At 47.3% G+C, this 113,636-nt stretch carries 104 protein-coding genes, 1 tRNA gene and 3 pseudogenes (1 of these 108 only partly in view); 73 read left to right on the top strand and 35 right to left on the bottom strand.

Going from position 1 to position 113,636, the window contains the following annotated elements:
- The 4 genes from BLQ32_RS11035 to BLQ32_RS11050 all read left to right on the top strand — a co-directional run.
- Positions 1–123 carry the 3' end of an ATP-binding protein gene (locus BLQ32_RS11035; RefSeq protein WP_074510351.1) on the top strand. It extends 1,137 nt beyond the left edge of the window, so only the last 123 of its 1,260 coding nucleotides appear in the window; the start codon falls outside the window, past its left edge; it ends in the stop codon at positions 121–123.
- Between the two features lie 188 nt (positions 124–311).
- Positions 312–989: a response regulator transcription factor gene (locus BLQ32_RS11040; RefSeq protein ID WP_074510352.1), complete on the top strand. Its 678-nt coding sequence runs from the start codon at positions 312–314 to the stop codon at positions 987–989.
- On the top strand, positions 976–2,394 hold the full coding sequence (locus BLQ32_RS11045; RefSeq protein ID WP_051413702.1) for a sensor histidine kinase: 1,419 nt from the start codon (positions 976–978) through the stop codon (positions 2,392–2,394). Before BLQ32_RS11040 ends, BLQ32_RS11045 begins: the two co-directional genes overlap by 14 nt.
- 205 nt (positions 2,395–2,599) lie before the next feature.
- Positions 2,600–3,226: a flavodoxin family protein gene (locus tag BLQ32_RS11050; protein WP_036803543.1), complete on the top strand. Its 627-nt coding sequence runs from the start codon at positions 2,600–2,602 to the stop codon at positions 3,224–3,226.
- A 69-nt stretch (positions 3,227–3,295) separates the two neighbouring features.
- On the opposite strand, the gene BLQ32_RS11055 is transcribed toward BLQ32_RS11050, so the two are convergent.
- Complete coding sequence (locus BLQ32_RS11055) at positions 3,296–4,159, bottom strand: metallophosphoesterase family protein (RefSeq protein ID WP_051413703.1); 864 nt, start codon at positions 4,157–4,159, stop codon at positions 3,296–3,298.
- A gap of 252 nt (positions 4,160–4,411) precedes the next feature.
- Between BLQ32_RS11055 and BLQ32_RS11060 the strand changes: the two genes are divergently transcribed.
- From BLQ32_RS11060 to BLQ32_RS20210, 3 genes and pseudogenes are all read left to right on the top strand, one after another.
- On the top strand, positions 4,412–5,377 hold the full coding sequence (locus BLQ32_RS11060; RefSeq protein WP_074510354.1) for a cation diffusion facilitator family transporter: 966 nt from the start codon (positions 4,412–4,414) through the stop codon (positions 5,375–5,377).
- A gap of 267 nt (positions 5,378–5,644) precedes the next feature.
- Positions 5,645–6,359: pseudogene (locus BLQ32_RS20205) on the top strand (GAF domain-containing protein); the annotation flags it as partial.
- Between the two features lie 116 nt (positions 6,360–6,475).
- Positions 6,476–7,717: pseudogene (locus BLQ32_RS20210) on the top strand (ATP-binding protein); the annotation flags it as partial.
- A gap of 53 nt (positions 7,718–7,770) precedes the next feature.
- Here the strand turns inward: BLQ32_RS20210 and BLQ32_RS11070 are convergent.
- Positions 7,771–8,313, bottom strand: a complete 543-nt coding sequence (locus tag BLQ32_RS11070) for an ECF transporter S component (protein ID WP_036803550.1) — start codon at positions 8,311–8,313, stop codon at positions 7,771–7,773.
- Positions 8,314–8,609: 296 nt separating this feature from the next.
- Between BLQ32_RS11070 and BLQ32_RS11075 the strand changes: the two genes are divergently transcribed.
- Positions 8,610–9,881, top strand: a complete 1,272-nt coding sequence (locus BLQ32_RS11075; RefSeq protein ID WP_074510436.1) for a DUF2254 domain-containing protein — start codon at positions 8,610–8,612, stop codon at positions 9,879–9,881.
- A gap of 242 nt (positions 9,882–10,123) precedes the next feature.
- Here BLQ32_RS11075 and BLQ32_RS11080 read toward each other — a convergent pair whose 3' ends face one another.
- The gene (locus tag BLQ32_RS11080) at positions 10,124–10,558 is read right to left on the bottom strand and encodes a ribosomal maturation YjgA family protein (RefSeq protein ID WP_074510356.1); all 435 of its coding nucleotides are present in this window, start codon (positions 10,556–10,558) and stop codon (positions 10,124–10,126) included.
- Between the two features lie 305 nt (positions 10,559–10,863).
- On the opposite strand from BLQ32_RS11080, the gene BLQ32_RS11085 reads away from it, so the two are divergent.
- From BLQ32_RS11085 to BLQ32_RS11105, 5 genes are all read left to right on the top strand, one after another.
- On the top strand, positions 10,864–12,699 hold the full coding sequence (locus BLQ32_RS11085; protein ID WP_074510357.1) for a M6 family metalloprotease domain-containing protein: 1,836 nt from the start codon (positions 10,864–10,866) through the stop codon (positions 12,697–12,699).
- A 114-nt stretch (positions 12,700–12,813) separates the two neighbouring features.
- Positions 12,814–13,809: a macro domain-containing protein gene (locus BLQ32_RS11090; RefSeq protein WP_074510358.1), complete on the top strand. Its 996-nt coding sequence runs from the start codon at positions 12,814–12,816 to the stop codon at positions 13,807–13,809.
- 82 nt (positions 13,810–13,891) lie between these two features.
- Positions 13,892–14,539 (top strand): vWA domain-containing protein, encoded by a 648-nt coding sequence (locus tag BLQ32_RS11095; protein ID WP_074510359.1) that lies wholly within the window; start codon positions 13,892–13,894, stop codon positions 14,537–14,539.
- Between the two features lie 341 nt (positions 14,540–14,880).
- On the top strand, positions 14,881–15,441 hold the full coding sequence (locus BLQ32_RS11100) for an alpha/beta hydrolase (RefSeq protein WP_036803652.1): 561 nt from the start codon (positions 14,881–14,883) through the stop codon (positions 15,439–15,441).
- Positions 15,442–15,571: 130 nt separating this feature from the next.
- A complete protein-coding gene (locus BLQ32_RS11105) occupies positions 15,572–16,552 on the top strand; it encodes an aldo/keto reductase (protein ID WP_036803619.1) in 981 nt (326 codons plus the stop codon).
- A gap of 75 nt (positions 16,553–16,627) precedes the next feature.
- Here BLQ32_RS11105 and BLQ32_RS11110 read toward each other — a convergent pair whose 3' ends face one another.
- On the bottom strand, positions 16,628–17,656 hold the full coding sequence (locus BLQ32_RS11110; RefSeq protein WP_074510360.1) for an alpha/beta fold hydrolase: 1,029 nt from the start codon (positions 17,654–17,656) through the stop codon (positions 16,628–16,630).
- A 202-nt stretch (positions 17,657–17,858) separates the two neighbouring features.
- Between BLQ32_RS11110 and BLQ32_RS11115 the strand changes: the two genes are divergently transcribed.
- Together BLQ32_RS11115 and BLQ32_RS11120 are read left to right on the top strand one after the other, a co-directional pair.
- A complete protein-coding gene (locus tag BLQ32_RS11115) occupies positions 17,859–18,878 on the top strand; it encodes a zinc-binding alcohol dehydrogenase family protein (protein WP_074510437.1) in 1,020 nt (339 codons plus the stop codon).
- Between the two features lie 56 nt (positions 18,879–18,934).
- On the top strand, positions 18,935–20,533 hold the full coding sequence (locus BLQ32_RS11120) for a pyruvate oxidase (RefSeq protein ID WP_074510361.1): 1,599 nt from the start codon (positions 18,935–18,937) through the stop codon (positions 20,531–20,533).
- 31 nt (positions 20,534–20,564) lie between these two features.
- Here the strand turns inward: BLQ32_RS11120 and BLQ32_RS11125 are convergent, their stop codons facing one another.
- The gene (locus BLQ32_RS11125; protein ID WP_244890348.1) at positions 20,565–20,975 is read right to left on the bottom strand and encodes a DUF4275 family protein; all 411 of its coding nucleotides are present in this window, start codon (positions 20,973–20,975) and stop codon (positions 20,565–20,567) included.
- Positions 20,976–21,143: 168 nt separating this feature from the next.
- Between BLQ32_RS11125 and BLQ32_RS11130 the strand changes: the two genes are divergently transcribed.
- The 12 genes from BLQ32_RS11130 to BLQ32_RS11185 all read left to right on the top strand — a co-directional run bounded on the left by BLQ32_RS11130 (position 21,144) and on the right by BLQ32_RS11185 (position 33,327).
- Entirely contained in the window at positions 21,144–21,635 is a 492-nt protein-coding gene (locus BLQ32_RS11130; RefSeq protein WP_053167251.1) for a DUF1648 domain-containing protein, read from the top strand.
- Positions 21,636–22,055: 420 nt separating this feature from the next.
- Complete coding sequence (locus BLQ32_RS11135; protein WP_074510362.1) at positions 22,056–22,664, top strand: TetR/AcrR family transcriptional regulator; 609 nt, start codon at positions 22,056–22,058, stop codon at positions 22,662–22,664.
- A 340-nt stretch (positions 22,665–23,004) separates the two neighbouring features.
- Positions 23,005–23,865 carry a MurR/RpiR family transcriptional regulator gene (locus BLQ32_RS11140; protein WP_074510363.1) on the top strand — a complete coding sequence of 287 codons (861 nt, stop codon included), beginning with the start codon at positions 23,005–23,007 and terminating at the stop codon, positions 23,863–23,865.
- Entirely contained in the window at positions 23,862–24,998 is a 1,137-nt protein-coding gene (locus BLQ32_RS11145; protein ID WP_074510364.1) for a M20 peptidase aminoacylase family protein, read from the top strand. The genes BLQ32_RS11140 and BLQ32_RS11145 overlap by 4 nt, the downstream gene beginning before the upstream one ends.
- A gap of 5 nt (positions 24,999–25,003) precedes the next feature.
- Positions 25,004–25,846 (top strand): GNAT family N-acetyltransferase, encoded by an 843-nt coding sequence (locus BLQ32_RS11150; RefSeq protein WP_074510365.1) that lies wholly within the window; start codon positions 25,004–25,006, stop codon positions 25,844–25,846.
- On the top strand, positions 25,843–26,979 hold the full coding sequence (menC, locus tag BLQ32_RS11155; RefSeq protein WP_074510366.1) for an o-succinylbenzoate synthase: 1,137 nt from the start codon (positions 25,843–25,845) through the stop codon (positions 26,977–26,979). The genes BLQ32_RS11150 and menC overlap by 4 nt, the downstream gene beginning before the upstream one ends.
- A gap of 30 nt (positions 26,980–27,009) precedes the next feature.
- On the top strand, positions 27,010–28,092 hold the full coding sequence (locus BLQ32_RS11160; RefSeq protein WP_074510367.1) for a YkvI family membrane protein: 1,083 nt from the start codon (positions 27,010–27,012) through the stop codon (positions 28,090–28,092).
- A gap of 466 nt (positions 28,093–28,558) precedes the next feature.
- Positions 28,559–30,037 carry a PTS mannitol transporter subunit IIBC gene (locus BLQ32_RS11165; RefSeq protein ID WP_036803641.1) on the top strand — a complete coding sequence of 493 codons (1,479 nt, stop codon included), beginning with the start codon at positions 28,559–28,561 and terminating at the stop codon, positions 30,035–30,037.
- Positions 30,038–30,074: 37 nt separating this feature from the next.
- Positions 30,075–30,512: a PTS mannitol transporter subunit IIA gene (locus BLQ32_RS11170; protein ID WP_036803644.1), complete on the top strand. Its 438-nt coding sequence runs from the start codon at positions 30,075–30,077 to the stop codon at positions 30,510–30,512.
- Entirely contained in the window at positions 30,513–31,676 is a 1,164-nt protein-coding gene (locus BLQ32_RS11175) for a mannitol-1-phosphate 5-dehydrogenase (RefSeq protein WP_074510368.1), read from the top strand.
- A gap of 110 nt (positions 31,677–31,786) precedes the next feature.
- Positions 31,787–31,874: transfer RNA gene (locus tag BLQ32_RS11180), tRNA-Ser, on the top strand.
- 190 nt (positions 31,875–32,064) lie between these two features.
- Entirely contained in the window at positions 32,065–33,327 is a 1,263-nt protein-coding gene (locus BLQ32_RS11185; protein WP_074510369.1) for a mechanosensitive ion channel, read from the top strand.
- A gap of 183 nt (positions 33,328–33,510) precedes the next feature.
- Here the strand turns inward: BLQ32_RS11185 and BLQ32_RS11190 are convergent, their stop codons facing one another.
- Positions 33,511–33,924, bottom strand: a complete 414-nt coding sequence (locus BLQ32_RS11190; protein WP_083335311.1) for a YgaP-like transmembrane domain — start codon at positions 33,922–33,924, stop codon at positions 33,511–33,513.
- A gap of 171 nt (positions 33,925–34,095) precedes the next feature.
- Between BLQ32_RS11190 and BLQ32_RS11195 the strand changes: the two genes are divergently transcribed.
- The 8 genes from BLQ32_RS11195 (at position 34,096) to BLQ32_RS11230 (ending at position 44,400) form a co-directional block, all read left to right on the top strand.
- Complete coding sequence (locus BLQ32_RS11195; protein WP_074510370.1) at positions 34,096–34,920, top strand: hypothetical protein; 825 nt, start codon at positions 34,096–34,098, stop codon at positions 34,918–34,920.
- Positions 34,921–34,943: 23 nt separating this feature from the next.
- Positions 34,944–36,686, top strand: a complete 1,743-nt coding sequence (ade, locus tag BLQ32_RS11200; protein WP_074510371.1) for an adenine deaminase — start codon at positions 34,944–34,946, stop codon at positions 36,684–36,686.
- A gap of 322 nt (positions 36,687–37,008) precedes the next feature.
- Positions 37,009–38,274 (top strand): ABC transporter substrate-binding protein, encoded by a 1,266-nt coding sequence (locus tag BLQ32_RS11205; RefSeq protein ID WP_053166852.1) that lies wholly within the window; start codon positions 37,009–37,011, stop codon positions 38,272–38,274.
- Positions 38,275–38,366: 92 nt separating this feature from the next.
- Positions 38,367–39,245: a carbohydrate ABC transporter permease gene (locus BLQ32_RS11210; protein ID WP_074510372.1), complete on the top strand. Its 879-nt coding sequence runs from the start codon at positions 38,367–38,369 to the stop codon at positions 39,243–39,245.
- Between the two features lie 13 nt (positions 39,246–39,258).
- Entirely contained in the window at positions 39,259–40,089 is an 831-nt protein-coding gene (locus BLQ32_RS11215) for a carbohydrate ABC transporter permease (RefSeq protein WP_053166851.1), read from the top strand.
- Positions 40,090–40,245: 156 nt separating this feature from the next.
- On the top strand, positions 40,246–41,244 hold the full coding sequence (locus BLQ32_RS11220; RefSeq protein ID WP_074510373.1) for an HNH endonuclease: 999 nt from the start codon (positions 40,246–40,248) through the stop codon (positions 41,242–41,244).
- Positions 41,245–41,332: 88 nt separating this feature from the next.
- Positions 41,333–43,360 (top strand): Na+/H+ antiporter, encoded by a 2,028-nt coding sequence (locus BLQ32_RS11225; RefSeq protein WP_074510374.1) that lies wholly within the window; start codon positions 41,333–41,335, stop codon positions 43,358–43,360.
- A 143-nt stretch (positions 43,361–43,503) separates the two neighbouring features.
- Positions 43,504–44,400: a proline iminopeptidase-family hydrolase gene (locus BLQ32_RS11230; RefSeq protein ID WP_074510375.1), complete on the top strand. Its 897-nt coding sequence runs from the start codon at positions 43,504–43,506 to the stop codon at positions 44,398–44,400.
- Between the two features lie 70 nt (positions 44,401–44,470).
- Here BLQ32_RS11230 and BLQ32_RS11235 read toward each other — a convergent pair whose 3' ends face one another.
- Both BLQ32_RS11235 and BLQ32_RS11240 read right to left on the bottom strand, forming a co-directional pair.
- The gene (locus BLQ32_RS11235) at positions 44,471–45,214 is read right to left on the bottom strand and encodes an arylamine N-acetyltransferase family protein (RefSeq protein ID WP_074510376.1); all 744 of its coding nucleotides are present in this window, start codon (positions 45,212–45,214) and stop codon (positions 44,471–44,473) included.
- 172 nt (positions 45,215–45,386) lie between these two features.
- Entirely contained in the window at positions 45,387–47,054 is a 1,668-nt protein-coding gene (locus BLQ32_RS11240; protein WP_074510377.1) for a DUF2207 domain-containing protein, read from the bottom strand.
- A 388-nt stretch (positions 47,055–47,442) separates the two neighbouring features.
- On the opposite strand from BLQ32_RS11240, the gene BLQ32_RS11245 reads away from it, so the two are divergent.
- Together BLQ32_RS11245 and BLQ32_RS11250 are read left to right on the top strand one after the other, a co-directional pair.
- Complete coding sequence (locus tag BLQ32_RS11245) at positions 47,443–47,805, top strand: GNAT family N-acetyltransferase (protein ID WP_074510378.1); 363 nt, start codon at positions 47,443–47,445, stop codon at positions 47,803–47,805.
- 30 nt (positions 47,806–47,835) lie between these two features.
- On the top strand, positions 47,836–48,258 hold the full coding sequence (locus tag BLQ32_RS11250; RefSeq protein ID WP_074510379.1) for a DUF1259 domain-containing protein: 423 nt from the start codon (positions 47,836–47,838) through the stop codon (positions 48,256–48,258).
- Positions 48,259–48,327: 69 nt separating this feature from the next.
- On the opposite strand, the gene BLQ32_RS11255 is transcribed toward BLQ32_RS11250, so the two are convergent.
- On the bottom strand, positions 48,328–48,729 hold the full coding sequence (locus tag BLQ32_RS11255; protein WP_036804662.1) for a DUF2512 family protein: 402 nt from the start codon (positions 48,727–48,729) through the stop codon (positions 48,328–48,330).
- A 229-nt stretch (positions 48,730–48,958) separates the two neighbouring features.
- Here BLQ32_RS11255 and BLQ32_RS11260 point away from each other — a divergent pair, with 229 nt between their 5' ends.
- Positions 48,959–49,534, top strand: a complete 576-nt coding sequence (locus BLQ32_RS11260; RefSeq protein WP_074510440.1) for a divergent PAP2 family protein — start codon at positions 48,959–48,961, stop codon at positions 49,532–49,534.
- A 20-nt stretch (positions 49,535–49,554) separates the two neighbouring features.
- On the opposite strand, the gene BLQ32_RS11265 is transcribed toward BLQ32_RS11260, so the two are convergent.
- On the bottom strand, positions 49,555–50,130 hold the full coding sequence (locus tag BLQ32_RS11265) for a TVP38/TMEM64 family protein (RefSeq protein WP_053166846.1): 576 nt from the start codon (positions 50,128–50,130) through the stop codon (positions 49,555–49,557).
- A gap of 143 nt (positions 50,131–50,273) precedes the next feature.
- On the bottom strand, positions 50,274–50,789 hold the full coding sequence (locus BLQ32_RS11270; RefSeq protein WP_074510380.1) for a GNAT family N-acetyltransferase: 516 nt from the start codon (positions 50,787–50,789) through the stop codon (positions 50,274–50,276).
- Between the two features lie 185 nt (positions 50,790–50,974).
- On the opposite strand from BLQ32_RS11270, the gene BLQ32_RS11275 reads away from it, so the two are divergent.
- From BLQ32_RS11275 to BLQ32_RS11290, 4 genes are all read left to right on the top strand, one after another.
- Positions 50,975–51,676 (top strand): GDSL-type esterase/lipase family protein, encoded by a 702-nt coding sequence (locus BLQ32_RS11275; protein WP_074510381.1) that lies wholly within the window; start codon positions 50,975–50,977, stop codon positions 51,674–51,676.
- Positions 51,677–51,946: 270 nt separating this feature from the next.
- A complete protein-coding gene (locus tag BLQ32_RS11280) occupies positions 51,947–53,377 on the top strand; it encodes a carbon starvation CstA family protein (protein WP_074510382.1) in 1,431 nt (476 codons plus the stop codon).
- Positions 53,378–53,627: 250 nt separating this feature from the next.
- On the top strand, positions 53,628–55,031 hold the full coding sequence (locus tag BLQ32_RS11285; RefSeq protein WP_074510383.1) for an FAD-binding oxidoreductase: 1,404 nt from the start codon (positions 53,628–53,630) through the stop codon (positions 55,029–55,031).
- The gene (locus BLQ32_RS11290; protein ID WP_074510384.1) at positions 55,028–56,023 is read left to right on the top strand and encodes a bile acid:sodium symporter family protein; all 996 of its coding nucleotides are present in this window, start codon (positions 55,028–55,030) and stop codon (positions 56,021–56,023) included. The genes BLQ32_RS11285 and BLQ32_RS11290 overlap by 4 nt, the downstream gene beginning before the upstream one ends.
- Before the next feature lie 45 nt (positions 56,024–56,068).
- On the opposite strand, the gene BLQ32_RS11295 is transcribed toward BLQ32_RS11290, so the two are convergent.
- Both BLQ32_RS11295 and BLQ32_RS11300 read right to left on the bottom strand, forming a co-directional pair.
- Positions 56,069–56,404, bottom strand: a complete 336-nt coding sequence (locus tag BLQ32_RS11295; RefSeq protein ID WP_074510385.1) for a hypothetical protein — start codon at positions 56,402–56,404, stop codon at positions 56,069–56,071.
- A 63-nt stretch (positions 56,405–56,467) separates the two neighbouring features.
- Entirely contained in the window at positions 56,468–57,322 is an 855-nt protein-coding gene (locus tag BLQ32_RS11300; protein ID WP_074510386.1) for an NAD(P)H-hydrate dehydratase, read from the bottom strand.
- 174 nt (positions 57,323–57,496) lie between these two features.
- On the opposite strand from BLQ32_RS11300, the gene BLQ32_RS11305 reads away from it, so the two are divergent.
- The 8 genes from BLQ32_RS11305 (at position 57,497) to BLQ32_RS11340 (ending at position 63,987) form a co-directional block, all read left to right on the top strand.
- Positions 57,497–58,240, top strand: a complete 744-nt coding sequence (locus BLQ32_RS11305; protein WP_036804683.1) for a ZIP family metal transporter — start codon at positions 57,497–57,499, stop codon at positions 58,238–58,240.
- A gap of 133 nt (positions 58,241–58,373) precedes the next feature.
- The gene (locus BLQ32_RS11310; protein ID WP_074510387.1) at positions 58,374–59,333 is read left to right on the top strand and encodes an MBL fold metallo-hydrolase; all 960 of its coding nucleotides are present in this window, start codon (positions 58,374–58,376) and stop codon (positions 59,331–59,333) included.
- A gap of 72 nt (positions 59,334–59,405) precedes the next feature.
- Complete coding sequence (locus BLQ32_RS11315) at positions 59,406–59,771, top strand: nuclear transport factor 2 family protein (protein WP_053166838.1); 366 nt, start codon at positions 59,406–59,408, stop codon at positions 59,769–59,771.
- A gap of 169 nt (positions 59,772–59,940) precedes the next feature.
- Positions 59,941–60,924, top strand: a complete 984-nt coding sequence (locus tag BLQ32_RS11320) for a nucleoside hydrolase (protein ID WP_074510388.1) — start codon at positions 59,941–59,943, stop codon at positions 60,922–60,924.
- On the top strand, positions 60,921–61,523 hold the full coding sequence (locus BLQ32_RS11325; RefSeq protein WP_074510389.1) for an ECF transporter S component: 603 nt from the start codon (positions 60,921–60,923) through the stop codon (positions 61,521–61,523). The genes BLQ32_RS11320 and BLQ32_RS11325 overlap by 4 nt, the downstream gene beginning before the upstream one ends.
- Before the next feature lie 55 nt (positions 61,524–61,578).
- On the top strand, positions 61,579–62,334 hold the full coding sequence (locus tag BLQ32_RS11330; RefSeq protein ID WP_074510390.1) for an energy-coupling factor transporter transmembrane component T: 756 nt from the start codon (positions 61,579–61,581) through the stop codon (positions 62,332–62,334).
- Positions 62,319–63,182, top strand: a complete 864-nt coding sequence (locus tag BLQ32_RS11335) for an energy-coupling factor ABC transporter ATP-binding protein (RefSeq protein WP_074510391.1) — start codon at positions 62,319–62,321, stop codon at positions 63,180–63,182. The genes BLQ32_RS11330 and BLQ32_RS11335 overlap by 16 nt, the downstream gene beginning before the upstream one ends.
- Positions 63,175–63,987: an energy-coupling factor ABC transporter ATP-binding protein gene (locus tag BLQ32_RS11340; protein ID WP_074510392.1), complete on the top strand. Its 813-nt coding sequence runs from the start codon at positions 63,175–63,177 to the stop codon at positions 63,985–63,987. The genes BLQ32_RS11335 and BLQ32_RS11340 overlap by 8 nt, the downstream gene beginning before the upstream one ends.
- 308 nt (positions 63,988–64,295) lie before the next feature.
- On the opposite strand, the gene ptsP is transcribed toward BLQ32_RS11340, so the two are convergent.
- Both ptsP and BLQ32_RS11350 read right to left on the bottom strand, forming a co-directional pair.
- A complete protein-coding gene (gene ptsP, locus BLQ32_RS11345; RefSeq protein ID WP_074510393.1) occupies positions 64,296–66,008 on the bottom strand; it encodes a phosphoenolpyruvate--protein phosphotransferase in 1,713 nt (570 codons plus the stop codon).
- Complete coding sequence (locus BLQ32_RS11350; RefSeq protein WP_036804699.1) at positions 66,008–66,274, bottom strand: phosphocarrier protein HPr; 267 nt, start codon at positions 66,272–66,274, stop codon at positions 66,008–66,010. The genes ptsP and BLQ32_RS11350 overlap by 1 nt, the downstream gene beginning before the upstream one ends.
- Before the next feature lie 178 nt (positions 66,275–66,452).
- On the opposite strand from BLQ32_RS11350, the gene BLQ32_RS11355 reads away from it, so the two are divergent.
- The 5 genes and pseudogenes from BLQ32_RS11355 (at position 66,453) to BLQ32_RS11375 (ending at position 73,777) form a co-directional block, all read left to right on the top strand.
- Positions 66,453–67,205 (top strand): DeoR/GlpR family DNA-binding transcription regulator, encoded by a 753-nt coding sequence (locus BLQ32_RS11355; protein WP_074510394.1) that lies wholly within the window; start codon positions 66,453–66,455, stop codon positions 67,203–67,205.
- Positions 67,202–68,134 carry a 1-phosphofructokinase gene (gene pfkB, locus BLQ32_RS11360; protein WP_074510395.1) on the top strand — a complete coding sequence of 311 codons (933 nt, stop codon included), beginning with the start codon at positions 67,202–67,204 and terminating at the stop codon, positions 68,132–68,134. Before BLQ32_RS11355 ends, pfkB begins: the two co-directional genes overlap by 4 nt.
- Positions 68,131–70,047 (top strand): PTS fructose transporter subunit IIABC, encoded by a 1,917-nt coding sequence (locus BLQ32_RS11365; protein WP_074510396.1) that lies wholly within the window; start codon positions 68,131–68,133, stop codon positions 70,045–70,047. Before pfkB ends, BLQ32_RS11365 begins: the two co-directional genes overlap by 4 nt.
- Before the next feature lie 193 nt (positions 70,048–70,240).
- A pseudogene (locus BLQ32_RS11370) lies at positions 70,241–72,355 on the top strand (putative bifunctional diguanylate cyclase/phosphodiesterase).
- Between the two features lie 189 nt (positions 72,356–72,544).
- A complete protein-coding gene (locus tag BLQ32_RS11375) occupies positions 72,545–73,777 on the top strand; it encodes an AI-2E family transporter (RefSeq protein ID WP_074510397.1) in 1,233 nt (410 codons plus the stop codon).
- Positions 73,778–73,895: 118 nt separating this feature from the next.
- Here the strand turns inward: BLQ32_RS11375 and BLQ32_RS11380 are convergent, their stop codons facing one another.
- Entirely contained in the window at positions 73,896–74,090 is a 195-nt protein-coding gene (locus BLQ32_RS11380; protein WP_074510398.1) for a hypothetical protein, read from the bottom strand.
- A gap of 81 nt (positions 74,091–74,171) precedes the next feature.
- On the opposite strand from BLQ32_RS11380, the gene BLQ32_RS11385 reads away from it, so the two are divergent.
- The 6 genes from BLQ32_RS11385 (at position 74,172) to BLQ32_RS11410 (ending at position 78,588) form a co-directional block, all read left to right on the top strand.
- Positions 74,172–74,537, top strand: coding sequence for a nuclear transport factor 2 family protein (locus BLQ32_RS11385; protein WP_074510399.1), 366 nt, complete (start codon positions 74,172–74,174; stop codon positions 74,535–74,537).
- 326 nt (positions 74,538–74,863) lie between these two features.
- A complete protein-coding gene (locus BLQ32_RS11390; RefSeq protein ID WP_036808433.1) occupies positions 74,864–75,583 on the top strand; it encodes a 3-ketoacyl-ACP reductase in 720 nt (239 codons plus the stop codon).
- 106 nt (positions 75,584–75,689) lie between these two features.
- Positions 75,690–76,145, top strand: coding sequence for an SRPBCC family protein (locus BLQ32_RS11395; protein ID WP_074510400.1), 456 nt, complete (start codon positions 75,690–75,692; stop codon positions 76,143–76,145).
- A gap of 124 nt (positions 76,146–76,269) precedes the next feature.
- A complete protein-coding gene (locus tag BLQ32_RS11400) occupies positions 76,270–76,773 on the top strand; it encodes a P-loop NTPase family protein (protein WP_074510401.1) in 504 nt (167 codons plus the stop codon).
- A gap of 290 nt (positions 76,774–77,063) precedes the next feature.
- The gene (locus BLQ32_RS11405) at positions 77,064–77,876 is read left to right on the top strand and encodes an aminoglycoside phosphotransferase family protein (RefSeq protein ID WP_280513357.1); all 813 of its coding nucleotides are present in this window, start codon (positions 77,064–77,066) and stop codon (positions 77,874–77,876) included.
- 55 nt (positions 77,877–77,931) lie between these two features.
- Positions 77,932–78,588 carry a Yip1 family protein gene (locus BLQ32_RS11410; RefSeq protein ID WP_074510403.1) on the top strand — a complete coding sequence of 219 codons (657 nt, stop codon included), beginning with the start codon at positions 77,932–77,934 and terminating at the stop codon, positions 78,586–78,588.
- A gap of 249 nt (positions 78,589–78,837) precedes the next feature.
- On the opposite strand, the gene BLQ32_RS20215 is transcribed toward BLQ32_RS11410, so the two are convergent.
- Complete coding sequence (locus tag BLQ32_RS20215; RefSeq protein ID WP_412769626.1) at positions 78,838–78,939, bottom strand: putative holin-like toxin; 102 nt, start codon at positions 78,937–78,939, stop codon at positions 78,838–78,840.
- Between the two features lie 556 nt (positions 78,940–79,495).
- Here BLQ32_RS20215 and BLQ32_RS11415 point away from each other — a divergent pair.
- The 4 genes from BLQ32_RS11415 (at position 79,496) to BLQ32_RS11430 (ending at position 84,122) form a co-directional block, all read left to right on the top strand.
- Positions 79,496–80,293, top strand: coding sequence for an MBL fold metallo-hydrolase (locus tag BLQ32_RS11415; RefSeq protein WP_074510441.1), 798 nt, complete (start codon positions 79,496–79,498; stop codon positions 80,291–80,293).
- A 42-nt stretch (positions 80,294–80,335) separates the two neighbouring features.
- The gene (locus BLQ32_RS11420; protein ID WP_244890349.1) at positions 80,336–80,845 is read left to right on the top strand and encodes a GNAT family N-acetyltransferase; all 510 of its coding nucleotides are present in this window, start codon (positions 80,336–80,338) and stop codon (positions 80,843–80,845) included.
- Positions 80,846–81,063: 218 nt separating this feature from the next.
- A complete protein-coding gene (locus BLQ32_RS11425; RefSeq protein WP_036808450.1) occupies positions 81,064–83,070 on the top strand; it encodes an ABC1 kinase family protein in 2,007 nt (668 codons plus the stop codon).
- 125 nt (positions 83,071–83,195) lie between these two features.
- Entirely contained in the window at positions 83,196–84,122 is a 927-nt protein-coding gene (locus BLQ32_RS11430; RefSeq protein ID WP_074510404.1) for a bifunctional helix-turn-helix transcriptional regulator/GNAT family N-acetyltransferase, read from the top strand.
- 47 nt (positions 84,123–84,169) lie between these two features.
- Here BLQ32_RS11430 and BLQ32_RS11435 read toward each other — a convergent pair whose 3' ends face one another.
- The gene (locus BLQ32_RS11435) at positions 84,170–84,700 is read right to left on the bottom strand and encodes a cupin domain-containing protein (protein ID WP_074510405.1); all 531 of its coding nucleotides are present in this window, start codon (positions 84,698–84,700) and stop codon (positions 84,170–84,172) included.
- Positions 84,701–84,777: 77 nt separating this feature from the next.
- On the opposite strand from BLQ32_RS11435, the gene BLQ32_RS11440 reads away from it, so the two are divergent.
- Entirely contained in the window at positions 84,778–85,194 is a 417-nt protein-coding gene (locus tag BLQ32_RS11440) for a GNAT family N-acetyltransferase (protein WP_074510406.1), read from the top strand.
- Positions 85,195–86,337: 1,143 nt separating this feature from the next.
- Here the strand turns inward: BLQ32_RS11440 and BLQ32_RS11450 are convergent.
- The gene (locus BLQ32_RS11450) at positions 86,338–86,715 is read right to left on the bottom strand and encodes a VOC family protein (protein ID WP_074510443.1); all 378 of its coding nucleotides are present in this window, start codon (positions 86,713–86,715) and stop codon (positions 86,338–86,340) included.
- A gap of 283 nt (positions 86,716–86,998) precedes the next feature.
- Here BLQ32_RS11450 and BLQ32_RS11455 point away from each other — a divergent pair, with 283 nt between their 5' ends.
- Positions 86,999–87,826 (top strand): AraC family transcriptional regulator, encoded by an 828-nt coding sequence (locus BLQ32_RS11455; protein ID WP_074510407.1) that lies wholly within the window; start codon positions 86,999–87,001, stop codon positions 87,824–87,826.
- A 51-nt stretch (positions 87,827–87,877) separates the two neighbouring features.
- Here the strand turns inward: BLQ32_RS11455 and BLQ32_RS11460 are convergent, their stop codons facing one another.
- The 3 genes from BLQ32_RS11460 to BLQ32_RS11470 form a co-directional block, all read right to left on the bottom strand.
- Positions 87,878–88,591 carry a hypothetical protein gene (locus BLQ32_RS11460; protein WP_074510408.1) on the bottom strand — a complete coding sequence of 238 codons (714 nt, stop codon included), beginning with the start codon at positions 88,589–88,591 and terminating at the stop codon, positions 87,878–87,880.
- 580 nt (positions 88,592–89,171) lie between these two features.
- Positions 89,172–90,107 (bottom strand): NADP-dependent oxidoreductase, encoded by a 936-nt coding sequence (locus BLQ32_RS11465; RefSeq protein WP_074510409.1) that lies wholly within the window; start codon positions 90,105–90,107, stop codon positions 89,172–89,174.
- A gap of 144 nt (positions 90,108–90,251) precedes the next feature.
- Complete coding sequence (locus tag BLQ32_RS11470; protein WP_074510410.1) at positions 90,252–91,847, bottom strand: long-chain-fatty-acid--CoA ligase; 1,596 nt, start codon at positions 91,845–91,847, stop codon at positions 90,252–90,254.
- Positions 91,848–92,367: 520 nt separating this feature from the next.
- On the opposite strand from BLQ32_RS11470, the gene BLQ32_RS11475 reads away from it, so the two are divergent.
- Positions 92,368–93,138 (top strand): alpha/beta fold hydrolase, encoded by a 771-nt coding sequence (locus BLQ32_RS11475; RefSeq protein WP_074510411.1) that lies wholly within the window; start codon positions 92,368–92,370, stop codon positions 93,136–93,138.
- Between the two features lie 8 nt (positions 93,139–93,146).
- On the opposite strand, the gene BLQ32_RS11480 is transcribed toward BLQ32_RS11475, so the two are convergent.
- Positions 93,147–93,401: a hypothetical protein gene (locus BLQ32_RS11480; protein ID WP_074510412.1), complete on the bottom strand. Its 255-nt coding sequence runs from the start codon at positions 93,399–93,401 to the stop codon at positions 93,147–93,149.
- A gap of 305 nt (positions 93,402–93,706) precedes the next feature.
- On the opposite strand from BLQ32_RS11480, the gene BLQ32_RS19855 reads away from it, so the two are divergent.
- Entirely contained in the window at positions 93,707–93,853 is a 147-nt protein-coding gene (locus tag BLQ32_RS19855; protein WP_175557104.1) for a hypothetical protein, read from the top strand.
- A gap of 163 nt (positions 93,854–94,016) precedes the next feature.
- Here the strand turns inward: BLQ32_RS19855 and BLQ32_RS11485 are convergent, their stop codons facing one another.
- Both BLQ32_RS11485 and BLQ32_RS11490 read right to left on the bottom strand, forming a co-directional pair.
- On the bottom strand, positions 94,017–95,732 hold the full coding sequence (locus tag BLQ32_RS11485) for a sensor histidine kinase (protein WP_074510413.1): 1,716 nt from the start codon (positions 95,730–95,732) through the stop codon (positions 94,017–94,019).
- On the bottom strand, positions 95,729–96,436 hold the full coding sequence (locus tag BLQ32_RS11490) for a response regulator transcription factor (RefSeq protein WP_074510414.1): 708 nt from the start codon (positions 96,434–96,436) through the stop codon (positions 95,729–95,731). Before BLQ32_RS11490 ends, BLQ32_RS11485 begins: the two co-directional genes overlap by 4 nt.
- Positions 96,437–96,606: 170 nt before the next feature.
- Here BLQ32_RS11490 and BLQ32_RS11495 point away from each other — a divergent pair, with 170 nt between their 5' ends.
- Positions 96,607–97,296, top strand: coding sequence for an ABC transporter permease (locus BLQ32_RS11495; protein ID WP_074510415.1), 690 nt, complete (start codon positions 96,607–96,609; stop codon positions 97,294–97,296).
- Positions 97,296–98,201 carry an ABC transporter ATP-binding protein gene (locus BLQ32_RS11500; protein ID WP_074510416.1) on the top strand — a complete coding sequence of 302 codons (906 nt, stop codon included), beginning with the start codon at positions 97,296–97,298 and terminating at the stop codon, positions 98,199–98,201. Before BLQ32_RS11495 ends, BLQ32_RS11500 begins: the two co-directional genes overlap by 1 nt.
- A 131-nt stretch (positions 98,202–98,332) precedes the next feature.
- Here BLQ32_RS11500 and BLQ32_RS11505 read toward each other — a convergent pair whose 3' ends face one another.
- Positions 98,333–98,857 carry a GNAT family N-acetyltransferase gene (locus BLQ32_RS11505; RefSeq protein ID WP_175557109.1) on the bottom strand — a complete coding sequence of 175 codons (525 nt, stop codon included), beginning with the start codon at positions 98,855–98,857 and terminating at the stop codon, positions 98,333–98,335.
- A 21-nt stretch (positions 98,858–98,878) separates the two neighbouring features.
- A complete protein-coding gene (locus BLQ32_RS11510; RefSeq protein ID WP_074510417.1) occupies positions 98,879–99,934 on the bottom strand; it encodes a glycosyltransferase family 2 protein in 1,056 nt (351 codons plus the stop codon).
- Between the two features lie 217 nt (positions 99,935–100,151).
- On the opposite strand from BLQ32_RS11510, the gene BLQ32_RS11515 reads away from it, so the two are divergent.
- Positions 100,152–100,778: an HAD-IA family hydrolase gene (locus tag BLQ32_RS11515; protein WP_074510418.1), complete on the top strand. Its 627-nt coding sequence runs from the start codon at positions 100,152–100,154 to the stop codon at positions 100,776–100,778.
- A 58-nt stretch (positions 100,779–100,836) separates the two neighbouring features.
- Here BLQ32_RS11515 and BLQ32_RS11520 read toward each other — a convergent pair whose 3' ends face one another.
- The 7 genes from BLQ32_RS11520 to BLQ32_RS11555 form a co-directional block, all read right to left on the bottom strand.
- Positions 100,837–102,045 (bottom strand): Bcr/CflA family efflux MFS transporter, encoded by a 1,209-nt coding sequence (locus BLQ32_RS11520; protein ID WP_053166804.1) that lies wholly within the window; start codon positions 102,043–102,045, stop codon positions 100,837–100,839.
- A gap of 212 nt (positions 102,046–102,257) precedes the next feature.
- Positions 102,258–106,427, bottom strand: a complete 4,170-nt coding sequence (locus BLQ32_RS11525) for a tetratricopeptide repeat protein (protein ID WP_244890350.1) — start codon at positions 106,425–106,427, stop codon at positions 102,258–102,260.
- Positions 106,428–106,665: 238 nt separating this feature from the next.
- The gene (locus BLQ32_RS11530) at positions 106,666–106,959 is read right to left on the bottom strand and encodes a hypothetical protein (RefSeq protein ID WP_074510419.1); all 294 of its coding nucleotides are present in this window, start codon (positions 106,957–106,959) and stop codon (positions 106,666–106,668) included.
- 150 nt (positions 106,960–107,109) lie between these two features.
- A complete protein-coding gene (gene yiaA / locus BLQ32_RS11535; RefSeq protein ID WP_074510420.1) occupies positions 107,110–107,565 on the bottom strand; it encodes an inner membrane protein YiaA in 456 nt (151 codons plus the stop codon).
- A gap of 277 nt (positions 107,566–107,842) precedes the next feature.
- On the bottom strand, positions 107,843–108,481 hold the full coding sequence (locus BLQ32_RS11540) for a pyridoxamine 5'-phosphate oxidase family protein (RefSeq protein WP_074510421.1): 639 nt from the start codon (positions 108,479–108,481) through the stop codon (positions 107,843–107,845).
- 156 nt (positions 108,482–108,637) lie between these two features.
- Entirely contained in the window at positions 108,638–109,090 is a 453-nt protein-coding gene (locus BLQ32_RS11545; RefSeq protein WP_074510422.1) for a VOC family protein, read from the bottom strand.
- A gap of 1,181 nt (positions 109,091–110,271) precedes the next feature.
- The gene (locus tag BLQ32_RS11555; protein ID WP_074510424.1) at positions 110,272–110,862 is read right to left on the bottom strand and encodes a class I SAM-dependent methyltransferase; all 591 of its coding nucleotides are present in this window, start codon (positions 110,860–110,862) and stop codon (positions 110,272–110,274) included.
- Positions 110,863–111,590: 728 nt separating this feature from the next.
- On the opposite strand from BLQ32_RS11555, the gene BLQ32_RS11560 reads away from it, so the two are divergent.
- Positions 111,591–112,496 carry an SMI1/KNR4 family protein gene (locus BLQ32_RS11560; RefSeq protein ID WP_074510425.1) on the top strand — a complete coding sequence of 302 codons (906 nt, stop codon included), beginning with the start codon at positions 111,591–111,593 and terminating at the stop codon, positions 112,494–112,496.
- Positions 112,497–113,377: 881 nt separating this feature from the next.
- On the opposite strand, the gene BLQ32_RS19945 is transcribed toward BLQ32_RS11560, so the two are convergent.
- Positions 113,378–113,636, bottom strand: a 259-nt coding sequence (locus BLQ32_RS19945; protein ID WP_074510427.1) for a hypothetical protein, incomplete at its 5' end; no start/stop codon positions are given.

The following is a 113,636-nucleotide window of genomic DNA, read 5'->3' on the forward strand; positions in this document are numbered from 1 at the left end:
TCCAATCAGTTGGCTCTTACTATCCAAAAGATCAATCAGTTGCTTCGGGTCGTGTCGGTGGAAGGAAAAGATCTCATTGCTTCAATGCCCGGCAACCCCTGCACGCTCTCAGGAATAGAATAAGCCGAAAGGCATTAGGCTATTAAACCGCTAGCAAGGAGTCCCAAAAGCTGTACCGGAATTTATTCGGCTGCAGCTTCTTTTAAATTTCGTGAAAAAAGCAAATCAACTGATTATTTTTAATCTCTTCTTAACCTTTGTGTGGAATACTGGAATCAAAAGCGATGGGGTTGCCGGGGAGGGTGTTCACTGTGAAGATTTTATTGGCAGAAGATGATGAGATGCTGGGCGAATTGGTGGTGCATCTATTGAAGAAAAAAGGAGCGAAAACCGTCGATTGGGTGACCGAAGGGGAAGATGCTTACGACTATGCCGCCGCGTCGTTTTACGATGTCATCATTTTGGATTGGATGATGCCTGGCGGAGACGGCATCTACATCTGCAAAAAACTCAGGGAGAGCGGCTACGGCGGAGCGGTGTTGATGCTTACGGCGAAAGATGCACTGATGGACCGGGTGGAAGGGCTTGATGCGGGTGCGGATGATTATTTGGCAAAGCCGTTTGAAATCGAAGAATTATGGGCGCGCCTTCGGGCACTGGCGCGGCGCACGTATTCGCCGATTCAAGAAGAAGTCATGGAAGTCAATGGCTTGAATATAAACCGCACCGCCCATTCGGTAAGCCGCGGCGACCGGAAAATCAATTTGACGCCGCGCGAGTTTCAATTGTTGGACATGCTGATCCAAAACCGGGGAACCGTGCTGACCCGTGAGCTGATTTTTGACCGGATTTGGGGTTTTGATACGGATGTTTCGATGAAGACGATCGATGCGACGGTGAAGCTGCTGCGCAAGAAAATTGACCACGACGAAAGCAGCAGCGTGATCGAGACTGTCAGAGGAGTGGGGTATAAAGTTGAAAAGGGCTGACTTTTTCAGAAAAGATGAAAAAGATGTGTTTGCGCAAACCCGGAATCGCCTGACGCTTTTTTACAGCGCTATCCTGGCTTTATTCTTGTCCGTTTTTGTCGCTTTGGCGTTGTTCGTTTTTTATATTGTCGTCAGCAATGACCAGGAACAGACGCTTCGTTTGCTGTCCGACCGGGAAGTCGGCATGGCGGAACGTGCACTTGACGGCAGCGGCGGGGCATGGAGAGAACAGGAGCGCCGGGATTTATCCGGCAACCAGGTATTTTACTACGTAACCGGCAATGAGGACGAATTGATCATCAACAATGACAATTACGAAGAATTGCGGGAACTGTATATGGATGTGGTAGAAGGTTGGGAAACGGATGGAATTGAAGTCAAGAAAGTTGAAATCGACATACCGGAAAATGATCCACTGTTCGAAAGCTTCACCAAAAAAGAAGTGGATTTAATGGTGCTGGCTCGGCCCGTCATGCACGGCGGAGAACGGATTGCCATGCTGTACTTGGCTGTCGACAACACTTTTTACAGCAGTGTCATCAAATGGACCATTGCCATTTTTGCCGGAATGACCCTTTTGTTTTCGGCAATCGGGGTACTTGTAAGCCGTTGGATGTCGAAACGGGCGCTCCAGCCGGTTGAAATCGCTTATAACTTGCAGAAGGAATTTGTTTCCAATGCATCGCATGAGCTCCGGACGCCGCTCAGTGTCATTTTGTCGGCGACGGAAGCGCTTGGAATGGAAAGCGACAAATCCAACCCGTTCCGTGAAAAAATGCTCGGCACGCTCAAACACGAAGTGAAACGGATGTCCGGGCTGATTACGGAACTGCTGGCGCTCGCGAAATCCGATTCTGAACAAGCGGCTGTGAAGCTTCGCAAGGAGCAGTTTGACATCCGGCCGGCGGCTGAGCAGATGGTCGAATCCTTCACAAACGCCATTCGGGCAAAAGGGCTCAGCCTGAAACTCGATGCCCCTGTTCCAATTGAAGTGGTCGGCGACCGGGATAAGCTGATCCAGTTGATGTATATATTGACGGACAACGCCATCAAATATACGCCATCCGGCGGCCACGTGGAAATCAAGCTGAAAAAACAGAACCACAAGAAACACGATGATTTCCTTTTCTCTGTATCCGATACCGGCATCGGCATTTCGCCTGAAGACCAGAAAAAGATTTTCGAGCGTTTTTATCGCGCCGATAAAACCCGTTCCCGCAAAGAAGGCGGCTACGGCCTCGGTTTGTCGATTGCGCAATCGATTGCCGAAACGCACGGCGGAGCGATCAAAGTAGAAAGCACGCCTGACCGCGGCTCGGTGTTCAGCGTGGCGATTCCTTTTGAAGCGGAAACAGCGCAGCTGGGAAAGGCAGCGGAAGCTTCAGTGAAGCAGACGGTGATTTGAAAAATTTGAGAGTTAAATTGAAGAACGTATGCCGGCTTGCAGAAGCTGGCTTTTTTTGTGTGGATTCGGTTCAGAGGATGGGCATTTCGGCTGCAGAATCGTATTTATTCAACTGCTGGCCGTAATTGATTTCATAGTTTAGTAAAAAGCCTTTGGGGAACAACTATAACTGACGGATAAATAACTATAGAAAGGAAATGAGAATATGCAGGCATTGAAAGCAGTATTTCTAAATTGTTCGCTTAAAAGTTCTGATGAAGTTTCCAATACGGAAGGCATCATGAAAGACGTGCAGACCCACTACAATCAATTAGGCGTGGAATCAGAGATTATACGTTTGGCGGATTACCGCGTCGCTTTAGGCGTACAGGAAGATATGGGCGACGGGGACCAATGGCCGGAGATATTGGAAAAAGTGAAAGCGGCGGACATCCTGATTATTGGAACGCCGCTTTGGCTCGGGGAGAAAAGTTCACTGGCCACGCTCGCCATTGAACGGCTATATGGCAGCAGCAGTGTAACCAATGATAAAGGACAAGCTATTTTTTATAATAAAGTCGGAGGAGCGCTGGTGACCGGCAACGAAGATGGCGCCAAGCACGCATCGGCCTCCCTCCTTTACGGGCTGTCCCATATCGGTTTTTTGATTCCGCCGAATGTGGATGCGTATTGGGTAGGAGAAGCAGGGCCGGGGCCGTCTTACAACGAAGCGGGACGTGACAATGACTTTACCAAAACAGCGATTGAACGTTTGGCTTACAACACCTTTCATTTGGCAGGGCTTCTTAAAAACAACCCCATTCCCGCCGAAGGCAATACGCTCGATCAATAATTGCCGATTGATTAGACAGTCGAAAAAGAAGCCCTCTTCAATAAAGAGGGCTTCTTTTTAGATTAAAATTTACATTTTGATTTTCATTTGAGGAGGGACTTCGATCGGCACCGGCACAGGAATCATGTATTTAAAGTATGCCGCTTTTTGGACCGATTGCTGCTTCAACGTGAAATGCTTGATGGCATTCCCGATTTCCTGGGCGTGGCTGCGCATTTTGGCATCATCCACAGTGACAGAATCGATGGAGATGAACGCCTCCGTGACTTCAATGACACGAACCGCTTGTTCATCGAGCACGGCTGCAAGCTGCAGAAAGTTCCATTGGCCGCGGCCTGCCAGGGAGTTGGAATGGTTGTGGCCGTTGATGTACAGTCCGATGCCTTGCTTCTGTTTCAAGATGTTCCAGATCGGCACATCGGGATGGATGCAGCGCTTTTCCTTCTCGGAATCTTTTGTCGTTGAGAAAACCGGATGGTGGGCAAACAAAAGGAGTGGGCGATCTTCCGACTCTTCAATGACGGATTCCAGCCAGTACTGCTGGACCGCATCCATCGTTCCGCCCCAGTCTTCGTAGTTCTGCTCACGGGCTGTATCAAGGAATCCGAGAACGGCCTCATCCGTGGATACCATATGGAAACGTTCCTGGCCGGTCACCGTCAACACGGCTTCACGCGGCATGGCATACAGGTCGTGGTTTCCGAGTACGTGCTTGAATGGTTTATTGTGCTTGCGAATCAACGTATACACTTCTTCCAATTCATCCATTCGCCCGAAATTCGTCAAGTCACCTATGGAAACGTACAAATCAGCAGGGACTGCGAAAAACCGTTCCAGAAATGCCTCATAAAATGCCTGGCGGTCCTCTTCGATATACGCACAGCCATCTTTCAAGCTCGGGTAATGCAAATCACCGATTACTGCGATTTTCATCAACTGTCCAACTCCCCTCAGTTATCTGACAATTTCAGTATCCCACACGATTGTGTAGGCGGATTAAAGGAATTGTAAAACTATGTAAAGCTTTGAAGAAGAGTTGGCGCAAAGGACGCATTCCAAATCATTCACGTCCGGGAAGCTTAATACTTTTAAGTTTGCCTTGATAAAGCGGTATAATGATGGATATAGATAAGCGAAGGCGGCAGACGGATTGCCGAATTGCAGGGAATAAAGGAGGCGTTCTGCTTGGGACATGACCACGGACATTCCCATACGCATGGCGGGAATAAAAAAACACTATTCATAGCCTTTTTAATCACAACTTTTTATATGGTAGCAGAAGCGATCGGTGGATTTCTGACCAATAGTTTGGCGCTTATTGCAGACGCCGGGCATATGCTGAGCGATTCCATTTCTTTACTGGTGGGATTTCTGGCATTCACGGTGGGCGAAAAAGCGGCAAGCCATGCGAAGACATACGGCTACAAGCGTTTTGAAATACTGGCAGCTGTTTTTAATGGCGTCTCGTTAGTCGCCATTGCCGCTTATATTTTTTACGAAGCGTACCACCGTTTTGCTGATCCGCCAGAAGTCGCGTCCGGCGGCATGCTGGCAATTGCGGTTGTCGGCCTCTTAGTCAATGTGCTGGTCGCCTGGATTCTGATGCGGGGCGGAGACACAAAAGAAAACTTGAACTTGCGGGCGGCGTTCCTTCATGTACTGGGCGATTTGCTTGGTTCTGTCGGCGCCATTGCGGCAGCATTGCTGATCTTGTTTTTCGGCTGGGCATGGGCAGATCCGCTCGCAAGCGTCATCGTTGCGGTACTGGTCTTAATCAGCGGCTGGCGCGTAACGAAAGAAGGGATCCATGTTTTAATGGAAGGAACTCCGCGGAACGTGGATATCGATGAAGTCACCGCAGCGATAAACAATGTACCGGGAATCTGCAACATCCATGATTTGCATGTCTGGAGCATCACCAGCGGCCGAAACGCATTGTCCGGCCACGTTGTCGTAGAAGACAACGTTTCGTTTGAAGAAACGCAGACACTGCTGAGAAAAATTGAACATCTATTAAAGGATATGAAAATCGGCCACGTAACCATCCAAATTGAAAACAAAGAACATCCGCACGGCGAATCGGTCTTGTGCCAGGATGTTCAACATGAACATGAACACGAACACGAACACGAACATCATCATCAGCATTAGAAGGACATGCAAATCAAATCCTGACCAACCGCAAATCATCGGCTGGTCAGGATTTTTTAATTTAAACGTATTTTTGTCCTGTTTCAGGTGAAAAATCTATTTCCATTTCCGAATCATTGAAGAAATTAAGAGTTTTCCCTGTTCGTTTTTCTGAAAGAGATGTAAAATAATAGGTAAAAGCTTACAGGAATGAAAATAGTATGGAAACTACAAAAATTAACGGGAATGGAAATTGATGTTCCATGTCCTTGATTGGAGAACAACCGGATGTTGAAGGAACAGACTCGCTATTCCCGACTGGCCAATTTAACAAAAGTCATCAATACGAAGCTGGAGCTTAAAGAAGTGCTGGAGCATGTCACAACAGCGATTTCTGAAGAAATTGTCCAATGCAATTCCGTGGGGATCTTCTTGCCGCACGATGACGGCAGCTTCCGGGCATTCGCCGGAAAACCGGAATTTATTAACGGCAATGCATTTGAAACCCAGGTCCTTGATTTGGAAAGGGATTTGCTGGCACAGGAAGTAATTGATACAAGGAAGACCATTTACATCCCGGACACTTCCAAAGACCACCGGACAGATCCAAGATCGGTTGCCGCATTTGATATCAAATCACTGTTGGCTTTGCCAATTTCATACGAACAGGAATTGTTCGGCCTGGTGTTTTTGTTTGACTACGGCACGCCGATGAATTTGACGGAATCAGAAATCCAAAGTGTGGAGGCTTATGTGAACATGGCAGCTGTTGCGATTCAGAATGCAAAAAACTTAGCCCAAAAAGAAAACCTGATTTCTGAAAATCAATTGCTGCTCAATATCACACGCGAACTGTCGATGTGTTCGTCAATCCATGAAAGCATCGATAAATGCTTTTTTTACTTGGAAAAAGTTCTTGGCAGCAAAGTAATGGCTGCCCATTTATTGGATCCGACTGACAAAAAAACCGTTGCATTTACTAAATACAGCAAGGAGTACGATCCTGAAGAAGTTGGATGCAATGAAAACTTCCGCGAAGTGCAGACGAATTTAAACTACAGGCAAATCATCCGGCAGGTGATTGATGCCAAAACAGTCCGATCGGTATCGTTTCCGGCATCGCGGAATTTATTGATTATTCCGCTCGTCGCCATGAATGAAGTGCTTGGAGTCCTTGCCGTGTTGAAATGCGATAACGAAAACGTCCATTATGATGAGTCACAAATTCAACTGGCCCAATCGATCGTCGATACAACCGCGCCGACTTTTTCCCATTTGCTTTATATGGACCAGCTGGAGCACATGGTGGAAAAGCGCACAAGCGAGCTTGCGGCGGCGAATGAAAAAGTGACCAGCGTTATTGAAAGCATCACCGATGGGTTTTTCGCATTGAACAAAGAATGGGAATTCATCTATATCAACAAGCATCAGCAATTGCCGGAAAACAAAAAGGCGAAAGATGTGATGGGCAAGAATGTTTGGGACGTAATCCATCCGGATTCGGCGTCCGTCATGTACAAGGAACTCCACCGCGCTATGTTTGAACGCATCCCCGTGCAATTTGAAATGCCGTCGCTTACGGAAGAATCCTGGTACGAAGTGGTCGCATATCCATTTGATGAAGGCATTTGCTGCTTGTTTAAAGATGTGGCCGAGAAAAAGAAATACGAAAAAGAATTGAGAAGGCTGTCCAAATTGGATTTGATCGGCCAAATGGCGGCCGGAATCAGCCATGAAATCCGAAACCCGATGACGACAGTGCGGGGATTCCTGCAGTTGTTGAAACAGGAAGAAGAACTGAACCAGCATTTCGGCTATTTTGATTTGATGATTGAAGAACTCGACCGAGCCAACTCCATCATCACGGAATTTTTGTCCATGGGAAATACAAGGACTTCAGATTTGCAGATGATGGATTTGAATGCATTGATTTGCGAAATTGCGCCACTCATCAAAATCGATACGTTCAATCAAAACAAACTGATAGAGTTCGATACGCAGGAAATTCCGGAATTGCTGCTGAACCGCAATGAAATTCGGCAGCTGGTTATCAATTTATGCCGGAACGGCTTGGAAGCGATGAGTGAAGGGGAAGTGCTGACTATCAGCACTTATCAAAACCTGGACGGCTGTGTCGTTTTGGCGATTCAAGATGAAGGCGAAGGCATATTGCCGGAAGTGCTGGAGAAAGTAGGGACACCGTTCTATACCACCAAAGACAATGGAACGGGCCTTGGCCTTGGCATCAGCTATGCCATTGCAGCCCGGCACAACGCGACAATTGATATTGAAACGGGACCTGAAGGCACAACGTTCTTTACGACGTTCTGCTATAAAGACAAAGTAGATCATCATAAGTAAAAGCGAAAAAGGAGAAATTTTGGCAGCCCAAAATTTCTCCTTTTTCTATGGGTTTATTTGAAAAACGGAACTTTTTTAAGTGCAATCACTGCCGGAATCGCGACAAGCAAGCCAACAACGTTTTGCACAATATTGCCGGGAATCGAAGCGGCCGGCACGATGAAGCTATTGAAGATGATGGCTTCGCCGACGTAATAAATGGCAATCATGACCGGGATCGATACGATGGCTGCAAGGATATTGAAGGCTTTATTGTTTCCAGCCCGTCCTGCTGACCAGGCAATTCTTCCGACAAGGTAGCCCTGCAATCCACGGGCGATGATGGAAATGGGAGCCCAAAGAGTCCAGCCGGAAATCAAATCAAACAAACCCATTCCGACAGCACCGGCAATAGCGCCTTTTTTTGGTCCGAATAACATCGAAATGATAAAGAGCATCGCTGTGCCAAGATGCACCAATCCGCCATTGGCGGTAATCGGCAATTTGATATTGAGCAAAAGCGTCGCGACAAACACAAGGGCGATGGCCATCGCCGTCAGGATCAAATCAAACGTTTTGGCACGGGAGTATGATGGAGCAGCAGTTGTTTTTTGCATATTCGTAACCATCCTTATCGTCAGTATTTTTTGATAAGGTTAACATTAGCAAACCTGTGGCCTACTTAAAAGTATCAATATGCGAAAAAACTTAGGGGTCAGTTTCGTTGATGAAAGTTATACCGAAGGCAAATTTGTGTGGCAGTCATCATAAAGTTGGACAAAGAGCGATGGTGTGCAGGGCAATTAGCGAAAGCAATTTAGCCTCTAATGCTTTAAAGTGAAAGATAAGAAACAAATGGAAAGGAGTGGCCAATTTGTCTTTCCTGTCGTATTGGCGAAAAGAAAAGTTTTGGATGACACCAGCCATCTACAGCATTTTTGCAGTTTTGTTATCCATCGGCTTTTTCTATGTTGATTTATTGCTCGTAGAACGGTTTAGGGATTTTATCCCTTCCATCCTCCTTACAAAAGTGGACTTGGCAAAAACAATTATGGGAGCTTTATCTGGTGCTTTACTGACAATGAGCACATTTACGTTTTCAACTATTTTAGTGGTCTTAACCATGTATTCTTCTCAGTTCTCCCCGCGTGCATTAAAGAATTTTGTTCATGACCCGGTGACTTGGCGGGTGCTAGGTGTATTTTTAGGCGGATTTATTTACAATACTTTATCTTTATTGTTCATGCGGGAGCATCTGTATACTCATGATGTCATTTCTACGTTTGTCGGAATCGTCATCGCTTTTTCCTGTTTGGCGACGTTTGCCTATTTTATACATTATATTGCTACTACTGTACAAGTGGGGAAACTGGTGGACGAATTGATCCACGATACAGAAAAGGTGATCAGCCGCATCAGAAAATTAGAAGAGAAACAGTTGGAAACAGCAAATTCTGTAACTTGGATTCCGGTTGGTGTAAAACAGGAAATTAAAGCGGATAAGGATGGCTATCTGCAACTCATTGAATTAGAAAAAATAAGGAATTATGCAGAAGAACATGAGCTGCAAATTGATATAGAAGTGTCGGTTGGGGACTTTGTTTATGAAGGAATGCCGATCATGCAAGTATATGCCAGAAAAAATTTAGATTTCTCCTTAAAAAGCTTTTATGCAATCGGAAACGAGAGAATTTCAGAGCAAGACATGCCTTACGCTCTGCAAAAATTGGTAGAAATCGCACTTCGGGCAATTTCTCCTGGAATCAACGATCCGAATACAGCTAATGATATTTTGCTTCGAATTGGAAGCTTGCTTGGCAAAATCGGCACTGTTCAGACAGGGGTTTTCATTTTGGCTGACAAAGACGGGAACCCACAGATCAAATATAGCTTTCCATCTTATTATTCCATTTTGTATAATGTTTATTTCCAGTTATCCCATTATGGCAGAGAAGATATTTCCGTCCTTTATTCAATGACGGATTCGCTGAGGATTGCAGCAAATACTGCACCCGCATACCATCATGAAACCATCTGGAATATGCAGCTGTATGTCCTCGAAGTGCTGGAAGGTCAACGGTTGAAATCGTATGATCAACGTTCTCTTCAGGAAAAAATAGATTTTGTGGCAAAAGCGACCGGCCAGAAACCCATCAGATTAGAAAGTATAGAAAAGCAGCGGTGATTATTCCAGCCATGAAAGCTTGAATAAAATAAAAAAACCAACTCTCGGAAAATTCAGGGTTGGTTTTTTGCTGGATTCGTCAGCGTCTCATCTTATTCTTTGCTGCGGATGAGCAAATAGATAAAGATAGCGGTAAACTTTAACGCCGTGCTCCTTATAATTCTCCCCCAATAAAGCCATGCATAATGGCTTATTTAGAAAGAATGTATCGTAGTTGCTTAATTGAAAGTAAATGCAATCGATTATTGCATTAATTTAGGGAGAAAAATTTTCTCTAGCAGGACACCTGCGACAATGCCGGCTGCATAACGGAATAAATCAACTATTAAAAAACCGTGTCCCAATACCAAAGAGCCGGGCACTGTGCTGCGAAGTACGTTGATCCAATCCGCTTGATACAACTGGCTAAGTTCTATGCCAAAGCTGAAAAGAACAGCGCATCCAATAGCGGAATAGAGCGGCTTTTCAACGAGCAGAAAGCGGAAGCCGAAATAAACCATCATCGCCCATAAGGCATCCCCGGCATGCAGAGATACAAACGAAGGGAGAACTTCAGCAAAGCGCCTGGAAGCCAAACCGAGAGCGATGCACAGAATAAACGCAACAAAAAAAGATATTCGTAAATAAAAACCTTGTCGGCGCAAGGGATTTAAAAAGCGCCTGTTTTCTCTATTCATAGGCATTCTCCATTCTTCAATAAACTTAACGGCTTCAAATAAAGAAAGTTCTGCCTAGTATAAGAAAGGAATGAATTAAAATCCAAATGCAGTCTCAGGACATATAGCCTATTTTTTAAAAGAATAGGTGAATTTAAACCGGAAAAACTCTGAAAAATTCTAAAAAGCCGGACACCTAAATCTGAAATTCAAAATAAGTATTTCGATACACTAAACAAGTGAACAAACAAATAAATCGGCCTATTCCAAATAGACTGAATTATTAATACAATTTACCAGCACGCTATATTTTTAGGGGGGATTGTATGTTAAAAGTATTATCAACATCCGCTTTGGCTCTTGCGTTAGTCGGAAGTACGGTATTTGCAGGGGCTGGTGCCAATGACGCTTCAGCTGTACCAAGCAGCAAACACGAGTTGTCTTTGGCTGAACATGTCGGGGCTTCACCAGAGCTCACGGAAAAAGCCAAAAAACTGGGAATTGACATTTCCAAAAAAGACCCCGCCCAAAAAGCGGATCAAGCCGGAACAAAATTCCAAGCACCGGGCGACAATCATGTTGCCTATAATACGACCGAAGGGGATGTGCCGGTCCTTGTAGTGCTGGCGAAATACAAAGAAGGCGACGAGCCGGTCGGCGATATGCCCGGGCAAGTGCCCGCCCATTATTATGAAGATTTGATTTTTGGCAGTGAATACAATCCATACGAACTGCCGCAGTTTGCGAAGTATGCCGAGTACAACGGGATCAAAGCGCCAACTGACAGCACGATGCAAAATGTTTACAACGAATCATCGAACGGCAAAGTGAATTTGGTCCGGAAAGAAAACACGGACTTCCTGTGGGTGGAGCTGCCAAAAGGGGCTTCGTATTACCTGGACCAAAAAGGAACGTACGCTGAAGACGGCAAATACGTTCTCGGCAATGTCAACGGCGATGCGCATACGGGGGAATTTATCCGCGATTTACTGAAAGCGGCCGATGGGCAAGTCGATTTCTCCCAATATGCAGTAGACGGTGAAGTGCCGAATATTTTCGTGGTCCATGAAGGCACAGGAGCAGAATTCAGTTCGGACCCCGCACAATTCTGGTCCCATAAATGGAGTTTGCTGAGCGCGCTGTACTACGGGAAATATTATGAAACAGGCAAACCGGCAGATGTCTATGAAGGAAAAGACCAAGCCCAGTGGATCAACGAAACCGTCGCGGAAGACATGACATACGACGGCGTTGTTGTTGATAACTACAACATCCAGCCAGGCATCGGCGGCAATGTATCGGGCTATGACGCAGCAACCGGCACTTACTCGGATGCAGCAAAAACGGGTCCTTTCCCTGCGCAGCCAGGCGTTTACGCACATGAATTCGGACATGCACTCGGTTTGCCGGATTTCTACGACACAGTTTATTCGTCTGAAGGGGTAGGGAACTACTCAATGATGGCTGGCGGATCATGGATGCGCTACCCGGATAACGCAGCATATTCCGGAAACGCACCGACGCATTTCGATCCGTTCTCCAAAATCTTCTTGGGCTGGGCCGACCCGATCGAAGTGAAACCGGAAAGCGGCGTCCAGCAAATCACGTTGCCGGCGATCAACAAAGCGGCGGCTGGCAATGGCATCGTGAAAATGGAAGTGCCGGGATCAAATGGCACCGAGTATTTCTTGTTTGAAAACGTCCAGCAGGACGGGTTCAATAAAGGCTTAGGCCGCCAAGGGAAAGATGCTCACGGGCTGCTGGCCTGGCATGTCGATGAAAACATCATCAACTTGTACCAGACAGCCGGTTTCCGTCCAAATAATGTGGAGAACTGGATGAACAAACGCTATCAATACAACCAGTTCGAGATGGCGTCTGACGGCACAAAAGTGACGCATTACGGGCTTTCCGTGCTTCAGGCGGACGGCAAATACGAATTGGAGAAAAACGCGAACCGCGGAAATGCCGGCGACTTCTTTAAAACCGGCAGCAAAATTACACCTGTTACAAGCAATGTCCATAGCGGTTCTTATTATTTCTGGAAAGGCAATAGCGCAACACCAGCCGACTCTGGAATTCACGTGACCGACATTGCAGAAAACAAAGATGGTTCAATTTCAGCTAAGTTCTTCTACAACAGCGATTCAAGTAAAAAATAAAGTCAAAAGCAAACTGCCAGTCCCTAGGACCGGCAGTTTTTTCTTTGGCTTTTCTGCAAATACTGGCAATTCATTCGGGCTATTGGTAACTTGAAACTAAGGAGTGTGAAAAAGATGCCACTTGAAATTGTACGCAACGATATTACGAATATGCAGACGGATGCGATTGTCAATGCCGCGAATTCATCGCTTCAAATGGGCGGTGGGGTTTGCGGAGCGATTTTCCGCGCGGCGGGAGCCAAAGAATTGCAGACGGCCTGTGACCGAATTGGCCATTGCCCGACTGGAGGAGCCGTCGAGACGCCGGCTTTTCGTTTGCAGGCCGATTACATCATCCATGCGGTTGGTCCGATTTGGCGGGGCGGGAAAGAAAGGGAAGAAGAATTGCTGCGGTCCTGCTATCAAAAATCGCTGGAACTCGCGGCTTCGCTCGGATGCGAATCGATTGCGTTTCCGCTGATTTCTGCCGGCATTTACGGGTACCCGAAAGACCAGGCACTGCAGGCCGCCATTTCGGAAATCCATCATTTTTTGCTGGACCATGAAATGCTCGTGTATCTTGTGGTCTTTGACAAGCAATCGTTTGGCATCAGCGAAAAATTGTATCGATCCGTCAAGCAATTTGTCGATGAAAATTACATCGATGAACAGGAAATCCGCTATCCCCGGAACCGCAAAATGGTGGAGCAGGACATTATGGCCGATGCGGCGTTTGGACAATTAGAGCAGTCCATCTCACAGGGCGGGCTGGAAGAAGCGTTAAAGCGGATGAATGAACCGTTTTCTGTGCGTTTGCTGCGGTTTATCGACGAAAAAAACATGAGCGATGTGGACACATATAAAAAAGCGAATATCGACCGCAAACTGTTCTCGAAAATCCGCAATTCCAAGAATTATACGCCGATGAAAAAAACAGTCATCGCCTTTGCAATCGCCTTGCAGCTCGATTTGGATGAAACCGAAGAATTGTTGGATTCAGCAGGCTATACCCTGACCCGCAGCAATAAATTCGATGTTATCATCGAATATTTTATTGAACAGGAAAATTACCGCATCCATGAAATCAATGAAGCCTTGTTCGCTTTCGACCAGCCGCTCCTCGGTGCTTAAAGTGTCGCTTTTCAAGCGACCCTCCGGACAAGGAAAAAGCATATCCTTTAGTTGTAGCACAAAATTAAAGGAGGAGTTTTAAATGACGAAGAACGACAGTACAGAATTGGTATTTATTCTCGACAAGAGCGGATCAATGGGTGGATTGGAAAGCGACACGATCGGCGGATTCAACGCGTTGCTCAACAAACAGAGAAAAGAACCGGGCGAAGTGAAAGTCACCACGGTGCTGTTTAACCACAACTACGAACTTCTTCACGACCGGTTGCCGATCCATGGCATTTCGCCGTTGACGGAAAAGGACTATGAAGTCGGCGGCACCACGGCGCTGCTTGACGCCATTGGTTCAACGATCAACAAAATCGGCAATGTGCAAAAACGGACAAGCGAAGACCAGCGGGCGGGAAAAGTGCTTTTTGTCGTCACGACGGACGGTTTGGAAAATGCCAGCTGTGAATATACCCATAAAAAGATCCAGTCGATGATCAATATGCAAAAAGAAGCGTACGGCTGGGAATTCATTTTTATCGGGGCGAACATTGATGCAGTCAAAACTGCAAAAGAGTTCGGCATCGCGGAAGAATTTGCGGTCAATTACCATGCCGATGAAGAAGGGACAGAACTGAACTACCGAGTGATGAGCGAAACCATCAGTTCGTTTCGGCAAGGGAAGAAATTGGACCGTTCCTGGAAAAAAGACATTGAAGCAGATTTTAAATCCCGCAAATGAACGCGCCTGGGTTTAATGCATATGTATAATTTATAAGCGAGAAAGGAGTTGTCCCAAAAGTAATTTGCGACAACTCCTTTGCGACGAAGCTAGCGCAGCGATGAAGGAGCAATAGTACTCCCCAACGCTTTATTAGAAGCAGGGGGCTGTCCAATAAGTCTGTTATTCGACTTATTGGACAGCCCCTTTTTTCCGTAGTTGCATTCTTCCGCATAGCCTATTCAGAAGTTTCTCCGGCAAAATTTCAATTTGGGAAAGTGGATTCGTCATTCTTTTTTGCACATGTTCATCCAACACCGGGTATACCTTTATATAGAAGAAAAAGAAAAGAGGCGAGAAAAGTGAAAAAGCAAATCTTGTTTATTCACAGTGCCGGTCCGCAAGGCGAGACGCAGGGCAGCGGTAGGTTGATTCGTTATTTGGAGAAGGAGCTGGACGGAGATTTTGAATTGCGCCATCCGGCAATGCCTGCACCGGAACATCCTGTGTATGAAAACTGGAAACGGCAAATAAAAGAAGGCTTTACGGATTTTAGAGAGGACTCTATTTTAATCGGCCATTCATTGGGCGGATCGGCGCTGCTGAAACTTTTGTCGGAAGAAAAAATGGAGCCTCGCATTTCGGCACTCCTATTAATTGCTTCCCCGGTATGGGGGATGAACACCGATTGGGGCAAAGAAGATTTCCAATTGGCTTCCGGCTTTTCATCAAAGCTGCCGGAAAGCCTGGATATATCCCTTTTTTATAGTGCCCATGACGATGTGGTGCCATTTGAACATGGTGCCAAATATGCCGAACTGCTGCCGTCAGCGCGCCTCAGACAAATCCCCGGCAATAGCCATTTGTTTGAAAACGGCTTGCCGGAATTAGTGGAAGAAATCAAGCGCATTAAGCTGAAATGAAAGACAGATTTGCAAAAATGAAAAAAGGGTATAGGAGCGTATAAAATTTTCGGCTTTTGCCACGGACAGTTGAATGATTCAGCTTCAATTGAAGTTCACTACACTACCAAACAGAAAGAGTGGGATATGCATGGAAAAAAGAAAACTTGGCCAGCAAGGGCTGGAAGTTTCCGCAATCGGCTTAGGGTGCATGGGCATGTCGGAATTTTACAGCGGACGGGACGATCAGGAGTCTTTCAAAACCATCCATCATGCCATTGACCAAGGCATTACACTGTTGGATACGGCAGATATGTATGGTGTCGGGGCCAATGAGGAATTGGTGGGGCGCGCTATCAGAGGCAAGCGGGAGCAAGTGATTGTTGCGACCAAATTCGGCAATGTCCGAGGAGAAGACGGCTCTTTCCAAGGCATCAACGGGCATCCCGACTATGTGAAAAAAGCGTGTGATGCCAGCCTCATCCGCTTGGGCCTTGATACCATCGATTTGTATTACCAGCACCGGGTTGACCCGAACGTGCCGATTGAAGAGACCATCGGTGCGATGAGCGATTTGGTCCAACAGGGAAAAGTCCGGTATCTCGGCATGTCGGAAGCGGCTCCCGCAACGATCCGGAAAGCGGCCGCGGTGCATCCGATCAGTGCACTGCAAACCGAATACTCGCTGTGGAGCCGGGATGTGGAAGATGAAATTTTGCCGCTCTGCCGGGAACTCGGCATCGGCTTTGTGCCGTACAGCCCGCTTGGAAGAGGATTCTTAACGGGCCAGATCAAAACCTTCGAAGACTTGGCAGAAGACGATTACCGCCGATTTTCACCCCGTTTCCAAGGAGCGAACTTCCAAAAAAACTTGGATCTGGTCACGAAAATCGAAGAAATGGCAAGTGACAAAGGATGCCGGCCGGCTCAGCTCGCCCTTGCCTGGTTGCTCGCTCAAGGAGAAGATATCGTCCCGATTCCAGGGACCAAGCGCATCAAATACCTGGATGAAAACATCGGTGCGCTGAAAGTGGAATTAACAGAACAGGACTTGGCGCACATCAACCAATTGGCGCCTAAAGGTGCAGCAGCCGGCGACCGGTATCCCGATATGAGAAGCGTTAATTTATGATGGAAATTCTATAAAAACACTGAAAGCCTCTTTCCTGTTAGGGAAGAGGCTTTCGGTAACTAATCGGGGCAGCATTTATTTTCCGGGTTGCGGGAGCACGTCTATTTCTGCTGCAAATTCCATAATGGCATCGATATAGAGCTTGGGTTTAAAAGCATGAATCACGTGGTTGGCGTGGATTTTCCGGTATTTCATATCGGGCACCAACTCTTTTATCCGGCCGGCATCTCGGTCATCCATCGCGCCGATCAAGCCGTGTTCCGGATAGCGCTGCCAATCCGCATGGAGCACCAGAAGCGGGCATTGCACCCGTTTTAGCGCTTCGGCATGGTCGATGCCTTCGTAAAAACGCCCATCCACAAATGCCCGTGCAAAATCCGGATCGAACATCGACAGCGATTTCAACAAGAGGCGCAGGGTGGAAGGGAAACCCGTTTCAATGGGCTGGCCGGGATGTACTTTTTCAAACTTGCGGATTTTTTTGGACAAGTAGCGGACAACTTGCGGGGGCATCCGTTTTGTCCGTGTTTCCGACACCGGCATCTCCATGCCGTTAAAATAATTCGCCAAATCCCGGCTCGAAGGATTCCCAATATTTTCGACCAGTTTTGTTAAGCCGTTATAGACAAATCGGTCTTCTTCTTTAAAGCGGGGCATTTCAACAGAAAATACCGGTGTGTCTTCGAGTACGACGGCAGACACGAGATGAGGCAGATTGGCTGCGCACCATAAAGCGATAATGCCGCCGGAAGAATTGCCGGCAATCATTGCAGGCCGTTTGACAACCCCTGTCAAAAAAGCTTCCATGTCCTCTCCAATAATGCGCCAGGAATATCGCCCAGGCGTCCAACTGGATTTCCCATGCCCCCTGATGTCCAAGGCGAAAACTTGGAAATCGTTCGACAGCGGAACCAATACTTTCTGGTAGCTTTCCCACATGCCCATCTGTGCCGGAATCAGCACCAAAGGCGGCCCGTTGTCTGGTCCGACCACGTAATTGAACTTGATTTCCCCGGTGTCGAATTGGAATTCCTGAAATCCGGCTTTTTTCAATTTGGAAGATTTGATGGTCCCGGATAAGTGCTCATATGGATTGGAGTACATAAAGCCCCTTCTTTCTCGGTTTCAGTTGTAATCATTATACTCAATTGGCAGATAACTTAGGGCAGATTTTAAAAAAGTCCTTATGAAATGGGAAAACCCAAAATGGGAAGGCGTTTTCCAAGAACCTTTTGGGGTAAGCAGTAATTAGGGACAAAATTGGAAATGAAAAAGGAAAGAGGCGAAGCAAGTGGCTGAAGAACAAATGAAAGCATTCGGATTTTATAAAAAAGGAGATATAACGAAAGCACCTCTATTTGAAATGGTTCATCTGGACAGGCCTGTACCAAAAGGACGAAATTTGCTGGTCGAAGTGCGCGCCATTTCGGTCAACCCGACGGACCTGCGGACTCGCGACGCCAAAAAAGACGACGACAAATCGTTGACGATCGTCGGGCGGGACGTCGCGGGTGTGGTAGTAGAAACCGGAGATGAGTGTTCGTTGTTCAAAGCCGGCGATGAAGTGTTCTATGCTGGAACAAGTGCGGCGCCCGGCGGCCACAGTGAATTCCATTTGGTCGATGAACGCCTTGTCGGCAAAAAACCGAAAAGCGTAGATTTTTCCGAAGCGGCTGCCTTGCCGTTGACGAGTGTGACCGTGTTTGAAGCGCTATTTGACCGTTTGAACATTTCAAGAAACGCCGCAGACAATGCCGGGAAGTCGATTTTGATCATTGGCGCAGCAGGCGGCGTCGGTTCAGTCGCCACCCAAATCGCTAAATTAGTGGGGCTGACGGTCATCGGGACAGCATCACGGCCGGAAACCGTCGAATGGGCACAAGCCCATGGCGCTGATCATATAATTAACCACCGCGAATCGCTTCCGGACCAAGTAAAAGGGCTGGGTATGGAAGGAGTCCATTATATTTTCTGTCTGACCAATATCGATGACCACATGGAGGCAATGGGGGAAATCATTTTGCCGCAAGGAAAAATATGCTCAATTCTTCCCGCTCAAAAACCGATCAACATGGCCTTTTTCTCAAAAAGCGTCACGTTTGCCTATGAGCTGATGTACACCCGCTCCGTTTTCCAGACAGAAGATATGATTCAGCAGCACCATTACCTTAATGACTTGGCCGATTGGGTGGACGCGGGCAAGGTCCGATCCACGCTGAACGAACAGTATCAGCCCATCTCTATTGAAAATCTGAAGAAAGCGTATGAACAGTTATTGACAGGCCGGACCATCGGGAAAATTGTGCTGGAAGGGCCTTTTGAATAAGCGAATGAAGGTAGAAGAAATCCATCGTTAATTCATATGAGAAATGAGGGGAAGCAATGTTTGAAAACACGGCAGGAAGTTATGTAATCGAAGGATTGAAAGAATGGGGCGTAGGCCACATTTACGGGATGCCCGGAGATTCCATCAACGAATTTATGGAAGAATTGCGAAAAGAGGATGCCATTCGTTATATCCAAGTGCGGCATGAAGAAACCGGTGCGCTGGCAGCTGCCGCTTATTCGAAACTGACCGGCCAAATCGGCGTCTGCATGTCGATTGCCGGACCGGGTGCAGTCCACCTTCAAAATGGCTTATACGATGCCCAAAAAGACAAAACGCCGGTACTGGCGATTGTCGGACAAGTGAGCAGTTCCACGCTGGGCACAGATACGTTCCAGGAGCTGAAATTGGAATCGATGTTTGAAGATGTGGCGGTCTACAATCGGCAAGTGCATGCAGCGGAACAATTGCCGGATATGCTGAATCAGGCCATCCGCACTGCGTATGCCGAAAAAGGGCCGGCCGTGTTGATTGTCTCGGATGATTTATTTGCCGAGAAGATTAAACGTGACATGCCGTTTACTTCCAGCGCTTACTCGGTTCCGAAAATACGCGCAGCTGAAGAAGATCTTCAGTCAGCCTTGGAATTGATCCAGTCGGCGAAAAAACCGGTCATACTGGCCGGGAAAGGCGCTAGAGGGGCTGGCGCAGAACTCGCGGCATTTGCCGAGAAAATCAAAGCACCGATCATTCTGTCGCTTCCTGCCAAAGGCATTGTTCCGGACTCCCATCCTTATAACTTGGGCCAGCTTGGGCAACTCGGCACTAAGCCATCTGAAGATGCGATGAAAGAAACCGATCTTGTGATTCTTGCCGGGACGGCATTCCCGTACCGTTCGTATTTGCCGGACAAAGCGCCGGCCATTCAAATCGACATTGAACCGAAAGTGATCGGCAAATATTATCCCGCTACAGTGGGCATAGTGGGAGAGCTTGCTCCAACTTTATCCTGGTTCACCGAAAGAGCGAATGAAAAAGAAGAGGATTTCTTAACAAAGTATGCCCAAAAACGGGAAGCGTGGCATGCAGATCTGCAGAAAGACATGGACAAAGAAACGGATAAGCTGCAGCCGCAGCATGTGCTGGCCGAAGTGCAGCACATAATGGACGGAAATGCGGTTATTTCGCTTGATGTGGGAAGTGTGACCATCTGGACGGCCAAGTATTTGCAGCTTTCCGGCCAGTCGCTTGTCGTATCAGCTTGGCTTGCGACAATGGGCTGTGCACTGCCCGGTGCGATTGCGGCGAAATTGGCTTACCCCGGCCGCCAAGTGATTGGGCTGATCGGCGACGGCGGCTTCTCGATCGGCATGCAGGATTTTGTTACAGCCGTCAAATATAAGCTGCCGATGACGCTGGTCGTCTTCAATAACCAAAAAATCCAGCTCATTGAAGATGAACAGGAACAAAAAGGCAACCCAGCCGATAATGTAGAACTTGCCAACATCGATTTTGCCGCTTTTGCCAAAGCCTGCGGCGGAATCGGCTATACCGCAAGGAACCGCACAGAATTAAAGACGGCTCTGGCTAGTGCGAAAGCGAGCGGAAAGCCGGTCGTCATTGACGCTTATGTAGAAGACATCTCGGCGATATAAGAACCGTCGGAACTCCTGAGGCTGCCTCGCCTTAGGGGTTCTTTTTGCGTTCAATGAAGTAAGGTCCGAGTTCCTTTTCGTGGGTTTTCATAAACGTCCACTGGCCACTCCAATCCATGGCATATACATCTTCGCCTGAAGCCTGAAGCAAATCTGATGCACTCATGCTGGCAGCGTTTTCAATCAGATACGCATCATCGTGAAGTTCGAAAAAAACAGTGCATTTTCCTTTCGGCTGCTTTTGAAAAGCAGCCACTGCAGCTACACCGGAAAGAAATGCGGTTTCTTCATAGCTGCAAAGATGCCAAAGGTAGCTCTTCAGATAGATTTCTTTTTTCTTCTTGGGCGATAAATGGGATGCAAAATGCTCTTCCCATTGACCGCGTAAATACTTGCCCCATTTCGGGAGCTCTTTGTACTTCAGTTCCGATTGAAAGCACAAAATTTATCCCTCTTTTCGCCGTATAATGTTTCCTGCAACTTCTTTTATTATATAGCTTCCTTCGTAGAGAAGTCTTTAGCAATCGTTTTTGCTTCCTGATCCATCAGGCTGATTTTGAAACCAAAGCCGTTTTTTTTCGTAAAATAGGTGAAGAGGGGAGGGGACTTTATGGAAAAGCAACCAAAGCTTAATCTGCCGAAACCGCGGCTGGCCGTTTTTCTCGATGCCGTTGCGCTGCTGGTATTTGCCGCATTGCTTATGTACTTGTTTGGCCAGTTTGCTTCTTTGCCGGATAAAGTGCCCGGGCATTATAATGGCGCCGGAGAAGTGGACCGTTGGGGCAGCAAAATAGAGTTGTTCATCTTGCCAATCATCGGAGCGGCCATGTGGGTTTTTATGTCCATCACTGAAAAGTACCCGCATACATTCAATTACTTGAATTTTTCCAAGGAGAAAGCTGAAGCCCATTATGTAAACGGAGTATTGATGATGAATGTCCTGAAAAATGAAATCGTTTTGTTGTTCAGTTTTCTGACTTACCAGAACATCCAGGTAGCCATTGGAAAAGCAGAAGGGTTAGGAGCAGGATTCATGCCGATTTTTTTGGCAGTCATCTTTGGCACCGTACTATTATTTATGATCCGGATGGTCCGGATATAAAAGCCAGGGAAGGCTCCAAGCAAGTACGGAAACGTGCTTGCTTTTATTTTTTTTTTTTTGAAAAAATCCAGGAGTAGGGGAGGGGAGTCAGCAAGCATTATTTCGCTATTTTTTAAGTTGCCCAGATTTCAGCGGCGCTTCAAAGGCGAGCAGATCCTAATGCTGTAAAAGAGAAAAATATCACTGGATACACACAGCGGAACAGCAACATTCGGATAAGTGGCGTTAATAACACCGCTTATCCACTAAAAAACCGGGAAATGGTGAGTAATTCACAGCTAAATAGAGTTATCCCCAACACTAAAAAGTTATTAACTATTTGATGATGCAACTGTATTAAAAAGAATGTTGGAGGTAATTTTATTTAATACAACTGTATTATTTTATTGAATATTAATAGTATTCTGATAAAATAGAGGTATGCCAAAACTTACAAACCATGAAGAAGTTAAACAGTCGATCGCTGAAGCCGCCTGGAGAGTCATACTACAATATGGAATGGAAGGAGCGTCTGTACGGACAATTGCGAAAGAAGCGGACTTGTCGCTTGGTGCGCTTCGCTATTATTTTAAGACGCAGGATGAATTGGTGGCGTATTCGCGGGAGCTCGTGTACAAAAGAACGGCAGAAAGGATGGGAAGGGTATTTAAGCTGGACATGCCGCCGAAAGACAAAATTGTTCAAGTGCTGCTGAATTTATTGCCGTCTTCTGAAGAAAAAAGGCTGGAAGTGGAGGCTCGGCTGGTGTTTAAAGTGTATACACGCCACAAAGGGGAGAAATTTGATGCCCTGCAAGACAGTGTGTATCTAGCCATTAAAGAGGTTATGTCTTATCTTGTCATGCTGAATCTATTGAAGAAGGATGCTGATTTGCATTTGGAGACGGAGAGGCTGTACTGCTTAATGGATGGACTGGCGCTTGACGCCATGATCCGGCCGGAGCTTCTGGAAGCAAATCGGATGAAGAGAATCATCATCTATCATTTAAATTCAAGCTGCAGTGAAAAATTCGGGAACGTAGGGTGGTAAGGAGTTATAGTAGAAAAACCTATTTTGCATAAAGATGCAGTATCTTTAAAGTATTTATAATATTATTATGTAAACTTAAAGTTGTTGATTTCTTTAGTTTTACTCAATGTATAGGACTTTCTTTAACCAGCCATTTTATTAATGGCTGGTTTTTGTATGGCTTAAGTTAATCGGGGATCTGCATCAGTTTTCAATCTATGAAGTTTAAGTATTTCTAATCTTTTGTATACGATATATTGCATTTGAAAGAATTGTGTGATAAATTATTAAAAACTGATTATGAAGTACAAACTTCAAAAGTTATAAAAAAAGACGTCTTAACTTCAAATGAGGAAAAACTATGAACTTAATGGAATTGATCCGCGAACAATACAACGGTTTGTCCAAGAGCCAAAAGAAAGTAGCAGCTTACGTTTTGGACCACCCAAGAAAAATAGCTCTTGAAGCTGCACAGGATATCGGCGATTCCATCGGCGTCAGTGAGACGACGGTGATCCGGTTTTGCTACAGCCTCGATTTATCGGGCTATGCAGAACTGCAAAAAGCGATTCGCGAACAACTGCTTTCACGGGAAAGCAGTTTAAATGCCTATCAGCAATCCAAAATGGAACTCGAAGAGCAGCCGCATTTTTTGGAAGAAGTGATGGAGCACGACCGCAAGGCCATTGCAGAAACGATGGGACAGATTGACGAAAAGCAATACGAGGCGGCAGTACAAAAGCTCTCATCAGCAGACGCCGTTTACGTGTTAGGGCTCCGTTCTTCATTTGCTTCCGCAAATTGGCTGTCTTTCACGCTTAATCTCGTGCGCGGGAACGTGCACCAAATACGGCCGGAATCCCAGGACGTGCTGCAGACATTGAACGATATGGATACCAATTCCGTGTTGATCGTCGTATCGTTTCACCGGTATTTAAAAGAACCAATCCGGCTGGCGGAACTCGCGAAGCAGCAAGGGGCTTTTGTCATCGGAATTTCCGATGCCCCGCTCGCTCCGGTCCATGCGCACAGTGATGTGCTGTTTCCGATCTACTCGCCGAACAAATCGACGCTGGATGCGACGGCACCGCTATTCTCATTCTTGAACGCCCTCGTAGCCGGCGTAGTGGTAAGGAACAAAGAAAAGTTCCAAAAACGGCAGGAACGCTATCAAGCTTTGGACAGTGATTTCTTATTTATAGAAGGAGACGATTCCCATTGAAAACCATTTTGGATGAAATAAAACCGATAGCCGAAGAGGTGTTTCAGCATTTGCATACCCATCCTGAAATCAGCTGGCAGGAAGTGGAGACAACCCGCTATTTGAAAAACCTGCTGGTGGACGAAGGCTTCAGCGTTGAAACCTTTAATGATTCGACCGGACTCGTAGTAACGGTCGGAAGCGGAGAGCCGTGTGTCGGATTGCGTACAGACATCGATGCCTTGTGGCAGGAAGTGGACGGCACTTATCAGCCCAACCATTCCTGCGGGCATGATGCGCATATGACGCTTGCAGTCGGAACGCTTTTAACATTGAAAAAACTCGGCATACCGGAGAAGGGCCGCTTAAAAGTGATTTTTCAGCCGGCAGAAGAAAAAGGGACGGGTGCCTTGTCATTCGTTGAAAAAGGAATTGTCGACGACATCGATTTTCTGTATGGTGTCCATCTCCGCCCGGCTCAGGAAATTGGCCATGGCTATGCATCGGCAGCCATCATGCACGGCTCAGCAAAAATGCTGAAAGGGGCCATCCGCGGAACTGATGCCCACGGCGCACGGCCGCACGAAGGGCAAAATGCCATTGAAGTGATGGCGCTCCTGGTACAAGCCATCCGCTCGATTCATATCAACCCGATGGTGCCGCATTCAGCGAAAGTGACGATGTTCCAGGCAGGCGGGGAATCCGCAAACATCATTCCGGGAAATGCCGTATTCAGCATTGACATGCGCGCGCAGACGAATAGCGCCATGGAAGAACTGTACACGCAAGTCGATCGAGCAATCCGTTCTGTTGCAGAGCTGGCGGGCGTGGAAATTTCGTATAAGGCCATTGCAGAAATTGCTGCGGCAGAAGTGGACGATACAGCGGTCCGGTTAATGGGCGAAGCCATCACCGAAACGCTTGGCGAAGAATTCCTGGTGCCGCCCATTGTGACGCCGGGCGGCGAAGATTTTCACTTTTATACGTTAAAACGGCCATCCGTAAAAGCTTCCATGCTTGGGCTTGGCTGCGATTTATCTCCAGGGCTGCACCATCCGGCCATGACGTTCAATCAGGACAGTTTAATCGTCGGCATCGAAATTCTTGCCCGGACCGTCCGACAGACTTTTGAACATTTGGAACAAGGGAAGTGACGGGAATGGAAAAAGACATCACTCTCCGCAAACTGGAAAGCAATGCGGACATGCGCTTGATCCAGCAATTGGAACGGGAAGTATGGGACATGTCGCCGGTCCCGACACACCAGACGTTCACCGCTTCTAAAAACGGAGGGATCCTGGTCGGCGCGTTTGACGGCGAAAAACTGGTCGGTTATTGCTACGGCTTTGCCGGATTTCAAGACGGCAAGACGTATCTTTGCTCCCATATGATGGGCATTTTGCCCGCTTATCAATCGATGGGCATCGGCAAAAGGCTGAAACTGGAACAGCGCAGCATTGCCAAGCAAATGGGCTACGATTTGATTACGTGGACGTTCGATCCGCTGGAAAGCCGCAATGCGCATTTGAATACGAGCAAATTATTCGGCATCAGCAGGACGTATATCGAAGATTGCTACGGGGAAATGGACGACGGCTTGAACCGGGGATTGCCGACCGACCGCCTGCAAATTGAATGGTGGATCTCAAGCGGTCGGGTCGAACGCAGCTGGACACCGGACATCGCCAAATACGTGAACCCGTTTGCCATCAGCCGTTCCCCATCCGGCTTTCCGGTACTCCAGCTGCCGGAAAAAGACTTGCCGGAAGCTGCCGAAGGCATAGAAGTGCCGGTGCCGCAGGATTTTCAGGCCATCAAAAAACAGGATCCCGTATTGGCGCTTGATTGGCGCATGAAAATCCGTTCGGTGTTCCAATCGTTATTCGAAGCCGGGTTTGCGGTCATTGGTGTCCGAAAAGCCGAAGCAGGCGTGCATTATTATCAATTCGTTTCAATTGACACGATTCCGCTACAACCAATAGAAAGAGGCGATCAGCAGTGAAAATTACCGAAATCCGCATCCGCAAAATGAAAATGATGATGAAAAAACCGTTCACCACAAGTTTCGGCACGTTCCAGGAAAAAGATTTTCTTTTGCTGGAAGCGAAAGATGAACTCGGAAATTCGGGATGGGGGGAATCAGTAGCTTTCCATTCACCCTGGTACAGCGAAGAAACGCTCGAAACCAATTTGCACATCATCAAAGATTTCCTGGTGCCGATCGTCCTTGGAAATGAAATCAGCCACCCCGATCAAGTCAGCGAATTGTTCGGCCATCTCCGCAAGAACAACATGGCGAAGTCGACGGTTGAAGGCGCCATCTGGGACCTGTATGCAAAGCGGAACAAAATGACGCTTGCCGAAGCATTAGGCGGCACCCGCAAAAGGATCGAAGTCGGAATCAGCATCGGCATCCATGAGAATGCCGATGAACTGATCGAAACCGTTGCTGGATTTGTAGAAGAAGGCTATAAGCGCATCAAAGTGAAAATCAAACCCGGCTATGACGTAGAAGTCATGCGGAAATTGCGTGCGGCATTTCCTGACGTGCCGATGATGGCGGATGCGAATTCCGCTTATCGGCTAAAAGATACCGAGCTGCTGAAGCAGCTGGACGGCCTGAATTTAACGATGATCGAACAGCCGCTGGCATCGGATGATATCATTGACCATGCCACTTTGCAGGCGAATCTTCAGACGCCGATTTGCCTGGATGAAAGCATCCATTCACTTGAAGATACCCGGAAAGCGGTAGAGCTTGGCAGCACCAAAATCATCAACATCAAAATCGGGCGCGTCGGCGGTCTGACAGAAGCGAAAAAGATCCATGACTACTGCGCCGAAAAAGGCATTCCGGTCTGGTGCGGGGGAATGCTTGAATCCGGCATTGGACGCGCGCACAATATCGCGTTAACAACCTTGCCAAACTTCACGTTGCCGGGCGATACGGCCGGTTCGTCCCGATACTGGGAAGAAGACGTCATTTCGCCGGAAGTGGTCGTAGAAGATGGCTACATCACCGTTCCCGATGCCTACGGAATTGGCTATGCAATAAACAAACAAGCCATGGACCGCTTCACCGTCGAAGAACTGGTGTTTCAAGCACAACCATCAACAGCTGCCACTGGCCAATAAAAACTTAAAAAGCAACGGGGGGAAATGATTATGAGACAAAGCTTTCAAATTGGCGGGGCATTTATCGGCGTCATCGTGGGTGCGGGCTTCGCATCCGGTCAGGAAGTTCTGCAATTCTTTACGAGTTTCGGGATATACGGCATTATCGGTTCACTTCTGGCAATGGCGCTGTTCGCCTTTCTCGGCATGAACTTGACGCAGCTCGGCAGCCAGCTCCAGACCAAATCCCATCAACACGCCATCCGCCACATTTGCGGCAAGTATTTGGGGCCGGTCGTTGACGTGGCCATTACTTTTTTCTTGTTCGGCGTGACGGTTGTCATGTTTTCCGGTTCCGGTGCCATTTTTGAGCAGCAATTCGGAATTCCCGGATCGGTGGGGAATGTACTGATGGCTGTCTTGACGATTGCGACCGTCATGTTGAGTGTGAACAAAGTGATTTCGCTGATCAGTGCCTTTACACCGGTCCTGCTTTTGGTCGTCATCATTATCACAGTGTATTCATTGTTTAATTTTGATATGACTTCAGCAGAACTGGCTGCTGCCACCGCTTCTGCTGCAAGCAGCCAAGCAGCGCCTCACTGGCTATTGGGCGCGGCGCTTTATGTATCTTATAACCTGGCTGCAGGGGCGGCCATGATGACGGTGATGGGCGGCACGGTGAAAGATGCAAAAATCGCAGCCCGCGGCGGCATCATCGGCGGCGTCGGGCTTGGAATTTTGATCTTGCTAATCAATGTTTCCATGTTGACGCAACTAAAAGAAATTGCGGCTGTTCCAATGCCGATGCTGGTACTGGCGAATAACATGAGTCCGTTAATCGGCGGCTTAATGTCTATTATTCTCCTAGGTATGATTTACAATACCGCTGTCGGCATGCTATATGCGTTCACGGCACGTATTGTGAAGCCGGACAGCAAAAAATTCAAAGTATCGGTCGGAGCTTTCGGAGCCGTCGCATTTGCTTCCAGCTTTGTCGGTTTCGTCACGTTGGTCGGAACCGTGTATCCGGTGATGGGGTATTTAGGATTTACGCTGATTGCAGCGATTGTCATTGCGTGGGTGCGCAAAAGGAAAGTGCAGACCTCCCGAAATGCGATCACTACCCCATAAAAATAACTTGCACATATTAAGAACTTCCTGTTAATTTTTGCAGGAAGTTCTTTATTTTTCTTTAAAAGTGTTGGACGGCCATTCCAAAAGCCAGCCCATGCTGGATTAATAAGTATTTAAAGGATAAGGATGATAAGATTTGCGTGTCTTAAGGCCGATGCAATGTTCCCAAACAGAAGGTTTATGCATTTTAATTAGAAAATTCAGAAATAATATTTCCTGCTTTGGTAGGAATATGCTACCATTTAAATAAATGCTTGCTCATGAATGTTAAATTGACTTCTTTAAAGAAAGAAGGTGATGCACTTGCAGTCAGTTTCATCTTTTTTTCCCATGTCTTGCCTTTGTCCATAACTGTTTAAGTGCTGAAAACAAATGGAATGGTTTTTGACGGTTTAAGCTTTGCAATACCAGTTTGCTTTGGACTTATCATCGTTGCATTAACTTAAAGAAGAGAGGGATTAGGATGGCTGATGCAAGTGTCCGTGCGCGAATTCAGCGCTTCGGGAGTTATTTGAGCGGCATGATCATGCCGAACATCGGTGCTTTTATTGCCTGGGGTCTTATCACCGCTTTGTTCATACCCGATGGCTGGTTTCCGAACGAAACTTTAGGTTCGCTCGTCGGGCCGATGATTACGTATCTCTTGCCGCTCTTGATCGGCTTCACCGGCGGCCGGCTTGTCTATGATTTCCGGGGCGGTGTCCTCGGGGCAATCGCCACAATGGGGGTTATTGTCGGCGCTGAAATTCCGATGTTCCTCGGTGCCATGATCATGGGGCCGCTGGCCGGATTTGCCATGAAAGTGATCGACGGGTGGTTCCAGCACCGCATCCGCGTCGGTTTTGAAATGCTTTACAACAACTTTTCAGCCGGGATATTGGGTGCGTTCCTGGCTGGAATCGCTGTATTCTTCGTCGGACCGATTGTTAACGCTTTGACCAATACATTGGCCGACGGGGTGGAAGTGATCGTCAATTTGGGATTATTGCCGCTCGCAAGCATTCTCATTGAGCCGGCAAAAATCCTGTTTTTGAACAATGCCATCAACCACGGGATTTTAAGCCCGCTTGGAGTGGAGCAGGCGGCGGATGCCGGGAAATCGATCCTGTTCCTGCTTGAGACCAATCCGGGCCCAGGCCTTGGCGTACTGCTGGCGTTTTCGGTATTCGGCAAAGGCGTCTCCAAAGCGTCTGCACCGGGTGCGGCCATCATCCAGTTTCTCGGCGGGATCCACGAAATATATTTCCCGTATGTTTTGATGAAACCGATTCTGCTGTTGGCGGTAATCGCCGGCGGGATGAGCGGCGTCTTTACATTCACTGTCTTTAATGCAGGGCTTCCTGCCACTCCATCTCCCGGCAGTATTTTCGCCTTGCTCGCTTTAACGCCTCAAGGCAATTATCTTGGGGTTATTTCCGGCGTAGTGGTTGCGGCGCTTGTGTCGTTCCTGGTTGCTTCGGTCGTTTTGAAAACGAGCAAAGCGGAAGAAGAAGATTTGGCTGCCGCAGCCGGCAGAATGGAAGAAATGAAAGGGAAGAAAAGCGACGCTACAGGCTACTTGACTCCAAAACCGGCGAAAGAAGTGGTTGGAATGACTTCCGGTGACCGTGTGGAAGAGGACAATACGCAGCCGGTCAATGCCGCACCTGTTAAAAATGCCACAGACATCCATAAAGTGGTGTTCGCATGCGATGCCGGGATGGGATCGAGTGCAATGGGAGCCTCGCTGCTCCGCAACAAGTTCAAAAAGGAAAACATCGATATACCGGTTTCCAATACCGCAATCAACCAGCTGCCGGAAGACGCCGATATCGTAGTCACCCATAAAGATTTAACGGACCGGGCAAAGGCGAAATTGCCGAATGCCGAACATATTTCCGTTGAAAATTTCATGAACAGCCCGGAATACGACAAGCTGGCCAGAAGATTGAAAAACGAATGAGAATCAATTGAAAAATATTACAATGGGAGTGATACGGATGGCAAAGGACGTATTGAGCAAAGACAATATCAAGCTGAATGTACCGTTAACCGGAAAAGAAGAAGCAATACGCTTTACCGGTGAGATTTTGGTGAACGGCGGCTATGTGGACGCCGGGTACATCGATAAAATGTTCGAACGGGAAGAAATGGCCTCTACGTATATGGGGAATTTCCTGGCAATTCCGCACGGCACGGAAGATGCCAAGAAAAACGTCTTTGAAACCGGGATCTCGGTTGTGACAGTACCGGAAGGTATCGATTTTGGCGGCGGGAACCTGGCAAAGATCTTTATCGGCATTGCAGGCAAAGGAAATGAGCATTTGGAGATTTTGTCCAATATCGCCATCGTCTGCTCCGAAGAGGAAAACATCGAGAAAATCCTGAATGCCCGGTCAGAAGAAGAAATTTTGGACCTTTTTAGCGAGGTGGGGTAAATGCAGGCCGTCCATTTCGGGGCAGGCAATATCGGCCGTGGATTTATCGGCTTGCTGCTTAGCCAGTCCAGCTACCATACACTGTTTCTGGATGTCAATGAGTCGGTCATCAATGCCTTGAATGAACACAAAGAATACGAAGTGACCTTAACAGGTGAGAAGAAGGAAGTGCTGCGGGTCAGGGATGTCAGCGGCATCAACAGCCTGACAAATGCGGAAGAAGCAGCAGAATTCTTGAGCCGGGCCGATTTGGTTACGGCCGCTGTTGGACCGAAAGTGCTGCCAGCCATAGCGGGGCTGTTGGCCGAAGGGTTGAAAAGGCGGTTTCAAAACCGGCCAGAGCCGCTTAACGTCATTGCGTGCGAAAACATGATCGGCGGCAGCTCGATGTTGAAAGAACATGTCTATCAGCATTTATCAGCGGAAGAAAAACGGCTGGCTGACGAACTGATCGGCTTCCCGGATGCAGCAGTCGACCGCATCGTTCCGGATCAGCGCAGCGGCGACCTTTTAGGTGTCGCTGTCGAGCCTTATTTTGAGTGGGTGGTGGAGCGTCCGTCCATCAAAGGAGATCCTCCGCCGGTTAACGGCATTACGTATGTGGACGAGTTGGAGCCTTATATTGAACGGAAGCTATTTACAGTCAATACGGGACACGCGGTCCCTGCTTATTTAGGCCGGTATAAAGGGTATCAGACGATCAATGAAGCGATGGACGACGAAGAAATTGAAAGAGTTCTCCAAGGGGCGCTTGAAGAAACCGGCGAAGTCCTGGTGCAGATGCATAGATTCAATCCATCCCTGCATAAGGAATACACACAAAAAATCATTGAACGTTTTCGGAATCCCTACGTTTCCGATTTTGTAACCCGGGTAGGTAGAGGACCGATCCGTAAACTGGGAAGCAATGACCGTTTGGTCCGGCCAGCCAGCCTGTATATACAGATGACTGGGAAAGAACCGGTCAACTTAGCGACGGTCATCGCTGCGGTCTTGCTTTATGAAAACGATGAAGACGATGAAGCAAGGGAATTGCAAAAACAGATCAATGAGCAGGGATACGAAAGTGCCTTCCGCCATATTTCCGGTTTGCCGGAAAATGATCCGCTTGTTGGTGCGGTCATGAAGCAATTGGACGCAATGAAAAAACAAAGATTAAGTTAAGGGGCAGCTAAGGCTGCCTCTTTTTCCGCCTGGCATTTTTCGTCTTTGAAAATGCAGGAGTGAACGAATTGACAAGACCATGTGTGATGCTAAAATAAAAATATCAAACTGGAGATGTACCCAAGAGGCTGAAGGGGGCTGACTCGAAATCAGTTAGGGCGTGCAAGCGCCGCGGGGGTTCGAATCCTCTCATCTCCGTCCTCATATATGCAAAAAAAAGAACCGGCTGATACTTTTCAGCTGGTTCTTTTTTTACGGCTAAAGTACTGAGATAGAGGACATTGACGAATGAAAATTCATAAAATTTTGATGTTTTTGTTTAGGCGTATAGATAGAGGGAATAGGAAGGATGCAATTATAAATACCTAACCGAATGGAGGAGAAGTACATGAACCAATTTACCGGAGCATTCCGGGACATGGGTACGACGATCGTCAATTTTATTCCCAATGTCATCGGCGCAATTCTGTTGCTGCTTGTTGCCTGGCTGGTCGCAACCCTTGTCCGCGCCATCTTTACGAAAGGGCTGAAAAAAGCCGGGGCACCTAAAGCTATGGTCAAAGGGCATATGGCAAAAACCCAAGAAGATGCAGACAGCAAACTGGACTCAATCGGAAAAATTTTCTATTACCTTGTCTTTATCCTGTTTATTCCGAGTGTCTTTGACCAACTGAATATGCGAGCTGTAGCGGCTCCCATTTCAAACATGATGGATAAACTGCTGGCATTCCTGCCGAACTTATTAATGGCAGCCATTATCCTCATTCTTGGCTACTTTGTTGCCAAGTTCGTTAAGAATCTCGTCGCAACGATTTTAACAACGATCAACATCGACAAATGGTTCAATAAACTGACGAACAAAACCGGCACACCTGAAAAGATGTCGCCGAGCAACAAAAACACTTTGGCAAACGTTCTTGCTAATGTTGTATTCGTCCTTGTTTTGATTCCCATTGTCACCGTGGCACTGGAAACCTTGAACATCGATTCGATTTCACGGCCAATTACAGCAATGCTCAATCAAGTCCTGAATATGATTCCAAATATCTTTGTGGCAATCATTCTGATTTTAGTCGGTATTGCCATCGGGAAGTTTGTCGGTGATTTGCTGAGCAGCCTGCTGAAAGGCACGGGGCTTGATAATCTTTCTCGTTCGTTGAATTCCGGTTCACGGCCGAATATGCCGACATTTGATATCGCTGCCATCATCGGCAAAGTCGTACAAATCTTGATCATCGTGTTCTTTACAGTTGAAGCATTAAATGTTCTGCAATTGGATGTACTGAACAATATCGGTACTTCCATCATCAGCTACTTGCCAAACGTTTTAAGTGCCTTAATCATTCTAGGGCTCGGCATCGTCGGCGCCAACTTGCTTGGCAATTACGTCCAGCGCGCTTCTGGAAACCGTATGTATGGCGCGATTGTCAAATACGCCATCATCATCATGGCAATCTTCATGACGCTTGACCAATTGAACTTTGCTACCAACATCGTCAACTTGGCGTTCCTGTTCATCATTGCAGGCCTAGCCGTAGCCTTCGCCATCGCGTTTGGCATCGGCGGCCGCGACTTCGCGAAGCGCCAATTGGATAAGTTTGAAGCAAAAGCACAAGAGGAAGACAAAAAACCGACAGATGGAAATCTATAAGAACAGCAAAAAGGAGTTGTCCCAAAAGTAATTTGGGACAACTCCTTTGCAACGAAGCTAGCGCAGCGATGCAGAAACAGGAGCAATAGTACTCCCCAACGCTTTATTAGAAGCAGGGGGCTGTCCAATAAGTCTATTATTCGACTTATTGGACAGCCCCTTTTTTGATTTCATTCGCTCGCGTTACAATTCGTCATCCAGCAAATTTTGAAGTGCCTGCTTCTCCAGATTGATTTCATCGACTGTCCGAACCCCGAGCTTTCTAATCAACGGCAGCGGCGGACACCAGCCCTGTATGGCATGCTGAAGCATAAAAACGCTGACAGCTCCGCTCACATACATCCATTTTTTGTTTACAGCCAGACCAAGCAGTGAAGAGACCAAGGCGATTGAGGCCATATTTAACTCTAGCACCCGCTCTGTGTCCCATTCCTCTTCCAAATGTAAGATGCGCTTCTCTATCGTCTCTTTGTCCTGGCGCTTGAAGTAGTTGACGTTCGCTTCTATTTGCCGTTCAATTTCCCCGTTAATCGACTCCGGCGTGTTCATCGTAATTCTCGACTTTGTTGAAGGCAATTTTTCAATATCCATGGCCATCTAAATCCCTGCTTTCGTTTAGTTTCTTCTGTTGTAGTATTCCGCTAATCGGGAAGAATAAACATTTTTTGCACAAGCGGTTTCCATGTTGCGTATCTGTGTATAATTTGGCTGAATTTTGCATTATAATAAACACACATGAAATCCGATCCCAATGAAAGAGTGAGGCGAATGAAGAACTATATTTGTGAAACATGCGGCGTACAATACGAAAGTTCCAAAAGCCCGCCAAGTTTCTGTATGATTTGCAGTGAAGAACGGCAATACGTGAACCATAGCGGACAAAAATGGACGACGCTCGAACGCATGGTCCATACAGAGCCGTACAAAAATTTCTTCCATAAAGAAGAAGAAGGCTTATTCAGCGTCAAAACCAAACCTGAATTTGCGATTGGCCAGTCCGCTTATATTGTTCAGGAAAGCGGCTTTCATCTGTTGTGGGATTGCCTCACTTATTTCGATGCCAATTCTATAGAAGCCATTAAAAAAATGGGCGGGATTGATGCCATTGCGTTGTCCTATCCGCATTATTATGCCAGCCAAGTAGAATGGGCAGATGCGCTTGATGCCAAAATCTATATTCACGAAGACGACAGAAAGTGGGTCACGCGGCCAAGCGGAAGAATGGTTTTCTGGTCAGGGGAATCGCTTATGCTGCATGAAGGATTGGTTCTTCACCGGCTGGGTGGACATTTCAAAGGAGGGGCTGTCCTCGAATGGCAAAATGGCTTTGACCGAAAAGGGGTGCTGCTTCCAGGCGATATTGTCCGGGTGATGCCGGGAAGAGACTGGGCAAGTTTCATGTACAGCTACCCGAACTTCATTCCCTTGCCGCCGGACATTGTCGAAAGGATGGCAAAGAAGCTCAGCACCATCAAATTCAAACGGGTGTATGATGCATTTCAGCGCATCATTCCAGACCAAGCGGATGGACGGATCCAACAATCTGCCATGCGCTATATCGATGCAATCAACGGAAAATTATTTGAAACTTAAGCCCAAAGGAGCGAAACGCCGCCATGAACCGAGAACAGCTGAAAACACGGATTTTCACAGCCCATAAACAACAAGCGGCCGACCTGGTGATCCGAAATGCAAAAATCGTCAACGTCTTTACGAAAGAGCTGACAAAGGGGGACATCGCTATACAAGACGGTGTCATTGTCGGAATCGGCGACTACCGGGGCAACCGGGAAATTGATGCAGAAGGGCGCTATATCTGCCCAGGCCTGATAGACGCACATGTCCACATCGAATCATCCATGGTCACGCCGCATCAATTTTCGCAAGTGGTTTTGCCTCATGGCGTAACAACCGCCATCACTGATCCCCATGAAATCGCCAATGTCTGCGGTTCAGAAGGAATCGAATTTATGCTCAACGATTCGGAAGAAGCCCTGCTTGAAGTGCTGGTTATGCTGCCATCCTGTGTGCCGGCAACCGCTTTTGAAAATTCAGGTGCTTCGCTGAGTTCGGAAGACCTGCACCCATTTATAAGCCACAAGCGGGTCATGGGAATCGCGGAAGTGATGGATTTCCCTTCTGTTGCCCAAGGAGCGGACGGAATGATGGACAAGCTGCTGCTCAGCCGGCAAATCGATGGCCATGCTTCCGGCTTAGAAGAAAACGATATCAATGTCTATCTGGCTGCGGGCATTACGACAGACCATGAATGCGTTACTAAAGAAGAAGCGGTTATGCGGCTGGAGCGCGGCATGTACGTTATGCTGCGGGAAGGGTCAGTTGCCAAGAATTTAACCTCGCTGCTTGAAGCGGTCAACGAGAAAAATGCCCATCGCTGTTTGTTTTGTACAGATGACAAGCATCTGGATGATTTGATCGAAGAAGGAAGCATCGATTACAACGTCCGAACTGCCATTCGCTATGGGTTAGACCCGATTACAGCGATTTCAATGGCAAGTTTCAACGCAGCCCAGTGCTACGGCTTGCATAAAAAAGGCGCCATTGCCGCGGGTTATGACGCCGATTTTATCCTGTTGGACGATTTGGAAGAATTTGAGATCCACCAAGTATATAAAAAGGGGAAGCTCGCGGCGGAAAACGGGCGCTATGCCGGGCCGCAGGTTCAAGGAGCAGCAGCAAATCGCGTACGGAACACGGTGGATATCCTCGATTTTACTGAACAAGATTTACAAATTCCTTTGCCGGAACATGCAAAAGCGCATATTATCGGCATAAATCCGAACAGTTTGCTCACAGACCATTTGGTGGAAGAAGTCGATGCCGAAAGCGGCGGCTTTGTCCCAAACATCGAAAGAGATTTGCTGAAAATCGTTGTGGTAGAAAGGCATCAGGCGCTTGGGAACGTGGGAGTCGGCATCGTCAAAGGCCTCGGATTAAAAAGAGGGGCGATTGCCACCACCGTTGCGCACGATTCGCACAATATCATCGCAGCGGGCACCAATGATGCAGATATTGTTGCTGCAGTAGAAACCTTAAAACAAATGGAAGGCGGCTTGGTGGTTGTCAACGAGAGGGAAGTGTTGGCGGCTCTTGCCTTGCCGGCTGCCGGGCTGATGGCTGAAGCAGGCTTTGAAGAAGTTTACGATGAACTTAAAGGGATTGACGCGGGATTGGCGAAACTGGAGGCTCCGGAGAATTTTAATGCTTTTTTGACTTTGTCATTTTTATCACTTCCTGTTATTCCGCATTTGAAAATTACGGACTGCGGATTGTTCGACATGGATGAATTTCAACACATTTCTGTTTTGGTTGAAGAAAAAGAAAAAAGGTTTGAATGAAAATTAACCCGTGCCAATCGGCCGCCTCTGCTTATGGAGTCGGCTTTTTTGCATGCTTTGACAATTTTCAGCCGACTTTCGAAAGACGGCAGATCTCAAATCGAACAGTTTTCGGCGTTCCATTTATTTGAAATTGATGGACGAAAAAGGTTTACAAAATCTATGAATAAGGAATTAGTGCAGAAGACAGACGTTTAACTAAGTGGGTTAATATATACAAAAAACGGATAAAGTTATTAAAAAGGTCTCTTTTTACTGGAATCATAATGTTTTCGGTAAATTTTGATGTAAGCGCTATCAAATTTAAAAGGGGGTCAAGTCATTGAAAAAGCTGGCATTTTTTCTAGTAATTTTGGCTGTACTTTTTTTAACGGCGTGTGGCGGCGGATCAGGAAGCGGCGAAACAGCAGATGGGAAGATTGAGTTGACGTACATCAACGGCTTCACTGGAGGTGACGGTGATTTTATGAAAAAGATCACCAACGGATTTAACGAGTCGCAAGATAAGTACGTGATTAAAGAATCCCAGGAAAAAGACCATTACACCAAATTTAAAACAGGGAATTATGATTTAGTGATCATTCACACGGATTTGCTTGAGACCTATAAGCAGGATGGAATGATCCAGGACATCAGCAGCGTCATGGAAACTGCCGGCATCAGCCCGGATGATTTCCACGATAAAGCCAAAGAACAAGTGACTTTTGATGACGGCGTCTTTGCTGTGCCTCTTGATATCCATCCGATGACAATGTTCTATAACAAAAAGTTAGCGCCTGAAGCCCCTCAAAACTATGCGGATTTTGCCAGTTTGACGCAAACGCTCCAGCAGCAGGATCCGAACCTTTTTGCAACCGGAGTCCCGAGTGCCGGCCTTGGCGAATGGTTTATCATGACGGTCGCTGCCCAAAATGGCATCAATTTGGTTGAAGATAATTATATGAATTTTGCGCAGGAAGAATTAGCCGACGCTTTGATGATCTACAACGATATGATTTTCAAAGACAAGATTTCTCCTGAAGGCTTGGGGCTTGACGGTGAATTCCAGGCTTTCATGAAACAAGTCGATGAAGGCGGAAGCGCCGTGCAGACGGCAACCGCTTTAACCGGCCCTTGGTATTACCAGGCGGTCAAAGAAGCGTATGGCGATGATTTGGGAATCGCTTCTGTGCCGGTTATTGGAGAACAGCCGGGAGTTTATGGTGCCGGCCATACATTGGCTTTGCCTTCATCAGTCACTGACGAAGAGCGGATTGCCGGAATTGCCGAATTTCTGAAATATATGTATACGCCGGAAAACTTAATCAACTGGGCTGACAGCGGACAAGCGCCAACCCATATGCCGACGATGGAATTGGTGGAATCTGATGCGGCGAAATATCCGCTGTCAGCACAGAACATCAAACAGTTCGATTCGTTCGAGGGTGCACCGAAGTTGTATCAATACCGTGAACAAGTCCGCTATGTCGTAGAAAATGTCTACCCGAAAGTAGTTGGGGAAGCAAATATATCAAAAGAAACTTTGATGAGCGAATTGGAGAAGGCAACCGAACAGGCAAAACAAGTGGCAGAAACAGCGCCTCAATAAAGTAAACGTTAGTCAAAGATAGAGCAGAACGGCATTTCATCCTGGAAATCAGTGAAATGCCGTTCTATTTAAATCATGGAGGTGGCGCATGTATGCGGATATCAAAAACCTGGTCGTTTATCTTGTTTTTGCCGTTTCTGATTTGCTTTGTTTTGTTTTTGGTTGTTCCATTTGCGTACGGCCTGTACATCAGTTTTCATCAATGGTCTATTTTCGGCGGAAATGGAGGGTTTGTCGGCTTCGATAATTATGTTTCCATTTTGACGCCTGGAAATGTTTACAGCAATGCCTTTTATAACGGGCTAAAAAATACGCTGATTTTTGTGGCCATCAGTGTCATTCCACTGGTTGTCATCAGCCTGGCACTGGCTTTGGTGATCGACAGTATACCCGATAAGTTGAAAGTTTTTTACCGGACCATTTTCTTTATTTCCTATGCCGTGTCCGTGACCGCCGTCTCTGCTATTTTCAAATGGCTGTTTACCGGCAACGGCGGCTATGTAAACAATGTCATGAATACCTTCGGCCTCGGGGCATTAAACTGGCTGAACGACCAGCCGCTCGCCTGGATTGCTATCCTGATTGCGACTGTCTGGTGGACAATCGGCTTTAATATGATCCTGTTCATCAATGCATTGGACGAAGTGGACCGGAATTTATACGAAGCGGCCAGTCTAGACGGAGCCAATTGGTGGCAGCGTTTCAGCAATATCACATTTCCTTCCATTAAAGGGGTATTCGTTTTTTTAACCATCATTACCGTCATTGCTTCTTTCAATCTCTATGGCCAGACCTTGCTGATTACAGCAGGCGGCCCGTCGCAAAGCACGACTTCCTTGATTATGGTAATCCAGCAGATAGTGTTTAATCAGAACAACCTCGGGATGGCTTCGGCGATGTCCATGCTGATGGGGCTGGTGATGGTCTTGATTGTAGCCGCCCAGTATTTATACACATTGCGCAAAGATTAAGGAGGCAGGAATGATGAAAAAATCGATGAAAAAAAATGCATTCGTTCTAATCATCGCGACGTTGCTGGCCATCGTGTTTTTGCTGCCCTTGATATTCATGCTGTTTACATCGTTTAAGGCGTTAAGCGAAGCCATGTCCTCTTCTGCCTTATTGCCCAAAGAGTGGACACTGGAAAACTACGGCAGCATCTTCGGCATTGCAGCAGATGTGCCGGTCATCCGTTGGCTGCTGAATACCGGCATCGTGACGATTGCAGGTACTGTATTGGTCGTATTTGTCGATGTATTGGCCGCATATGCTTTGGCAAGATTGAATTTGCCCGGGAAAAAGTTTTTCTTCACCATGGTCGTAGCGGCATTAACGATTCCTGGCATCGTGACGCTGTTCCCGATGTTCTACATATTCCGGGAGTTAAATTTGATCAATACATTTGCGCCGCTCATTTTAATTTATTCCGCAAATACGATGGGCGTTTTTCTGGTTTACAGCTTCTTAAAAGGGTTCCCGAAAGACCTGGAGGAAGCGGCCGTCATTGACGGTGCTTCACTTTGGCAGATTCTTCGCTTTGTCATTTTCCCGGCCATCCGCCCAGTGGTGGCCACGCTTGCGGTTTTGACTTTCCTGACGATTTACAATGATTTTTTGTGGCCTTCTGTCGTGACAAGCGCCGACGAAATGAAAACCGTGACAGTGGGTGTTGCCAACCTGGTCCAAGGAGCCAACTTTGTTAACCCGGGACGCATGATGGCCGCAACTGTAGTGGCGACGTTGCCCGCATTGATTATTTTTGTAGCGGCCAACCGCTATTTTGTACGCAGTGTTATCAGTTCAGGAATTAAATAATGTTTTGGAATGCGGGCACCTGCCAATGGGTGCCCGCATTTTTGATGTGTCCGCAATCCAAAAGGCAAACTTCTAAACGCGGAGCCGGAAATTGGGTTATGATTAAGGCAAGGAACAATCAGGATAAAAGAAACAGCCGTTTAGGAGGAAATGCAGTTGAACAGTTTTATTGTCATGCAAGGAGAAACATATCAGGAAGAAAAAAGAATGGGGCTCTTATGGACGCCTCAGCACGATAAATCGGGAATGGTGCCGCATTCTTACCGGCGAATGGAAGAAATTAAAAAAGGGGACCGGATTTTCCATTATGTGAAGGGCTTTATCATCGCCATCAGTGTCGCAAAGGAAAATTGCCGGTCAGGCAGCAAGTCCAGATTGTTGAACACCTCGGCAGACGAAGACGAAAAAATCTTTGCTGTGTCTGCGGAATATCATGAGTTGGAGAATCCCTTGAACATGGGCACATACATAACCGAGCTGAACAGCATGCTGCCGGTAAAATATTCGGCGTTCCAGGAAGATGGGACCGGCAATCCGGGGTATCTGTATCCGTGCAACGAAGAGCTCGCGATTAAGTTGTTGGAAGGCATCAGCATGCTCAATGTCTATGCACCGGAAGAAGAGCAGCTGGAGCTTGTGATGGAAGTGGTCCGGACCACAGAGCACAACCCGCTCGTGTCGCTCATTGCCGAAACCATTTTGGAAGCGAAAACGAAAATGCAGCGCGGCGAACAGCAATTTGGGAAGCGTTTGTCCCGCCTTTGGAATAAATCATGTCCATTATGCGGAATGGATCTGGAGCCGGTTTTAAAAGCGACGTATGCCAAGCCATGGAAAGACAGTTCCGACCCGGAACGGCTGGACCCGTACAATGGAGTGCTCTTATGCAGCAACCACAACGCCATGTATTTGGCCGGCTTGATTTCGTTTAATGCCAATGGCAAATTGCAGATTGCGAAAAAAATCCCTGCAGAAAAATACGCCGATTACGGATTGAACGAAAAAGCGAAGATTCCGGTTTATCCGGAAAACGGCGTTTATTTTAAATGGCATAGAAAAAATCTGTTTGCCGATAAAAGAACCCGGTCCATCTCGTTGAAAAAAGAGCTGGTTTCTGCTGAAAACAAAACAAGTGAAAGAGAGCAGGGAGAATAATAATCAAAATTAATTGTCCATGCGGTGAAACCGGTATTTTTGGGGTATATAAGAATTACACAAAACCCTTAAAGAACGGAGAGCCTGCATGGACATTTTAATGACGATTTTGCTGCTGATTACGGCCTTGCTGATTTCAAATATTATTGGCCATTATACCCCCTTTATTCCCACAGCCTTAGTTCAAGTGGCGTTAGGTGTCCTCATCGTTTTCCTATTCGAAGACATTTCATTTGATATCGAAACCGAATGGTTTTTGCTTTTATTCATCGCACCTCTTTTATACAACGATGGCCGCCATTTTCCTAGGGAGGAATTATGGAGGATGAGAGGGCCAATTCTCGGCAATGCGGTACTGCTGGTGCTGATTACAACCGTTGCGGGCGGCTTTTTTATCCACTGGATGATCGATGAAATCCCCCTGGCTGCCGCATTCGCATTGGCAGCGATTTTGTCGCCGACGGACCCCGTAGCGGTCAACGGCATTGCCCAGCGCATCCACATACCCCAAAAAGTTTTAAATTTGGTGAGAGGAGAATCCCTGATAAATGACGCTTCGGGACTGGTAGCGTTTAACTATGCGGTTACAGCCGTGGTCACCGGCTATTTCTCTTTATCTGAAGCGGCGCTCGACTTTTCCTATAAATTTGCCGCGGGTGCAGTCCTGGGCCTGGTATTGGGATTCTTAGTCATCTGGATCCGCTACATCATCCGCCAGCAAGGCATTAACGATGTAACCTTTCTGTCGCTTCTTCACATCATGACACCTTTTCTGGTCTTTATCATCACCGAAGATTTGCTGCATGCGTCCGGCGTAATTGCGGTAGTTGTCGCGGGCATTGTCCATTCATTGGTGCGGGAACGGACAGAAACATTGGTGGCTGAAGAGCAGATGCTGGCTGAAAACATTTGGACCATCATTTTATTTGTATTGAATGGCATTGTCTTTCTTCTATTGGGGTTGAACATTCCTTCCTCCATGAGCGGGGTGCTGGAAAATCCCGCAATCAATATATGGGCATTAGTCGGCTACGTTTTTGCCATCGGTTTTGTCATTCTTGGCATCCGATTTATCTGGGGCTATTTGTTCTCGGTTTACGAATACCGTTTCGGCAAAATGGAAGACGCGGCCAAGCCGAGTTTAAAGACAACTTTATTTGTCAGCTTAACGGGCGTGCGGGGAACCGTTACAATGGTTGGGGTTTTGTCCATTCCGTTCTTGACGGAAAGCGGCGATGATTTTCCAAACCGGTCGCTCATTATTTTCTTGGCGGCGGGCACCATCTTGTTCACACTCATTGCAGCTACCATCCTGCTGCCAATGCTCAGCAGAGGCAAAATGGAAGAAGGCGAACAATCCGATTACCTCGAAACAGAAGAAGCAAGGCGCAGAATCTTGCTGGCTTCCATCAAGCAAATCAAATCAGAAATGACCGAAGAAAATGAAGTGGCCGCCTATGAATTGATGGATGAGTACAAGATTCGGCTGCAGCAGACGTTCAATGAAGATTCCATGATGGACAGTACGAAAAAATACCGGCGCAAACTGAAAGTACTGCGGCTCAAGGCGCTGGAAGAAGAAAGAAAATACATTGAAAACGTCCGGTCAAACGGCATGGATTCCGATGTGTACGAAGCCTTTCAAAAATCATTAAACCGGCGGGAAGAGGCCATCAAGCATAATCTTCGGTCGCTGAGCGTCCACCTTCGCGGAAAGTTGATCCGTGCCTGGCGGCGATTCAGGGGACAGTATTTAAAAGACGAAGAAACCCGTTTGGTCCAACTGCAAATCGGCAAAGAAATTCAGCTGGAAGCGCTGCTGGCTGCCCGTGATTTTTTAGAAGAAGTTGAAAAAACGCTTGACCACAAAGAACTTGCAGATGCAGTCATTTCTGATTACAACCAAATGATCAGCGGGCTGCAGCGGCCGGAATCCCAATTTAATGAACAATTCGAGCTTCAAAAAGAAGAATTGCGCATAATCGTCATGGATACAGGGCGAGCAGAAATTGCCCGCTTGTACACAGAAGGGGATATCACCCGTGAGCAGGCCCGGGAGCTCAGAAGATTTGTCAATTATATTGAAAGCATCACACTGATGGAGCGCGGGGATTAATATTCTAAATACCAAAAGGCTAAGCCAACTTCGTCAAGAAGCGGCTTAGCCTTTTTAAATAAAAATGACTTGTCTTTTATTCTGAATAATCAGATAATTATAACTGGAAATAAATACAGCTGCGGACGCTAGGAGGAGGAGTTATGGAAAAGCAAACCAACATCATCCGTTTAGCAAACGGCTATCATGTGTGGACCAGAAAAGTTGGAGAAAGTCCGATTAAAGTTCTTTTGCTTCACGGCGGGCCAGGATTGACGCATGAGTATTTGGAGAATTTTCAGGATTACCTGCTCCCGGAAGGAATCGAGCTTTATTTCTATGACCAGTTGGGTTCCTACTTTTCAGATCAGCCGGATGAACCCGAATTGTGGACAATTGAACGGTTTTGCGAGGAAGTGGAGGAAGTAAGAGTAGGGCTGGGTTTAGATGATTTTTACCTTTATGGCCATTCCTGGGGAGGCATGCTGGCGATTGATTATGCATTGAAATACGGAGAATATCTGAAAGGATTAATCATTTCTAGTACAACTGCAAGCATGGAGTCCTGGGACAAGCATTTGCTTGAACTCCGTAATTCGTTGCCTCCGGACGTAATAGAAAGAATGGATGTTTTAGAACAGCTTGAAAAAACGGATGCAAAGGAATACCTTGAGCTGTACTGGAATTACTTCGGGAAAAAATATATTTGCAGGACGGAAAGCATGCCGGAAGCAGTGGTGCGTTCGGAAGCGCGGATAAATGAACAAATCACGGAGCTCCTGCTGGGAACAGCCGCTTTTGAAGTCAACGGGCTATTGAGAGACTGGAACCGGTGGGATGTGCTTCGGAATATTGATATTCCTTCTTTAGTGATAACAGGAAGATTTGACACGATGAGGGCTACAGAGATAGAAGAAATGGCGAGGCTGCTTCCCATGTCCAGATCAGCAATTTGTGAAAACGGCAGCCATTTAACAATGTGGGATGAACCGGATATTTACTTCCGGCACCTTATCACTTTTTTAAAAGATGTAGAGGATGGGAGCTTCCTAACAGGATAATGTAGAAAGCCGGAATCAAAAGTGCTGTGAAGCGCAATTGATTCCGGCTTTAACTTTTTAAAAAATAAACCTATAACGCGATGCCAAATTCCTGTTCCAGCACTTTCTTTTTTTCTTCCGGCGACAAATCCGTCCGTTCTTTCTTGCCGTTTTGGGTCCGGGTCAGTTGATGATCGGATAAAGTGACGCGGCCCTCCGGTGTAGCTTTTGTAACCAGGTCGTCATGGGTAAAGGGTGAATCTTTGGAAACCTGATTGAAAACGCAGCCTTCGTGGAAATCAGCCAATTGCTTCTCTTCCAGGCTGAAACGGTAAAGCGTTCGTTCTTGGCCGCCATTTTCGCGTACCAAATCGTAAAATTCATCATCCACTTGATTGATGCTATATGTTCCGCTATGGTCAGTATGCCGTTCTCCGCCAAGCGGAATCGGACTGACTGTCGAATCGCCAAATCCGGCATCCACCAAGTAAGGCACATCAAGGTTGACCAAAATGGCGGCGTGCGTATCCGCCTTCGACCAAGTGCCGTCCGGTTTCTGGACAGTCGCAGAAATCATCTTGGCGTCAAATCCCAGCTCCTGGAGCAGCCAGTGAAACAGCCCGTTGATTTCATAGCAATAGCCGCCGCGTTTCTGGTTGACGATTTTCTCGTATATGTTTTCAAGGTTCAAATAGATGGGAACCTCGCGAATGACGTCCAAATTTTCAAAAGGTACATTTTGCATATGCAGCGACTGCAGACGCGCCAAATCCTGCAAATAGCATTCTTCGACCGGATAAGCGTTGAATCTTTTCAAATAAGCGATTGTATCCATACTCCATACCCATTCCTTTCTATCTTTGTCTGTCCTAATAGTAGCATGGCCAGAAACATTGAACACGGAATTTGAATTTGCCTGCTCCACAATATTTCACCTGCTTCTGGCCGATAAAAACCGCCCGCTTTTGTGAGGAGCGGGCGGTTTAAAGGAAATGAATAGAAGAAGACTAAAAAGCGCCGGATCCTCCGCCGGAATCGCCAACTCCACCATCAGCAAAAGTGGAGCCGCTTGCTTCTGCCATCGAATTGGAGCTGACTGCTATGAAAATACCTGTGAGAAGCAAGGTATTCAAGTAAAATCCGTCTTGATCCAGCTGATTTGCCCGGTTATCAGAAAGTGCCAGAACCGCAGAAGACTTGTTGATGGGAGTGGTTTCGCTTCCGAGTTTAAACGCGTAAACGCGCATCCACTCATCCTGCGATAACGGCTCCCAGTGTTCAGCCGGCATTTTTTTCAGGGTTTTGCCGAGGCGTTTCCATTGTGCTTTGATCCGTCGGCCTCGTGCTGTTAGCGGCATATAAAATACGGCAAAAAGGAGCGCAGCCATAGCGGCAAAACCAAAAAATGCCATCTCCATGTAGAGGGCAAAATTGCCGGTATAGAAAGCTAAAGCAGCGAATACGGTGCATAACCCGACAGAAAGCCAGCGAATTCCAGGTTGTTTTTCGTAAAGGTTTTTTTGCTTTATTTCTTGGGCAACTTGCTCATTCCAATCACCGAGGGAATCATGATAAGGGATATGGTTTGTTTTATTTTTTGTATAGCTTTCCACATCGCTTAATCGAAACTGTGTGCCATCACCGATCTGTTCGAACAGCAGTTTCATTAAAGTGGATTCGTGCTGCAGCTCGGTTTTTCGACTTACCAATTCGTACTGGTCTTCGCCTTGCTGCCGTACAAGCCCTTTGCGGACCAGTTCCACCAAGGCAGCGGCAAGTGCATTAGGGCCGAGGAACCGGGATTTTGTGAAATAGATAGCTGCCGGAATGCTCAGTTCGTCCGCGGGCACAAGCGCTTCAGTATCCCGGGCGTTGAAGTCTTGCATGCCGCGTCTTCTTTTCCAAAATGCTATGCCAAAAAGAGAAGCGAGAGTGAAAGCGACAACTGGAAGGGCTGTCGAACTGACGGTGTTTGCCGTCTGCTGATTTTTTTCGAATGCCGTTTGCTGGATAGCGAGGCGGCTCCGGTCGTTTATCAAATCGTTTTTTATTGTGCCTGGCATCAGAGCGGCGGCTGGGAAGAGCTCGGGAGCGTAGACCACCCGTATATCGCCGTTTGCGCCTGCCGGTACATCGCCAAGAGTGAAAGTTACACTGCCATCTTTAGCTAGTAAAGCCGTGCCATAAGCTTCCTTATAGCCAAGATACTCGACCTCTTGGGCAGCTGCGGGCGGGGAAACGGTGATGGACAGATCTTCGTAGGCTTTTGTGTTGCGGCCATCAAAAAACGGCCAGAAAAATTGTGCGCCGTCTTCATATTTTTCAACCGCATTCAATATGGTATACGATAGTTGGATGGTGATTTTCTCACTGCCGCCCGTTCGATGAATTTTATACAGGTCACGGTACTGTTCCACATTCAACTTTTTCGAGCCTTCGGAAGCGCTGAATCCGGTGATGGCGGTTCCGGCTTTCGGGTTGATTTGGCGGGTGATTCCGTTAAAATCGCCATCAAATTCATAGATGTAGCGTTCTGTAACGAAAGCATTGCCATCTCTGTCCAGCTTGGCTTGAATGGCTGCTTTGTTAATGTCAAAATCGACTGCAAAAACTTCGGCGGGCATCAGCAGCAGGAGCGTAAAGACTGAAAAAAATGCCAGCATTTTTCTTTCCATCTCAATCACCTCTTTGTCCGGGATGCGAAGCAAAAGAAAAAATATCAGCTATATGCCTTTCTTTAAAGCCGTATAAGAAAGATATTTTTGATAAATAACAAAATTTATTTTACAAAATTTAGAATTTTTCTTCCTTTGTATAATAATGTAGGTATTTCATCCCTTTAATATTGACAGAATTTTTAGTAATATAAAGGATATTAACTAAATTATAATCCTTTTAGGGCTTTTTTTGTTGTTTTAATTTACCCAAAATTTAATTTGTTCGATAAATTATCCTAATTGATCAACCGGCCGTGTATTGGTGATTTTCAATGGACAGCAATTGGGCACAGCAGCCAGGGGAAATACAAAACAAATCAACACTGTGGAAATGAGGGTTTCCGGCATGTTAATCCGATATAAAAAATCTTGTGAGAAAATAGCCATGGGTTTGCTTTCGTTTATGCCGTTGGAAAGGGATTTAAAGCAATTGAAACAGACCATGAAAGATTATGAAGAAAACCCGGCCTGCCAATTGTTCATGTGGAAAAAAGAGGACGCCTTTATTGGCTTGATCGGAATAGAACTGAACGGCACGGGCTATACCGTACGCCATATATCGGTTATGCCTTCTTATAGAGGAGAAGGGATTGGGCAAACCATGCTGGAAAAGATCCTAGAGCTGATGGAGCCTTTGGAAATGCATGCAACAGAAGAAACCCGCCCATTCATCGAAGTCTGCAAGGAAAAGAGCAAAAGCTTTCGATAGATGAAAGCTCTAAAGGAAGGGATGAACTAGATGCAGGTAGCTGAAACAGCAATGGAAAAGGTAAGCCTCCTATTGGATGCGGAAGTAGAAACGATTGATGGAAAACATACTGTAAAAAAGAGCCGCACGCTTTATATCTGCAATGAGAAACTTTGTTTTGCCTGTACATTGGAGTTGGATATTTCAATCAAACAATTGCGGCCAGACGGAAAGGCCGTCAATTTTGCAGAAATTCTCTTGCTCCCGGAAGAAGTTGAAGCGTTCACGTCGGCTTTAGTGGAAAATAACATTCCATTTCCGATTAAGTTTCGCCAATGGACAGTAGAAAATCCCCATATTGTTGCCGTAAATTTAGAAACGGTGGAACCCCCCGAACATTTTGCCGGCCGTTTGGCGGCGGCACTGCAGCTGGTGGAGCCAAAGGAAGAACTTTTGAATTTTAAAACTTCTTAATTCTTATACAAAAAGGCCGGAGTTTTCATCCGGCCTTTCTGCATGTTGTTTTTCGCAGCGCAAGCCGCTTCAAGCAGCAGTTGTCGTGCGGCTTTTTCGATTGCGGAATACCCGGCTATCCAAATATTGATGGAAAAACCATTCGCCGCCTCCGATAAACAATCCCGAAATAATCGCAGGTGTAATCACATCGGTGCCGCTGCCGACCAAGCCTTCGCCTATAAGCCAGATGACCAAGATGGCAACAGCCACATCGGCGATGGTGGCAATGGAGTTGCGGGTCGTCTGTTCCGAACGCTCCCCGCTTCTGCGGAAAATCAGCAAGTCACCCATCGCATAGGCGATTAGCGTCAGGGCCAAACTGATTAATAAGGTATCCGCGAATGAAACGTCGAAAAATCCGGTTAAAATGATTAACAATACAGCGGCGATCATGGCGAACTTAATGGCTAAGGCGATGAGATGCTTCATTTCAATCTCCTCCTTTTTTTATATTCACTCACCGTTTACCCACACGCGTGATAAATAAAGCCGCTTTTAATAAATTTTTTTGATATTTCTCGTTTAACAAAAAGGATAGGCCGTTTTTCATATTTTCGGCATAAATAAAGGAAAGTTAGGGTAATAAAAAGAAATAGAACGAGAAAATGAAAAGCAGGCTTATGATTGAGATGCAGAGTGGAGGACGATGGATATGGAAATCAAACAAATGAACAGAGGCATTGCAACCTCATTGTCGGCAATTGGAATAGCGCAGGCATTGAAAATATTTACCCACAAAAAAGTAACCGGGAAATGGGATTGGAAACAGGCGTTTACAACTGGCGGCATGCCGAGTTCCCACTCAGCCGGCGTATCCGCCCTTGCTTCGTATGTAGCAGCGAACAAAGGGACAGGCCATACCGAAACCGCGTTGGCCGTAGTGTTTGGAACGATCGTCATGTACGATGCTCAAGGAATCCGCCGCCACACCGGCGAAATCGCGCATCTTGTAAACGACTTGGAAGACAGTTTCGTTTCCTTGTCCGGCGATTTTCCAAGCCTTGAATTTGAAAAGCGGGAAAAAGAGCTGAAAGAAATTCTGGGCCATCAGCCGATTGAAGTACTCGGCGGTGCAGTTTTCGGCATCTTGTTCGGATTGATATCCGCACAGATTGAAAATGATGAGCGGCGCCGGAATCGGCGTGAAAACCGGAAAAATTCTTCTGAAGTTCAATTCAACTCGAACGAAGTATATATCCCAGCCAAAAGACGGGATATCAAAAATAGAAGATAAGCAAAAAGCGTGCCTGTCGCTCAGGCACGCTTTTTTATATTGCCGACAGCTGAAGCCAGCCGGACTTTATTCATCTTCCCAACGATCATATAAATCCCGAGCAGCATGATGAAAAAGAATACGGTCACATACCAGGGAAACTCGGTAATGGCTTCGCCGAATGCTGTATAAATGACAGCGGGCAAAATTAACCCCAGCATCGAGTAGTACATGTATTCTTTGCGGCTTTGGGTCATTTCCATCAAATACAACGATAGCAAATGGAAGTGCACAAAAGGCATGATGCGCAAAATCATCACTTGGCCGACGGAAATTTTCCGATTGGCAAACATTTTGTTTTTTAGTTCGGACATCTTCTCTTTGAACTTTGGGAACTTATTGACGAGAATATATGAAACCAGACTCATTAACGAAAGGCCAATAAAAGACAGGAGCGCCCCTTCAAAAAATCCGAAAAGTACGCCGCCAATGACACAAACCAAGACGACCGGCAAAAAAAGAAGCGGCCGCAATAAATGCAAAAGCACAAAAAGAAGAGGGGCAAACCATCCAAAGCCGGCAATGAAATTCTCCAATGTGTATTCGAATTGTTCCATTTTCTCTCTCCGCTCTTTAACTCTTCTTAATTCTGAAGAATAAGCCAGTAGCCCGGAAAAAGCAAGAAAAGGGCTTGCTTGCGTAGCGGTTTAGCAAAACCAAGGAAATATAGCGAGCAGCTGTAATTAGCCCCGACTGCCGTTTAGTCGACTTTTTTTATCCAGACCATATGCGGGTTCCCCTGTCCCCAGTAATCTTCCAAAAGCCGGTTCGGCTGGCCTAACTTTGCGAGCCAGTACTGCTGGGAACTCGTAAAGCCGGCATCCAAATAAAACTTCTGTTTCCCAATCGCTTTCAGTTCCCGACAGGCTTGTTGGAATAAAAAGCGGCCGATTCCGGACCGCTGATGCGCCGGATGCACATACACACAGGCAATCTCCATGGCTCCGGGCTCCACTTGGACCATCGTGTTCAACATATGGCCGGGCGTCTGCAGCGCAATGGTTCCCAGTAGTTCATTCTCTTTTTCGGCAACAAAGAACCGGTTTGCCTGGTCCGCTAAACTTTTTCGCGCGGTTTTATTCAGTCTGGCAACTTCTTCTGCCCATAAATCCCCATCGCCGTCAAATCCTTCGCGCTTCAGCAAATCCTTCAAGCACTCCTGAAACAGCGCATCCACTTTTTCCAAGTCACCATCCAAAATGGTTCTGAACTTCATAAAACCCCTCTTTTCTATTGGAATTGCCGAGCTGAATTTCAGCCGGTTTGGCAACATTTCGTTGCCTATGAAAGTCAGCCGAAAACGCCGTATTTGCCAAGCGCCAGCAAGCATGAAAATCGAATGAAAACCTATTTTATGGTAAAATTAAAGGGTAACTAAGCAAGAAAGGGACGTGTTGCCATTTGGAAAAAAGTGCACAAAAGGGCGCACCTCTAACAAAAGCGCCACTTGCAAATTCACAGCAACAGAAAAATTTATTCCACATTAATCATATTGTCATTTTAGGTGATTCGGTCGCTTATGGCTATGGCACGAAGGGCGGCATTTCCAAATATTTAAAAGAAAGCTTCCTGCACAGCAAAGTCACCAATCTCGGCATCAATGGTTTAACGAGCAATGGCATGGTTGAACGGCTGCGCTCCGGTGTATGGGACAAGGTGATTGCATCTGCCGATTTGGTGTTGATCAACATCGGGGGCAACGACTTGCTTCATGGATTCAGGGGACAGGGAGCAAAAGGCCTCGTCCGCCAGTTTTCAGTAATAAAGCGGACATTCCGCCAAAACTTGCTCGAAACATACCGCCATCTGCGTGAACTGAATGAAAACATGATTATTGTGCAGAACAATTTGTACAATTCCATGAAAAAGGAAGTTCAATATTTTGGATTTACGGACTTGCTTTTGCGATTGTGGAACTCGGCTATCGGAGAAAAAGGCGTTATCGTATCCAAAACAGATTTGATGGGCAAAAACCCCGAGATTTGGCTGGATTCCATTCATCCGAACGATGAAGGCTATAAATTGATGCACGAACTGTTGATGAAGACTTTATCGTCGACAGGGTTTGTATATCATCCAACTGAAAACAACCAGCATTCTTAAAGGCTCATCCGCTTGTTCATCCTGATGGAAACTACGCGTTTCATTCTTAATTATTATCATGGTTTGGACTACCCGGCTGCGAATAACGCAGCCGGGTTTTTCTTTTTTGGTAAATAGATGAAAGCCTTCAATAGATTGACTATTTAAAATCTTGCTTATACAATTAAAAAAGGCTTTTTTGGAATAAAGCTGAAAAAGTGAAAGGAGCCAGAAACTAACGGAAGTACAGGAGAGCAATTAAGAAATCTGGAAAAGGGGTGCGCATTCGCAATGATAACTTTTTTTGTTTCGATTATTTTATTGGTCATAGCTTATTTTACATACGGTAAATTCATTGAAAAGATGTTCGATCCGGCGGAAACAAGAAAAACACCGGCTTATGCCAACCACGACGGCGTCGATTTCGTCCCGATGAACAAGCACAAAAACGCATTGATCCAATTGTTGAATATTGCGGGAACCGGACCGATTTTCGGGCCGATCATGGGGGCTTTGTACGGTCCGGTCGCATTTTTATGGATCGTGATCGGCTCCATATTTGCTGGAGCGGTCCATGACTATTTGACGGGCATGATTTCCATCCGCAACAAAGGTGCCCATATTCCGGAACTTGCCGGCAAGTTTTTAGGAGCGGCGTCAAGGCATATTGTAAACGTATTTGCGTTGCTGCTTTTGCTGTTGGTGGGTACCGTATTTGTTACAACACCTGCTTCTTTATTAGCCATTTTGCTGGACGGCAAAGTGGCGTTGGGCATCATTATCGCGGTCATTTTTGTTTATTATTTCTTATCGACCATTTTGCCGATCGACAAAATCATTGGCAGAATGTATCCGTATTTCGGAGCGATTCTGCTGGTTGGGACTCTTGGAGTGGGGATTGCACTCGTATTCTCGGACTATACGATCCCAGAATTGAACTTGACGAATATGCACCCGGCTGATTTGCCGATCTTCCCGATGCTGTTCTTTACGATCACGTGCGGGGCTTTATCCGGGTTCCATGCGACCCAGTCGCCGATCATTTCCAGAACGGTGCAAAAAGAATCGCAGGGGCGTTATATCTTCTACGGCATGATGATTGCGGAAGCGATTATTGCGATGATCTGGGCTGCGGCTTCCATGAGTATCTTCGATGGCCAGACGCTGAGCGGCATCATCAATTCGGGTACACCGTCCGCAGTGGTCAACGAAGTGTCGATGACCTTATTGGGCGCAGTAGGCGGCACCATCGCCGTTCTTGGTGCCATCGTCTTGCCGATCACTTCAGGAGATACGGCATTCCGTGCAGCACGTTCAATTATTGCCGACTACATCAAGCTTGATCAGCAGAAAATCATGAAACGGTTGGTCATTGCGATTCCGCTGTTTGCCGTTTCGGTCCTCTTGACGCAAATTGATTTCAATTTGCTGTGGAGATATTTCTCGTGGGCAAACCAGGCAACTGCTGCCATCGCCTTATGGATCGGTACGATGTACTTGTACATCCAAGGCAAATATTATTTGGTTTCCATGGCGCCGGCGATCTTTATTACGTACATGGTGTTCGTCTACATTTTGAACCAGAAAATCGGGTTCAATCTTGACTTGAACATTTCATTCATCATCGGATTCGTTTTGACCATCATCATAGTTGCGATGTTCTATGCGAAAGCCAGAAAGAACCGGGAAGAAGACGTGGAGACTGCCGTAGCAGTCGATTAAAGAAACGGTTAATAGTTTACGTAGATGGAAGCGGGCTCTTTGAGTCCGCTTTTTCTATTGTCCAATTAGATTAAAACTAGCTCTGCGTCAAAGAGGAAAAGTGAAAAATATTATTTTAATATCAAATTCCATTGAACTATTCAGACAATTATGTATAATTAACTCTATTGGACGCAGTGAAAAGACGGATTATTTTAAATTTTAATTCTTTTGAGTGCTGCAAAACGTTATACATAAGGAGCGATTAATCATGACTGAACAGAACATCACCGTTGTCATCGAAGCTTTGAAAGCTGCGTTGACCGAAGAACAGGTTACGATCAATGAAACCGTGAGAGAACTGCATGGCAGAGACGAATCGTACCACGCCCTGCAATTGCCGGATATCGTTGTTTTTCCTGAAACAGCCGAACAAGTCAGCGCCATTATGAAAATCTCGAACCAATTTCACATTCCGGTGATACCATTTGGCCTTGGATCAAGTCTTGAAGGGCATGTCATCCCGACCGAAGGCGGAATCACCATCGATTTTTCCTTGATGAACAAAGTGCTCGAGATCATGGGAAATGATTTTCTGGTGAAAGTGCAGCCGGGAGTCACACGCCTGCAGCTAAACAAGGAATTGAAAAAATACGGGCTGTTCTTCAGTGTAGACCCGGGAGCGGATGCGACAATCGGCGGGATGGTCGCTACAAATGCGAGCGGCACAACATCTGTCAAATACGGCGTGATGCGCGACCAGATCCGTGACTTGGAAGTCGTGCTGGCAGACGGCATGGTGATCCATACCGGAAACTTGGCAGCTAAGTCGTCGTCCGGCCTTCATTTGAACGGCCTGTTTACCGGTTCCGAAGGGACTCTCGGCTGCTTTACCGAAATTACGCTGCGCGTCTACGGCATACCGGAGCACGTTTCCGCAGCACGGGCATGCTTTCCATCCGTCAATGATGCAGTGGAAGCGGTGGTGTCGATTTTACAGGCTGGCATACCGGTAGCGCGTGTCGAGCTTGTGGATGAACCGTCGATTCGCCAAGCGAACCTTTACAGTGAAACCGACTACCAAGAAAAACCGACGCTGTTTTTGGAATTCCACGGCAACGAAGCAGGACTGAAGCAAGACGTGGAGTTCATGAAAGACATTGTAGAAGGGCATGGCTGCTCGGAAATCCAGTTTGAGACCGATACCGCGAGCCGTAATAAACTGTGGGAAGCGCGCCATAATCTGGCATACGCATTCATTCATGGCTACCCCGGCAAGAAAATGATGGTAACGGATGTCTGCCTGCCGATTTCAGAACTGGCTGGGGCAGTGGCTCACGCACGTGAGCACTTGGAAAACTTAGGCCTGATTGGCGGAATTGTCGGCCATGTCGGCGACGGCAACTTCCATGTGCTGCTGATGATGGATTTGAATAATCCGGAAGAAACAGCCAAAGCGGCTGATTTCAACGAACGCATCGTATTGTATGCGCTCGAGCGCGGCGGCACTTGCACCGGTGAACACGGAGTGGGCATCGGCAAACAGAAATACCAGCGGCAGGAACACGGGGATGCGCTATTAGTAATGGAAAAAATCAAGCAGGCGCTGGATCCTCACAATCTCCTGAATCCAAATAAAAACGTCAAAGCAGCCGAGAAGGGAGTTCATCTATGAAGTTTCTTGAATCGTTAAGTACATTTGCCGGCAAATATTTTGCCGTTTGGGTCATTGCCATTGCGGTCATCGCCTTTTTGATTCCCGAACCGTTTCTCGGATTTGGCAGCTATATCACGATCTTACTGGGGATTGTCATGTTTGGCATGGGGCTGACCTTAAAGCCGGTCGATTTCAAAATCGTCCTGATGCGGCCAATGCCGGTCATCATCGGGGTGGCGGCCCAGTTTATCATCATGCCGCTGGTCGCTTTTGCGATTGCTTATCTCCTGAAACTGCCGCCTGAGCTGGCAGCCGGCCTGGTCCTGTTGGGCTGTGTTCCCGGGGGGACAGCTTCAAATGTAATGGTGTACTTGGCAAAAGGGAATTTGGCGCTGTCCGTTGCGATGACGTCGCTCTCGACTTTGCTGGCGCCTGTCATGACGCCGCTCCTTTTATTGCTTTTAGCCGGGCAATGGCTTCCGGTGGATCCGGTATCGATGTTCCTGTCGATTGTCCAAGTAATCATCATTCCGATCGCTTTGGGGCTGCTTGTCCAAAAAGTGCTGCCAAAAGTCGTCGAAAAAAGTGTCACCGTTGTCCCGTTGATTTCCGTACTGGCGATTTTGATCATCGTCTCGGCCGTTACGGCAGCCAATGCGGCCAATGTCGTCAGTGCCGGTTTTATCGTTTTCGTAGCCGTGTTCCTGCATAATGGTTTTGGTTTGTTGTTGGGTTATCTGACTGCCAAAGCGATGGGCTTGAATGAAAATGACAGAAGAGCGATATCAATCGAAGTCGGAATGCAGAATTCAGGCCTTGGCGTAGCGCTTGCCACTGCTCACTTCAGCCCGCTTGCGGCGCTGCCAAGTGTGTGGGGGGCGATTTGGCACAATATTTCCGGTCCGATTTTGGCCACCATTTGGTCGAAAAAACCGGCGGATTTAGAACAGACGGACGCTTTGCCCGCCGCAGAAAAAGTACCGGCGAGAGCGAAGCTTGAAAAATACTAATGGTTTTTAAAAGCCTGTCGGCCGAAAAACGGCCGACAGGCTTTTTTATTTTCTCATGATGGTTTCGATCCGTTCCTTGCCGCCTACTTTCTTTGTCGAAAATGAAATCCTATCTCCTTCCTGGAGCACGTTGAAATCTCCGGTAGCGTCTTCCGCTAATTCATAGCTTTTCTCTTTGCCGTCTATTTCAATTGTAAGAGCATCTTGTGAGCCGTTGGCGAACCCTTTAAAAATCCCCTCACTTTGAGTCGTCACGTCGATGCCGGAGGCAGGGTCAACGCGCTCGGTTTCCTGCACCATTTCATTTTCGGGGCGTTCGATGCAAGCAGCAAGGCCGAATACCAAGAAACATGCACTGCCCAACTTCAGCCATTTTTTCATCGCTTTACCGCCTCCTTAGTGGAATAGAAAAACAGTTAATTCTGCTTGTCTAATAGTTACGAATCATTCTCTTTCCACGCTTTTCCATACTTCCGGAAGAAGTCCGCTGATTTCATGGGCAAGCAGCGTATGGATTGAACGGGTTTCTGCCCATGTGTCGGCACAGGCACCATGCAAAAACACTGCATTCAAAACCGCATGCTTCCAATCCTCATGGCAGCAAAGCATGCCAAGCAGCATCCCGGTCAACGTATCGCCGGTTCCGCCTTTGGCAAGTGCGGCATTGCCGGTAGGATTGGTCCAAGTGTCTCCGTCTGGAAAAGCGATGACGGTGTTGTCTCCTTTTAAAACGATGGCAACCCCTAGCTTTTCTGCGAACTTCGCTGCGTAGAAGCTTCGTTTCGGCAGAAGCTCTTGCAGGTCCACTCCCGTTATCCGGCTGAATTCTCCGGGATGAGGAGTTAAAATGACGGGCGCAGGGCGCTCCGTGTAATTTCGCTGCGATAATGCACCGGCATCCAAAATTAAAGGGGAATGGCTATCAAGGATGTTTTCGATGGCTTGTTCTGTCAGCCGGTCAGGCAGGATGCCGGGGCCAATCGCAACAGCCCGGTAAGGAGATAAATCCACTAGGCCGTCTGCGATTTTCTGGAGCCCGCTGCGGACATAGGTCGCTTCCGGCAAGGAAGACACCATCAGCGAAATCACTTCCGGTTCGGTGGCGATTTCAAGCTTGCCGATGCCGGATCGCATCGCGCCGAGCCCGGATAAAATGGCCGCTCCAGGCATGTCGCGGCTGCCAGCCACCAGCAAGCCGGTCCCGAATGTGCCTTTATGGCTGGCTTGTTCTCTTTTGGGAAGGGTTTCTTTAACGTGCTTGATCGTCCACATGGATTCTGTTTGATGGGTATGCGCCATTCGAATCAACTCCAGCCAAAAATATTTTAAAGGAATGCAAAAATGCGTTTCGCTATTTGCATACCCGCTTCCTTCCAGAATCTAACGGTTTAGCTGATTCGTCTGCTTGCAGGATTAACTTCTCGGGCGACAGGGAATTATCTAAGCAATTGCTAAATAGAAAGGATGATGGAAATGGCACAAGCGCTGTTATGGGGGGCAGTGGCAGGAGGAGCGAATTTGCTCGGCGCATTGATCGTGATGGCGTTTAACTTGCCGCAAAAACTGATTGGCTACATTATGGCGCTTGGTACCGGAGCGTTGATCGGGGCGGTGGCTTTTGAGCTGCTCGATGAAGCGATGGAAATCAGCGGATTGACTCAGATCGCATTAGGCTTTCTCGGGGGAGCTCTTATTTTCACGATACTCGATATTCTCGTAACCCGTAAAGGCGGAATGCACCGGAAGCGGTCCGGCCACGGAAGTGATGCGCCGAGCAATTCAGAAGCAGGAGCCGGAATGGCAATTTTTATCGGAACCATCATGGATGCGATTCCAGAGACGGCGATGATCGGCCTTGGAATCGCACAAGGCGGGGGCGTCGGCTACGCGCTCGTCGCTGCCGTCTTCATCAGCAATCTGCCGGAAGGCATTTCCAGTACGACCGGTTTGCAAAAAGGCGGCTACCATAAAAAGAAAGTGCTGTGGATGTGGGTGTTTGTGCTGGTTGCTTCCGCGCTTAGTTCACTCGCCGGCTATACGTTCCTGGAGAACGCCACAGAAGATGTCCAGGCGATACTCAGTGCGTTTGCCGCAGGCGGCATCATCGCTATGGTGGCCTCGACCATGATGCCGGAAGCCCACGAAAAAGGCGGCCCGATCGCCGGTTTTATTACAGCGGCCGGCATCTTTATCACATTGCTGCTGCAGCAGATTTAAGGGAAAGCCTTTAAGAAGAGATTCTTGAAGGCTTTTTATCATTTTGCCCATTCTGGATTAGGTATCTAAATCCGGGATTAAATGTTAGAATATTCAATATTATGATGGTGGAAAAAATAAAGGGGGATGTTTCATGTACAAGCAGCTGAACGAACGGATTTTCATTATCGATGGAATGGATCTCGGGTTAGAGGAGCGCACCGGCACCTATGTGATCAGGGAAGAAGAATTGACGCTGATCGACACGAGCGCCAGCCCATCCGTGCCGTATATTAAGAAGGGGCTCGAAAAACTCGGATATCAACTCGACCAGGTCAAATACATAATTGTCACCCACATCCACCTGGACCATGCCGGAGGAGCCGGGCTTTTGCTAAAGGACTGCCCGAACGCCAAAATTGTGGTCCATCCGAAAGGGGCTCGCCATCTGGCAGAACCGGAGCGTTTGATTGCCGGAGCAAAGCAAGTGTACGGCGATAAATTCGATAAATTATTCGATCCGATCGTGCCGATTCCGAAAGAGCGGCTGCTCGTAATAGGCGAAGGCGCACAATTGAAAATCGGTCCGTCCTGTACGCTGGAATTTTGGGATACCCCGGGGCATGCCAACCATCATTTCGGAATAGTGGATACGAAAAGCAACGGCATTTTTGCAGGCGATACAGTCGGCATCCGGTACGAACAGCTGGCAAAAGAAGGAATCGATTTCTTTTTGCCGTCCACTTCACCCAACCAGTTTGACCCGGAAGCGATGAAACACGCCATCTCGCGGATGCAGTCCCAGCATTTCAGCGCCATTTACTACGGCCATTTCGGCATGACGGAAAAAACGGAAATGGCACTCCGCCAAGTATCGGAGTGGCTGGATATTTTCATGGCGGAAGCAGAAAAAACATTCGCAGAAGGTTTCGGGCCGGATGAACTTGCAGCGCGCTTGCAAAAGCGCATCCAGAAGCACCTCCAGGGCCTCGGCGTAGGGGAAGATCATGAAGTCTACCAAATCATTCAACTTGATTTGGAAGTCAGCGCCATGGGAATGGCGGACTATTTTTTAAAACGGCAAAAGGCGGCCGCGTCCAGTGAAATCCAGTGAATCTTCAGGGTTCAAGTTCTGGTTTTCGGGTATTGATATAGAAAATTGAATTTCCGGGGAGGAAAAATACAGATGGCCAATGTCAACAGCGAAAAGTTTTTCAAGGAAATGAACGTAGCGTTTGTAATCGGGGATTTGGATTTTATCGAAAAACATATCGCAGACGATGTGGTATGGAAAATGGAAGGCGAAGAAACGATCGAAGGGAAACAGCAGTTTCTTGACTATGTCGGCAGCATGGACAGCGACCATGATGTGAAAGTCACCATCGACCATGTCCGGTCAGACGGATTGCAGGCAACCGTTACCGGAAAAATGACCATTGATGACAAAAAAGGCTTAGTGAAATCTTACTCCTACCAAGACATTTACGAAATGGACCGGGAAGAAGCGGGTAAAATTGTCAGCTTGACTTCTACTACTCAGGAAGAAAGTTGAATCGGCAACAGAGAAGACTTCGGTCTTCTTTTTTTGTTTGGAGAAAAAACCAATAAATCGTCCGCTTATTGTGTTTGCTTGCAGGAATCCAAGTGAAAAGAATCGAAATACCTAAAGACCTTTGAAGCTGGGATTTCAAGGGCTACGCAGAGAGGAATGGGGGAATTTGATGGCGATACCAGTAATGATCGACTGCGATCCGGGAATTGATGACGTGATGGCGCTGACATTGGCTTTCGCGCGTCCCGAATTGGATGTCAAACTGATCACGACAGAGGCAGGGAATCAAACGCAAGCAAAAACGGTGGCCAATGCCTTGGCGTTTGCCAGCTATTTAGGCCAGGACGTGGAAATTGCTAAAGGCCTGGACCGGCCGATGTTCAAAGCGCTGGAAATTGCGGCAGAGGTTCATGGCAAGAGCGGTCTGGGAGATGTGGAATTTCCTGTCCCGATGCTCGAATTAAGCGCGCGGACAGCGGTCGAAGCAATGAAACAAGTATTGATGGACAGTCCGGAGCCGGTCGTTTTAATCGCTACGGGCCCGCTCACGAATATCGGGGCCTTGCTGTTCGCGCATCCGGAAGTGAAACCGAAGATAAAATTCATTTCGTATATGGGAGGCGCAGCAGTGGGCGGCAATATGACGCCGACGGCGGAATTCAATGTTTACGTGGATCCGCATGCTGCAGATCTGGTGTTCCGCTCCGGCGTCCCGATTGTAATGAGCGGACTGGATGTGACACACAAAGCATATGTGACCTTGGAAGAATTAGAAGAGTTGGAACGAATGGATACGGACTTTGCTTTGAAAGTGGCGGCAATGATGCGGTTTTATATAAAGCAGGCCAAACAGACCGCTTTCCATCCGGCGGATTTCGAAAAATGTATCCGCTTACATGATTTGTGCGCGGTTTCTTATGTTGTGACGCCGGAATTATTCGAAGGAGACGATTGCTGTGTTGAAATCGAGACGGAAGGGCGTTTGACTGCCGGGACGACGGTAGTCGATTATGCACAGCTATCCGGGAAAACAGCAAACGCGAAAGTTCTGCATACGGTTGACCGCGAAAAATTCGTTGCGCAGTTTTTTGATGCCGTAGAAAAGATGGGCATGATTGCAATGACTCATTCGGACAGGGGGAGAAAATCATGAAACGCAGTTTTAAGGACGACTTCAGTTTGATGGCAATGCTGTTGATTCCAATCGGGGTCGCCATCAATATTGTCGGTTTTCAATTGACGAATGTTTTGCGTCTGCCGATTTTTCTGGATACGATCGGCACGATTTTAGTAGGCGTTATTGCAGGGCCTTGGGTGGCATTATTAGCCGGACTTATCACCAATTTAATCAACGCCATTTTCAATCCGGTTTATTTGCCATATGCCTTAACTTCGATGGCGATTGGCGTCGGTGCTGGCCTTCTTTCCAAATTCGGATTTTTTAAAAATGTACCCAAAACCATCATTTCGGTCATCGTCATCACTTTGATAGCGGTCGTCGTTTCCGCACCGATTACTGTCCTGGTTTTTGGCGGCGCTACGGGGAATACCTCTTCGTTGATCACGGCTACTTTCCTGGCATCTGGCCAACAACTGTGGACGGCGGTATTTTCATCGAGCTTCATTGTTGAAATTGCCGATAAAGTGGTTTCAGTCCTGATCGTCTTCTTCATTGTCAAAGGCATGTCTGACCGCTATTTGTCAAAACTGAAATACGGCCATTTGTATATGAAACGCCGAAACCGCTCGTGATTCGATGCGTTCAACATCAGTCGATTTTTCCTGAAGAAAGGGAGGGGCAAGAGCCATGAAACCGAATGCATTGCTTCAGCTTCACCCCATGACCAAATTTTATTTTTCGCTGTTTATTTTGGCGGTTGTCCTGATTGTGCCCGGCTATTGGTTTGCTTTTTCCGTATTTCTGGGATTAGTGGCCATCTCGTTGTTGGCAGGTGTTTTCAAGGAATTCATCGGCATTGTTTTGAAAGCATTGGTCAGCGTTCTCGTGATTGTCTTCTTGATGCAGATCTTTTTCTTCCCGGGCGAGCAAGTGCTGTGGCGATGGTGGATTTTTGAAATCAAACAAGAAGGCGTTTATTACGGACTCATCTTGACTTCCCGCATCTTGGCGATTGGTTCTGCATTTGTGCTGTTTTTCCGGATGACGGAAGTGCGCGATTTCGTGAAGTCGCTCGAAGACAAAGGGATGCCGCCAATGGGGGCGTATGTCGTATTGTCGACCCTTCAAATCATTCCGGAAATGCGCAGGCAAGCCAATACCATCATGGAAGCACAGAAAACAAGAGGGGTTGAAACGGAAGGGTCGCTCTTTGTGCGGGCGAAAGCGTTTATCCCGACACTCACTCCGCTTATTTTGTCTTCCATTGCCGGAACGGAAGAACGCGCACTGACGCTCGAATCGCGCGCATTTTCAGCGCCAGTGAAGAAAACCAGTCTGCACAAATTGACTAAGAGCCGCGCCGACCGGATATTGCCGATTTTATTTGTTTTGATCATACTGGGCTTGCTTGTTTGGAGGGTTGTTTTATGGCAGACATCGTAATCGAGTTGCAAAATGTTTCGTACCGCTATCCGGTCAGCGATGATTATGTCCTGAAGGATGTTTCGTTCACCATTGAAAAAGGCAAATTCACCGCCATTATCGGCAACAACGCTTCCGGAAAAACAACGCTGTGCAATGCCATCCGCGGGTTTATTCCCCATTTCTACAAAGGAGACCTGGAAGGGATTGTACGGGTGGGCGGAAAAGACACGCAGGAAACGCAGCTTGGCCAAATGGCGGAGCAGGTTGGGTATGTGTTCCAAAATCCGTTTATCCAAGTGTCCGGCGTCAAAGACAATGTATTTGAAGAAGTGGCCTATGGCTTGGAGAATCTCGGCGTGCCGGTTGACGAAATCCGGCTGCGGGTAGAGGAAATCCTGAAACTCGTGAACATTGGCCACCTCCGTGATAAAAATCCGTTTGAATTGTCCGGCGGGCAACGGCAGCGAGTCGCGCTTGCTTCCATTATCGTCATGGACCCGGATATCCTGGTCATTGATGAGCCGACTTCGCAGCTGGACCCCGTCGGCACTGAGCAGATATTCGATATTATCCGCTTGATGAAAGAGCGCGGCAAGACGATTGTACTGGTCGAACACAAAATGGATTTGATCGCGGAGTATGCAGACAATCTGCTCGTTATGAGCGAAGGGAAACTCGTCATGCAAGGGCCGGTGAGGGAGGTATTTGGAAATCCGGAATACGAGCGCTATAACATTCAATATCCGCATGTGACTGAAGTGGCGCTGCAGCTGCAAAAATCCGGCATGCCGCTTGCGTTTCTGCCGGTAAAAGACAGTGAATTGGCCGAAGCGCTGAATTTGAAAGGAGTGGTTGCCTGTGACTGATCTGGTTTTGCAAAATGTCAGTTTTTCTTATCCGGACGGCACGAAGGCGCTCGAGGATTTTACACTGACGGTAAAGTCAGGCGAGCGGGTGGCCATCGTCGGGCAAAACGGCGCCGGCAAGACGACAGCCGTCAAATTGATGAATGGCCTGTTGAAACCGGCAAGTGGAACGGTGGAAGCCGGTGAATGGGATACCACGAAATATACAACTGCCCAGGTCTCGCGAAAAGTCGGCTACGTTTTCCAAAATCCGGACGACCAGATTTTTCATAACGACGTGGAATCGGAAGTCCGGTTCGGCCCGAAAAATATGAAATTTGATAGCGGACGGGTCGATGAATTGACCCAGTGGGCCATGGAACTATGCGGCATCAGCGGTTTTGCGGAAGAAAATCCCTACAACCTGCCTTACTCTGAACGCAAATTTGTCACGATTGCATCGGTGCTGGCCATGGACTCCGACATTGTCATTTTGGATGAGCCAACAGCCGGGCAGGACAAAATCGGTTTGCTGACCCTCGGCCGCCTCCTCGATGTATTGGAACAAAAGGGCAAGACGGTCATCACCATCACCCATGATATGGAATTTGTCACCGATTATTTCTCCCGGATTGTGGTGATGGCGAACCGCAAGTTGATTGCAGATGGTCAGGCAGAGGATATTTTTTATAATGAAGAAGTGCTAAAAGCCAGCATGCTGAAACCGCCGGCTGTTGCGCAAATGGCCGGCATGTTCCATTTTCCGCCCGGCATTCTTTCCAAACAGCAGCTGGTGGCTGCCATATTAAAACATAAAGCCACCTAACAAAAGCCAAAGGAGCAATTGAGCTCCTTTGGCTTTTTTGCAATAGGCAAAGTTGAAACTGAATGAATGAATATGAATAGCAGAAACCAACCCGTACAAACGGCAGGCTTCCAGAAATGCTTAAACATGAATATTCATCATCTTTACGATAAACATTCAGATGAGACAGAGACTCGAGGTATCCCGTCTATTTTTTATTCATAATATATTCATTCGCTATGCTCGATTTATTCATTCAATATTCATTCGGATTCATATGTAGCTAAACTTAAAGCCAAAGGAGCGATAGAGCTCCTTTGGCTTTTGTTTTACATATTCGCTTTTACATAGTCCGCCACTTCGGCTGAAGTATCCATCGCTAAAATGCGGTCGATATGTGTTGCCATCTCGGCTTTTGACAATTTGCCGATCTGTGAGCGGGCTTTCAGGATCGACGAAGCGCTCATTGAGAACTCATCAAGCCCTAGGCCAAGGAGAATCGGAATCGCAATTTCGTCTCCTGCCATTTCGCCGCACATGCCGGTCCATTTGCCTTCGCGGTGGGAGGCATCGATGACCATTTTCACCAGGCGCAAAATCGCCGGGTTGAACGGCTGGTACAAATACGATACGTTTTCGTTCATGCGGTCTGCAGCCATTGTGTACTGGATCAGATCATTCGTGCCGATTGAGAAAAAGTCCACTTCTTTGGCGAATGTATCGGCCATCACGGCCGTTGAAGGGATTTCCACCATGATGCCGATTTCAATCGAATCGCTGACGTCAATGCCTTCTGTTTGCAGCTTCGCTTTTTCGTCTTCGACCAGCGCTTTTGCCTGGCGGAATTCATCCAGCGTCGCAATCATCGGGAACATGATTTTCAAATTGCCGTGGACGCTGGCGCGAAGCAATGCACGCAGCTGCGTCCGGAACATATCCGGCATTTCCAGGCATAAACGGATGGCCCGCAAGCCCAAGAAGGGATTTAATTCTTTAGGCAATTGCAGGTAAGACAACTCTTTGTCGCCGCCAATGTCCAATGTGCGGACGACGGTCGGTTTGCCTTCCATTGCTTTTAGCACCGACGAGTACGCTTCGTACTGCTCGTCTTCGGTCGGGAACTGGTCGCGTCCCATGTAAAGGAACTCTGTCCGGTACAAGCCGATCGCTTCGCCGCCGTTTTCAAGAACACCAGCCGTGTCTTTCGGCGTTCCGATGTTGGCGCCAAGCTCTACAGCATGTCCGTCTGTTGTCACCGTTGGTTCATTTTTCAGTTTTGCCCATTCCGCTTTTTGGCGGTCATACTGAGCTTTTTTCTCTTCATATTCGGCAACCGTTTCGCTGTCCGGATCGAGGATGATGTGGCCATCCAAGCCGTCAACGATGACGAGCGTGCCGTTTTCAATTGAAGCCATCACTTCTTTAGCGCCGACGACCGCCGGGATTTCAAGCGTACGGGCTAGGATCGCCGAATGGGAAGTGCGTCCGCCGATATCGGTGATAAACGCTTTGACGAAAGACGGATCCAACTGGACCGTATCAGAAGGCGTCAAATCTTCCGCAATGATGATAACTTCTTCGGAAATCATGCTTGGGCTTTGGATGGTCACGCCCAATAGGTGGGACAAGACGCGTTTGGTGACATCGCGGATGTCCGCGGCGCGTTCTTTCATGTAATCATTGTCCATTGCTTCAAACATTTGAATAAACATATTTGCGGTTTCCTGCAATGCGTATTCGGCATTCGTTTGCTCTGTTTCAATTTTTTCTTTGATGGGCCCGACGAGTTCCGGGTCGCTTAACACGAGAAGGTGAGCGCCGAAAATCGCCGCTTCCTTATCGCTGATTTGCTTGGCTGTGCGTTCTTTGATGGCTTCAAGTTCAGATGTGGATTGGTTTAATGCGGCTTCAAAACGGGCCACTTCCTGCGCTGCATCCGTTACGGTTGATTTTTCAACATTCAGTTCCGGATTTTCAAGGCGAAACGCTTTTGCAATGGCGATTCCATTCGAAGCTGCAATTCCGGATAATGTTTTTTTCATTAGTTTGAAAGCCCTTCAGATGCCATTACTTGGCTGACTTGAGCCAATGCTTCTTCTTCGTCTTCGCCGTTTGCTGCCACCGTTACTGTTGATCCAGAAGCCACGCCAAGCGACATCACACCTAAAATCGATTTCAAGTTTACTTTTTTGCCTTTGTGTTCAAGCGTAATATCGGATTTGAATTTAGACAATGAACCTACCAATGCGGATGCTGGACGTGCGTGGATACCTGCTTCATCTGTGATTGTGAATTGTTTTTCTACCATGTAAAATTCCTCCTAATAAGAATGATTGTCTTTGATCGTTTTCAATCTCTATTATGAACGATTTTGATTGAAAATAAAATCAAATGACTGTTTTTGATTGCTTATGAATGATTATGATTGATTTTGGAAGCGATTTCAAGTATTATCTATTTAACCAACTAGCAAAGAAGGTGAATAGATGTTAACGAATGAACGCCATGACTTTATTTTAAAGCTGCTAGAAGAAAAACAGACGATCAAAATTCAGGACATCGTCGAATTGACGGCCGCTTCCGAGTCGACAATCCGGCGGGACTTGACGGAACTTGAAAACCGGCAAAAATTGGAGCGCGTTTTTGGCGGCGCTGTCCTGCCGGGCCGCAACTTGGCTGAACCGAGTGTCGCCGACAAATCGGCGCAGAACCTCCAGGAAAAAATCAATCTTGCCAAATTTGCATCCGGTTTTGTCCAGCATGGCGACAGTGTATTTTTAGATGCCGGCACAACGACTTTTCAAATGATTCCGTTTCTGACGGAAAAAGATTTGGTTGTCGTCACCAATGGGCTGACGCTTGTCGAAGCATTAAATGAACAAGGCATTACCACTTACTTGACCGGCGGGATGATCAAGCCGAGGACCGGTGCACTGGTCGGGGCTCAAACAATCCAATCCCTAAAAAATTACCGCTTTGACATCTGTTTCTTGGGCGTCAACGGGTTTCATCCTGATTATGGATACACAACGCCGGATCCGGAAGAAGCCGCCGTCAAAAAAATGGCCAGTTCCTTGGCCCGTAAAACTTATGTGCTGGCCGACCATTCAAAATCCAATAAAGTAAGCTTTGCGAAAATCATGGATTTGGAAGAGGCGACATTGGTCGTGGATGAATTGTCCGCTGATACATTCGAAGTACTTGAAAAAAAGACAACCGTAAAGGTGGGAAAAGCATGATCTACACCTGCACCATTACACCATCTATAGACTACACCACCTATTTACCCAATTTCAAGACGGGAAAACTGAACCGGACCGCTGAAGTGCATTATTATCCGGGCGGAAAAGGCATCAATGTTTCCCGCGTTTTGAACCGGTTGGGGACTGCAAGCAAAGCGCTGGGCTTTGCCGGCGGGTTTACAGGTAAATATATAGAAGAATTCCTCAACAATGAAGGCGTCTCGACAGATTTTATTGAAACTTCCGACATTACCCGCATCAACGTGAAAATCAAGTCCGAAGAAGAAACCGAATTGAACGGCCCGGGTCCGGTGCTGCAGGAAGCGCAATTGGACAAGCTGGCCCAAAAAGTGCAGTCGTTCGAAACAGGCGACTGGTTTGTGCTTGCCGGCAGCTTGCCGGCTTCCGTTCCGCAAGCTTATTTCCTGGAACTCGCCGCAATCTGCCAAAGCAAAGGTGTCCGTTTTGTCTTGGATACTTCAGGCCCTGCCTTAAAAGAATTGGTTGGAGCAAAGCCTTTCTTGATCAAGCCGAACGAGCATGAGCTGGGAGAATTGTTCGGTGTTGAAATCACCGGCAAGCAGCAGGCCATTTCTTACGCTTCCAAATTGGTCCGAAACGGCATTGAAAATGTCATCGTTTCCATGGGAGGTGAAGGGGCGTTATTGGTCACGGCAAACGAGACCGTTGCCGCAGAAGCACCGAAAGGCCAAGTCGTCAATACGGTGGGATCCGGCGATTCGCTCGTTTCCGGCTTTATCGCTTCCTACGCCGCACAGGCGGACGCCGTGAAAGCGTTCCAATACGGAGTGGCGTGCGGAAGCGCCACCGCGTTCCGCTCGGATTTATGCGAAAAACAAGATGCAGAAGCGCTGCTCAGCCAAGTTGTTTTACACCCCATTACTGAAGAGGATGTGACCACATGAAAATCACGCAATTATTGACTGAATCAACCATTATCCTGGATGTTGCGGCTTCTTCCAAACCCGAAGTCATCGCCGAACTGGTTGCGCAGCTGGACCGCGCCGGTAAACTGAACGATCCCGCCCAGTTTACAAAAGACATTTTAGCGCGCGAGGAACAAAGCACCACAGGCATCGGGGAAGGCATCGCCATTCCGCATGCCAAATCCCGCGCCGTCAAAGAACCGGCCATAGCCTTCGGGCGCTCAAACAGCGGCCTGGAATATGAATCGATGGACGGCCAGCCGGCCAACCTCTTCTTCATGATTGCCGCAACGGAAGGCGCAAATGACGCCCACCTTGAAGCCTTATCGCGTTTGGCGACGTTCCTGATGGACGGAAATTTCCGCTCGCGCATTCTGGCTGCGACTACGAAACAAGAGGTTCTGCAGGCTGTGACGGATAAAGAAACGGAAGAAGACGGACCGGTTGCACCGGAAGATGAGCACACGGCGCCGGCCGGTTCAGGCAAACGCATACTCGCTGTTACGGCTTGTCCGACGGGCATTGCCCATACGTATATGGCGGCTGAAAAGCTCAACGAACGGGCAAAAGAACGCGGCATTGACATCAAAGTGGAAACGAACGGCTCAAGCGGCGTGAAAAACCGGTTGACGGATGCCGATATCGCCGCAGCCGACGCCATCATTGTCGCCGCAGACACAAAAGTGGAAATGGCGCGGTTTGCCGGCAAGCCGGTCATCCAGACAAAAGTCGGCAAAGCCATTTACGAGACCGACAATTTATTGGACCGCGCGATGACAGGCGACGCGCCGGTTTACCAGCACGACAAATCGAAAGACGATGCAGCGGACACGGAATCCAAAGGGCTTTTCTACAAGCATTTGATGAACGGGGTTTCCAATATGCTGCCGTTTGTTGTCGGCGGCGGGATCTTGATCGCCATATCGTTTTTCTGGGGCATCAATGCTTCGAACCCGGACAGCCCCGAATACAATGAATTCGCAGCCATGCTCAACACCATTGGCGGCGGCAATGCGTTCTTCCTGATGGTTCCGGTACTTGCCGGCTTTATCGCGATGAGCATCGCGGAACGGCCCGGCTTTGCACCGGGGATGATTGGCGGATTGATTGCCATCACGGTAACGGGTGTTGAAGGGGCAAGCGGCGGTTCCGGATTCCTCGGCGGTTTAATCGCCGGATTCCTGGCAGGTTACGTCACGCTTCTGGTAAAACGCGTTTTCTCTGTGTTGCCGAATTCGCTTGAAGGTTTAAAGCCGGTGCTGTTCTTCCCGGTCTTCAGCATTGCCATCACCGGCATCATCATGATGCTTGTGAACCCGCAGCTTACAAAAGTCTACACCGCCATTTCAGCGTTTCTTGAAAGCCTTGGGGGCACGAACCTGGTGCTGGTCGGCTTGTTGCTCGGCGGCATGATGGCGATTGATATGGGGGGCCCGATCAACAAAGCGGCCTACACATTCGGCATTGCGATGCTCGATGCGCAGAACTTCAATTTCATGGCCACTGTGATGGCGGCCGGTATGGTCCCGCCGCTTGGCATGGCCATTGCGACAACCATGTTCAAAAACAAATTCACGAAACCGGAACGCGAAGCCGGCAAGACCGCTTACGTTCTCGGTGCCTGCTTTATCACGGAAGGCGTCATTCCGTTTGCCGCAGCCGATCCGGCGCGCGTCATTCCGGCCTCAGTTGCAGGTGCAGCCTTTACCGGCGCACTGGTCATGCTGTTTGACATCAGCCTTCGCGCTCCGCACGGCGGAGTGTTCGTCATGGGCTTGGTGGACGGCGGCGTTGTGAAGATCCTTCTCTACGCTGCAGCCATCATTGCCGGTGCAATTGTCACAGCCATTGTGGCAGGGCTTTTGAAAAAGAAAGTCGTTGCAGCTGCATAATTACCAAACCGTTCCCGGATTCCGGGAACGGTTTTTTTTGCGTCGAGAATCCGCATCAGCGGCATTGTAAAACAGTAAAAAAAATCCAAAAAATATTACAGATAAGGCTTAACTATCCCGTAAAAGTGGTAAAATATTAATTAATAGGCAAACTGGCAGCTGCCGGGCATTGTTGCACCAAGGAGGTCACCTAATGAAAAGAAACGGCAACGGATATTACAGCATAGCCACAGGCAATGTCCTGCCGTCAGAACCCGAAGAGGTCCGGCTGCTGGCTGAATTGTTCGGGAGCCTGGTCGAAGATGCGAGCGTCTGCATGTATATTTTAAACGGCGATGCCTTCACTTATTTCAATCAGGCATTCTGCATTTTTACCGGCTATTCAAAAGAGGAAATCATCGGACATGAAAAAGCACTGGAATTGATCATTCATCCGGAGGACTTGCAGGTCGTGAGACGGCATATCTATGAGCGCCTCCATCAGGGAGCTATGGAGTCCCGCTACCGCGTGCGGGTGATCCGAAAAGACGGTTCGTTTATCCACAGCGAAATCCATTCCAAGAAATCAATCATCAACGGCGAAATTGTGATGGCAGGGGCTGTGATTGATGTGAGCGAAGAAGTGGCCGCTGCCCTGCGGCTAAAGGAAAACAACGAACGTTTCCATTCGCTTTTTTACAGCAATCCGGATGCGATTTTTGCTTTTGATTCCACCGGTACATTCACCGACGCCAATCCGAGCTGTGAGGCATTGACCGGGTTTACGATTCCGGAACTGCTTCAAATGTCGTTTGCGCCGTTCGTCCTGCCCGACTATTTGCCAAAAACCCTCACTTGTTTTCAAGAAGCGCTTGAAGGCCGCACCAATCATTATGAAATCGTCATCTATCATAAAAACGGCGCCCACTTGAACTTGGAAATCACCAATTTTCCGAAAAAGCAGGACGGTGCGATTGTCGGAGCCTACGGCATAGCCAAAGACATTACCGATAAAGTGCGCTACAAGAAGCAAATGGAAAACCTGGCGTTTTACGATCCCTTGACCAATTTGCCCAATCGGCGTTTGTTCGAAGACCGTGTCCAGCAAGCGATTGAATTCTCGAAAATCAGCGAGGCCAAGCCGGCTGTGCTGTTTCTGGATTTGGACCGCTTCAAGTTCATCAACGATTCACTCGGGCATCATGTCGGCGATGAATTTTTGAAAACCGTCTCTCTGCGGCTGCAGGAAAATCTCCGGAAAGGCGATACCGTGGCGCGGATTGCGGGCGATGAATTTGCCGTCTTGCTGCCGACAGTGGGAAAGCGCGAAGCGGAGCGCATCGCTGCGCGGCTGGTGACCATTTTGCACGAACCATTCGAAGTAGACGGCCATTCGGTCACCATTTCGGCGAGCATCGGCATCGCGTTTGCCGGAAAGCCGGAAGAGCGGGCGGCCGGATTGATCCATAAAGCGGATACGGCGATGTATTTCACCAAAAAACACGGTTCCAATGATTATACGGTTTATTCCGAAGAACTCGATTTTAAAACCATCTACAAAGTAGCCATTGAAAAAGATTTGAAAAGCGCCATTGAGAAAAAGGAGCTTTGTCTCCACTACCAGCCGATCGTCAATTTGAAAACAGGCAAACTGGCTGCCATGGAAGCGTTGATCCGCTGGGACAATCCGACACTCGGCTTCGTGCCGCCGGATAATTTCATTCCGATTTCAGAAGAAAGCGGCGAAATCGTGCACATCGGCAAATGGGTGCTCGAAACCGCATGCCGGCAACTTAAAGACTGGCAGGATGCCGGGCACCCGCCGTTTAAAGTATGCGTCAACATCTCGACCATCCAGTTAAAACATCCCCATTTTGTGGCGACCGTGCAGCATATATTGAAGGCCACGGGGCTTGCTCCCAGGTGACTGGAACTGGAAGTCACCGAAAGCATCTTGATGGAAAACACAGAAGTCGTAAAAGAAAGCCTGCAGCGTTTGAAAGAGCTTGGCGTCTCCATGTCGATCGACGATTTTGGCACCGGCTATACATCGCTCAGCTACCTTCGCCAATTCGCTTTTGACCGGGTAAAAATCGACCGCAGTTTTATCGGGGACATCGAAGAAGATCTGAACGGCAAAGCCATCACGTCGTCCATCATTGCGCTTGCGCATAAGCTGAATATCGGCGTCATCGCAGAAGGCATTGAAAACCAGGACCAGCTTGGGTTTTTGGAAGAAGAGCTGTGCGATGAAGGCCAAGGCTATTATTTCAGCCCGCCAAAGCCGGCAGCCCAAATCGATTTCCAGACATGGCCAAAGATCAAATGATTTTCAAAATCAGGTGTAAAATTAATGAAAAGGGGAAATTTATAAGTACGATTGGATGGGTTTTCCAACCGATCTACCCGAACCGTTGCTCGAAGCAGCCTGTGCGCATTCTGAATAGATTGCTGTAGGGCTGCTTTTTTGCTGTTAGGTTTTCGTCTCTCTGCCGGTGAAGAAAGGAGGACGGCCGAAATGGAACCGGAAAAAGAGAAATTGAATTTGCGGGCGGTGGCGACCTGGTTCGGGAGATGGGTCCTGGACAACAAATTGGTGGCGGTGTTGATGATCAGCCTGCTTGTTTTGCTGAACTTCTACCTGCTGTCAAAAATCACGTTTATTTTTTGGCCCATCCAGGGATTTTTCAGTGTCATGGGGTTGCCGCTGATCATGTCCGCCATTTTGTATTATTTGCTTAACCCGCTGATCGATTGGATGGAGACGAAAAAGATTCCGCGCGTGAGCGGCATTATCCTGGTATTCGGCCTTCTTCTTGGACTCATCATTTGGGGGGTGGCGATCCTGATCCCGGTCTTGCGGGAACAAGCCGAAAGTTTGCTGAACAATTTTCCGGATTACATCGACCGGCTGGTCATCCGGATCGATTCGCTCCTGCAAAGCGACGTCTTCTCACAGCTGCAGCGCCGCTTGACCGGAGATACGGAAGGCATCACAACGTCGATCACCGACCAGACCGATGATGTCGTCGATACCACGGTAACGGGCATCGGCAGTGTCGTCGGCGTGGTGTCGAATGTGGTACTGGCTTTTATCACGACACCGATCATCCTTTTTTTCCTGCTGAAAGACGGCCATCATTTGCCGTATCACATCATGAATCTCGTGCCGTCCGCAATGCGCGAAAAAACTTACGTGCTGTTGAAAGAAATGAATAGCCAAATCAGCCAATACATCCGCGGGCAGCTGCTGGTGGCCTTTTTCGTCGGGCTTATGTTCTGGATCGGATTTTCGATTATCGGGCTAGAATACGGGCTAATCCTGGCGATCCTGGCCGGTGTTCTCAATTTAATTCCTTTTTTGGGCTCTTTTATCGCCTTTGTTCCGATTGTGATTGTGGCGATTGTCGCCCATCCGCCGCTGATGCTCGCAAAAGTGCTGGCCGTGTTTTTTGTCGAGCAGACACTGGAAGGCCGAATCATTCAGCCCCTGATCCTTGGAAACAACCTGAATATCCATCCCGTGACGATTATTGCGGTCCTGCTGACGGCGGGGCAATTATTCGGGCTTGCCGGTGTGGTTCTCGGAATTCCGGTCTATGCCGTCTGCAAAGTGATTTTTGTCCATGCATTCATTTGGTACCAAAGCTATACCGGTCTGTACGAAGATGCGTATAACCCGGCGCCGCAGCCGCTCGTTTCCGAGAAAAAGCGCAAGAAACAGCTTTCGCTGCGGAAAAAACGAAAGTAAGGCAGCCGTTGCCATCAGTGAATTGATCCTTTGATCAATTAGGGGAGGCGGCAGTCCGTTTTCACCGAAAAAAAGGCACGAAAAAAACGAAACCATCAAAATGATTTCGTTTCAATCGTCAGTCATTCAGTGAATCAGCTGATTTTTTGGCATTCCCTTGCCGCTTTGCATAGAAAGCAAAAGCAAAAAAGAAAATCGCTGTATTGAAGAAAAAGACGATATCGTCAAACATTCCTTCAAACAGCAAAATATTGATCAAGGTCAGGACATGCATAAAGCCGAGTATGATCAGTAATATGGTCGAAGTTTTCATGAAGCCATCCTCCATCTCTTGTTGTGGTTTAAGTGTACCGTAAATACGGCAAAAATCAAAAGAGCGAAAGGAGCAAACATCATGTCGGTTGTAACCAATCAGCAGTTTTTTACCAAAGTGAACCAGGCCTTTATCGACGGAGACATTGATTTTTTGGCAGACCATGTGGCGGATGATGTGGAGTGGTCGATGTTTGGCAACAAAATGATCGGCCGCGATGCTTTTATCGACTGCGTCAAAGAAATGGGCATGGGCAATGAAACCAATGTCGCCTTGACGATTGAAAATCTGATTGCGAGCGGAAACGAAGTGGCCCTAAAAGGAAAAATGCATGCGAATACAGAGGCAGGACAAGAAAAAGTGTATACCTACTGTGATATCTACGTCATGGACGGAGCCGGAAAAATTAAGGAACTGACGTCGTTTTATCTCGATATGAAAGAATGAATCGGCAGAAGGATTTTGCTCACTTAGCGGACGAAAAAAGTGGGATACTTAAAGTTTAGGGAGATTCCGATCGGATAGAGATGGATGGGAAGAAGGTTTGCAGTTTGTTGGCTTCAAACCCAAAAGAACCCTTGGCACGAGCCGGATACCCAATGGTCTGGCTCCTTTTTTATTTGCCGAACAGCAGGAACCCCTTAAGATTTGCAGCTAAACTTTACTTTTCTCCTATGCCTTTCTTTAATTCCTTTCCGTCTGAAGTGTAGAAGCACAGAAAAAGGGAATCAAGGGATTAGGCAGGATTTAGAAAACGAAAGGCGGAATGCATGATGGCGCAATCATTAAAAGGAAAAATCGCATTCATTACAGGAGCGGGCAAAGGCATTGGGCGTTCAACGGCTCTTGCTTTGGCGAATGAAGGCGTGCATGTCGGGCTAATCGCCCGCACGGAAAATGATTTGAAAGGAGTGGCGGAAGAAGCGGAGGCTTTGGGCGTAAAAACAGCTTACGCCACAGCGGATGTCTCCTCAATGGAACAAGTGGAACATGCCGTGACCCGGTTGACAGAGGCGCTCGGGAAGGCAGACATCCTTATCAACAATGCCGGAATGGGCAGTTTCGGGCCGTTTCTGGAAATCGATCCGGCCGACTGGAAAAAGACGCTTGATGTCAATTTGCTCGGCATGTATTACGTGACGCGTTCGGTGCTTCCGCAATTGATTGAGAAAAACGGCGGCGACGTCATCAACATCTCGTCGATGTCCGGGCTCAAAGGGACCGCCGGATCAAGTGCGTATAGCGCTTCGAAGTTCGGGGTGCTCGGCATGACAGAAGCGTTGTCGCAGGAAGTGCGCAAACACAATATCCGGGTGTTCGCGTTGACGCCAAGCCGGGTCATTACCGATTTCGGAGGCGGGGAAGCGCCGGAAAACAGCAAAGAGAAGTTCATGCAGCCGGAAGACATCGCGGAATACATTGTGGCGCAGCTGAAACTGCATCCGCGGATTTTCATCCCGACGTCCAGCCAGTGGGCGACCAATCCGTTTTAATGAAAACCGATCTCCGGCGGCTACCCCCGCTTCCGGAGATTTTTTTGCGCCGTTTATGATACGCTAGTGCTATGGAACGCATTAGCATCAGTGAGGAGAGAGCCGAATGGTTAAATGGAAAGAAGAGCGGGTGATTCCGGAAAACATCGAAACGGTGTGGCGTTTGTTCTCCGACAAAAACGTCAAACGGCTTCTGCCGAAAGTGGAAGAACACATTCTGCTGGAAAATAACGACGATGAAGCGGGAGCCAAACACGGCCAGAGCTATTACGAAGGCACGCAATTGCAATATTATGTTGTCGAGACCATGGCTTATGAAGATTTGCCTGAGCGGAAACACCGGCATATCCGCTTTGTCATGAGCCAATTGTTCCAAGTGGACTACCGCTATACGCTTCTGAAAATGTCGGAAACGGAAACCCGCTTTGTTTACGAGGGTTCCCAAAAAGGGCTGACGATGACTGCTAAAGCAATGCTGCTGTCCGGCAGCAAAACAAAACGCCAGGAAACGGTACGGGCGTTCATGGACCGTGTGGAGTCGGAAGCAGGCAAACTGGAATAAAGGAGCCGGCAACTGCGGAAAACACAGTTGCCGGCTTTTTTTAGGGCCAAAATGAAATGTAGCACCTATTAAAGAGAAGCGTTCGCTATAATTGAAAGAAAACAACAGAAGGCTGGAACAATACATGAGAATGTACATTATCGGTTCGGTGGGAAGCGGCAAGACGACGCTGGCCAAAAAAACAGCTTCGGCATACCGCATTCCCCGTTTTGAAACGGATAATTTTGTCTGGGAGCGGAAACCGGGCGGGGACGCGCGCAACAGCGAAGAAAAACGCAATAAGCTGTTCCAGGAAGCGGTGAAACTTGAGCAATGGGTGATTGAAGGGGTGCATATCGGCTGGACCGATGAGGGACTGGAAAAAGCGGACAGGATTGTTTTTCTGGATTTCCCTCCCAGAACGCGGACCTGGCGCATTATCAAACGCTATATAAAACAGACGCTAATGCTGGAAAAGGCGAATTACCGGCAGACGCTACGCATTTTTTGCAAGATGTTCGGCTGGAATCGTTATTTTGAGGAAACCATGAAGCCGGAATTCCTGGAAAAGTTGCAGCCTTATCAGGCTAAAACAACGATTGTCAAAACACAGGCAAATCTTCAAGCACTAAAGGGAGAAAACAAGTGAACGGCGGATGGACTTTGGGAATCAACAAAAGGAAGCGAAAGAAAAGTAAAATAAAGAGAATGGCAAACATGAAAAAGATTAATAGCAGAGAGCGGTCGGAAAACCATTCTTTAGAAGCGGTCTTGCAAGGGAATTTATCAATAAACTAGGTATTCGCTAATATATGTAGAAAACTACATAAGGCTAACATCAAAAAATCAAAACCGCAACAAGAAAGAAGAACGCAATGGAATTGAAAGAGATGCTGCAATTTATCCAAACCGCCATGCCGCACCTTACCATCCAGCAACTTGAAAAAAAGGCGAGGCTGGGAAAATGATATGGTTCTTATTAACAACCAGTTGGTATTCCGGTTTCCCAAAACGGAACAAGTAACTGAATGTGTAAAAATTGAAACGCGTTTGCTTCATGACTTGCAGAAACAAACATCCTTGAATCTTAAAGTGCCTCAACCCACACTTTTATATTGCAGCAAGCAGCAACTGGTGTGCAGTTGTTACGACTTGATTGAAGGAGATGCAGGGATTGATTCAAGGGAAGTCGCGTCGGAAGATAATGCACGGCGGCTTGGTGAGTTTTTAACGCAATTGCATGGCATGCCGGAGCCGGTTTATTTGCCAGTCCGGCATACCCGGCTGTTTTGGGAAAAATTTTACTGCGACATTAAACAGCTGATTTTCCCGCAGCTCTCTATCGAAGAACGTCTGGACATCCAAGACACATTTGACCATTTTTTTGCAATATCCAGCGAGACGACAACAAGAACGGTCATTCACGGCAATCTGACCGCTTCGAATTTGCTAGTTGATGTAAAAAACAAACAAATCAATGGCGTGATCGACTTTGCCGATGCCCAAATCGGTGATCCTGCTTTCGATTTTGCAGGAATCTACTGGAATTACGGGGCAACGTTCACCCGAATGGCACTTGACCATTGCAACGGTTCAGCGGATAGAAAAAGCCTCTGGCAGCGAGTAGAGAAATTTTACGGGCTGCAGCCGGTTTTCCGCGAACTGCTCCGTGCAGTGAAGGAGAATGAAACAGTTCAATGGGAGCATGCTTTGGAGCGTTTCAAGAAATTAAAATCTGTGAAATCAACATGATTTCGAAACTTTCTTGCTGGTGGCCCGTATTAGTAGAAAGAAAGAGGGGATTCAAATGGAGCAATTTAAAGAAAAAGAAAGTTATGGAGATGTGAATCCGTTTACAGGCATCTGGCTGAAAACGAGAGAAACGGTCCGCTATGTGATTGAAGAAAAATCGATGGGGTTTGTCATCCTCTTAATGATTTTATCCGGCATCAGCAGTGCCCTTGTCGGTGCTTTCGATTCGGAAATGAATCAAATGATGCCGGTATGGGGCATCCTTTTAGGCTCCATCATTGCCGGGCCGATTTTTATCCTGTTGATTTATGCGATTATGGCTGGCGTTTATTTCATAACCGGCAAGCTGTTTAAAGGGACCGGGACTTATACGGAACTTTTTAAAGCGACAGGCGCTGCGGCCATCCCGCAGATCTGGCTGCTTCCCGTGTATTTGATCTGGATATTGGCAGCCCCGGCAACCTATTTTGCAGAACCGCTAGGAACGTCAGGCGGCGGTGGTGAACTGGTCATCACCCTGGTCGGCTCCGTTCTGATAACCATTGTGACGATCTGGAGCATTTTCATCAACGCCAAAGCAATCGGGGAAGCGCACCGGATTTCCAGCTGGAAAGGCTTTTTCACCATCATGATTCCGTCGATCGTTATCGGAATTATCATCGTTGCGATTGTGGTGCTGATCGCTATTCTGTTTATCGGATTATCCGCTTAAAAAAGAAGACTTCGGTCTTCTTTTTTAATTTAGGGATAAACTGAAGCCTTTACCGAATCAGTCATCCCCAAAAATCATCGCATAATTGCAATCCTTTTTAGGAATGGTATAATGAATGGAGATCAGCACATAAAAAAGACCGCTGGGTGCTCGAACACCCAACGGCCAATAACAACGAGCATCGCTTCAAAGGCGATCGCATGTCAGTACCAAAGTAAACCGTACCTTATGCTGGGGAGCACAGGCGGTTTACTTTTTTTTCGAAAAAGTATATGACAACACTATGATTGAAACGATTAAGCCAGAAAAGCTAATCATCAATGTCAGTGCTTGAAAAACTGTCATTTGCATCACCTCCTTTCCCGTTCAGCAAAAACTGATTGGAAAGTGAGACATGCAACCGCCTATGAACATCCACTAATTGCTACCTCTCTAATTATACCATACACACGTTCCCGTATTGAGGGAATTCTAAAAACAATAGTCAATGATTTTGAAGATAAAAGCCGGCAAGATTGAGTGTAGATCTCAATCTTGCCAGCTTTTTTTGGGTTAACTGCGAAAGGAGAAGGAAGAAGAAAAACTAAAGACAAAATCAACGAAAAGATTAAGCGCAGAACGGGCATTTATTGCCATGGAATACCACAGCATCGTTTATTGCCAAATGGGAAGGCAGCAAAAGAACAAAAGAAAGGAGAAGATTTGCATAGAGTTGCTAAATGGTTCAAAAAAAGGTGAGAAAAGAGTAATAAATGTAGGTAGCTACATAAGGAATTATAAAACAAATTCAAACCCGCTTTTAAGAATGGAAAACCCAGCAAAAAATGAAGGACTACCCGTGCTATGAGAAGAATCTTTAAAAGAGGGACAGACATTCAAGCTTTTGAAAGAGAAAGAAGGGGAATTGATGATCGAAGTCTACCAAAAAGAAAACGTGGTTTGTGTGGAAGGTACGATTGAAAGTTTTGGCCGAAAAGTTTATGTCTATCTGGTTGATGGGATGCTGGTGGACACAGGACCGGAAAAGCTTCAAGATGAACTGATCCGCTTTTACAAAGAATATCCGGTGGAACTGGTGGCACTTACGCATAGCCACGAAGACCATACCGGAACAGCCGCTTGGATTCAGGAACATCTCAACATCCCCATTTATTTGCATCCACAAAGCATCCAGCTTTGCGAGCAGCCTGGAGTTTACCCGGAATACCGCCAGCAGACCTGGGGCAGCCGAAAAGCGTTCCAAGCCTTGCCGCTTCCGGAAACGATCCGTTCCCGCAGCCAGGAGTGGACTGTCATCTCGACGCCAGGGCATGCAGACGACCACGTCTCTTTTCTGAACGAAAAAATGGGGCAGCTGTTTTCCGGGGATTTGTTTGTTGCCCCTAAAACGAAAGTCATCATGGACAGCGAATCGATTCCGCTCATTATGGATTCCCTCCGCAAGCTGCTGCAGTATGATTTTGACTCATTATTTTGCAGCCATTCCGGCTATTTTGAAAACGGACGGGAGATGATTGAGAAAAAGCTGCACAATCTTGAAAACCTGACGTTGAAAGTCCGATCCTTAAGCGAAGACGGCTTGTCGGTCGACGAAATCAAGCAGAAGATTTTTCCACTTGATTACCCCATTATCGGCTTTTCAGAAAACCAGTGGGATTCCCGGCATATTGTCCGTTCCATTCTAGAAGGCCAACCATCCAACTAAATAGAAATCAGTTTTTGGAACTACCGATTGGAGAGGTTTTTTTTGATCACATTAATTGAAAGCGACCGTTTGCTGCTGCGGGTCTTTACTATTCAAGATGCAAACGCCGCAGAACGCTTCTGGGGCGATTCCGAAGTAATGGCCGATTCAGGCGGAGCCACGCCGTTAGAAGCACTTCCACGCGTTTTAGAGAGCTACCAGCGCTGCCATATGGAAAACGGGCTTTCCGTATACGGCGTCATCGAAAAGGCATCCGGAAAGCTGATCGGCGCAGCCGGCTTTAATGTCCAGGGTTCGCTGGAACAAGTGGAATTGCTGTATCATTTTGCAAAAAACAGCTGGGGGAAAGGCTATGCGACCGAAGCCGCTTTACTGTGTGTGCAATTGGCCAAAGCGCATCCCACTGTTCGAATGATTACAGCTTCTGCTGCACCGGCGCACGAAAGCTCCATTCATGTGCTCCGAAAAGCCGGCCTGCAGTTTGTCGAAACGCAGTGGTTTGATGACACCCAGCAAGAAGAACCGTATTTTGAACTGGCCGTGAATGATTGACCACCAAATCTGTCGCCCCGTTTAAAGTCATACAAGAGATATCGCATTGAAAATTAACTGGACCTTCCATAGGTCTTTTTTTATGGAAACCCGGAATTGTAAATTTTGCTGATTTCACTGGGCACAGCAAAACGAATCGGGCAATGTTTGCTATACTAGGTAAATGAACTTTTCTTATTTATTATTGCGACTATTTCCTTCCTGAAAGGAGACTGCGAATGGTTTATGCAATTCTGCTCTTAGAAGTGCTGCTCATCACCGTTTTCATTTATTTTGTCAGCGGGCGTTTGATGGGGGCACAAGTCAATTTCACGAAACGGGTGCTGTCGGTCGTGCTCGGTGTGTCGCTGACGACCTTTGTGTACTGGTACTCTTATTTGCGCTATACCGATTATTTATCCGAGAGTGTGCTGAATACCGCAACGGACGTCAGCACGATTGTTTGGGTCGGCAGCATCCTGTTGATCTCAATGCTCTTGTACTTGCTCTTTGAATTGTTCGATCCGATTGAACTGGGTGCTAAAGGAGAACGCATCACCGGCCGGAAGTTCATTTTTAAGCGCCTGCAGCACCAATGGCGCCGGCAAAAACGGCTGCGCGAAGTGGTGGAAATCGCCCTCCGCAACGGGATTTCGAGAGCGCTGAAATACGCCAGGCACCGGGAAAACGACCGGGAACTGGCAATCGCGTTCCGGGATACGCTGGAACAAAGCGGCGGGATCTTCATCAAGTTCGGCCAAGTGCTCTCCACGCGCACCGAGCTGTTTCCGCCCGCGTTTGTCGAAGAACTGGGCACGTTGCAGCAACGGGTAAGACCGCTGCCGAACAGCCAGGTCCAGGACATTTTGGAAGCCTCCCTCGGCGGACGCTTTGAAGAAGTGTTTTCTTCCTTTGACATGGAACCGCTCGCCGCTGCATCTATCGGGCAAGTGCATAAAGCCGTCTTGAAGAAAGACAACCGGCACGTCGTGGTGAAATTGCTGCGGCCGGAAATCAAACGCATCATGCGCGATGATCTGAACATTCTGGTGGAATTTGCAGAATGGGTGTCGAACCGCTCCGCGTGGGCTGAAAACCTCGGGTTCCGTGAACTGGCAATCGGTTTCGCGGCAGGCCTGCGGGAAGAAATCAATTTCAACATCGAAATTCGCAACACGATTCAAATTACGAATGCCATGAAGAACAGTCCATACCGAGTGCGCATTCCGCATGTCTATACCGAATACAGCAGCGACAAGCTGATTGTCATGGAATACGTGGAAGGCAAAAGCATCGCCCAAGGCAGCCGCGTCTTCCACCAGTTTGGCAGCAACGAAAAAGATTTCGCCCGCACCGTGTTGTTTTCGTTTTTCGAACAAATGCTGGATTCCGGCATTTTCCATGCGGATCCGCATCCGGGCAACATCTTTATCGATGAACAGGACGGCAAACCGATTCTGCTCGATTTCGGGGCAGTGGGCAGACTTGCTTCTCCGCAGCAGGAAGGGCTCAGTTTGTTCATCATCGGGGTGCAGCAAGGCGATGCAAGCGTCATTTACGACTCGATTATGCTGCTGGTGGAAGACAATCAGCAAATCGACCGCCACCGGTTTGAACAGGCGATCGGGCAGATTCTGTTGAAGATTTCCTACGTCCACCGGATTCCGACAACCGAACTGATCCACTCCTTGTTTGACCTGGTGCGCGATTTCGGGCTGTCGTTCTATCCGTCTGTCGGAACGGCGCTCCGTTCACTCATTACGCTCGACGGCACGCTGCATACCATCGATCCGACATTTGATATGTTCACAGAAGCCAAAACGTTTGCCCAGAAGTACAAATCGGATTTCCTGAAAAAGCCGTTCAAAGAACCGAAAGCCGTGAAAGACCGGCTGGAAAGCGAACTGGCTCTCGTAATCCCGGAACTGGTCCGGTTGCCCAAGCGATTGGACCGGCTGGTGGAACGGGTGGAGAGCGGCAAGATCATCCTGCATCACGACGTGTTCTCCGACCGGCACAACGCCAATTTCATCACACAGATGTTTTCGCGCCTGGTGCTGCTGCTGACGGGCATCACATTCGGCTTGATTTCATCCGCATTGCTGGCAATTGCCCAATTCATCAATACCGCCTATGCGGTGTACTTGAATACCGCAGCTTATACCGGATTGTTCCTGTGCGTCATTTTGCTTGTCCGGTTATCGGTGCAAGCGATACGCGATATGAAACGCAGCAACGACATCTGACACGAAAGCCATTCAGCCTTAAGGGCTGGATGGCTTTTATTCTGCTGAACAATAAGTTGACTTGGTCAACTACCCATACTACTCTTTAGATACATAAATCCTGTAGAAATAAAGGAGGGCTAAGGATGGCAGACCTGACAAAGATCGAAGAGATTCGCCGGTTCAACCGGCACTACGCCAATATTCTCGGGAAAGTGGACCAGAAAATCTACCATAAGCCGTATCCGTTAAGCGAAGCCCGCGTCCTTGCTGAGCTCTACGGAAAAACCGGCATCACCGCAACGGAAATCCGTGAGAAACTGGGGATTGACCGGGGCTATATGAGCCGAATCGTCCAGAAATTCGAAGACGACAAGCTCATTGCCAAAAAACAAGCGCCTTACGACAAACGGCAGCATTTGCTTCACTTGACCGGCTACGGAGAAAACGTTCATTTGGCCTTAGTGGGCGAAGCCAATAAAGAAGTTGCAAAGATGATTGCTTCGCTGACGCCGAAGCAACTGGAGCAATTGACAGGTGCCATGCATACGGTGGAGAAATTACTGAACCATGAAGCGCCGCAAGCGCCGCGCGTCCATATCCGGCCGTTTCAGCCCGGGGAACTGGGGTATGTTTCTTATCTGCACGGCCGTCTTTACAAAAAGACCTACGGCTTTAGTGAGCTCTTTGAATACTACGTTATGAAGGGCTTATCGGAATTTCTGGTGGACCGGCAAGGCGACGAATTGTGGATTGCGGAAGTGGACGGGGAAATCGCGGGTTCGATTGCCATTGCACGCGCAGAGGGCCATACCGCTCAATTGAGATGGTTTGTGATCGATGAACAGTTCCAGGGGCTCGGCATCGGCAAGAGCCTGATGGACACAGCGCTGGCGTTTTGCCAGACGCAGAACTACCGCCATGTTTTCTTATGGACTGTCAACATCCTTGAAGCCGCACGCCACCTGTATGGCAAATACGGGTTTGAACGGACCGCGCAAAAACCGAATGCCGAATGGACCGATCAAGAATTGATCGAAGAACGTTGGGATCTGGAGATGGATTCTCATTAAAGATGGCACCCGGTTATCAACCAAGTGCCGCAAAGGAATTTTTTCTCTTATCGTTTGGTATTTCGTAAAATTACTCTCACCGGAATCAGTATCGTATAAAGAATTTTTTGGACGATCCAAGGCGGCTTAGTCACTCGGATGTCATCTTGATGCTGGAGCCCGAGGTGTGATGTAATCAAAAGAGGCGGCATCCCGTTATTGTCCAGCTTTCCCGCATTGGCTAGAGCAAAATAAGATCTTAAGAACTGTTCGATTGTTAAAGCCGGCGTAAACCGTTGGATCGTATGAGCTTCCATTGGGCCTTCATTCCAAAAATAGTGGGGGACCCCTGGCGGAATGACGATTGTTTCTCCCGCTTTAACGATTTGGACACGGCCGTTGATTGAAAAGCGCACTTCGCCAGACAGCACTTCAGCCGAGCTTTCTTGTTTCGGATGAATATGCTCCGGTTCTTTTTCAGTTGACGGAGGATTAAACGTTTCAATTTCCAGTAACTGTCCGTTTGTATCTTTTGCCGTTTGACGGAAAATCATGCGTTGGCCTGAGCGCAGATTGGTAATGGTTTGTTGTGGCGCCATTTTTCTCACCTCCTTGATTTACTAATTTGGCTATATATAGATCAACTACAATAGAAAAAAACAGGAGAGTGAATTTTATGGAGTTCTCAATAGATGTTCGGATTACGATAGAACCGCCAGCGAAATTTGAAGAAGTTTACCAGCTGTACCGAGAGTTAGAGTGGGATTCGCTTGGCCTGACAGTTGTTGAGCTGCAGAAAATGTGCCAGCAAAGCTGGTACGTGCTGTATGCGTACCAAGGCAGTGAGTTGGTTGGAATGGGACGGATTATCTCAGATGGCGTAATTACCGGATTGATCTGCGGAGTCGGTGTTTTGCCAAGCTCTCAAGGTGTTGGCATCGGACGCATGCTGGTGAATGGCCTGATTGAGCAATGCGACCGGCACCGGATCATTCCGCAGTTGATGTGTCATGAGAACTTGGAGTCTTATTATGAGACTTCAGGATTTAAAAAATTTACGATCGGCATGACAAAAGCACGTAAAGAAGGGTAATAGTTCTTTTTACTTGTCCTTAAAAACAATGAAATTACATGGTAATTTTCTGTCATTTAAGATACAATAAGCTCATCAAACATTCCGATAAATGAGTTCAAGATGGATTGTAAACAAGAAGAAAGATGAATAAAATCCGATTAATGCGTGAAAGAACGCTAGCAAAATTCAAATGTACTAAAAGACAAGCATTTTTCCTGAAAATCCTTATGATATAAGCGTTCGAAGTAGAAATCGTGAAGCTAAAGCGGCAGAAACATCAGACAAGTACGGTTCATTCTAAAGACGAACATCAGTGTAAACTGGGACCCTATAAGCTTGCTGCGCTATATAGTGGGTCATTAAGAAATTGAAGAGGCTATCTGAACCTAGCAACTTTCCATATATCGCCGCGGCACCGAAAGTTCAATCGCGAAATGCTAGTCATTAACAGAAGGACATTAGGGAGGTTCTTTGTTATGAAGCTGAAAAGTCTATGGAAAATGTTTTCACCAATCATTGATATGGCACTGAGCATTGGCCTGGTCGGTTTTTCAATCTACGCGATTATTTACATGTACGTAATGGATGCTTATTCGTTCTGGTTAATGGTGACATTATGTTCCGCACTATACGGGAGCGTACGAGGGTTAGTAGGAAACCTATTTAAGCCCAACGAATAGAATGATACTCCTTAGCTGTTGAAAAAGCCGAAAGTAGTGATCTGCTTGTACGAATCGTTTTAAAGACTTCTCATAGACGCTACAAGAGGAGAGTGTAAGAAAACGACGGCCTTAATTTCTTAAAAAATAATTTAGTAGACATAATATAAATTATCGGAAGTAGTGTTTCATTTATTAAGTATACTTAAGACAGTGAGACGAAGCCGATTTTTCGGCTGTTTTTCGGCTAATTTGGCCATTTTCGGTTTTCTTCAGATTAACTGGGTTTTACTCGGATTTGTTGATTGTTTTTCATTTATCAGTTGTTCGTTACGAGTTGTTTCTAAAAAATTTAAATCGATTCCGTCTCAATGAATTTTATTTGGTTTTAACTGACTGTGTTTACCAGCAAACGCATTTCAGTTGTGTACATTGCAGCTTAAGTTTAATTCTGTCTCATAACAAGTTCTCATCAATTTATTCATTGCTGCTGGATCTGTCTTTACATCACCAGCAAATTCCACCGATGTCCATCCAGATCCGTAAATCCTGCACCGTACATGCCGTCAAATTCGCCTGGTTCACTGAACACTGTTCCGCCTGCTTGGACCACTTTTTGGCACATCTCATGGACTTCATCCCGCGTATCCGCAGAAATCGAGAGCAACACTTCTGTGCTTTGCGATGAATCTGCTAAGCCGTTTTCCGCAAACTGCTGAAAAGCCGCTTCCTGCACCAGGATAATCGGCGAATTTTGCTCGCCTATGGCCACACGCCCCATGTCATTCTGCTTGCTGACGGTGTATCCCAAAGTCCGGAAGAATTCCATCGACTTTTCCAACTCCTTTACCGGCAAATTCACCCAAAAATACGTTGCCATTTCACTCATCCTTTCTCCTATTATTATGTGGTATGTCCTTAAACAATCCTTTTCACCGTCATTATAGGGCTATTTTTCAAGTATTTCCATCGATTTAGTGAAATTTATTTTAATTTTCAGATTAATAAACCCGCCTTTTTTCCACTCCATATAAACTCACCGAAACCTATTAAATCTTGCTTCTTTAGATGCAGAAACTTCAATATTACCGGTAATTCACGCTATTTTATATTAATTCTTGCTATAATAGAGGTATAATCCTTTTTAGAAACGAGTGCCTGCCATGGACCCGAACCGCTTTCCTTTTATTTTTCATTCTGCCGACGTCATTCACTGCCCGAGCGATACACGGCACATCAAACCGCTCCACGTCCATCCGGAATCGTGCGAAATCATCCTTGTTTTGGAAGGCCAAAGCCGCTTTTCCATCAACCAGAAAACCTACACCGCCACTACGGGTTCACTGGTGCTTTGCAATGCCGGCGACTGGCACGCAGAAGCTTCTGTTAAAGGACAAGCATACAGCTGCCTGTCTCTCAGCTGCTCCGGCCGATTAATGGATGAGCTTGAACTTCACCAACTGCGGCCGCCTCAGCTACCACCTGTACATCAGCCGGCTGAGTTTGAACGCCTGAAGTCGATTGGCCTGCAACTAATGGCAGAAAACAGCAGTTCCTACGCCAATAAGCATGAAATCACAGGTCATTTATTCGGAGTTTTTCTCGGCATCTTGAAACGTTCTTTGGCTGAGCCGAACCGATTACCAGCGGATCACCAACAGCACATCCGCATGGCCAAACGCTTTATCGAAGAAAACGCGCACCGGACATTGACGCTCGAACTGCTCTCTACAGAAATCGGCTTGAGCAAATACTACCTTGCCCGGGTCTTTAAAGAACAGACCAACATGAGCCCAATCCAGTACGCCATTCACTGCCGCATTAGGTTGGCGCAGTATTTGCTGCAGCACACCGAAGCCTCCATCCAGCAAATCGCCCGACGCACCGGCTACAAAAGCGAAACGCATTTCCAGCAGGCGTTCAAAAAAGCCGCCGGACAGACGCCTGGCAAGTACCGTACCTGCATGAAAGAGCAGCAAAATCATACATAGCAATCATGAAAACAAGCAGCGTTCATTTGTATGAAGGCAGCTTGTTTTCATCTATTCTATTCGTTCATCGAAAAATTTGTAGAGTTCTTTTTCCTGATAGGTTTTAAAGATCAGCCCTTCTGTATCGAACACCAGAATGACAGGCAATTTTTCAATGCCCAGTTCTTTCTTGTAATCCACCACCCAGTTCTCGGTATACGGGAATTGGCCGGCATTCAATTCAACACCTTCGCTGAGCTTATCAAAAATCTTTTCCACATCCATACCGTGAAGATCTCCTTCTTCGTACAAGACGGTCACATTGTACGAGCCTTTTGAAGGCGCGAGGAACCGTTCGTACTTCTCTTTATAAGTCATTTCCAATAAGATAATTTGATCAATTTCAACCGGTGTAGTTTCTTCTGTGGGCGGCAACACCTTCACTTTTTGCCGCGGCTTGAAATCTTTTAAGTCTGCCGGGGCGCCGTTTTCAAATTTCATCAGGGTCTCGTCTGTGATGAGTGCCTGAAAGCCATAGCCAATATCCGGCACAGCTTGGTTTGAAGGTACATGCCGATTAATCCATTCGGTATGATCTACGTACAGGGAGTGTGCTAAAGGATTCGTTTCGCCAATTGTGCCGATCAATTCCTGGTCGTTAAATTGTCGGCTTTCTGACGTTCCCTTATCTTCCGCTTTTATTTTGTCTTCTTCTATTTGTCCGCATGCAGCAAGCAAGCTAATAAATAAACAACTAAGCATAAATGCCATTTTCCGCAATTCCACTATCATCCCTCCCTTTTGCACATCCGCCAGCCGTTTCTTTTGTCATTTTTAATAGCTCTGTTATAGACTAAGTCGTTTTTACATTGTTTAAAGTTTCATATTATCCAGGAGTTGTAACCATACAAACGTTTTTCTGTTTCGCTTAAAAGACCGAATGCCCTGTGAGACAGCATCCTTTTTATAGGTTCTGATAATTAACCCCAAAAAGAGGCAAAAGCTTTTTCGCTTTTGCCTCTTTTTGGGGTTAGTTGTTACTTGTCGCTGCGTTTGCTGAACTTGTAGACAACAAACACCATGATGAGCGGAACGCCGACCATTAAGGCGAAAATCGCAACAGCGGCGATCATTTGAAAACTGGATGTGTCGTTCACGAGTGCATTCTCCTTTATGTGTAGACGGCTTGTCTCTTTTCTTCGATTCTACACCATTTCCCTCCGCTGGCGGGGCATTTCCGCTACCTTTTACAAATTGCCAAAAGTTTATGGCTCCAGAAGACACATTTCCCTAAAGAAAAATAGAAAAACCAGAAGTTTTTAGGCTTCTGGTTTTTCTATCGGATCATCTTACAAGCCGTACCGGATCACTTCACCCGGATGATGATTTTGCCTTTGGCGTGGTGCGTCTCACTTAATGCATGGGCATCTTGAAGCCCTTGTTCGCTCAGGTCAAACACTTCGCCGATGATGGGTTTTAATTGGCCTTTTTCATAAAGAGAGGCCAGCTCTTGCAATTGGTCGCCTTGCGGTTCCAGCCAGTAGGAGCTCGCGTTTACACCGTATTTAGCGGCGTCATCTTCGGACGGCATCCCGGCGATGGATACCAAATATCCGCCTTTTTTCAAGGCCTGGTAGCTTTTCTCGAGCACCTCGCCGCCCAGTGCGTCCAGGACGATGTCATAATCACTTAAAACGTCTTCAAATTGTTCGGTTTTGTAGTCTATCACGAGATCTGCCCCAAGTGAGGAGACAAACTCTTCGTTTTCCTTGCTGGCCGTCGTGGCCACGTAGGCGCCGAAGCTTTTGGCAATCTGAATAGCGAAGTTTCCGACACCGCCGGCACCGGCATGAACAAGGACCTTGTCGCCTTCTTTGATTTTGGCCACATCGACTAAAGTCTGCCAGGCCGTCAACCCGGCAAGCGGAATCGCAGCCGCTTCTTCAAAGCTCATGTTTTCCGGTATGCGGGCCAGCAAATTCTCTTCCACTGGCACAAATTCAGCATAGGTGCCTTGGCGGGTCGTTGCAGGGCGTGCAAATACCCGGTCCCCGACCTTGAACTCGCGTACCGCTTCCCCAACTTCGGCAATAACGCCGGCTGCGTCCCAGCCAAGAATGATCGGGAACTCAAATGGCAGCCGTTCTTTCAAATAGCCTTCGCGCAGTTTCCAGTCGATCTGGTTGATCGACGTCGCATGGATTTCCAACAATACCTGATCTTTTGCAATCTGCGGACGCTCCAGCTCTTTTTCCTTTAATTGCTCTTTGCCGCCGTATTGCTCAATGACAATTGCTTTCATGAATAAAATGCCCCTTCCTTGAGTTCAGTTTTTCTGCATACATGTTCTTTGTTTCCCGTTCCTAGAGAATAATGAAACATTTCAGCTTCCTCCACAAAAAAACTCCCCAAACCCAGCATCGGGCTTGAAGAGTGTTGGCCGGTGTCAATTCACTTTTTTCGCACTGTTCCAGTACATTTCGCGCAAGCGGAACTTCTGCAGTTTGCCCGTCGCGGTTTTTGGCAGAGCTTCCACAAAATCAATCGATTTCGGTGCTTTGAAATGCGCCATCTTCTCGCGGGTGTACGCAATGATGTCCTGTTCCGTGACTTGTGCACCCGGTTGCAGGACGATGATCGCTTTTGGCACTTCGCCCCATTTCTCGTCCGGCACCGCAATGACGGCCACTTCCATGACGTCTGGATGCTTATAGAGCACGCCTTCGATTTCCGTTGAGGAAATGTTCTCACCGCCGGAAATGATCATGTCTTTGATGCGATCCTGGATTTCGATATAGCCGTCCGGATAAGTTACGGCAAGATCGCCCGTGTAGAACCAGCCGTCGCGGATCGCTTCCGCCGTTTTTTCCGGGTCTTTGTAATAGCCGCTCATGACGACGTTGCCGCGGGTAACGATTTCCCCGAGTTCTTTGCCGTCCCAGGCCACTTCACGCCCGTCTTCCTGGTTGACGACTTTTGTTTCGCCGTTAAAGGCGAGTTCGATGCCTTGGCGCGCTTTGATCGTCGCTTGCTCTTCCGGCGATTTTGCCTCGAATTCTTTTTTCCATTCGTTGTACAGGATAAACGGAGACGTTTCCGTCAGGCCGTACACGTGGATCATGTTGAGGCCAAGGATGGCCTGCGCTTTGCCGATGAGTGCCGCAGCAGGCGGTGCACCGGCTGTCGCCATGCGCGGATTGGTTGTAATCTTGATGTCTTTCGCTTTCGGTTCGTTGACGAGCATGTTGACGACCGTCGGCGCACCGCAAAGAATGGAAATCTTGTGCTGATCGAACAGCTCCAAAATGAGCGGCGGGTCGACTTTTCGCAGGCAGACGTGCGTCGCCCCCGCTGCCGTGATCGCCCAGATGCCGCCCCAGCCGTTCGCATGGAACATTGGCAAGGTGTGCAAGTAGACGTCGTCGTGCACGACATTCAAGTGATGCAGGAAGTTTGCGGCATTGAGGTAATTGCTGCGGTGCGACAGCATGACGCCTTTTGGATTGGACGTGGTACCGCTGGTGTAGTTCAAGGTCAGCATTTGGTTTTCATCGATGTCGATTTCCGGCAGCTGGACCTCTTCCGGCACTTCGCCGATAAAGTCTTCGTACGTCACACCGTTAATGGCCGACTCGCATCCCGCCACTTCAACGACAATGAACTTTTCAATCGGCAGCTGGTCCTGAATGCCTTCGATCAATTTTCCGAATTCCGCATCGACAATCAGCATTTTCGCATCGCTGTGGTTGATGATGTACTCCAGGTCTTTCGCCGTCAGGCGGTAGTTGAGCGGTACCATGACCGCACCGAGCTGACAGATGCCGTAAAAGCATTCCAGCATATAATGCGTATTCGGCAGCATGACTGCGACGTGGTCGCCGGGCTGAATCCCTGCGTTATGTAAAGCGGCGGACAATTGATCGGTGCGCTTGCCGAACTCTTTGTATGTAAAGCGTTTGTCTTCGTCGATCACGGCAATTTTCTCCGGGTAGTATTTGATGGCGCGGCGTTTCCAGTCAAGTGGCGTTAAAGCAGCAAACATGGCAATTCCCCTTCCGAATCTGTTTTTTTCTAACACGTGTTATAACACAGTATAAGTAGCGCAGGAATGGGTGTCAAATGAGTTTTTGGAATTGAGTGAATTATTCACACAAAAACAGCCAATGATTTTTCCGGGAAGTCACTTAGTTCCTGCAAGTCACTTAGTTCCTGCAACTCTATTATTTGCTGCTATGTGCGTTAACCGGATTCAAACTTCCTGTGGGCGCAATGTATATAAGCCGGACAAAAGCTTTTCTGCTTTTCTCCAATCAACTGTTCCCTGTTATGCCCATAAGATGAGGAGGCCATCTAGAACAAGGTATTACTTTCATTAACTCATTCTAAAAAAGCTCAGATTCAATCTTTAATGTGTCGGAAGTATGTATGTAAGTGCCGACGTGTAATAAATTCGGAATTAATCGCTTTTTCCTGAAACTTTTCTCCTGAAAAAAACGTATGTATAGAAGATGACAATAGACATAAATGTAAAATCATGTATTTTTTAAGAAAGGAGGAATAATATGAGCTTGCCCTATCAAGAATACGGAAATTTGCAGGCGCCTCTGGTGGTTTTTGTACACGGCGGCGGGGTTGGCGGTTGGATGTGGGACAGGCAAATCCGCCATTTCAGAAACTACCACGTCGTGGTGCCGGAACTGAACTGTGCGGAAAACGCCTCCGCTTTTTCCATTGCCGGAAGTGCCAAGCGGCTGATTGCCTTGATTGAAGAAAAGCGGCAGAACAAGCCGGTCATCGCCATCGGCTTTTCGCTTGGGGCGCAAGTGGTCGTGAGTGCAATTGGCCAGAAGCCGGATCTGGTGGATTACGCCATGCTGAACAGTGCCCTGGTTAAGCCGCTGCCGTTTAAAAACACCATTGCCAAATCGTCTGCCTTGTTCCAGCCTTTGGTTCAAAACAAAACGTTCTCAAAACTCCAGGCGAAATCGCTTTACATAGGAGACAGCTACTTTGAAGCTTACTACCGCGACAGTTGCCGCATGAAAAAGCGTGAACTGTTCCGTATGTTAAAAGAGAATATGTCGTTTGTCCTTCCGGAGAACTTCAAATACGCCCAGGCGGACATTCTGGTAACGGTCGGCGAAAAAGAACGCGGTGTCATGAAAGCGTCCATGACGGAAATTCTAAAAAGCAATCCGAATTGCCGGGGAATCGTCTTTCCGGATGTCGGCCACGGCATTTCACTTGCGAAGCCCGAACTGTTCAACCGCGTCATTGAACGGTGGCTCGCCGATCGCGTGTTCCCTGAACAAGTGATCGTCTTAAACGATTGAAGCAAACCTCAGGAGGGTTTATTCTCCTTATTCGCCCGTGCGGCGGATATCCACCGATACAGCAAGTCGGAACCGAATGCTGCCCCCATACCGGTCCAAAGAACGGCGGATTTTGAAACAAGTTCGCGTTCGTACAGGACACCATATGCCAAGTCTGCGCTTAACAACAGCACCATGGCATAGAATCCGGTAACGGCCGCTTTGGTCCAGCTTGCTATTTCTTTTTGGTTCATCTTCTTAAAAAAAGATCGACATGTGCTCATCCCTTCCCTCTTTTAGTACTCCATTTTTGTAGTTCTTCTTCAAATTTCTTAATTCATTTTCCATTTGTTGCTTGCTGTTTTTTTGATTTTAATAACACTTATGTAATGAAGTATTTGAGGAATAGAAAAACGCAAAAACTGCTCAAGAGCCGCCAACCATAAAGCCGCCTCCCCTTTCTTCTTAATCGTACTGTAAGCTCCACTTTATTAATAGCCAAATTTTCCATTTATTAGATTTTTAGTTAGTGTTAGGATGTAACCAGGGCAAGTGCTTAAATATATGTTTGACACTAGGAGGAATTCTTGTGATCCAATTCATGGATGTCGTCGTTGGTGCTATTATTGATAATATTAAATTAATCGGCTATTTCCTTGCCGGCGTTTTGGGCGTCAGTGCCGTTCTTTATGCATTTACCGGTGCACTGGATTTCTTTACAACGTTATTTTATTGAACCACGATTTTTTTAATTGGCTACCTTCGGATGACCCAATACCCGATTGCATCAAAAGCCGAACGTTCCCATTCCCTCTTTAATATTAAAGAAAATAAAAAATCCCGCTTCCTATGACGACTCCTAGGGCGGGATTTTTCCATTGCCTTACCATTCTTATAACTTATTGCATCGGCACCATGAGCCGGACGGTTGTACCACGGCCGACTTCGCTCGTTACTTTAATCGAACCGCCGTGCAGCCCAACCAATTGCTTCGTGATCGCCATGCCCAGGCCGGAACCGTTTCCGGATTCCACGGTGTTCGACCCGCGGTAATAGCGCTCGAACAGCTTGTTGAGCGTTTTTGCGTCCATGCCGGTTCCGTCGTCTTCAATCCGGACGATGAACAAGTGCTCCTCAATTGTTGACAAGGCTACGGTAATTGTCGTTCCCGCTGGATTGTACTTTACCGCATTGGCGATCAAGTTGTCGACGATGCGCTGGAACCATTTCGGGTCGATGTCAGCCATAACATCTTCTTCGGCCGGCTGAAAATCAAATTCAAAATTGGCGTTTGCCGGTTCATTGATGAATTGAATGATGGTGCGCCGCATGAATTCGTTCAGTTCCACCGGTTCTTTCGAAAGCGGCAAGGCATGGTTCTTCAAGCGGAACGTCAAGGTCAAATCTTCCAGCAATTCCATCATATAGCCCGATTTTTCATGGATGATGCCGGCAAACTCTTTTGCCTCGGTTTTGGACCATTGGTAATTTTCCGCTTCCAGCAATTGCGCATAGCCGGAAATGGAAGACAGCGGCGTCTTGAGGTCGTGCGACAATCCGCTGATCCAGTCTTCGCGCGTCTGGTTGAGTTCGCGGCGCTGCACTTTGTGCTGCTTTAAGGTATCGGTCAATTGCTCTAATGTCCCGATCAAATCCTTATATAGCCGGTATTTCCGCTTCATCTTGCCTTTTTTGGTGTAGAGGGCCGGTTGGCCGCTTGCATCCTGCGGCGCTTCGTATTGGCGGCTGCCAAGGTTTTGGATCCATTGCATCATGACCAAAAGCGGCATGCCGAACTTCCGGGCATACCAAAACGTGCCGATGACTAAAGGCAAAAGCAGCAGAAGAAAAACGTAAATCAGCTTGCGGTCGGCAAAACTGTCCTCCAAAAAAGAGGAGGGCGTTTCGGCAACTCCGACATAGAGTGCAGTCTGGGTGGCTTCGTCCACCGATACAGACAGCATCGGCCATTTCGCGGCGAGCCGGTCAATCCCGTCAATGGAAGCCGTAAACTTGGGCGCCTCTTCCCCGAAGCTGTCCACCACTACTCCGCCGACATCCACAAGCTGGACCCAGGCGTTTTCCGCCTGCAGCTTCTTTTCCATGTCCGCGGTCAACCCGAGTTGCTTTTGGCCCCAATCCACACCGGGTTCCAAAGCGGCCGTTAAGCCCGCGGCTTTGTTTTCTTTTTCGAACAATAAATACAGCGGATCCTCATCAAAGTATTCCAGTTTCCAATAAGCGCGTTCTTTGCCTGCCGAATCCGTCCCGAGCAGCCATGCCGCCAATTCGTTTGCCTTCATCCGGGAAGGCGTTTGTTCCGGCGCCTGGAAAGAATCAAGGACATTTCCTTCTGCATCCACCACGAGGAGCTGGCCATTTTGGCGCTCGGCCAGTTCTTTTAACTCCGGATCGATGGATACGTTTTTTCCGTCAACCGATATTTTGCCGGTAAAGTAGGAACTTTCGGCTTTGGCAAGATCTTGGCGGGCATCCTGTTCCGTCAGCGAAAATCCGATAATGGCCCAAATGGCCAGGATGGTCACCAAGAAAACCGCTGACAACAAAAGAAGCTGAGTGAAAAATTGCAGCAAAAAGCGCTTGTGCAGATTCATAGGCCACCTGCCGGCACAAATTTGTAACCCAGCCCCCGCACCGTCACAATCAGTTTCGGGCTGCTGGGGTCCTGTTCAATTTTTTCGCGCAGCTTTCGGATATGGACCATCACCGTATTGTCCTCGCCCAGGAATTCTTCACCCCAGACGTTTTCGTACAATTGGCTTTTGCTGAACAGCTGATTGGGGTGGCGGCAGAAAAACAGCAACAATTGGTACACTTGCGCCGGCAGATCCACCGGCTTGCCGTCAATCTTCACTTCCGCAGACAGCGTGTTGATGTACACCGGGCCGGCGCTGTACATCGTCTGTTGGGCCTGGACCGGATTTTTGCCGCTTCGGCGCCGCAGATGGGCTTTCACGCGCGCCGCCACTTCCAATGGATTGAACGGTTTGGTAATGTAATCGTCCGCTCCGACCGCAAAACCGGACAGTTTGTCCAAATCCGACGACCGGGCAGTCAAGAAAAAGATGGAAGCATCCGTTGTTTCCCGGATCAACGGGCAGATGTCAAAACCGCTGCGCTCCGGCAGCATGACATCGAGCAGGATCAAATCGTATGCCGTTTGCTTGGAGAGCGCCAGCGCTTCTTCGGCAGATCCCGCCGTATCAATTGAACGAAAGCCTTCTTTTGTTAAAATCGTTGTCAGCATATGTAAAATAGCGGGTTCATCATCTACAATTAATAAGTGCGGTTCCTGCATCGTAAAAATCCTTTCTTTACCGTTTTCCTGTAAATAATCATATCATTCCAAAAAGGGAAAAAGCGGAATTAAGGAAAAATTAAGGAACAGGTTTCCTTCACTTAAGTTAAGGCATTTATACTGAAGACAGCTTCAGAAATACATGCACGTTATGAAACGGAGGAAAGTCGATGTTCGCCATTGGCAAAAAAGAGTTTTCAAGTTTGTTCCAAAGCATCATGTCACTGCTCATGATCGCCCTGTTACTCGTTACATCTTATTATTCCGCAAAGTTTTCCGATTTGTTGACCGTAGGTGCCGGGCTGTCGGCAAGTGAAGCGGAAGATGTCCATACCGCGGGCCTGCTCTTTTTATTGGTAGGCTTCGGCCAATTGTTCGTGATGGGCCTGTCGCACGACACCATTAACCGGGAGCTCCACGAACGCACGATGCGGTTTTTGGTCACCCGGACTTCGAGAATTTCGATTGTGCTGGGCAAGTATTTAGGCATCTGGTTGTTTTGGTTCGTGTGCATTTTGATTTCATTTCTCATCATCAGTTTGTTTTCTTTGAAAATCGATCTGTTCATCTTTTCGCAAACCATCGCGCTCGTGACGTTCCAAATTGCTTTGGCCGTCCTCTTGTCGGTCCTGATTCCAAAGCCGTCTTATACGATGTTTCTCGGTGTCTTACTCGGAATCGCCTTGCCGATTCTTGGCGTATGGGTCGCCTTCACCAATAACTTATGGGTTTCCTGGTTAAAGTTTGTCAGCCCTTATTATTATTTGATCAACGATGATTATTCATTTTTAGTCATTTTCGGGTTGGCGGGACTGGTACTTGCGGCCGCACTCGCATTGTTCAATAGGAGGGAATGTTAATGAACGTCATTGAAACGAAAAACCTGAAAAAATCATACGGGGCGACACCGGTTATCCATGGCATCGATCTAACGGTCGAACGAGGAGAAATCTTCGGATTCCTTGGCCGCAACGGCGCGGGGAAATCGACGTTCATCAATATGCTGACGGGCATCATCCGTCCGACAAGCGGCAGCTTTTCCTTGCTTGGTGTGGAAGGGCCGAATCAGCGCCTGAAGAAACACATCGGTGTCATGCCGGATTACTCAAGCTTTTACAATTCGATGAACGCCATCAAGCATTTGAAATTCCTGTCCGCACTTTCCGGCATGCCGGTTTCCACTTCCCAGTGCAAAGCGGTGCTGAAAATGGTCGGCCTGGAGCAGGACCTATCCAAAAAAGTCGGCAAATTCTCGTTTGGCATGAAGAAAAAGCTGGGGATTGCACAAGCCATCATCCATGAGCCGGAACTCATCTTTCTGGACGAGCCGACTTCCGGCATGGATGCAGAATCCGCGTTGCAAATCCATCAGCTTATCCGGGATTTGCAGGCAAGCGGCAAAACCGTTTTCATGACTTCGCATAATTTATTTGAAGTCGAAAAGCTTTGTTCGACCATCGCCATCATGAAAGAAGGCGCCATCGTCAAAAAAGGCAGCATGGAAGAACTGCGCTCGTATTACCGCTCCACCCTGGAAGTGAAATTCAAGCATTCGGCGATTCCGGAAAGCGAAGCCGAAAACCTGTATGACTGGCTCGAAACAGCAGGCAGCGATTTGAAAACGACGGCGTCCTCCAGCAGTTTGACCGTCGGCAGTGAACGAAAGATCGCTGAAATCATCCGGGCGTTTACCAAATGCCAAGTGGATGTCTTCCGCGTCGAAGTCAACGAACCGTCGCTCGAAGAAATGTTCCTCGAAGAATAATGAATAACCCCTGAAACGCATGTCGGTTGTGCGTTTCAGGGGTTATTCATCAATATTCAATAAATCCGTTTTGCGAATAATCGTTATTCAACTCTCCGTAACAACTAGTCGTTAATCCGGCAGCATATTCATTAAATGATTAGAACCATTTTCTTTGTCTGTAACGTATGTCCGAATAAGTCATCTTCGTATTCATCGACCACGGAAAAGCCTTTTGCCGCGTAAAACGTTTCTCCGCTGGTATTTCCTTTTTCCACTTCTACGTATAGTTCCTTCACACCGTCCAACGCTTCGAGCACACCTTCCAGCAGCTGTGTCCCAATTCCATTGCTTTTGGCTTCCGGCAGTAAATAGATGGCACTAAGATCTGCTTGGCCGTCTTTTTGAAAAGCGGCGGCGTAGCCGATGACGTCCGAATCGCTTTCAGCAACGAGAAAAAGGCTGTGGTCGATTCGTTTCGCCATCATTTCATCGGAATAGGCCTGCTCCAGAAATTGGTCCTGGATCGCTTCCGGGATCAATTCCTTATAGGTATCGTGCCAACTTTCTTTCGCCACGTGCTGGATGGCCTGGATATCTTTCTTTTGTGCTTTTCGAATAATGGCTTTCAAATGCTCCACTCCTTTAAGATGGTCGATACTCTTGTGTCCGCTCATTTACTAGCTCCTAACTGCCCATTACACCCATTTCTTTTCTTTTGGCAACAGTCTCCTTTTCACAAGGCTTTTCCATGAATAATAACGGTACAAGGCGCCGACCGCCTGCCGCTTAATCAAGGTCCCGATCAATCTCTTCTCAAAATTGCCTGACTGAAAATAACTGGCCCGTTTATGCCGCCATTCATTATGGATGATTTCGCCCATCTGCTTTTTTGCCAAATCCGGCGTCAGCGTACTGCTTGGATGAAATAAGTTCCAGAAACAAGTCATAACCCGGGATGTATAAAAGTTTTCAAACAGCACTTTGTTCTTTCCTGCATACGCATGGTTTTTTTGCAGAAATTCCTTAACTGCCCCTTGCATCAATTGCATATTGCTGTAGAGATCCGCGCGGAACTGGCTCGTGATGGACGCGGCATTGGAATCGATGTAGTAATAGAAGGCATCCGGAATAAGGCTGATGTTTCGGCATTTATCGATATAACGCAAATTAAACAGCAAATCCTCTCCCCAGTTGACTTCCAGGTCAAATGCCAGTCCTGAATCTTTTAAGAGATGGGCATCATACAGCTTGTTCCAATTAAAGTGGATGTAGTAGTACTGGTACAGTTCCCCGAAATGCAATAAAAATTGTTCTTTTGTGAAATTTCCGTTTTGGGGAATGCGGTGGATTTCAGATTTGATGATCTGGTCTCCGCGCATCAGGATTTTTTGATAGCCGCAGATGGCCAGTTCGCTGCCGCCCTCCATCGCCTGCACCAGCCGTTTTGTCATGTGCTGATCAATAAAATCATCTGAGTCCGCAAATTGGATATACGTGCCGCTTGCTTCTGCGATACCGCGGTTTCGCGCTGCGGACGGTCCGGCATTTGGCTGATGGATCACTTTTACGCGGGTGTCTTGTTTTGCGTACTGGTCACAAATCTTCCCGCTGCCGTCAGTTGATCCATCGTTTACAAGAATGAGTTCGATATGAGGATGGGTTTGGTGGAGGATGCTGGTGATGCTTTTCGCCAAAAACTTTTCAGCATTGTAAACAGGAACGATAAAGCTCACTTTTTTCATGTCCTTCATTGGAATCCTCCTGACTTTTTTCTGTAGGCTACTACTTAGGAATCCGAACATAATTTTATTTTAACAGAATTAACTGAAAAACAGTCATGGATTTTTTTCCTCTGCTGCCTTTCTACGGCTTTTGTTCTTGTCCCTATCATAGAGGTGGAAGTTGGCATCGTTTGGGTTACAGATTATACTTAAAAGCAACAATCATTCACTGGAAAGAGGTTGGCTTATGACAACGATCATTTTTGATTTTGACGGCACGTTAGCCGATTCCATGCCGCTGTTTATGCAGGCGTGGAATACGTACGCCGTGCAGTTCAATTACTTGCCGGTCAGCGAGAAAGATTTGGCGGCATCCCGCAACTTGACGATTCAGCAGCGCGCCAAAAAGTACGGATTTCCGATGCACAAAATCCCTGTCATCTTGCCGAAGGTTTACCAGTATTTCAAAGCCCATATGAACGAAGTGGCGCTGTTTGACGGCATCAAGGACATGCTCGACGCATTGGCCCATAACGGCTACCGCATCGTCATCATTTCGTCCAATGCCAAAGAAAACATTGAATTGTTTTTAAAGCAGGAAGGCATCGAGACGGTGTCACAAGTGCTGACGTCGAGCCGCATTTTCGGCAAGGATACGGTCATCCGGAAATACATGAAGCAGCAGAATGTTTCAGCCGAGCAATTGTTGTATGTCGGAGACGAAGTGCGGGACATTGTGGCCTGCAACAATGTGGCCGTGCCGTTTGCCTGGGTCAGCTGGGGGCTGGACGGATTTGAATTGATTGAGAAGGAACGTCCGAAATTTGTCGTGCATTCGCCGCAGGAACTGCTCGATGCATTGATTGCGGAATAAGCTTTGCAAGCGTTAAAAAGAGCAATCGCCAGCTTTCAGCGATTGCTCTTTTTGTGTATTAATCATTGATTTCTTTTGTCTGTTTAGGCAAGGAATAAAACGCGATCAAGCCGATCAATGAAGTGGCGAATAATATCGCCCCCATGGGGACGGCCGTGGTTTCGTCAATGCCGACCAACGGCGACACTGCGGCTCCGACCAACAACGGCAGCATGCCGATGACTGCACTGGCACTGCCCGCCCGGTGGCCTTGTTCGCGCATCGCGAGCGTAAACGAGCTGGTCAGGATCATGCCGATGGTGATCATATAGATGAAAATCGGGATGACGATCGTCGCAAGCGGCCCTTGCACGATAGTGGCCAATAGCAGCACAAAAGTTGCCACACCGGCCACGGTTACCGCAATTTGCAGCATGCGCTTTTCCGGAACGATGCCGCCGAACCGCCCGATCAAGTAGCTGCCCAAAATGATGGCAATGCCGTTGATGCCAAAGAGAATACTGAACACTTGCGGCGACACGCCGTAAATCCCCTGGTACACAAACGGCGTTCCCGCCACGTAAGCAAAACTGCCGCCGTGGACAAAACCGGCAATGAGCGTATAGCCCGTATAGGAACGGTCTTTTAACAGGCCAAGCATGGTCCGGATGGATTCACCGATGGAACTTGGGATTCGTTTGTCTTCTGGCAAGGTCTCCGGCAATTTCAATCCGATGGTTGCGACAATCAGGATGCCCAGAAACGCCAGAAAATAAAAGATGGTCTGCCAGTTGGCAAACGGCAGCGCCAGGATGGCGCCGCCGGCAAGCGGAGCTGCGAGCGGTGCGACCGAATTGATGACCATCAACAGCGAATAAAATTTCGTCAGCTCTTTGCCGCTGAAGACATCCCGCACCACCGCCCGCGACAACACGACGCCGGCAGAAGCGGTAAATCCTTGAAGAAAGCGGGCCACGACCAGCATCTCGATCGACGGAGCGAGTGCGCACAGAATCGACGACAGCACAAACAAAGAAATGGCAATGAGCAGCGGCTTTCTTCTGCCCTGTGCATCACTGATTGGCCCGACGACAATCTGGCCTACTGCGAGGCCAATCAGGCAAGTCGTCAAGCTCAGCTGCACGAGTGACGCCGAAGCGTTTAAATCACCGGCGATGCCAGGAAAGCTCGGCAAGTACATGTCAATATTCAGGGGCGCCAAAATGCCAAGCATGGCAAGGAGAAACGCCAGCCCGAGCCGTGCTTTTCCGGTAGGGTTGTGCAACATGGAGATCAAAACCTTTCAATACAAATTCTCTCTTTATTTTCCTCGTTTAGCGTAACATGCTTTTTAACGAAGAAACCGCCGGATTTTGATGTAAGCGCTTTAGAGATGAAAAAAATACGAATGCGCATTAAGAAAAAGAAAACAACAAAGCCGCCCAATCTTTATTGAGCGGCTCTGCGGCTTTCTTTTAAATTGATTTCTTTGCCTGTCTTTTAAGCAGATTCGGCAGACAAGGCTTCGAGTTGTTCCAACACGTCTTCGAATGCCGGCTCTTCAGCAGCGGCAAAGAGGTAATGCCTGCCTTCTTCCCGTTTCAAAAGCTGCGCAAAATGCGTGACAGCTGCTTGTTTTTGGCCAAGCAGCATTTCGCTGCGCGCCAGCTCGTAGTATGCCGGCAAATAATCGTCTTCGTCTTCGATCAATGACAGCAGGATTTCCTGAGCGAGCGCCGCTTCCTCCACTTCGATATACGCCATGCCGAGGTTCAGGCGGATCCACTCATGGTCTTTCAGCTGTTCCGGCAAGCGGTCTTTAAACGCCGGCACTTCACCAGGGCGCCGTTCAGCCAGCAAATGCAGCAGGCGGACATAGCCTTCTGCATGGAAAGGCTCCAACCGGATCACTTCTTCAAACTGTTCCCGCGCTTTTTTGGTTTCATCGATCACCGCCAAGGCTTCGCCCCGCAACATAAGGACGCGGGTATCGGATGGCTGTTGTTCGTGGAGCTTCCGGGCTGCAACTGCAGCCGACCGGGCAAGCTTATACGACTCTTTTTCATCCGCCAGCTGAAGCGTCGCTTGTATCAATAAAAGCGCCGCCTCGTAATTCCCGGTGCGTTCCACAAACGGCTTCAGCTCATCGACCGCTTCTTTGGCCATATCGCGCGACAGGTAGAGCGAGGCCAATTGCATGACCGGCAGTTCGTTGTCCGGCAAGCGTTTGATGGCTGCTTCATACAAGGAAATCACTTGGGTGATCGTGCGCAGCGAGCGTGTGTTATGCCGCAATTTGTTCAGCATCCCTTTCGGTTCTTCCTGTTCGGCTTCTTCGAACCACTGCGCCAAAAACTGCGCACTGTGCGCTTTCGCCATCGCCAGGTCCTCTCCGGCAAGCCGCCGCTTCAAACGTTTCTCGATTTCCGCGGTTTTGCCGATTCGGCTGAGCATCAAAACGTATTTTTCGTACAGTCCGACAATCTCCGGATGTTCGTCGATCATTTCTTCCAGCAGGACCGCTGCGCGTTTAAAATCGCCTTGGCGCTCGCAGAACTCGACGTGATCAAAATGCGAGGCATGCGCGCCGTTTGTCGCTTTCGCCTCAAGAAACAAAGCGTCCGCCTCTTTCAAACGGCCTTCTTTTTCCGCAACATGCGCTTTCGCTGAAAGCAGCCATTCTTCCGGCACTTTCTCGGAAATTTTCTCTAAAGTTCCAGCAATCAATTGAACCGCTTGTTCGGAATCCGCTAAGGCAAACAATTCTTCAAAATCCAGTTCCTGCGGATCGTGCTCCAATACATGAAGCGCTTCGATAAATGCCCGTTCCGGATTGCCGCTCGCCGCATAAGCACGCATCATCGCTGTGTGGGCGGCGCTAAAGCTTGGATCCAATTCAATGCAGCGGCGGTAGTTCAAGATGGCCTGTTCATTTTTCTCCCGCTTTTCTTCCAAGAGGCCGAGGCGGTAGCAAGCCGGAGCATAGTTGGCAAGGTCAAGCGCCTGTTTGTACAGCTTGCGTGCATAGCGGTGGTTTTCGGCTTCTTCGTGCAGTTCGCCTTCCAAACACAAAAGAATTTCATCGGGCTGAGTTTCACGCAAGGCTTGAATGTGTTCCAGCACCCGCGTCCGGTGCAACGGCGCTTCCTCCCCGAATTCAGCGTATTTAATGGCCAGATCATGAAAACCGTCCCGATCTCTATCGGAGAGTCCTTCTTCAAGCAGGCTGAGCGCCTTTGCTTTGCCGGAATCATCTGCCCATTCTTCCCACAACAGGGAAGCAACCCGAATGAAGAAGCCGGCATCGCCTTCTCTAACATAACCTTCAATCCAGTTGTGCGCTTCCAGATAACGTTCCTGTTTAATCAACACATGGGCGATATGCGACACCGCAAACAAATCTTTTGGATCCAGTTCCAGCGCTTTCCGGTACTCCGCTTCCGCTTTTGGATACTCCTTCTGCTCCGTAGCGATGTGCCCGAGATACATATGCAAATCGGTATTTGCAATGCCTTCGTCGAGCGCCTTTTTCGCTTCCGCCCAGTTTTCCGCTTCCATATGGATTTCCGCCATCCGCAAATACGGGAACGGTTCGCCGGACTCCAATTCAATCGACCGCTTGAACGCATCAAGCGCTTCGGCGTCCCGGCCCAACTGCTGCAGGCAGCAGCCCATCTGGTAAATGAAGAACTCGTCTTCCGGCTCGCTTTCGGCCAGTTTGCGGAAGCGTTCCAACGCTTTTTCATGCGCACCGGATTCGGATTGGATCAAGGCGTGGTTGATTTGGACGGACACACTGCTTGGCAGCTGGTCAAGCGCGATGCTGGACCATTTGAACGCCTGGTAGACCTTGCCCATTTCCGTATAACAGCGGGCAAGCCGGCTATAGGCGTCGGGCTGCACGGGATCCATTTCAATGGAGCGTTTCAAAAAGGGAACGGCTTTGTCAAAAGCGTCCTGCTTCATCAAAATGGCGCCTTTTAAATACTGCGCATAGGGGCTGGTTTTGATCTCCACGTGTTCCAGGCATTGCAAGGCATCCGGCAGTTGATCGCTGACAAAGTGCATATGGGCAGCCAATAAAGCCACTTCCGCATCTTCTTTGCCAAACTCTGAATACAGCCGCTCCAGCCACTGGGGATGCAGGGCTTTGGCACGGTCGGTAAACAGCGACGACAAGCCGATGACGGCCGCGTAGCGCTCTTCAAGATGGGCAGTCAAAAACGCCAGGAACGCATCGCTTTCTTCCACTTCGCCTTCTTCGTCTTCCAGAAATTCATACAGCTCCGTGAAAAAGCGGTGTTCATTTTCGTCAAGTGAGTTTAGGAGGTGTTTCTGTTCTTTTTCAACAAACACCATGCTCAGCGAATCGGACATCCGGTAGGTTTTCTGTGCGTCGGCATAAGCCAATAAATACGGTGCCAGATCGTTCGGATCCTGGATGATGAGCCCCTGCAGCCGGTCGTCATAGCCGACGACCACTTGGACATGGGCGCTGTTTTCAATCATCATGCTGAGGAGGATCGGCACGCCGGCATCGATAAACTGCTTGTAAAGTGCAACGTCCCCTTTGAAATACCGGGCACCGAGCCCAAGCGATTCCATGTATTTCATCGTAGTCCGGAGTTTGGTGCCGGTCACATCAAAGACATGGGAAGCGATTTCGTCCTGTCCAATGTTTTTGCCGTACACTTCCAGCATGAGCGACAACGAAGCCGGTACACAATAATTCATCTTCTGGACTTTCGGCGTTGTTTTCAGCAGGACCTGTTTTTCGTCCCGGCGAATCTCGGCTTTGCCGTAGATGCTGTCTTTTAACAGCTCGCGGTGCTTTTCAATCCAGGTTTCCAATTCCATCCACTGCTCAAGCCGGTACAAACACACCGCTTTCAAATAAGTAAAATGATCCCGGTGAACATGGAACGGGTTTTTTTCATTAAATCCGTCCATCATACGCAGCGCATCCGCATAGCGTTCCAGGTGGAAAAGGCGGCTTACTTGTTCCGTCTCATAAGCCCAGCTGTTCTCTTCCAAGGCATCGCCTTCTTCAAGCACAGCCAACGATTCGGCTTGCCGGCCGAGCATCGACAAGACATCCGCATAAAACAGGCGCGCGAAGCTGTCCCGGTCATTCGACTCCTCGTCCAGCGCCTTTTTCAGCTCGTGTTCGGCTTTGTCCCATTCCCCGCTGTGCATGTAGTAATAGCCGGTCAAATCAGGCCATACGGACCCCCGCACGTGTTCGATTTTGGCCAGTTGTTCTTTCGCTTCCGGCAGCCGGTTTAACTGGCAAAAAACGCGCACCAGCAATTGATGGGCGGAAGCGAGTTCCTCCGCTTTGTAAGTGGAAGCTGCGGCCCCTTGCAGGCGGCCAAGCATCTTTTCTTCCGCTTCCAGGCTTTTTCCGTTTTCAAGCAGCCGGCCGCAATGCCAGGCAAACGGACGCAGCGTTCCGAAACGCTTGTAAGCATGGGTCGCCAACAGATTGCTGTAATTGTATAAATCCGCTTCATCGGCAAGCCGCATCAGGCGGTAGTATTCTTCTTCCGTTTCAATGTCCCCGAGCCACTCGCGAAGCCGTTTGATGGAACGCGCGTCCCAGAGCCCGCGAATGGCTCGAATCATTTGTTCGGCAGTTTGGATTTCATGTGCTTTCATGTCAATGGCCATTCTTTTTCTCTCCCTTATCCCCCTGCTTTTTTTGCAGTTTCTTAATTATATGTTGGAAAATTATAGGGTGCAACAGCTTTTTCTGAATTGTTGAATAGGTGAATCATTCCCTGCATTCTTTCGTAGGTCCCAACGCGTAAAAACAAAAAGTTCCTGGCGGAAACCGCCGGGAACTAATCATGGTTGGTTTATAAAAGAATGTAAATTCTTCCGGATATGCCGGTGAAGAAGGCAGTTTTCAATGGGCTATCTGAATGTCGCCGTTCTCCCTGATTTGAACCGGCTGGTAGCTGTCCATAAATGCCAAGCCCACATGGCCATTCGCATTCAATTCCGTAATGCCTTTTATATAAGCTTCTTCGTCTGTAATCAAGCGGTAAAAATGGCAATTTCCTTCTTCTGTCTCGATCGACTCTTCAAAGACGAATTTCTCCCCGTAGGTTTTCTCAAAATAACCAATCGCTTCTTCCTGGTTTTGGAATTTTGGCAATCCGGCTTGATCTTCTTTGCTGATCCGCTTTATGTCCGGCATATTCCCACTCCTTATCGTTTTTGTTTAAATAAAGTTTCCCAGCTCGTCTCTTAAAGAATTTATCACATTTCACAAATAACTTCTCAAGAATATGTAGACAAGACAAAACGCCTAACCGGGAAAAAGGTTAGGCGTTTGTTATTTACTGATTTACTTGTCCTGGTTTGCTTCTTCCGTGTCCCGAACGTTCTTTTGTACAGTGACCACGGCGAACAAGCTCAAGACGAACGAGATGCCGTAAAAGCCTTTTTCGCTTAAAATGATGCTTCCTGCGTTAAACAGCCCGATGGCCATAAGTGCAATTGCCGCAATCAAGGCAAACCAGCTGATGCCGTAATACAGGTTCGTGACCCGAATTCCTTCGTCGCGGTCTCTGACGGCTTTTTGGAGCGAAACGGCGGAATAGAGCCCAAGGATCAATAAAGCAATATAATAGCCTTTTTCGTTCAGTTCCATCGCCGCATTGTACAATCCGATCAAATAAGTCGACACCCCAATTAGGAGTGCCCCCCAAGCCGCCCCTTTAAATGCCGCGGTCGGTTCGCCAAGCCTGCGTTTCTCTCTCGGTTTTTCCGGAAACAACTCTTCGTTTTTGTCACCCAACATATAACTAGCCCCTCTCGTCTGCAACGCATCATAATCTATATGCAGGACGCTTCAGAAAACTTTCACGCCCGTTGAATACTTAAGTAATTCCTATTTACCTGATTAAACCGTATGTACATTTATTGGACTCACACTTTTTTCCATTAATAGATATATTTTATCACACTCTGCTTCTCCTATTCACTATTGTTCCATAAAAATTTAAGACCCCTATTTCTTTTTTGCAGAACAGGAAATGGACATTCCCTTTAGTGCAACTGCCCTTGCGGCGAGCATTTCAGTACAGCGTTTCCCGGTAACTTTTCTCCAAGATTTTACCCACGGCTTCTTCGTCGATTTTCGGCAACTTTGCATGGGCTGCCAGGATTTTCGCGCCTTTTGGAAGTTCCTCTTTGTCTCCCCAGCTCTCAGGTTCCCACAGTCCCGAACGCCGGAACGCCTTAGCGCAATGAATAAAGCATTCCTCTACGTCCACACCGATTCCAAGAAGCGGCCTTTTGCCATGTGCCGCCATTTTCTCCAGCAATTCTTCGTCCTGGATGATGCTGGCTTTTCCATTCACGCGCAAAGTCTCGCCGAGTCCCGGAATCAGGAACAGCAAGCCGATATTTGGATTCGCTAAAATGTTCCGCATCGAATCCATTCGTTTGTTTCCAGGACGTTCGGGGATGATCAATTGTTTTTCATTCAGCACATACACAAATCCGGGATCGTCTCCGCGCGGGGAGACGTCGCACCTGCCGAAGGCGTCCGCTGTAGAAATCGTGAGAAAAGGAGATTTGGCGATAAAATCCCTGCAATGCTCATCCAAATAGGAAATGACTTTATTGTTCACCAATTCGCTCGGCTGGCCGGTGATTTCACGCAGTTCTTCTACGTTCTTTACGGTGTTTGGAAATGTTGGAGCGATTTTCATCGGTGTTCATCCTCTCGTTTTTCGTTGCACAGACCTTTCCAAATGTTCATGCAGCCGAATTTTGTCCGTTCTTCTTTTATGAACATTCGGGAAAGAGTCTAAAGCATACAAAAGAAATGCGAAAATTTTTTCAGGTCTGTTAGGATAGATTATTTCTTACTGGTTATCGAGTTGTTCTGCCAACCCGATTAAAAGCCCTTCGGGTCCACGAATGTAGCAAAGCCGATACGAGTCCTCATACTGAACAATTTCGCCAACGAGCTGTGCACCGTGCTTGATGAGCCGGGATACCATTTCGTCAATGTCTTCAACGGTGAACATGACGCGCAAATAACCGAGGGCATTTACAGGAGCGGTCCGGTGGTCTGAGATTGTCGGCGGGGTGAGAAATCGCGACAGTTCAAGCCGGCTGTGGCCATCAGGGGTAGCCATCATAGCAATCTCGACACGCTGAGAACCCAATCCGGTTACGCGGCCAGCCCATTCCCCTTCGATAATCGACCGTCCTTCAAAATTCAAACCAATTTCTTCGAAAAATGCGATTGCGTCATCCAGCGAGTCCACCACAATGCCGACATTATCCATTCGGAGCAATTTGTTTTTCTCCATCGTTTTACCTCCTTTATGCATCTATATTTACTGTCTGATTGTCTTCCGAATACATTCGAGTTAAAAGTTGAAAATTCCTTTTTAATCTATTCATGATCAACCTCATTTAAACTCTTCCGGACTCCAAGCAGCAATTTCATTTCCAGAAACAGCTACAATCAACCCGCCATCATCTTCAGGCGCAATAAAGCCAAAGCAGAGTTATTGATTCTCCAGTCATCTTCTATTCCGGATTGGGTAATGAAACTGATCTTTCGGTATAATTGCGAATTTGGAAATAAACATCAGCAGCAGAAATAGAAAAGAAACCAGGCTGACAGTGTTGCCAATTTGCTGCGTTTGCGGCAGAACTCCCAAGTAAAAAAAGCCATTCAAAATAAGAAGAGTAACAAATCCTCCAAATGAAAAACTATAAAGATGATTGCCTAGGAGCAACCTTTTATTAAAAGGATTATTGGGTGAAACTGTTTTGTATAGCAGCACCGACTGTTGGACTTGTTTCACAAATCCATAAATGAACACGGAGAGAAACAGGATGGGAATTACGTAATTAAGCCACTCCATCAAAACACCTCCACTTTATTTGTATAACACGTTAAATATGCACTTCAGTTTATTATAAAATTTTTACTTAGCCGAAAGAATCGCAACAGCAAAATGAAAAAAAGGAGATGCTAGTATCTATAAGAGTGATAGAAATTTTTCCTTATTAATTCTTCTCTTACTTTTCCACATTTTAACATATAAAAGGTTTATTTATCTATGTAGGAAAATTAATTTTTCAGACTCTTCATTCATTCGCCGTGGACCAACAACTAACGACATCTTTTTTATTTTATAAGTTTTTTTAGTACTCCATCTTCTTTATATCTTTAATGTACAAGAGTTCGCAAAAACATACTCCTATGAACAAAAAGAAAAATTAAAGGTGCTTACCGTGCTTCATTTTCTCAGGTAGAGGAAGCGATGGGTGATTTCTGTCCATTTTCACCATTTTGGTCCTTGTTCTATTTGCGGATGGAAACGAGAGGATGAGAGAAGCAAGAATGATCCATCTGGAGGAATTTAAACGGAGAATCGGAAAAATAGATAAGGGGTTCTACGCTTCGAAGCAATGAAGAAAAAACAATCGGTTTGAGAAAAACCGATCGTCTTTTTATGAATAACCTGTCTCGTATTGATTACGGTTTCTGTCCAATAAACTGGATGACATGGGACAATCCATTATGAAGATCGCCTTCATGGCGGGTGACCTCGCCCATAAAGAAATGGACGATTCGCCAATCGCTGAATTCCTGTAGAAAATCTTCCGGCCGGTAGAGAAAATCGACTTCTTTCGGACCGCCGCTCCCGTAGGGAATTTGGTAATGGGAATAGACTTCTGCTATAAAATACCCACCCGGCTTTAAGGCTTCCTTGACTCCTTTAATGGTTTTGTGCCGGATTTCCCCTGGGAAATGCCCAAAAACATTCACAATCCCGTCCCACCGGTTTTGCTGCCACTGAACTTCTGCCAAATCAACGAGCTCTGTATTTACGTGGACGTTTTGTTTCGCTGCCAGCTTGCCCACTTTGTCCAGTCCGAATTCGGCATAATCCCATGCCGAGACGCTCAGCCCTTGTTCGGCCAAGAAGACGGCGTTTCTTCCTTCCCCTTCCGCGATGGACAGTACTTCTCCGTAAAGGAGGGACTGCTTTTCCTTCAGGAACACATTCGGTTCGGTTCCGTAGACGTACTTCTCATTTTTGAAACGATCATTCCACATGGTCATTGGATGTCCTCCTTGCTTTCTCTTGGATTGTTAAGGGGTTTTCAGTAAAGCATATTGTTGTTCTTCCCCTATCTTCTGATAAAAGCGTCCAGTGGAGCAAGCTTTAGGTTCTATAGCTCATCCCACCTGAAAAAAACAGCCTAGTTCAAAACCTTTTTTTCGCTCAGCGGAATACATAAAAGGAAAGGAGACCGGCCAGGCAGCCGCCTTTCCTTTTAAATTCATATTTCTGTTTAGAAGATTTCGCTTCAGATCTTGATGGCTGTCCTTAAAATTAAAAGCGTCAAGATGCAGTGGAGGTACTGACCATGCTTTATACCAAACGGTGCAGCCAAAATGATGAATGTGATAGAGACTGACATTGCAACGACTAAAATATGTAATAACAGCATAACTAAGACCGACACCAGGTTTACAAGCTTTTTTGTTTCGATAACGTTAGAGAGGCAACATCAGATCCATTTAAATGCAAGTTTTAAATCCTTTTAACCTCGCCTTTTGAATGTATCATTTTTTTATAGAAATCAGGTTCTGTGTATTTTTTAATTAAACGCATGGAATTGGGAGACTGAATACAACATAATTAGTATTATGTAATATTCAAAATTATTAAAAACGCACTCTCCTTGATTTTGGTAAAATAGGAATAGTCAATTTTGTAGCTCTTTTAAGAAAAAACAAATACAAAATTTCACTTTCGCAATCGGATTGCAAATGGAGGATAAAGCATGAAAAAAGTAATTGATATGGTTGATTCAAAATCAATAACTACAGGCGTTTCATTGGTTGATTTAAAAAAAGCTGAAAAAGAGCTTGGCGCACTCTTTCCAGGTGAACTCATAGACCTTTATTTAGAAACAAATGGTGCTGAGTTTGGAGAATGGGTCTTATGTTCACTAATCATGATTCAAAACCAATCCAACAGACCTGAAAACTTACCTGCTGATATGATTTGTATTGGAGAGAATAAGAGTGGAGATAAACTTTGTTATCGCATTCGAAAAAGGTGGATGCAGGAGTATCTCTATCTTTGGAATACAAAAAAAAGAAGTTTAGACAAAAGAACATACCTTTTAAATGAGCTTATCGAACGGAGCGTTTCGAAAGATAGCGCTGGAAAGCCTCAATCTCTTGGTAATTTTACTATCGAAAGTGGAAAGGTGATTGTCACAGATCCTTGTTACTCAACCGAAGATACAGAGATACAGGTTCATCTATCGAATGTAAAAAAAGGACAATGGACAGCTTCCATTTCTTATACAGACGATGAAGTTGTTGACACGTTAACGGCCTACTTCACAGAAAAGAAACCGAGTGGCAAATGGCATGTTTGCGATCAGCTTATTAGTGTTGACTCTGCACAGGCTGGCATCTTCGATGCTGCTGTATTTGGGAGAGATGAAAGTATACCTGGTGAAGTAGAAAACGTTTACGGTATCGAGATGGATGAAGAGGGATTGAAATACTACGTTGCCTGTTCGGATGTAGTGGCATCAGATGATCAGGGAGGCGTACTTCCTGGCGGTGCAGTGGCCATGTCCGGATACGGAGATGGCCTGTATGAAGTAAGTATTAAATACAATATCTCCAAAGAGGTAGTCGGCGTAAAGATTGACTTTGGTGAAGAAGAGTAAGTATAGAGATTCACTTAAATCAAATGTAACTTAATTGCTAATAAGTTACATTCAAAACCAATAGAAAATCTCTTGAAAATTTATTATTTCGAGAAAAACGAAACTTTACTGGAAATCAATGGGTATAGTTATGAGAAAGCGGATTCTACTTAGATTTTTAAACAGAAACCGTAGATACAAAAGGAGGAAATACATGTTAACTAATGTTGGAGTACCGGGACTAATTATTACTGGCGTCGTTTTGATTGGATTAATCCTTTTAGTTAGAGCTTTATTCAAGAAAAAGAAACAATACTAAGCGATGAAGCCCTCCAGTACTGGAGGGCTTTTGAATACAACATAATTAGTATTAAGTTACATTCATTGCCTTCCTAATTCTTTATATACTGATGAGAAACATCATGGTTACTATTGCGGTGAATAAAGAACCGAAAAAATACAGATTTTTTGTTCTTTCTCCGAATTCGTCATATTTGGATGGCGGGTCTCGTAGTAACCACGTATAGGAGAGTAGAATTAGAAAGATTACGATACCACTTACGATGTCAGCGGCATTCAAATTAGTAAAAGATTCCTGAAAGTTTTCAGTCATATAAACTATGCAAAGAAAAAATATAGAATTTAAAAAGTAAAGATATAAAAAGTATTTCAAATTTGTCATATCGTAAATAACTCCCTTAGTTAAAACCCATTTTCAATTTTCTATACCCCCTTCTTCTTGGATAAAAATTGTAATTTCTCGATTAAAGCTTTTTGCTATCTCATTCTTAATACAAATTGAATGTAACTTAATTCACATTAAGTTACATTCGTTTTAGTGTGCCCGGCATGGGCGTAATCTATAGGGTGCAAGTCCCGAACGGTGAAGGCAGAAGTAACCGTTAGCCAAGCGCAAGGGTGTCCACGGCGACGTGGAATCTGAAGGAAGCGGGCGGCAAACCTCCGGTCTGAGGAACACGAACTTCATATAAGGCTATGTGCGATTGGGTGAGTCTGCTGAACAAGGCAAAGCCCTTTCTGCCGAAGGTCGCATGCAGTAAATGAAGCAGATAGGTGGAGGGAAAGATTGCGTTCTTACCCGGGGAGGTCTGGTTGAAACGCCAAGTACCCTTGGTAACCTGCCCAGTGATGGGCAGGTGA

Source organism: Planococcus glaciei (genome assembly GCF_900099655.1).
GTDB lineage: Bacteria > Bacillota > Bacilli > Bacillales_A > Planococcaceae > Planococcus > Planococcus glaciei.

Bases quoted from the DNA above. Each gene is read 5' to 3' on its own strand.
- BLQ32_RS11365 (WP_074510396.1), top strand. From the start codon at position 68,131: ATGAAAATCACGCAATTATTGACTGAATCAACCATTATCCTGGATGTT.
- BLQ32_RS11555 (WP_074510424.1), bottom strand. From the start codon at position 110,862: ATGACCATGTGGAATGATCGTTTCAAAAATGAGAAGTACGTCTACGGA.
- BLQ32_RS20215 (WP_412769626.1), bottom strand. From the start codon at position 78,939: ATGCAAATGACAGTTTTTCAAGCACTGACATTGATGATTAGCTTTTCT.
- BLQ32_RS11080 (WP_074510356.1), bottom strand. From the start codon at position 10,558: ATGAATAGAGAAAACAGGCGCTTTTTAAATCCCTTGCGCCGACAAGGT.
- BLQ32_RS11495 (WP_074510415.1), top strand. From the start codon at position 96,607: ATGTTCGCCATTGGCAAAAAAGAGTTTTCAAGTTTGTTCCAAAGCATC.
- BLQ32_RS11150 (WP_074510365.1), top strand. From the start codon at position 25,004: ATGGAAAAAGACATCACTCTCCGCAAACTGGAAAGCAATGCGGACATG.
- BLQ32_RS11165 (WP_036803641.1), top strand. From the start codon at position 28,559: ATGGCTGATGCAAGTGTCCGTGCGCGAATTCAGCGCTTCGGGAGTTAT.
- BLQ32_RS11425 (WP_036808450.1), top strand. From the start codon at position 81,064: ATGGTTTATGCAATTCTGCTCTTAGAAGTGCTGCTCATCACCGTTTTC.
- BLQ32_RS11475 (WP_074510411.1), top strand. From the start codon at position 92,368: ATGAGCTTGCCCTATCAAGAATACGGAAATTTGCAGGCGCCTCTGGTG.
- BLQ32_RS11390 (WP_036808433.1), top strand. From the start codon at position 74,864: ATGGCGCAATCATTAAAAGGAAAAATCGCATTCATTACAGGAGCGGGC.
- BLQ32_RS11070 (WP_036803550.1), bottom strand. From the start codon at position 8,313: ATGCAAAAAACAACTGCTGCTCCATCATACTCCCGTGCCAAAACGTTT.
- yiaA (WP_074510420.1), bottom strand. From the start codon at position 107,565: ATGTTGGGTGACAAAAACGAAGAGTTGTTTCCGGAAAAACCGAGAGAG.
- BLQ32_RS11485 (WP_074510413.1), bottom strand. From the start codon at position 95,732: ATGAATCTGCACAAGCGCTTTTTGCTGCAATTTTTCACTCAGCTTCTT.
- BLQ32_RS11435 (WP_074510405.1), bottom strand. From the start codon at position 84,700: ATGGCGCCACAACAAACCATTACCAATCTGCGCTCAGGCCAACGCATG.
- BLQ32_RS11490 (WP_074510414.1), bottom strand. From the start codon at position 96,436: ATGCAGGAACCGCACTTATTAATTGTAGATGATGAACCCGCTATTTTA.
- BLQ32_RS11470 (WP_074510410.1), bottom strand. From the start codon at position 91,847: ATGTTTGCTGCTTTAACGCCACTTGACTGGAAACGCCGCGCCATCAAA.
- BLQ32_RS11355 (WP_074510394.1), top strand. From the start codon at position 66,453: ATGTTAACGAATGAACGCCATGACTTTATTTTAAAGCTGCTAGAAGAA.
- BLQ32_RS11280 (WP_074510382.1), top strand. From the start codon at position 51,947: ATGATAACTTTTTTTGTTTCGATTATTTTATTGGTCATAGCTTATTTT.
- BLQ32_RS11530 (WP_074510419.1), bottom strand. From the start codon at position 106,959: ATGCCGGACATAAAGCGGATCAGCAAAGAAGATCAAGCCGGATTGCCA.
- BLQ32_RS11075 (WP_074510436.1), top strand. From the start codon at position 8,610: ATGACACCAGCCATCTACAGCATTTTTGCAGTTTTGTTATCCATCGGC.
- BLQ32_RS11465 (WP_074510409.1), bottom strand. From the start codon at position 90,107: ATGAAAGCAATTGTCATTGAGCAATACGGCGGCAAAGAGCAATTAAAG.
- BLQ32_RS11325 (WP_074510389.1), top strand. From the start codon at position 60,921: ATGAAACGCAGTTTTAAGGACGACTTCAGTTTGATGGCAATGCTGTTG.
- BLQ32_RS11450 (WP_074510443.1), bottom strand. From the start codon at position 86,715: ATGGCAACGTATTTTTGGGTGAATTTGCCGGTAAAGGAGTTGGAAAAG.
- BLQ32_RS11050 (WP_036803543.1), top strand. From the start codon at position 2,600: ATGCAGGCATTGAAAGCAGTATTTCTAAATTGTTCGCTTAAAAGTTCT.
- BLQ32_RS11430 (WP_074510404.1), top strand. From the start codon at position 83,196: ATGGCAGACCTGACAAAGATCGAAGAGATTCGCCGGTTCAACCGGCAC.
- BLQ32_RS11225 (WP_074510374.1), top strand. From the start codon at position 41,333: ATGGACATTTTAATGACGATTTTGCTGCTGATTACGGCCTTGCTGATT.
- BLQ32_RS11135 (WP_074510362.1), top strand. From the start codon at position 22,056: ATGCCAAAACTTACAAACCATGAAGAAGTTAAACAGTCGATCGCTGAA.
- BLQ32_RS11310 (WP_074510387.1), top strand. From the start codon at position 58,374: ATGTACAAGCAGCTGAACGAACGGATTTTCATTATCGATGGAATGGAT.
- BLQ32_RS11215 (WP_053166851.1), top strand. From the start codon at position 39,259: ATGAAAAAATCGATGAAAAAAAATGCATTCGTTCTAATCATCGCGACG.
- BLQ32_RS11265 (WP_053166846.1), bottom strand. From the start codon at position 50,130: ATGGAACAATTCGAATACACATTGGAGAATTTCATTGCCGGCTTTGGA.
- BLQ32_RS11320 (WP_074510388.1), top strand. From the start codon at position 59,941: ATGGCGATACCAGTAATGATCGACTGCGATCCGGGAATTGATGACGTG.
- BLQ32_RS11235 (WP_074510376.1), bottom strand. From the start codon at position 45,214: ATGGATACAATCGCTTATTTGAAAAGATTCAACGCTTATCCGGTCGAA.
- BLQ32_RS11055 (WP_051413703.1), bottom strand. From the start codon at position 4,159: ATGAAAATCGCAGTAATCGGTGATTTGCATTACCCGAGCTTGAAAGAT.
- BLQ32_RS11540 (WP_074510421.1), bottom strand. From the start codon at position 108,481: ATGAAAATCGCTCCAACATTTCCAAACACCGTAAAGAACGTAGAAGAA.
- BLQ32_RS11560 (WP_074510425.1), top strand. From the start codon at position 111,591: ATGAAAAAAGTAATTGATATGGTTGATTCAAAATCAATAACTACAGGC.
- BLQ32_RS11380 (WP_074510398.1), bottom strand. From the start codon at position 74,090: ATGAAAACTTCGACCATATTACTGATCATACTCGGCTTTATGCATGTC.
- BLQ32_RS11195 (WP_074510370.1), top strand. From the start codon at position 34,096: ATGAAGAACTATATTTGTGAAACATGCGGCGTACAATACGAAAGTTCC.
- BLQ32_RS11130 (WP_053167251.1), top strand. From the start codon at position 21,144: ATGGAAAAGCAACCAAAGCTTAATCTGCCGAAACCGCGGCTGGCCGTT.
- BLQ32_RS11525 (WP_244890350.1), bottom strand. From the start codon at position 106,427: ATGGCCATTGACATGAAAGCACATGAAATCCAAACTGCCGAACAAATG.
- BLQ32_RS11480 (WP_074510412.1), bottom strand. From the start codon at position 93,401: ATGAGCACATGTCGATCTTTTTTTAAGAAGATGAACCAAAAAGAAATA.
- BLQ32_RS11185 (WP_074510369.1), top strand. From the start codon at position 32,065: ATGAACCAATTTACCGGAGCATTCCGGGACATGGGTACGACGATCGTC.
- BLQ32_RS11210 (WP_074510372.1), top strand. From the start codon at position 38,367: ATGCGGATATCAAAAACCTGGTCGTTTATCTTGTTTTTGCCGTTTCTG.
- BLQ32_RS11090 (WP_074510358.1), top strand. From the start codon at position 12,814: ATGCCACTTGAAATTGTACGCAACGATATTACGAATATGCAGACGGAT.
- BLQ32_RS11255 (WP_036804662.1), bottom strand. From the start codon at position 48,729: ATGAAGCATCTCATCGCCTTAGCCATTAAGTTCGCCATGATCGCCGCT.
- BLQ32_RS11095 (WP_074510359.1), top strand. From the start codon at position 13,892: ATGACGAAGAACGACAGTACAGAATTGGTATTTATTCTCGACAAGAGC.
- BLQ32_RS11190 (WP_083335311.1), bottom strand. From the start codon at position 33,924: ATGGCCATGGATATTGAAAAATTGCCTTCAACAAAGTCGAGAATTACG.
- pfkB (WP_074510395.1), top strand. From the start codon at position 67,202: ATGATCTACACCTGCACCATTACACCATCTATAGACTACACCACCTAT.
- BLQ32_RS11115 (WP_074510437.1), top strand. From the start codon at position 17,859: ATGAAAGCATTCGGATTTTATAAAAAAGGAGATATAACGAAAGCACCT.
- BLQ32_RS11305 (WP_036804683.1), top strand. From the start codon at position 57,497: ATGGCACAAGCGCTGTTATGGGGGGCAGTGGCAGGAGGAGCGAATTTG.
- BLQ32_RS11110 (WP_074510360.1), bottom strand. From the start codon at position 17,656: ATGTACTCCAATCCATATGAGCACTTATCCGGGACCATCAAATCTTCC.
- BLQ32_RS11250 (WP_074510379.1), top strand. From the start codon at position 47,836: ATGCAGGTAGCTGAAACAGCAATGGAAAAGGTAAGCCTCCTATTGGAT.
- BLQ32_RS11505 (WP_175557109.1), bottom strand. From the start codon at position 98,857: ATGAGCGGACACAAGAGTATCGACCATCTTAAAGGAGTGGAGCATTTG.
- BLQ32_RS11510 (WP_074510417.1), bottom strand. From the start codon at position 99,934: ATGAAGGACATGAAAAAAGTGAGCTTTATCGTTCCTGTTTACAATGCT.
- BLQ32_RS11350 (WP_036804699.1), bottom strand. From the start codon at position 66,274: ATGGTAGAAAAACAATTCACAATCACAGATGAAGCAGGTATCCACGCA.
- BLQ32_RS11545 (WP_074510422.1), bottom strand. From the start codon at position 109,090: ATGGAGAAAAACAAATTGCTCCGAATGGATAATGTCGGCATTGTGGTG.
- BLQ32_RS11245 (WP_074510378.1), top strand. From the start codon at position 47,443: ATGTTAATCCGATATAAAAAATCTTGTGAGAAAATAGCCATGGGTTTG.
- BLQ32_RS11375 (WP_074510397.1), top strand. From the start codon at position 72,545: ATGGAACCGGAAAAAGAGAAATTGAATTTGCGGGCGGTGGCGACCTGG.
- BLQ32_RS11290 (WP_074510384.1), top strand. From the start codon at position 55,028: ATGAAGTTTCTTGAATCGTTAAGTACATTTGCCGGCAAATATTTTGCC.
- BLQ32_RS11230 (WP_074510375.1), top strand. From the start codon at position 43,504: ATGGAAAAGCAAACCAACATCATCCGTTTAGCAAACGGCTATCATGTG.
- BLQ32_RS11300 (WP_074510386.1), bottom strand. From the start codon at position 57,322: ATGGCGCATACCCATCAAACAGAATCCATGTGGACGATCAAGCACGTT.
- BLQ32_RS11385 (WP_074510399.1), top strand. From the start codon at position 74,172: ATGTCGGTTGTAACCAATCAGCAGTTTTTTACCAAAGTGAACCAGGCC.
- BLQ32_RS11410 (WP_074510403.1), top strand. From the start codon at position 77,932: ATGGAGCAATTTAAAGAAAAAGAAAGTTATGGAGATGTGAATCCGTTT.
- ade (WP_074510371.1), top strand. From the start codon at position 34,944: ATGAACCGAGAACAGCTGAAAACACGGATTTTCACAGCCCATAAACAA.
- BLQ32_RS11330 (WP_074510390.1), top strand. From the start codon at position 61,579: ATGAAACCGAATGCATTGCTTCAGCTTCACCCCATGACCAAATTTTAT.
- BLQ32_RS11400 (WP_074510401.1), top strand. From the start codon at position 76,270: ATGAGAATGTACATTATCGGTTCGGTGGGAAGCGGCAAGACGACGCTG.
- BLQ32_RS11270 (WP_074510380.1), bottom strand. From the start codon at position 50,789: ATGAAGTTCAGAACCATTTTGGATGGTGACTTGGAAAAAGTGGATGCG.
- ptsP (WP_074510393.1), bottom strand. From the start codon at position 66,008: ATGAAAAAAACATTATCCGGAATTGCAGCTTCGAATGGAATCGCCATT.
- BLQ32_RS11085 (WP_074510357.1), top strand. From the start codon at position 10,864: ATGTTAAAAGTATTATCAACATCCGCTTTGGCTCTTGCGTTAGTCGGA.
- BLQ32_RS11520 (WP_053166804.1), bottom strand. From the start codon at position 102,045: ATGTTGCACAACCCTACCGGAAAAGCACGGCTCGGGCTGGCGTTTCTC.
- BLQ32_RS11105 (WP_036803619.1), top strand. From the start codon at position 15,572: ATGGAAAAAAGAAAACTTGGCCAGCAAGGGCTGGAAGTTTCCGCAATC.
- BLQ32_RS11415 (WP_074510441.1), top strand. From the start codon at position 79,496: ATGATCGAAGTCTACCAAAAAGAAAACGTGGTTTGTGTGGAAGGTACG.
- BLQ32_RS11455 (WP_074510407.1), top strand. From the start codon at position 86,999: ATGGACCCGAACCGCTTTCCTTTTATTTTTCATTCTGCCGACGTCATT.
- BLQ32_RS11120 (WP_074510361.1), top strand. From the start codon at position 18,935: ATGTTTGAAAACACGGCAGGAAGTTATGTAATCGAAGGATTGAAAGAA.
- BLQ32_RS11240 (WP_074510377.1), bottom strand. From the start codon at position 47,054: ATGGAAAGAAAAATGCTGGCATTTTTTTCAGTCTTTACGCTCCTGCTG.
- BLQ32_RS11515 (WP_074510418.1), top strand. From the start codon at position 100,152: ATGACAACGATCATTTTTGATTTTGACGGCACGTTAGCCGATTCCATG.
- BLQ32_RS11160 (WP_074510367.1), top strand. From the start codon at position 27,010: ATGAGACAAAGCTTTCAAATTGGCGGGGCATTTATCGGCGTCATCGTG.
- BLQ32_RS11295 (WP_074510385.1), bottom strand. From the start codon at position 56,404: ATGAAAAAATGGCTGAAGTTGGGCAGTGCATGTTTCTTGGTATTCGGC.
- BLQ32_RS11335 (WP_074510391.1), top strand. From the start codon at position 62,319: ATGGCAGACATCGTAATCGAGTTGCAAAATGTTTCGTACCGCTATCCG.
- BLQ32_RS11170 (WP_036803644.1), top strand. From the start codon at position 30,075: ATGGCAAAGGACGTATTGAGCAAAGACAATATCAAGCTGAATGTACCG.
- BLQ32_RS11285 (WP_074510383.1), top strand. From the start codon at position 53,628: ATGACTGAACAGAACATCACCGTTGTCATCGAAGCTTTGAAAGCTGCG.
- BLQ32_RS11175 (WP_074510368.1), top strand. From the start codon at position 30,513: ATGCAGGCCGTCCATTTCGGGGCAGGCAATATCGGCCGTGGATTTATC.
- BLQ32_RS11315 (WP_053166838.1), top strand. From the start codon at position 59,406: ATGGCCAATGTCAACAGCGAAAAGTTTTTCAAGGAAATGAACGTAGCG.
- BLQ32_RS11440 (WP_074510406.1), top strand. From the start codon at position 84,778: ATGGAGTTCTCAATAGATGTTCGGATTACGATAGAACCGCCAGCGAAA.
- BLQ32_RS11140 (WP_074510363.1), top strand. From the start codon at position 23,005: ATGAACTTAATGGAATTGATCCGCGAACAATACAACGGTTTGTCCAAG.
- BLQ32_RS11395 (WP_074510400.1), top strand. From the start codon at position 75,690: ATGGTTAAATGGAAAGAAGAGCGGGTGATTCCGGAAAACATCGAAACG.
- BLQ32_RS11500 (WP_074510416.1), top strand. From the start codon at position 97,296: ATGAACGTCATTGAAACGAAAAACCTGAAAAAATCATACGGGGCGACA.